The 115,343-nt window shown below is 53.0% G+C and carries 103 protein-coding genes and 1 riboswitch (1 of these 104 running past the window's edge); of the genes, 18 read left to right on the plus strand and 85 right to left on the minus strand.

Annotated elements, in window-relative coordinates:
- Positions 1 to 702: 702 nt before the first annotated feature.
- The 43 genes from CHH67_RS09360 to CHH67_RS09570 form a co-directional block, all read right to left on the minus strand.
- Complete coding sequence (locus tag CHH67_RS09360; RefSeq protein ID WP_095264909.1) at positions 703 to 1,125, minus strand: hypothetical protein; 423 nt, start codon at positions 1,123 to 1,125, stop codon at positions 703 to 705.
- Positions 1,126 to 1,377: 252 nt separating this feature from the next.
- Entirely contained in the window at positions 1,378 to 2,100 is a 723-nt protein-coding gene (locus CHH67_RS09365; protein ID WP_095264910.1) for a response regulator, read from the minus strand.
- A 4-nt stretch (positions 2,101 to 2,104) separates the two neighbouring features.
- Positions 2,105 to 3,259, minus strand: coding sequence for a sensor histidine kinase (locus CHH67_RS09370; RefSeq protein ID WP_095264911.1), 1,155 nt, complete (start codon positions 3,257 to 3,259; stop codon positions 2,105 to 2,107).
- Positions 3,260 to 3,304: 45 nt separating this feature from the next.
- Positions 3,305 to 5,995, minus strand: coding sequence for a stalk domain-containing protein (locus CHH67_RS09375; protein WP_095264912.1), 2,691 nt, complete (start codon positions 5,993 to 5,995; stop codon positions 3,305 to 3,307).
- 361 nt (positions 5,996 to 6,356) lie between these two features.
- A complete protein-coding gene (gene metK, locus CHH67_RS09380) occupies positions 6,357 to 7,562 on the minus strand; it encodes a methionine adenosyltransferase (protein WP_095264913.1) in 1,206 nt (401 codons plus the stop codon).
- 221 nt (positions 7,563 to 7,783) lie between these two features.
- A complete protein-coding gene (locus CHH67_RS09385; protein ID WP_095264914.1) occupies positions 7,784 to 8,068 on the minus strand; it encodes an alpha/beta-type small acid-soluble spore protein in 285 nt (94 codons plus the stop codon).
- Positions 8,069 to 8,258: 190 nt separating this feature from the next.
- Entirely contained in the window at positions 8,259 to 8,759 is a 501-nt protein-coding gene (locus CHH67_RS09390; protein ID WP_095264915.1) for a hypothetical protein, read from the minus strand.
- 73 nt (positions 8,760 to 8,832) lie between these two features.
- Complete coding sequence (locus tag CHH67_RS09395; RefSeq protein WP_095264916.1) at positions 8,833 to 11,787, minus strand: S-layer homology domain-containing protein; 2,955 nt, start codon at positions 11,785 to 11,787, stop codon at positions 8,833 to 8,835.
- Between the two features lie 362 nt (positions 11,788 to 12,149).
- A complete protein-coding gene (locus CHH67_RS09400; protein WP_095264917.1) occupies positions 12,150 to 12,494 on the minus strand; it encodes a hypothetical protein in 345 nt (114 codons plus the stop codon).
- A gap of 171 nt (positions 12,495 to 12,665) precedes the next feature.
- Positions 12,666 to 16,520 carry an S-layer homology domain-containing protein gene (locus CHH67_RS09405; RefSeq protein ID WP_218832013.1) on the minus strand — a complete coding sequence of 1,285 codons (3,855 nt, stop codon included), beginning with the start codon at positions 16,518 to 16,520 and terminating at the stop codon, positions 12,666 to 12,668.
- A 172-nt stretch (positions 16,521 to 16,692) separates the two neighbouring features.
- Complete coding sequence (locus CHH67_RS09410; protein WP_095264919.1) at positions 16,693 to 17,817, minus strand: glycosyltransferase family 4 protein; 1,125 nt, start codon at positions 17,815 to 17,817, stop codon at positions 16,693 to 16,695.
- A 110-nt stretch (positions 17,818 to 17,927) separates the two neighbouring features.
- Positions 17,928 to 18,695 carry a WecB/TagA/CpsF family glycosyltransferase gene (locus tag CHH67_RS09415; RefSeq protein WP_095264920.1) on the minus strand — a complete coding sequence of 256 codons (768 nt, stop codon included), beginning with the start codon at positions 18,693 to 18,695 and terminating at the stop codon, positions 17,928 to 17,930.
- On the minus strand, positions 18,695 to 19,897 hold the full coding sequence (csaB, locus tag CHH67_RS09420) for a polysaccharide pyruvyl transferase CsaB (RefSeq protein ID WP_095264921.1): 1,203 nt from the start codon (positions 19,895 to 19,897) through the stop codon (positions 18,695 to 18,697). The genes CHH67_RS09415 and csaB overlap by 1 nt, the downstream gene beginning before the upstream one ends.
- A complete protein-coding gene (locus tag CHH67_RS09425) occupies positions 19,873 to 21,897 on the minus strand; it encodes a DUF5693 family protein (protein ID WP_095264922.1) in 2,025 nt (674 codons plus the stop codon). Before CHH67_RS09425 ends, csaB begins: the two co-directional genes overlap by 25 nt.
- A gap of 105 nt (positions 21,898 to 22,002) precedes the next feature.
- The gene (locus tag CHH67_RS09430) at positions 22,003 to 23,721 is read right to left on the minus strand and encodes a phospho-sugar mutase (protein WP_095264923.1); all 1,719 of its coding nucleotides are present in this window, start codon (positions 23,719 to 23,721) and stop codon (positions 22,003 to 22,005) included.
- A 42-nt stretch (positions 23,722 to 23,763) separates the two neighbouring features.
- Complete coding sequence (gene fabZ, locus CHH67_RS09435; protein ID WP_095264924.1) at positions 23,764 to 24,195, minus strand: 3-hydroxyacyl-ACP dehydratase FabZ; 432 nt, start codon at positions 24,193 to 24,195, stop codon at positions 23,764 to 23,766.
- 493 nt (positions 24,196 to 24,688) lie between these two features.
- Positions 24,689 to 24,889 (minus strand): DNA-directed RNA polymerase subunit beta, encoded by a 201-nt coding sequence (locus CHH67_RS09440; RefSeq protein ID WP_095264925.1) that lies wholly within the window; start codon positions 24,887 to 24,889, stop codon positions 24,689 to 24,691.
- Between the two features lie 11 nt (positions 24,890 to 24,900).
- Positions 24,901 to 25,719, minus strand: coding sequence for a flagellar hook-basal body protein (locus tag CHH67_RS09445; RefSeq protein ID WP_095264926.1), 819 nt, complete (start codon positions 25,717 to 25,719; stop codon positions 24,901 to 24,903).
- A 72-nt stretch (positions 25,720 to 25,791) separates the two neighbouring features.
- Positions 25,792 to 26,670: a flagellar hook-basal body protein gene (locus tag CHH67_RS09450; RefSeq protein WP_095264927.1), complete on the minus strand. Its 879-nt coding sequence runs from the start codon at positions 26,668 to 26,670 to the stop codon at positions 25,792 to 25,794.
- 76 nt (positions 26,671 to 26,746) lie between these two features.
- The gene (mreB, locus tag CHH67_RS09455; protein WP_176475564.1) at positions 26,747 to 27,745 is read right to left on the minus strand and encodes a rod shape-determining protein; all 999 of its coding nucleotides are present in this window, start codon (positions 27,743 to 27,745) and stop codon (positions 26,747 to 26,749) included.
- A 201-nt stretch (positions 27,746 to 27,946) separates the two neighbouring features.
- On the minus strand, positions 27,947 to 28,231 hold the full coding sequence (gene spoIIID / locus CHH67_RS09460) for a sporulation transcriptional regulator SpoIIID (RefSeq protein WP_009594246.1): 285 nt from the start codon (positions 28,229 to 28,231) through the stop codon (positions 27,947 to 27,949).
- A 271-nt stretch (positions 28,232 to 28,502) separates the two neighbouring features.
- A complete protein-coding gene (locus CHH67_RS09465; RefSeq protein WP_095264929.1) occupies positions 28,503 to 29,246 on the minus strand; it encodes a M23 family metallopeptidase in 744 nt (247 codons plus the stop codon).
- A 59-nt stretch (positions 29,247 to 29,305) separates the two neighbouring features.
- Positions 29,306 to 30,343, minus strand: a complete 1,038-nt coding sequence (gene spoIID, locus CHH67_RS09470; protein ID WP_244908138.1) for a stage II sporulation protein D — start codon at positions 30,341 to 30,343, stop codon at positions 29,306 to 29,308.
- 1,356 nt (positions 30,344 to 31,699) lie between these two features.
- A complete protein-coding gene (murA, locus tag CHH67_RS09475) occupies positions 31,700 to 33,043 on the minus strand; it encodes a UDP-N-acetylglucosamine 1-carboxyvinyltransferase (RefSeq protein ID WP_179292092.1) in 1,344 nt (447 codons plus the stop codon).
- A gap of 518 nt (positions 33,044 to 33,561) precedes the next feature.
- Positions 33,562 to 33,822: a DUF1146 family protein gene (locus CHH67_RS09480; RefSeq protein ID WP_176475558.1), complete on the minus strand. Its 261-nt coding sequence runs from the start codon at positions 33,820 to 33,822 to the stop codon at positions 33,562 to 33,564.
- A gap of 395 nt (positions 33,823 to 34,217) precedes the next feature.
- Positions 34,218 to 34,502 (minus strand): hypothetical protein, encoded by a 285-nt coding sequence (locus CHH67_RS09485; protein WP_095264930.1) that lies wholly within the window; start codon positions 34,500 to 34,502, stop codon positions 34,218 to 34,220.
- Positions 34,503 to 34,910: 408 nt separating this feature from the next.
- Entirely contained in the window at positions 34,911 to 35,324 is a 414-nt protein-coding gene (locus CHH67_RS09490; RefSeq protein ID WP_095264931.1) for a F0F1 ATP synthase subunit epsilon, read from the minus strand.
- Positions 35,325 to 35,416: 92 nt separating this feature from the next.
- A complete protein-coding gene (gene atpD / locus CHH67_RS09495; RefSeq protein ID WP_095264932.1) occupies positions 35,417 to 36,811 on the minus strand; it encodes a F0F1 ATP synthase subunit beta in 1,395 nt (464 codons plus the stop codon).
- A 107-nt stretch (positions 36,812 to 36,918) separates the two neighbouring features.
- Complete coding sequence (gene atpG / locus CHH67_RS09500; RefSeq protein WP_095264933.1) at positions 36,919 to 37,779, minus strand: ATP synthase F1 subunit gamma; 861 nt, start codon at positions 37,777 to 37,779, stop codon at positions 36,919 to 36,921.
- A gap of 275 nt (positions 37,780 to 38,054) precedes the next feature.
- On the minus strand, positions 38,055 to 39,569 hold the full coding sequence (gene atpA, locus CHH67_RS09505) for a F0F1 ATP synthase subunit alpha (RefSeq protein WP_095264934.1): 1,515 nt from the start codon (positions 39,567 to 39,569) through the stop codon (positions 38,055 to 38,057).
- 15 nt (positions 39,570 to 39,584) lie between these two features.
- The gene (locus tag CHH67_RS09510) at positions 39,585 to 40,133 is read right to left on the minus strand and encodes a F0F1 ATP synthase subunit delta (RefSeq protein ID WP_095264935.1); all 549 of its coding nucleotides are present in this window, start codon (positions 40,131 to 40,133) and stop codon (positions 39,585 to 39,587) included.
- On the minus strand, positions 40,130 to 40,618 hold the full coding sequence (gene atpF / locus CHH67_RS09515; RefSeq protein ID WP_095264936.1) for a F0F1 ATP synthase subunit B: 489 nt from the start codon (positions 40,616 to 40,618) through the stop codon (positions 40,130 to 40,132). The genes CHH67_RS09510 and atpF overlap by 4 nt, the downstream gene beginning before the upstream one ends.
- Before the next feature lie 98 nt (positions 40,619 to 40,716).
- Complete coding sequence (gene atpE, locus CHH67_RS09520) at positions 40,717 to 40,929, minus strand: F0F1 ATP synthase subunit C (protein WP_006213098.1); 213 nt, start codon at positions 40,927 to 40,929, stop codon at positions 40,717 to 40,719.
- 97 nt (positions 40,930 to 41,026) lie between these two features.
- Positions 41,027 to 41,794: a F0F1 ATP synthase subunit A gene (gene atpB, locus CHH67_RS09525; RefSeq protein ID WP_095264937.1), complete on the minus strand. Its 768-nt coding sequence runs from the start codon at positions 41,792 to 41,794 to the stop codon at positions 41,027 to 41,029.
- A gap of 34 nt (positions 41,795 to 41,828) precedes the next feature.
- Positions 41,829 to 42,209: an ATP synthase subunit I gene (locus tag CHH67_RS09530; RefSeq protein ID WP_095264938.1), complete on the minus strand. Its 381-nt coding sequence runs from the start codon at positions 42,207 to 42,209 to the stop codon at positions 41,829 to 41,831.
- Complete coding sequence (locus CHH67_RS09535; RefSeq protein ID WP_095264939.1) at positions 42,206 to 42,436, minus strand: AtpZ/AtpI family protein; 231 nt, start codon at positions 42,434 to 42,436, stop codon at positions 42,206 to 42,208. Before CHH67_RS09535 ends, CHH67_RS09530 begins: the two co-directional genes overlap by 4 nt.
- 178 nt (positions 42,437 to 42,614) lie before the next feature.
- The gene (gene wecB / locus CHH67_RS09540; RefSeq protein WP_095264940.1) at positions 42,615 to 43,769 is read right to left on the minus strand and encodes a non-hydrolyzing UDP-N-acetylglucosamine 2-epimerase; all 1,155 of its coding nucleotides are present in this window, start codon (positions 43,767 to 43,769) and stop codon (positions 42,615 to 42,617) included.
- Positions 43,770 to 43,851: 82 nt separating this feature from the next.
- Positions 43,852 to 44,481: a uracil phosphoribosyltransferase gene (gene upp, locus CHH67_RS09545; protein WP_095264941.1), complete on the minus strand. Its 630-nt coding sequence runs from the start codon at positions 44,479 to 44,481 to the stop codon at positions 43,852 to 43,854.
- Positions 44,482 to 44,911: 430 nt separating this feature from the next.
- Positions 44,912 to 46,162, minus strand: coding sequence for a serine hydroxymethyltransferase (locus CHH67_RS09550; protein WP_095264942.1), 1,251 nt, complete (start codon positions 46,160 to 46,162; stop codon positions 44,912 to 44,914).
- A gap of 80 nt (positions 46,163 to 46,242) precedes the next feature.
- A complete protein-coding gene (locus CHH67_RS09555) occupies positions 46,243 to 46,827 on the minus strand; it encodes a TIGR01440 family protein (protein WP_095264943.1) in 585 nt (194 codons plus the stop codon).
- 111 nt (positions 46,828 to 46,938) lie between these two features.
- The gene (gene rpiB, locus CHH67_RS09560; protein ID WP_095264944.1) at positions 46,939 to 47,394 is read right to left on the minus strand and encodes a ribose 5-phosphate isomerase B; all 456 of its coding nucleotides are present in this window, start codon (positions 47,392 to 47,394) and stop codon (positions 46,939 to 46,941) included.
- Between the two features lie 116 nt (positions 47,395 to 47,510).
- A riboswitch (ZMP/ZTP riboswitch) is annotated at positions 47,511 to 47,592 on the minus strand.
- Positions 47,593 to 47,815: 223 nt separating this feature from the next.
- Positions 47,816 to 48,409: a low molecular weight protein arginine phosphatase gene (locus CHH67_RS09565; protein ID WP_095264945.1), complete on the minus strand. Its 594-nt coding sequence runs from the start codon at positions 48,407 to 48,409 to the stop codon at positions 47,816 to 47,818.
- 39 nt (positions 48,410 to 48,448) lie between these two features.
- Positions 48,449 to 49,006: a manganese efflux pump MntP gene (locus tag CHH67_RS09570; RefSeq protein ID WP_095264946.1), complete on the minus strand. Its 558-nt coding sequence runs from the start codon at positions 49,004 to 49,006 to the stop codon at positions 48,449 to 48,451.
- 56 nt (positions 49,007 to 49,062) lie between these two features.
- Between CHH67_RS09570 and CHH67_RS25945 the strand changes: the two genes are divergently transcribed.
- On the plus strand, positions 49,063 to 49,260 hold the full coding sequence (locus CHH67_RS25945) for a hypothetical protein (RefSeq protein ID WP_141235841.1): 198 nt from the start codon (positions 49,063 to 49,065) through the stop codon (positions 49,258 to 49,260).
- A 42-nt stretch (positions 49,261 to 49,302) separates the two neighbouring features.
- On the opposite strand, the gene CHH67_RS09575 is transcribed toward CHH67_RS25945, so the two are convergent.
- Both CHH67_RS09575 and spoIIR read right to left on the minus strand, forming a co-directional pair.
- A complete protein-coding gene (locus CHH67_RS09575) occupies positions 49,303 to 50,499 on the minus strand; it encodes an L-threonylcarbamoyladenylate synthase (RefSeq protein WP_244908139.1) in 1,197 nt (398 codons plus the stop codon).
- Between the two features lie 300 nt (positions 50,500 to 50,799).
- Complete coding sequence (gene spoIIR / locus CHH67_RS09580) at positions 50,800 to 51,504, minus strand: stage II sporulation protein R (protein ID WP_179292087.1); 705 nt, start codon at positions 51,502 to 51,504, stop codon at positions 50,800 to 50,802.
- A gap of 395 nt (positions 51,505 to 51,899) precedes the next feature.
- Here spoIIR and CHH67_RS09585 point away from each other — a divergent pair, with 395 nt between their 5' ends.
- A complete protein-coding gene (locus CHH67_RS09585; RefSeq protein ID WP_095264947.1) occupies positions 51,900 to 52,331 on the plus strand; it encodes a hypothetical protein in 432 nt (143 codons plus the stop codon).
- Between the two features lie 470 nt (positions 52,332 to 52,801).
- Here CHH67_RS09585 and CHH67_RS09590 read toward each other — a convergent pair whose 3' ends face one another.
- The 6 genes from CHH67_RS09590 to cls form a co-directional block, all read right to left on the minus strand.
- Positions 52,802 to 54,001, minus strand: coding sequence for an FtsW/RodA/SpoVE family cell cycle protein (locus CHH67_RS09590; protein ID WP_095264948.1), 1,200 nt, complete (start codon positions 53,999 to 54,001; stop codon positions 52,802 to 52,804).
- Positions 54,002 to 54,403: 402 nt separating this feature from the next.
- Positions 54,404 to 55,273 carry a peptide chain release factor N(5)-glutamine methyltransferase gene (gene prmC, locus CHH67_RS09595; RefSeq protein ID WP_179292093.1) on the minus strand — a complete coding sequence of 290 codons (870 nt, stop codon included), beginning with the start codon at positions 55,271 to 55,273 and terminating at the stop codon, positions 54,404 to 54,406.
- Positions 55,274 to 55,298: 25 nt separating this feature from the next.
- Complete coding sequence (gene prfA, locus CHH67_RS09600) at positions 55,299 to 56,366, minus strand: peptide chain release factor 1 (protein ID WP_095264950.1); 1,068 nt, start codon at positions 56,364 to 56,366, stop codon at positions 55,299 to 55,301.
- 267 nt (positions 56,367 to 56,633) lie between these two features.
- Positions 56,634 to 57,734: a redox-regulated ATPase YchF gene (gene ychF, locus CHH67_RS09605; RefSeq protein ID WP_095264951.1), complete on the minus strand. Its 1,101-nt coding sequence runs from the start codon at positions 57,732 to 57,734 to the stop codon at positions 56,634 to 56,636.
- A 294-nt stretch (positions 57,735 to 58,028) separates the two neighbouring features.
- Positions 58,029 to 59,150 carry a type 2 isopentenyl-diphosphate Delta-isomerase gene (fni, locus tag CHH67_RS09610; protein WP_095264952.1) on the minus strand — a complete coding sequence of 374 codons (1,122 nt, stop codon included), beginning with the start codon at positions 59,148 to 59,150 and terminating at the stop codon, positions 58,029 to 58,031.
- Positions 59,151 to 59,304: 154 nt separating this feature from the next.
- Positions 59,305 to 60,807, minus strand: coding sequence for a cardiolipin synthase (gene cls, locus CHH67_RS09615; protein WP_095264953.1), 1,503 nt, complete (start codon positions 60,805 to 60,807; stop codon positions 59,305 to 59,307).
- A gap of 383 nt (positions 60,808 to 61,190) precedes the next feature.
- On the opposite strand from cls, the gene CHH67_RS09620 reads away from it, so the two are divergent.
- The 5 genes from CHH67_RS09620 to CHH67_RS09640 all read left to right on the plus strand — a co-directional run bounded on the left by CHH67_RS09620 (position 61,191) and on the right by CHH67_RS09640 (position 66,803).
- Entirely contained in the window at positions 61,191 to 61,772 is a 582-nt protein-coding gene (locus tag CHH67_RS09620) for a TetR/AcrR family transcriptional regulator (protein WP_095264954.1), read from the plus strand.
- 25 nt (positions 61,773 to 61,797) lie between these two features.
- A complete protein-coding gene (locus tag CHH67_RS09625; RefSeq protein ID WP_095264955.1) occupies positions 61,798 to 62,145 on the plus strand; it encodes a DMT family transporter in 348 nt (115 codons plus the stop codon).
- 1 nt (position 62,146) lies between these two features.
- Entirely contained in the window at positions 62,147 to 62,461 is a 315-nt protein-coding gene (locus CHH67_RS09630; RefSeq protein ID WP_095264956.1) for a DMT family transporter, read from the plus strand.
- 166 nt (positions 62,462 to 62,627) lie between these two features.
- The gene (locus CHH67_RS09635; protein ID WP_230875764.1) at positions 62,628 to 63,563 is read left to right on the plus strand and encodes a TetR/AcrR family transcriptional regulator; all 936 of its coding nucleotides are present in this window, start codon (positions 62,628 to 62,630) and stop codon (positions 63,561 to 63,563) included.
- A gap of 42 nt (positions 63,564 to 63,605) precedes the next feature.
- Entirely contained in the window at positions 63,606 to 66,803 is a 3,198-nt protein-coding gene (locus CHH67_RS09640) for an efflux RND transporter permease subunit (RefSeq protein ID WP_095264958.1), read from the plus strand.
- A gap of 102 nt (positions 66,804 to 66,905) precedes the next feature.
- On the opposite strand, the gene CHH67_RS09645 is transcribed toward CHH67_RS09640, so the two are convergent.
- Entirely contained in the window at positions 66,906 to 67,583 is a 678-nt protein-coding gene (locus CHH67_RS09645) for a TorD/DmsD family molecular chaperone (protein ID WP_095264959.1), read from the minus strand.
- 345 nt (positions 67,584 to 67,928) lie between these two features.
- Between CHH67_RS09645 and moaA the strand changes: the two genes are divergently transcribed.
- Positions 67,929 to 68,933, plus strand: a complete 1,005-nt coding sequence (gene moaA, locus CHH67_RS09655) for a GTP 3',8-cyclase MoaA (RefSeq protein ID WP_095264961.1) — start codon at positions 67,929 to 67,931, stop codon at positions 68,931 to 68,933.
- Between the two features lie 68 nt (positions 68,934 to 69,001).
- Here moaA and mobA read toward each other — a convergent pair whose 3' ends face one another.
- Positions 69,002 to 69,676 (minus strand): molybdenum cofactor guanylyltransferase, encoded by a 675-nt coding sequence (gene mobA / locus CHH67_RS09660; RefSeq protein ID WP_095264962.1) that lies wholly within the window; start codon positions 69,674 to 69,676, stop codon positions 69,002 to 69,004.
- Between the two features lie 184 nt (positions 69,677 to 69,860).
- On the opposite strand from mobA, the gene CHH67_RS09665 reads away from it, so the two are divergent.
- Positions 69,861 to 71,096, plus strand: coding sequence for an MFS transporter (locus CHH67_RS09665; protein ID WP_425320437.1), 1,236 nt, complete (start codon positions 69,861 to 69,863; stop codon positions 71,094 to 71,096).
- 90 nt (positions 71,097 to 71,186) lie between these two features.
- Here CHH67_RS09665 and CHH67_RS09670 read toward each other — a convergent pair whose 3' ends face one another.
- On the minus strand, positions 71,187 to 72,926 hold the full coding sequence (locus tag CHH67_RS09670; RefSeq protein ID WP_095264964.1) for a glutamine--tRNA ligase/YqeY domain fusion protein: 1,740 nt from the start codon (positions 72,924 to 72,926) through the stop codon (positions 71,187 to 71,189).
- Positions 72,927 to 73,021: 95 nt separating this feature from the next.
- Between CHH67_RS09670 and CHH67_RS26180 the strand changes: the two genes are divergently transcribed.
- The 3 genes from CHH67_RS26180 to CHH67_RS09680 are packed head-to-tail and all read left to right on the plus strand — an operon-like array spanning position 73,022 to position 74,036.
- Entirely contained in the window at positions 73,022 to 73,159 is a 138-nt protein-coding gene (locus CHH67_RS26180; RefSeq protein WP_179292088.1) for a hypothetical protein, read from the plus strand.
- A gap of 35 nt (positions 73,160 to 73,194) precedes the next feature.
- Entirely contained in the window at positions 73,195 to 73,449 is a 255-nt protein-coding gene (locus CHH67_RS09675; RefSeq protein WP_095264965.1) for a DUF2164 domain-containing protein, read from the plus strand.
- A gap of 41 nt (positions 73,450 to 73,490) precedes the next feature.
- Positions 73,491 to 74,036 carry a GNAT family N-acetyltransferase gene (locus CHH67_RS09680; RefSeq protein WP_095264966.1) on the plus strand — a complete coding sequence of 182 codons (546 nt, stop codon included), beginning with the start codon at positions 73,491 to 73,493 and terminating at the stop codon, positions 74,034 to 74,036.
- A gap of 18 nt (positions 74,037 to 74,054) precedes the next feature.
- Here CHH67_RS09680 and CHH67_RS09685 read toward each other — a convergent pair whose 3' ends face one another.
- Together CHH67_RS09685 and CHH67_RS09690 are read right to left on the minus strand one after the other, a co-directional pair.
- Entirely contained in the window at positions 74,055 to 74,714 is a 660-nt protein-coding gene (locus CHH67_RS09685) for an MOSC domain-containing protein (RefSeq protein WP_095264967.1), read from the minus strand.
- 161 nt (positions 74,715 to 74,875) lie between these two features.
- Positions 74,876 to 75,370, minus strand: coding sequence for a GNAT family N-acetyltransferase (locus CHH67_RS09690; protein WP_095264968.1), 495 nt, complete (start codon positions 75,368 to 75,370; stop codon positions 74,876 to 74,878).
- A gap of 15 nt (positions 75,371 to 75,385) precedes the next feature.
- Here CHH67_RS09690 and CHH67_RS26510 point away from each other — a divergent pair, with 15 nt between their 5' ends.
- Entirely contained in the window at positions 75,386 to 75,553 is a 168-nt protein-coding gene (locus CHH67_RS26510; protein WP_176475553.1) for a hypothetical protein, read from the plus strand.
- A 44-nt stretch (positions 75,554 to 75,597) separates the two neighbouring features.
- Here the strand turns inward: CHH67_RS26510 and CHH67_RS09695 are convergent, their stop codons facing one another.
- The 7 genes from CHH67_RS09695 to CHH67_RS09725 form a co-directional block, all read right to left on the minus strand.
- Positions 75,598 to 76,881 carry an MFS transporter gene (locus tag CHH67_RS09695; protein ID WP_095264969.1) on the minus strand — a complete coding sequence of 428 codons (1,284 nt, stop codon included), beginning with the start codon at positions 76,879 to 76,881 and terminating at the stop codon, positions 75,598 to 75,600.
- 331 nt (positions 76,882 to 77,212) lie between these two features.
- Positions 77,213 to 78,478, minus strand: coding sequence for an MFS transporter (locus tag CHH67_RS09700; protein WP_095264970.1), 1,266 nt, complete (start codon positions 78,476 to 78,478; stop codon positions 77,213 to 77,215).
- Between the two features lie 104 nt (positions 78,479 to 78,582).
- Entirely contained in the window at positions 78,583 to 79,164 is a 582-nt protein-coding gene (locus CHH67_RS09705) for a TetR/AcrR family transcriptional regulator (RefSeq protein ID WP_095264971.1), read from the minus strand.
- Between the two features lie 238 nt (positions 79,165 to 79,402).
- Entirely contained in the window at positions 79,403 to 81,469 is a 2,067-nt protein-coding gene (locus CHH67_RS09710) for a molybdopterin-containing oxidoreductase family protein (protein ID WP_095264972.1), read from the minus strand.
- A 368-nt stretch (positions 81,470 to 81,837) separates the two neighbouring features.
- Positions 81,838 to 82,665, minus strand: a complete 828-nt coding sequence (locus CHH67_RS09715; protein ID WP_095264973.1) for a formate/nitrite transporter family protein — start codon at positions 82,663 to 82,665, stop codon at positions 81,838 to 81,840.
- Between the two features lie 219 nt (positions 82,666 to 82,884).
- Complete coding sequence (locus CHH67_RS09720) at positions 82,885 to 84,246, minus strand: FAD-dependent oxidoreductase (protein ID WP_095264974.1); 1,362 nt, start codon at positions 84,244 to 84,246, stop codon at positions 82,885 to 82,887.
- A 480-nt stretch (positions 84,247 to 84,726) separates the two neighbouring features.
- Positions 84,727 to 85,206 (minus strand): glutathione peroxidase, encoded by a 480-nt coding sequence (locus CHH67_RS09725; RefSeq protein ID WP_095264975.1) that lies wholly within the window; start codon positions 85,204 to 85,206, stop codon positions 84,727 to 84,729.
- A 182-nt stretch (positions 85,207 to 85,388) separates the two neighbouring features.
- Here CHH67_RS09725 and CHH67_RS09730 point away from each other — a divergent pair, with 182 nt between their 5' ends.
- Positions 85,389 to 85,922, plus strand: coding sequence for a hypothetical protein (locus CHH67_RS09730; protein ID WP_095264976.1), 534 nt, complete (start codon positions 85,389 to 85,391; stop codon positions 85,920 to 85,922).
- Positions 85,923 to 85,993: 71 nt separating this feature from the next.
- On the opposite strand, the gene CHH67_RS09735 is transcribed toward CHH67_RS09730, so the two are convergent.
- The 3 genes from CHH67_RS09735 to CHH67_RS09745 form a co-directional block, all read right to left on the minus strand.
- Positions 85,994 to 87,172 carry a cell envelope integrity TolA family protein gene (locus CHH67_RS09735; RefSeq protein ID WP_095264977.1) on the minus strand — a complete coding sequence of 393 codons (1,179 nt, stop codon included), beginning with the start codon at positions 87,170 to 87,172 and terminating at the stop codon, positions 85,994 to 85,996.
- A gap of 158 nt (positions 87,173 to 87,330) precedes the next feature.
- Positions 87,331 to 87,681, minus strand: a complete 351-nt coding sequence (locus CHH67_RS09740; protein ID WP_095264978.1) for a DUF3243 domain-containing protein — start codon at positions 87,679 to 87,681, stop codon at positions 87,331 to 87,333.
- A gap of 188 nt (positions 87,682 to 87,869) precedes the next feature.
- Positions 87,870 to 89,414 carry a DEAD/DEAH box helicase gene (locus CHH67_RS09745; protein WP_095264979.1) on the minus strand — a complete coding sequence of 515 codons (1,545 nt, stop codon included), beginning with the start codon at positions 89,412 to 89,414 and terminating at the stop codon, positions 87,870 to 87,872.
- 103 nt (positions 89,415 to 89,517) lie between these two features.
- Here CHH67_RS09745 and CHH67_RS09750 point away from each other — a divergent pair, with 103 nt between their 5' ends.
- On the plus strand, positions 89,518 to 90,072 hold the full coding sequence (locus CHH67_RS09750) for a hypothetical protein (RefSeq protein WP_095264980.1): 555 nt from the start codon (positions 89,518 to 89,520) through the stop codon (positions 90,070 to 90,072).
- A gap of 10 nt (positions 90,073 to 90,082) precedes the next feature.
- On the opposite strand, the gene CHH67_RS09755 is transcribed toward CHH67_RS09750, so the two are convergent.
- The 12 genes from CHH67_RS09755 to CHH67_RS09810 all read right to left on the minus strand — a co-directional run bounded on the left by CHH67_RS09755 (position 90,083) and on the right by CHH67_RS09810 (position 102,934).
- Entirely contained in the window at positions 90,083 to 91,753 is a 1,671-nt protein-coding gene (locus tag CHH67_RS09755; protein ID WP_095264981.1) for an ABC1 kinase family protein, read from the minus strand.
- Position 91,754: 1 nt separating this feature from the next.
- Entirely contained in the window at positions 91,755 to 92,072 is a 318-nt protein-coding gene (locus tag CHH67_RS09760; protein ID WP_095264982.1) for a phasin family protein, read from the minus strand.
- A gap of 184 nt (positions 92,073 to 92,256) precedes the next feature.
- Positions 92,257 to 92,964 (minus strand): PepSY domain-containing protein, encoded by a 708-nt coding sequence (locus CHH67_RS09765; RefSeq protein WP_095264983.1) that lies wholly within the window; start codon positions 92,962 to 92,964, stop codon positions 92,257 to 92,259.
- Between the two features lie 117 nt (positions 92,965 to 93,081).
- Positions 93,082 to 93,768 carry a PepSY domain-containing protein gene (locus CHH67_RS09770; RefSeq protein ID WP_095264984.1) on the minus strand — a complete coding sequence of 229 codons (687 nt, stop codon included), beginning with the start codon at positions 93,766 to 93,768 and terminating at the stop codon, positions 93,082 to 93,084.
- A 75-nt stretch (positions 93,769 to 93,843) separates the two neighbouring features.
- Positions 93,844 to 95,196: a sensor histidine kinase gene (locus tag CHH67_RS09775; RefSeq protein ID WP_095264985.1), complete on the minus strand. Its 1,353-nt coding sequence runs from the start codon at positions 95,194 to 95,196 to the stop codon at positions 93,844 to 93,846.
- The gene (locus CHH67_RS09780; protein WP_095264986.1) at positions 95,193 to 95,891 is read right to left on the minus strand and encodes a response regulator transcription factor; all 699 of its coding nucleotides are present in this window, start codon (positions 95,889 to 95,891) and stop codon (positions 95,193 to 95,195) included. Before CHH67_RS09780 ends, CHH67_RS09775 begins: the two co-directional genes overlap by 4 nt.
- 25 nt (positions 95,892 to 95,916) lie before the next feature.
- Positions 95,917 to 96,555: a ThuA domain-containing protein gene (locus CHH67_RS09785; RefSeq protein WP_095264987.1), complete on the minus strand. Its 639-nt coding sequence runs from the start codon at positions 96,553 to 96,555 to the stop codon at positions 95,917 to 95,919.
- 137 nt (positions 96,556 to 96,692) lie between these two features.
- The gene (locus CHH67_RS09790; protein ID WP_095264988.1) at positions 96,693 to 97,523 is read right to left on the minus strand and encodes a uroporphyrinogen-III synthase; all 831 of its coding nucleotides are present in this window, start codon (positions 97,521 to 97,523) and stop codon (positions 96,693 to 96,695) included.
- 371 nt (positions 97,524 to 97,894) lie between these two features.
- Complete coding sequence (locus tag CHH67_RS09795; protein WP_095264989.1) at positions 97,895 to 99,886, minus strand: methyl-accepting chemotaxis protein; 1,992 nt, start codon at positions 99,884 to 99,886, stop codon at positions 97,895 to 97,897.
- Between the two features lie 244 nt (positions 99,887 to 100,130).
- The gene (locus CHH67_RS09800) at positions 100,131 to 101,585 is read right to left on the minus strand and encodes a catalase (RefSeq protein WP_095265111.1); all 1,455 of its coding nucleotides are present in this window, start codon (positions 101,583 to 101,585) and stop codon (positions 100,131 to 100,133) included.
- A gap of 162 nt (positions 101,586 to 101,747) precedes the next feature.
- Positions 101,748 to 102,563, minus strand: a complete 816-nt coding sequence (locus CHH67_RS09805; protein ID WP_095264990.1) for a winged helix-turn-helix domain-containing protein — start codon at positions 102,561 to 102,563, stop codon at positions 101,748 to 101,750.
- On the minus strand, positions 102,539 to 102,934 hold the full coding sequence (locus CHH67_RS09810) for a Fur family transcriptional regulator (protein WP_095264991.1): 396 nt from the start codon (positions 102,932 to 102,934) through the stop codon (positions 102,539 to 102,541). Before CHH67_RS09810 ends, CHH67_RS09805 begins: the two co-directional genes overlap by 25 nt.
- Positions 102,935 to 103,117: 183 nt before the next feature.
- On the opposite strand from CHH67_RS09810, the gene CHH67_RS09815 reads away from it, so the two are divergent.
- Together CHH67_RS09815 and CHH67_RS09820 are read left to right on the plus strand one after the other, a co-directional pair.
- Positions 103,118 to 103,480 (plus strand): DUF4181 domain-containing protein, encoded by a 363-nt coding sequence (locus CHH67_RS09815; protein ID WP_095264992.1) that lies wholly within the window; start codon positions 103,118 to 103,120, stop codon positions 103,478 to 103,480.
- Positions 103,481 to 103,625: 145 nt separating this feature from the next.
- Positions 103,626 to 104,750: a GGDEF domain-containing protein gene (locus CHH67_RS09820; protein WP_095264993.1), complete on the plus strand. Its 1,125-nt coding sequence runs from the start codon at positions 103,626 to 103,628 to the stop codon at positions 104,748 to 104,750.
- Here the strand turns inward: CHH67_RS09820 and CHH67_RS09825 are convergent.
- From CHH67_RS09825 to CHH67_RS09840, 4 genes are all read right to left on the minus strand, one after another.
- Positions 104,725 to 105,666 carry an aldo/keto reductase family protein gene (locus CHH67_RS09825; RefSeq protein WP_095264994.1) on the minus strand — a complete coding sequence of 314 codons (942 nt, stop codon included), beginning with the start codon at positions 105,664 to 105,666 and terminating at the stop codon, positions 104,725 to 104,727. The two genes, CHH67_RS09820 and CHH67_RS09825, sit on opposite strands and share 26 nt — an antisense overlap.
- Positions 105,667 to 105,748: 82 nt before the next feature.
- Positions 105,749 to 106,855 (minus strand): Ger(x)C family spore germination protein, encoded by a 1,107-nt coding sequence (locus CHH67_RS09830; RefSeq protein ID WP_095264995.1) that lies wholly within the window; start codon positions 106,853 to 106,855, stop codon positions 105,749 to 105,751.
- Positions 106,852 to 107,967 carry a GerAB/ArcD/ProY family transporter gene (locus CHH67_RS09835; protein ID WP_095264996.1) on the minus strand — a complete coding sequence of 372 codons (1,116 nt, stop codon included), beginning with the start codon at positions 107,965 to 107,967 and terminating at the stop codon, positions 106,852 to 106,854. Before CHH67_RS09835 ends, CHH67_RS09830 begins: the two co-directional genes overlap by 4 nt.
- A complete protein-coding gene (locus CHH67_RS09840) occupies positions 107,960 to 109,321 on the minus strand; it encodes a spore germination protein (RefSeq protein ID WP_095264997.1) in 1,362 nt (453 codons plus the stop codon). The genes CHH67_RS09835 and CHH67_RS09840 overlap by 8 nt, the downstream gene beginning before the upstream one ends.
- A 225-nt stretch (positions 109,322 to 109,546) precedes the next feature.
- Between CHH67_RS09840 and CHH67_RS09845 the strand changes: the two genes are divergently transcribed.
- Positions 109,547 to 111,097, plus strand: a complete 1,551-nt coding sequence (locus tag CHH67_RS09845; protein ID WP_095264998.1) for an FAD-dependent oxidoreductase — start codon at positions 109,547 to 109,549, stop codon at positions 111,095 to 111,097.
- 107 nt (positions 111,098 to 111,204) lie between these two features.
- Here CHH67_RS09845 and CHH67_RS09850 read toward each other — a convergent pair whose 3' ends face one another.
- The 3 genes from CHH67_RS09850 to CHH67_RS09860 form a co-directional block, all read right to left on the minus strand.
- The gene (locus CHH67_RS09850; protein ID WP_095264999.1) at positions 111,205 to 111,660 is read right to left on the minus strand and encodes a hypothetical protein; all 456 of its coding nucleotides are present in this window, start codon (positions 111,658 to 111,660) and stop codon (positions 111,205 to 111,207) included.
- Positions 111,661 to 111,784: 124 nt separating this feature from the next.
- The gene (locus CHH67_RS09855; protein ID WP_095265000.1) at positions 111,785 to 113,635 is read right to left on the minus strand and encodes an ABC transporter ATP-binding protein; all 1,851 of its coding nucleotides are present in this window, start codon (positions 113,633 to 113,635) and stop codon (positions 111,785 to 111,787) included.
- Positions 113,632 to 115,343 carry the 3' portion of an ABC transporter ATP-binding protein gene (locus CHH67_RS09860; RefSeq protein WP_095265001.1) on the minus strand. It continues 16 nt past the right edge of the window, so only the last 1,712 of its 1,728 coding nucleotides appear in the window; its start codon lies off the right edge, out of view; its stop codon occupies positions 113,632 to 113,634. Before CHH67_RS09860 ends, CHH67_RS09855 begins: the two co-directional genes overlap by 4 nt.

A 115,343-nucleotide genomic window follows, 5' to 3' on the forward strand; every position in this document is an offset into this window, starting at 1 on the left:
ATTTAAGATTTTAAGATTGAATATTTTACAATTTTGCCATTTGCGATATGCGGTTTGCGAATTTATGGGTTTATACATTTAGGGACTTAGGGACTTAGGGACTTATAGAGATTTACGGATTACGGACTTAGGAATTCATGAAATCATGACCTTAAGAATTCAAAGCCTTCGGCTTTCAAGACTTCCAGACTTCAAGACTCCAAGCGCGGACGGACAGATCCCAAACAAAATGACGGTTCAATGTTCGATCATCCACCGTCTAATCACATTGACAGTTCAATGATTATTCATCCGTCACAACACCTGACATTGATTATTTAATGTTCAGTCATCCGCTCCCTGATCAAACGGGATAATCATGCAAAACACAGGCAATCGGACGCAGATCGCTCCGCCTTCGCCTCTGCCACCACCTACACCTACACCTCTACCTACACCTCCATTTTCTCTACCTTCTCCCTGCCCCCCTTCTTCCAGCTGCTTGTATCGTGCAAAGCACATGAGACAATGGAAGCAAACATTGATTTGCCACTATAGGGGGCACTCCGGCTGATTCACACGCTTCTTATCCCCACAAAAAAAGCACACTCCCCTGTCGATCAGACAGTTCGGAGTGTGCTTCACACCAACTTGCTGTATGCTATTCGCCGCATGCTATGAACCTGCTTCTTCATTATATCACGTCTCGCTGGCCGCCTGCATCTATCCTTGTACATATGGAATTCGAGCAGCCTCTCTTGGCAGTCTAAGATCGACGTAGAATAGGAGATCATAAAGAGGACTCCGATCGGTCGCGACGAGGTTTGGGTCTTCAGCTCCCAGGCTGTGATACTCGAGTTCAATGCCGGTCAATTCTTTTAGCCTGCTAACAATTTTCAATGTATCATCATCCGATTGCTTATCAAGGACGGTGACTTTCACCCGACTCCCGCTTAGCAGAGCATACAGCGACAAGGCTCTTAAATACCATTCCACCCGATGTTCATGATTGGACGTGATCAATACGTAATGTTTGGTCCGGGTCCGGCCTTGATCATATCCGTTCCGGCTGCGTCGATGGATGATATGGACGAGCGCCACCGCAGCTCCATACACCGCGAGAATCCATAACAAATGGGCAACCATGAGACTCACCTCCTTCTGATACCACCACTATATGCCGGTTCAGATTGGACGGTGACAAAGGTGTAACCGGAGCCCACACGTCATGGCCCGGGATGGGAGGGGACTCTTAACGCCCTCCCCAGTCGACTCATTTGTGCAGTGAAGCTAGTGAACGCCTTCGATCGCTGCGGAGAATCACAAAAACAAAAAGGACCGCCCCTCGGCAGCCCCTCTCCCCTATGTATGCCAGGTCCTGGATTCGGACTGGCCAGCTTATAATGTTACCCAGCCGTATTTAATTGAGTTGATTACCGCCTGGGTACGATCATCAACCTCCATTTTTTGCAAAATGCTGCTGACATGGTTTTTCACGGTCTTCTCACTGATAAACAGGTATTCACCAATCATCTTATTGCTCTTGCCCTCAGCCATCAGACGAAGCACTTCCGCTTCGCGGCGGGTCAACGGGTTGTTCTCCCCGGCTACAAACTTCACACCAGCCTCACGCGAGCCGTTCTCGGACATCGCCCCAGCCTCGTTAACATACGTCATGCGGCGCAGTTGATGGATGAGCTTCCCTGTCACTTTCGGATGAATAAAGGCATAGCCTTCATGCACGGAGCGAATGGCGTTAATCAGCGATTCGGCCTCCATATCTTTCAGAAGATAGCCGTTGGCTCCCTTGCGGAGCGTTTCAAACACATAGCTCTCATCGTCATGAATCGACAAAATAATGACTTTGATCTCCGGGAACATCTCACGCAGCTTCTCCGTTGCCTGAACCCCGTTCTCCGTTGGCATATTAATATCCATCAGAACGATATCCGGCTTGACATCGTTGCAGAACTCCAGCACCTGAATGCCGTCGCCGCATTCTCCGATGACATCAATGTCATCCTCCATGTTCAGAATGCGCTTCAAGCCCTCCCGAAATAACTGGTGATCATCGGCTAAAAGGACTTTAATAATTGATTTTTCATTCTCCATATTTTCCATCCTATTACTCCTTTCTCTTTTCTACGTTCGTCGGGATATGAATCACGATTTTCGTTCCTTGATTCTCGGCTGACTCGATCTCCATTCTCCCTTCGAGCAGCTCAACCCTCTCCCGCATGCCTATTAACCCAAAGTGCTCCTTGCTTTTCTGTTCCAGCATTCTTACGTTGAAGCCCAGGCCATTGTCCTGTACCACGATTTTGACCAGCTGCGCCTGGTAGGTAATCTCCACAAGCACATAGGTTGGGTAAGCATGCTTTGCAGCATTCGTGAGTGCTTCCTGCACCAAGCGGTAGATGGCCGCCTCCATCGCAGAAGAGAGACGATGCTCCTTGCCCCGTGTCTCAAAAATTGTGCGGATTTTCGATTTTTCTTCGTAGTCGTGAACATACTTCCGCAGTGTCGGGATTAATCCCAAGTCATCTAGTGCCATAGGACGCAGATTAAAGATAACCTTTCGCATTTCCTCCAGGCTGGATCGGACCTGACCCTTCAAATCTACTATTTCGTCCTGCACCATCTTAAATTCCTGCTTTGCGAGCATTCTTTCTACAATTTCCGTCCTAAGAACCAGATTTGCCAGCAGTTGAGCAGGTCCATCATGAATTTCCCGGGATATGCGTTTGCGTTCTTCCTCCTGGGCCAAAATAATTTTGAGCCCAATTGCCTGTCTGTTCTTAGCACTTTCAATAATCCTGGAGACCTGACCAAGCTCTCCGGATAAATACTCCAGGACGACCCCCATCTGGGACCCGATCAGTTCTGCACGCTCGACCGTTTTTTCTACGTTCCGAACACGCTTCTGCAGTTCCTCCCGCCTAGCTTTCAAGTACATCTCCTTCTCCCGGTATATCATGAGGTCCAGCTGCAGCTGCGTCGCTTTCTCATACGCCTGCTTGATGTCCTCTTCCTTATACCGGACGAAGTCCCGGCTGACCTCTGTCAGCCGGATCCGGGATTTACGGTAATTCTTCTCGAGCTGGTCCACCTTCTCAATGGTTTCGGTTGTTTCTTTTAAAGTTCGTTTCAATTCCTGGTTGAGAGACAGCAGCTCCTGTCTAGAGGCTTCTAGAATGTCAAACATTTGGTACTTGCTGTCCTCCATGACTTTGAGGGCATTTTTTATGACACGATCAATGGCATCGGCTTGATAATCCACGCACTCTACTCCATTTCTAACGTTTCATATACATATCATACCATATCATGATTCGATCGTGACGGTCTTCGTTTTCTTGTCCCATTTTACGTTCATTCCCAGCTGCTCGGAAACCAGCCTTAATGGGACTAAAGTCCTTCCACCAATAATGACAGGTGCAACAGCCGCTGAGTGGCGTTTTCCATTCATCACGTACTCCTTCTTGCCAACCGTTAAATCCAGCAGTACTGCGCCTCGAAGCACACTGACGCGCTGCGCGTCCTTGTTCCAAGAAGCCTGTCCGCCAAAGACATCGAGCACATGTCTAATCGGCACATATGTCGTTCCTCCGCGGAGTACAGGGGCTGAATCAATCGCTACTTTTGACCCATTCACCATCATTGATTTCTGGCCAATCGTCATGACGGCTTTTCCTGTTGGCAGCCCTTCATTGCTGGATAGAGACGGCATGGTAAAGCGAATATTATCAAAAGCTACCGCCCCCGTCAGCGCCCGCTCATCCTGGCCTTCTTCTACATTCACGACATACATGCGTTTCATCTCTGCCGGGAAGGCAATATTGTAGCCTGTCAGATCAATCTGGAGCGTCTTCCAGCCGGTCCAATCAATCGCTTTGGCAAGATCGACATAGACGGTTTTGCCATTGTTGTCTTTCAGCTCAGCACGCAACCAGTTCAAGCTGTTGTCCCCTTCCACATCCAGGGTCATCGAAGTTGCCTGAGCCGGAATCGTTTTGCCGGTTGTTCCGTTAAGCTGGGCATAGGCGTATACTTTCTGTCCCAGCCCGGCGGTCATATCATAAGTTAGCTTCAGCACGTTCGAGCTGGATCGGTTGCCGCTGCCCTTTTCCACTCTGGCTGTCCCGGTCACACCGGACACATTGGTTGTGAAAGCGATCGGATAATTGACCTTCTCAAAATCCTCCCATGTGCTTTCCCCCGCTGCCGAGAGAATGATCACCGTACTAAAACCGTCATAACGGGCGATGGCATAGCCCACCTTGGTTCCGCTGTTCACAGAGGAGACCGTCAGCTGCCCATTCGATACGCTGCCCTTGAACCCAATGAACTCCCATTTGAGCGCACTGCTCGGCACCTCCAGGCTTTGGCCGCTGCTTGTCACTGCCGTTATTGGTACAGACACCTTCGTACCTGCTTTCAGCGGCGCACTGGATACGGTTGACGTAAGGGCCGTAATATCATCGGCTCCAAGCACCTTCACCTGCATCGAGGCACTTGCACTGCCGCTCACCGCTGTCAACGTAGCCGTCCCTGGCTTCACGCCCTTGATGGTTTGCCCGCTTACCGTCAGATTGCCGTTGCTCGATTTCCACGTTGGCGTGATCGATCCCGCTTCGATCGGATTATAGTAAGTATCATAGCCCTTCAGTTGATAAGAGCCTGTCTGCCCGATCAAGAGCGTATTGCTGCCGCTTACCTTCAAACCTTTCAAGGTGCCTTGCGGTGCTGTAGAGAAGACGCCCAGGGCGTTAACAATGCTGCGCTGTGTTGTGCCATACTCCGTATGGAAGGTCAATTGCGTGCTCGTCTCCGCTAAAGGACGGTTCACCATCGTCGTCGATCCGCCGCCGTCCAGATTCACACCCTTCCACACGCCAACCTTCACCATGAAGTCCTGCAGTTGTGCCAACGTCATGCCCGGGCTGTTGTCATTGCGCTCTGCCGCAACCAGATACGCGTAGCGCCCATCCTTGGAATATCCTACGGCTGAGCGCGCACGAGAACCCCCAAGGCTGCTCACGTCGCGAGAGAAAGAGGAGGCCTTTCCGTCGTTAACCAGAATCGAGTGTCCGCCAATCATCATCTGGAGGCTCGATGGATCCAGCTTTTGCCCTGTCGTTTTGGAAACGAGCGCATAATCGGTTTTCAGCGTTTGCCCTACCGCCAGATTATTTCGAACAAAGGTAGCCGCCTGGCCATGTGTACGCAAAATATAGCTTCCTTCCGGCACAGATGTTGGCAGACCGGTACGTTCCGAAATTTCGACAATGACGCCATCCTTCACGAGCACTTCCGTCGGTGTCGTCGAGCTGTTCTTCGGACGCTCCACTGCCTTCCAGGCACTAGTGTAGATATATGCGGCATCCGCATGGCTGTAGCTCGATCCCGTTCCCTCAGGGTTGTAGGCCGTTTTGTTCATGCCCGCCAGAGGGAAAGAGGCTCCATTCTCGGCTGTAACGCTCCCGGAGAATGCAAACTCATCCACAATCGGCTTGCCTTCCTTCGTCACGGCAAAAGCGTACATCCCTTTCAGCTCCGACGGGGTAGACATCAGAACCCCGCTTGTCACTTGGCCGCCAATTGGCGCCCCTTCTCTGCTCGTATTAAAGAAATCTCCATTTAATGCGGCTACGGCTCCATATTCTTTTGCCATACCGCCTGTGCTTTGTCTTGTTGTAAATTGGTTCCCTTGTCCTGTCATCACATCAAGCTTCACATACTTGTTGCTTAGATCGACGCGTACTACATTCGCCAGTGATTTCGTTCCGGTGCTGCTCGTGTATTGATACTTCATCAACACCGCACCCGAGGTAATGATCTCTTCACCCAGCTTTTGGACTGAAGATGCTGCCGCATGAGCAACCGACACTGGGGCCAATCTTTCGATGATCGGTACACCGCTTCCCAGAACAGGAGTTATAAAAATGACACCTGCAAGCGTAATAACAGCCCATTTTTTCCCCACATTGTGTAACGCGTTTTCCTGACCTCTCATGTTCCTGTAACTCTCCCATCTCTTGTTCAGAACCACTGCCCGAACAAATAAAGTCTATATTTAATAGACTTCGTTTTAGCGGAAAAGTTACGATTTTGTTATAAAAAAATGCATGCGCGTATTTTAACTCAACCTTTCGTGGTATGAAAGCGGGGGTTCCTGGTCTATCAGGGGGATAATTCCTGTTCTAGTATTTATATATAAAAAAACACCGCTAAGTACAAGTTCAATTTCCTGTATTGCCAAATTTTAAACACGAAAAGCCGATACCCTGTAACGGGTACCGGCCCTTTAATGATGTCTAATTTGTAATGTTTACAGATGGAGAACCTCCGGAACGCTTAACGTGCAGCATATATGCTTAAAGTGCTGCTGCTTGCTCCTTCAGAGCTTCGGCTTTATCCAAACGCTCCCATGGCAGATCCAGATCCGTGCGGCCAAAATGTCCATAAGCAGCCGTCTGCTTATAAATTGGGCGACGAAGATCCAGCATGCGGATAATGCCAGCCGGACGAAGATCGAAATTGTCGCGTACGAGTTGAACCAGCTTATCTTCGCTGATTTTTCCTGTTCCATAGGTGTCGACACTGATGGAAACCGGATTCGCAACGCCGATCGCATAAGCAAGCTGGATTTCACATTTGTCAGCCAAACCTGCGGCAACGAGGTTCTTAGCTACGTAGCGGGCAGCATATGCTGCAGAACGGTCAACCTTCGTAGGATCCTTGCCAGAGAAAGCTCCACCGCCATGGCGGGCATATCCACCGTAAGTGTCCACGATGATTTTACGACCGGTCAAGCCGGCATCCCCTTGAGGACCACCAATAACAAAACGGCCTGTTGGGTTAATAAAATACTTCGTTTCCGAATCCAGCAGCTCTGCCGGTACAACAGGAAGAATTACCTTTTCCTTAATATCCTTCTGGATTTGCTCCAGCGTCGCTTCCTCGGAATGCTGTGTGGACACAACGATGGTGTCTACACGTACAGGCTTGTCGCCATCGTATTCAATCGTCACTTGGGTCTTACCGTCTGGACGAAGGTACTCCAAAGTACCGTCCTTACGCACTTCGGACAAACGACGAGCGATCCGGTGAGAAAGCGCAATCGGGAGCGGCATATATTCAGGCGTTTCATTGGTGGCAAAGCCAAACATCAAGCCCTGGTCACCAGCGCCAATGTTTTCGGTTTCCTTATCCACTTGGGAAGGATCACGGCTTTCCAGTGCAGCGTTTACCCCCTGTGCAATATCGGCAGATTGCTCGTTCAACGATGTTAACACAGCACATGTATTGGAATCAAAACCGTATTTTGCACGGGTATACCCGATTTCCTTCACGGTATTTCTTACAATGGATGGAATATCCACATATTCGGATTTGGTGCTGATTTCACCAATTACCAACACTAGACCAGTTGCTACGGAAACTTCGCAAGCTACGCGAGCATAAGGGTCGTTGGCCAAAAATGCATCGAGTACCGCATCGGAAATCTGGTCACAGATTTTATCCGGATGTCCTTCTGTTACGGACTCGGATGTAAATAAACGTCGCCCTGTTAAAGACATGAGATCAACCTCCCATATAGTAGTATGTGAAATATTAAGAGGTCCTACACAAAAAATGAACCTTTCCCGATTGGAAAAGGTTTGAATGTACAATCCTCAACATGCATATTAACTTATTTGCTACCCCCTGTCAATCCAATAAACAAGCAGTTTTCGAGGGTTTTCGATATTTTTTCAATATGCTTTTCATACAGGTATAAGTTCATAAATCCATGAATCATTTACAGTTGTCCGAACAGGGACTGTTCAGCATTGCGTACCAGACGTTTGGTGATTTCTCCTCCGACAGATCCGTTGTCACGGGAAGTTAAATACCCCCATCCCGGACGACGGCTGTTTGCTGTACTCATCATCCCTAGTTCAGATCCGAATTCCGTATCGGCTCCGTCTGAGCCACCACCATATCCGACAGGCAAACCAAATTCTGCTGCAATTTCATATTTCATTTGATTCAGCATCTGTCTGCTCTCTGGTACAACTTGTCGATTCCGATTGCTGCGCGCCATGACCAACACCTCCTGTAATTGTTTACAGACGTATTATGTGTTGTAAGCATGACCGCAACACGTATTAAACGTTGTCACTGTTGGTAATAATTATAGATATTAAGATCTGTTGGATAGGGTAATGAATATACAACGAATCAACGAATCAACAGATGGCAAAGCTAAGACTGGCGGAAAAGTAGCCCTTATCTTATTTAACTGTGTAGCCACCGCGTACCATCACAATCAGACCGCTCGTTTGCCCAGGCTTTACTTGAATGCCGCGCCCATCACGCGGGAAGGAGAGCAGATGGTTTTTAGGAGCAGCTTGTCCATTCAACAGGTCAACACCCGCTGTCAAGTCTGCAACGCCGTTCGAATCCTCTGTATAGATGACAGCATTTCCTGAGCGAACAATAAACTCGGTACCCGTTTCAGCCACCAGGATCTGCCCGGGTTTCAACGATACATTTTTCACTTCATTTGAGTTTTGCTCTGGAGTAGAAGGAGTCGGTGTTGGATTGGTGGTCGTACCCCCGCCACCCAACGCTTTCTGGATCTGCTGATCCACATAACTCTTGGTGACAACCGGATCGTCGGTCGTGCCTGGGGTGGTGCTAGCACTGTTTACCTTTACACTGAGAATCGAACCGGCACCGATACAAATACAAGCAGAAATGATTGCAGCGAAGTATTTCCTTTTTGTCATCATGCTGTTATCTCCTTCATTTTTTAATAAAAAAACTGCCCGGAACAAGTCCGGGCAGTTTTCTGAAGTACAATAATTAGTACTTAATCGATTCGTAAACAGTGTCTGGAGCATTTCCTTCCAGATCGACGATATATTTACCGTTTTTGTTGTTTGGTACCGAAACTTGAGCACCTGGAATTGTTGGGTTGAATGGTTGTTCCAGTTCTACGCGAACAACGTTGGCACTAACTTTAGTAGCACCTTTAACTTTAACTTCTCCTCCATTTACATAAACTTTAAATGCATCTGGAGTAAAGTATACGTTGATTTCTTCGTTGAACTCGATATCTACATAAACATCGCCAACAACGGATCTAGCTTCAATTGCTTTCGGAGCAATTCCGTCTTTGATTTGCAGACCATCGACCTTAGCAATCTTGTGTCCAAGATTATCAGAAGATTGAGGGTTATCAACAGTTGTCAGTAGAGGCAAGTTTGTAACATCGCTTAACTTACCATTCAAAGTAAACTCAACTTTTGTAACACCGTCGTTATACTTAGGCTCGCCAGCTGTTCCTCTCAGTGTTCCGAAGTAGAAGTCGCTAGAGAATACCGAAGTAATGTTCCCGTTGAATTCAACAGTTACTTTATCTTCAGCAGTTGCCTTAGCAGATTTCACAGGAATTGCTACAGAATCAGCGATAGGTTTCTGAGCAGTAGTCAGGTAGTTCCCATTAAGGTCAGCAACGTTAACTACGCGCAGCTCTGCACCTTTAAGTTCATCGGCACTAATGTCCTTCTTAGGCAGTGTAATACGCACTGTTTCAGCATTTCTCAACGAAGGTTGTGGAGCATTCTTCGTAGGGAATACTTTGTATACACTACCAGTTACATAGCTATATTTGTTAATGTCAAGTGCTGTTCCATTTCCATCAACCGCTACAGCTCTGTTGAATTGGACATCGATGTAGAGATCATCGTTGCTGGAAGTTGTGTCTATCCAAGCTCTAACAACTTGCAGAGTCTCGGAGTTGGTAACTTCAACTGTCAAAGTTTGTGGCAGCATTGTGTTCCCGATGGTAGCAGTATCACGAATGTTTGCTACTTCGAGAGTGTACGTACCAGCTGGAAGTTTGCCAATGGACCTAATTTCAACACGGTTTTTGTAAGTTTTAGCATCCTTAACTACATAAGCAGGAGCATTTACAGGTTTACCGCTATTAAAGCCTTTATCAGTCACAACTTCACCTTTAGAGTTTTTCAGAACGAAGTTGTCACGTTTTTGGATGTCATCCAGGTTTACGTCTTTAGAGAATTCTACAGTCATAACAGTAGCATTATCTTCAACTTCTACCTTGACATCATTCACAACAGGACGAGTAGTATCCAGTACTGGAGTTACTTTAGCTTCGCGATTAGCGGAGTTGTCGCTGTAGTCTTTTACGCCTTGGAGATAGATTGTATTCTCGCCCAGGCTAAGTTTTTTGTCGCCGTTGAATTCCAGAACTACAACATTGTCTTTGATTTCGACTTTGTCAGCAGTTCTACTGGAAGAAGTGTGATACACTTTGTCAACGGATTTAACGGATTCGTTGAATTCAACTTCAACTTTTGTCAGATCCTTAGTTTTAACGGAAACAACCTCAGGAGCTGTAGTATCTTCAGCAACATTGAACTGAACGTCAACTGGCTTCACTTGGAAGTTAGCAAAGTCTGTTACACCTTGAACGCTCAGTGTGTGCTCGCCTACGGCGATGTCTGTTGTAATGAAAGCAACATTAGGATAAGTGAATTTCACCCAGCCGGAAATTGCTTTTCCATCGATTTTGTAGTTAGAAATGTTCGCTGCAGTGTTAGCTTGAACAGGCTCAGAGAATACAACCTTGAATGCCTTAGTTCCCAGACCAACAACCTCAGTCACTTCTGGAAGTTGAGTGTCAACCGCTCTGAATGTAATTGTCTCTTTGAACGTTCTGGAACCATCAGAGTTCTTAACATTGTTAATTTCCAGTTTAGCGTCTTTTTGTTGAGGCAAGTTGTTTGCAGAATTTTCTGCAACAAGCAATGTTACGCTGCGCTTGTCATCGGACAATTTTGCAGATTCGAAAGTAACACCAGTTACTTTGTAGTTATCTTCGTTCTCTGCAGTAGCAGTATCTACTTCACCGTCAAAGTTAACAGTGAGTTCTTTGTAGTTAGTTGCAGATACGCCTTCGATCTTAGTAGCAGCAGTTACTACCCAAGTTACACTTTCAGTGTACTCGTAGTTGTTGTAAGTAAATTTAACCTCAGTTGCAACGTTTGCTTTCAGAGGAGTTTCAAGGGTTACTTTCACTTTTTCGCTGTTAGCGAGGGTGAACTCAACCACTTTACCGTCTTCTTGAACGTCATAAGAAGCAACTTTTGGTTTGTTTTGAGCCAGGTAGATTGCGTAAGCAACTTCAACCAGCTGAGTTCTGTTAGCGTTAGCCAGTGGGTTCACGCTGCTGTTGATCAGACCAGCATTGATTGCTGCTTGAACATAACCTTTAGCCCAGTTGGATGCGTTGTTGTTTGTCTCGGATGGAATTTCCAGGTTTTGAACAGTAACGAGGACTTTCGCCATTTCTTGAACGGTGATGTTACCGTTGAAGTCGAAAATCATTTTCGTTGTGTTCTTACCTTCCATGATACCAGCAGCGTATACTGCCTCTACGTATGGAGCCGGCCATTTACCAGCAGCGTAGTTTTTGTCATTGAAGGAAGCTTTGTTTTGAATTGGCTCAAGACCAAGCAGTTCAACCAGGACTTTGGCGAACTCGCCGCGAGTCATTTCCTTGTCCAGACCAGCAGTTCCATCTGGATAACCAGTGAAGATGCCTTCTTCTTTAAGAATGTCAAACTTTTGTTGAGAAGTCAGTGCGTCGTCACCGAATGCAACAGAAGCAAACATGGAGAATGCCATTGCTGTAGACAGTGCCACGGATAAAATTTTCTTCATAACCTTTTTTTCTCCTCCTTGAATCATCACTTGATTGTTTTCTTTAATTTGGTAGCTCTTATCACTCATAGCCGTGCACCTCCTTTCCCGAGTTGAGCAGTAATCAATAATGATGTCTGTGATGATATCACAGAATCCTGTTAACGAGAGAACACTTCATAACTAGAATAGAATCCTACCTAGGTATTATACAACGAGTCCCTATAACCGTAAAGAACATTTTTCTAATTTATAGACAAGTTTCTTCTTTCGGTTAATCCTGGATCGCTCGCCGCGTTCTATATCTTTAAACGTTCTGTTTCTTAAAAAGTTGCGGCAGTTGCAAAGTTTTTTTAATTTTTTTTTCGGAAACCGCAATTTCCAGTAACAATACGCTTCCGCCACCAAACGACAACAAAAAAAGACGCCTGTTTGGCGCCTTCTGTTGAAATCTATCGAATCTTCATAGCAAGCTGGATAATTCGGTTCCGCATCTTCGGATCGTCATTCAGCCGGCTGTACATCAGTTCAATCTCTGCCTTGTTATCACGGTAAGTTTTCTCATGCTTAATCGTGGAATGCGACCACTGAATCAGCGCATTCTCTGCCATCGTCAACTCGTTAAATGCATCATGAAAACCTGTCTCAACGACGAGCTCCTCCATGACTTCCTGCGATATCTCATTTTGAGCGGCGCGAGCCAGCTCAATCTTCTTCTCCATCACTTTGGCTTTATCCTCAAACTTCGTTTTGGCCTTCATGTAATCGAGCTGCGCTTTCGATAAGATCGGCTTCATAATTCATCTTCACCCTTTAAAAATAGTATGTGCTTCCGCTATTGTAGCGTATTCTACAATAAATTACAAAACAATAGAATATGGTAATGGGGGCCAGCCACGGAAAAAAAAGCCGCCCCTGCCGCGGAATATTCCGCTTCAGGAGCAGCTTAGGCACGAATCAGAAATGAACTAGCTCAAGTTTTTAGGGAAAATCTTCGTGCTTTTCTTCAACAGCTCAACCGCAATTTTCCCTGCCTCCGCACGGGTCAGATTGCCCTTCGGATTGAAGTTGTACAGCGGCTTGCTCTGCCCTTGTACCGTGTACGGACTTCCCTGCATAATCTTCGCATTGGACACGGCGAGGATGGCCGGCCGCGCATAATAATCGGCTCTGCCAGCATCTGCAAAAGCCTTAGACAGTGACTGTTCCAGCTTGCTGTCATTAGCCGCCATCTTCAGATCCAGTGCACGGGCGATCATCACGGCTGCCTGCTCACGCGTGACTCGCTGGGTAGGGCCGAAGAAGCCGTCGCCCAGTCCCTGAATAATGCCTGCTCTGGCTGCTGTCTCTATGTGGGCATAATCCCAGGTTGTCGTGCCGGTTCCCGGCTGGATATCGACAAAGGTTGGCTGATTGTCGTAATTCAGAGGCAAATTCAGCCCCTTCACCAGCAGCATCGCAAACTCGCCGCGAGTTGTCTGGTCATCCGCACCGAATTCACCGAAGCGGAGGTTGTTCATGATTCCTTTCGCATATAGAGCATTCAAAATGTTTCTCGCCCATGGATGATTCGTAATATCGCTAAATCCAAGGCGCATCTTCATCACTTTATAGTAGCCGAACTCGTCAAAAGGCACGGTGATCGTGTTCTTCTTCATGTCGACTTCTCCACCGATATTCACCCATCGGCCATTATCCGAATAACGGAATACCGATACTGTCGTTCCGGCTTCATCCACAATGTTGCTGTTGAAGGACAGCTTCAGGGTGCCGCGCTGGGATGGAACGATCTTCCGGTCTGGCGAAAACTCGGTAAAGTTCCCTTCCAGCGAATAAGGAGACAGTCCATTCGTGCTTGGCTTGTAGCCGATCTGCCCACGATCATTCTCTTCGCCAATTCCGCCGTGGATCCAGTAAATATCTGATGCGAGCGTGAAGTTGTTCGTATCTGCCGTCGAGTTAAAACGCTGAACCAGATATTCCGGAATACGGATCATGCCAGCTCCGCCTGAAGTGCGATCATCCGGCGTTACATTGATGATGTTTCCGTAATCATTGCGCCGTTCCACAACCCCGTCCCGAGGATCCGCAATCCCGAACAGGATTTTGTTGTCCGGATAAAACTTCGTAATGCCATTTCCGGACATGCTCGCGGATTGTAGAATGGTGCCTTTCGGGAACGAAAGCTCCAGTTTTTTGTTGAACGCGGTGTACTTGTTAGCTACCTTTTCCGCCATAAACTGGCTGTCGACCGTCACGGTTCCTGTGTAATAAACATAGATGGACTCTTTAATGGTTCCCCCTGGACGGACAACCTGAATATCAATTTTGTTGGATTTGTTCGGTTTCAGGCCGACATAGTCGTACACAAAGCGGTTATCCATATCCTCGCGCTTGATTGCAAGCTCCTTGCCGATCCGAACCTCGGTAGCTCCTTCAGCCTCGATGTCAAACCGTACAAAGTTTTTGTTAACGACAATTTCCTCGCCAACGGTAGGCTGAGGCGAAAGAATACGATACGGCAAAACTTCGCGCACAATTTCAAGGCGCTGTGTTGCACGTGCACCTGTACCGTTTATAAGCTCCAGACTGTACACATGACTGCCCGGCTCTTCAAACGGAACATCTTGAATCCGCAGGATGAAGTCCGATTCATTACCTGCAAAGCTGTAAGTGTAGTCTTTTCCGTTATACGTAAACACGGAGGACGGAATATGATCAAAGTTGCCTCTGTCCCTAATATCTCGTGAGAAGAACAGCTGTGATCCAAAATAGACATTCAGTTTGGATGCACCGTTACCGCGAATCACCAGGTCATATCGTTGCTCGCTGGTAACATATCGCTCGTTGTTCCATACAAACTCAGGTGAAACATTAAAGATGCGGTTCATTTTGTCATCAGGATATGTGCTTGGGTCCTGATTATCAAATGGCTCTCTGCCCTGAACTGCCAATGTAGGCATAAAGTTAGTAATCTTGGAAATATTCGTATCGATGATGTAAATTCTGAGCTCTTTGCGAATTTCCCGCGCGTTACCTGCGGCATCCGTAGCAGTACCTGTAAATACGATGCGGTTCTCTCCATAAACAAGCGGGCCGGCCGCATCGATGTTAAAGCTCAGATTAAAGGTTGCTCTGCCCCCGATAATACTCAGCCATTGACCCGGATTGGCTGGGTTCGGATCACCGTTAATTCCGTTCACGAACACTTGAGCATTGAAATAAGGGCTGTTAATATTCTCAAACCCGATGTACTCCCCTTGTACATTAAGGGTATGTGTCGAACGGGAATCAAACGAATAGGTCTGACCGTCATGCAAATTCGCTACATAAATGTAGTTCTTCGAAACATAAGAAATTTCAGCGTTGTACACAGAGGTCGAGCCCTGGTAGTTGAAGCCAATCATATGCTGTCCGTTAGAGAAGCCTGTAATTCTGTATACTTCCTCATTAGCACCAAGCCCTGCTGGCTGTGGATTCACGCGAGTAATATTCACGGGATTTGCACTGATCGGCAAATATTTTGCTTCCACAATCGAGGTTGGTGCCTTATCAGCCTTAACTACAATATAAAAATCAGCGGTCTCCGTCTCCGACTTGTTCAGCGGAATCCGGGTTACAGTCGAAACGTTATCCGTTCCGTTGTAGCCTGGAAGGAGATCGATACCTGTGATTACGACTTCGCCAGGAAGATATCTGTAACTCATATTGTATGCGGCTGAGAACGTTTCGTAGGTTAAAGCCAAATTCACATATTGCGTTCCTGAAGCTACCGGAAACGTTCCGGTTCTGAACTTCACAAGACGATAAGCAGGCGTAACGCCGTCAGGACCTGGAATGACCGTCTCGCTTAGCACGTCCGCCGCTGTCACTGGAACTGCCGCTTGTCCAGCCAGGCTGTATGTTGCATTTCCGGCAAAAGGATTCGCACTGTAAGGAACCAATGCTTCAACCTCAAGTGTAGCGTCTGCTGCAGGACTCGTCAGAACAGGCACTTTATTAAGCGCCGGATAAGAAGTTCCTCCGTGAACGATATCAATCCCGATGAAAGGCTCGGCCGGATCGAAGAAATACACCCCGCGACTTACGCGGATCGAATCCGAAGCATTCTTAATTTCGAGATCAATCGTATTGAGTCCTGGAGTAAAGTTCAGCGCAGGTGTGAAGAAGGTACCGTCTTCCAATAAAGACGAAACAAACGCTGTTCCACCATTCAAAGACACCGTGACCTGCGTTGCATTCTTCGCGTTACCTTGAAGTGTTCCCATCGGGTTTGTTACAACCACGCGCGTACCTTCATTAAGGTTCACCGGTGTTGCGCCACCCATGAGCTGCAAGCCTTCGATATATGGAATTCTGTCATACAATACATAGAATGTATCGGAACGCTCAACACTGCCTTGCATCCCGGAAAATGTAATTTTGTTAAACCCTGAGAACAAGGTCATATTGCTTGCGGTGAACTTGTTCGTGGAGGTTGTGTCTGCAGTTACAGGCGCTGTAATCGCAGTCGAGCTGTCCGTGACCCATCTTACACCGCCCCCGGTTACAGGCTCAGAGCTGAGGCGCTCGATTTTGACCGACAGAGTATCACTTGCCACATGAGAATACGTACCTGTGATGGACAGTGCCGGGTTGTTGGTTCTGTACACATTTTCCCGCGTAATCTGGGAAGTCCCCGGTTCCGTCGTTAACAAAGCCGTATTTCTGATCTCAACAATATCCGGAATAAAGTAGGTTGCTGCAGATGCCGCCTGGACAGGCTTGATGATTCCCGCCGGAACCAGCGTGACCAGCATGGTCGTCAGCATCAACCAGACCATGATACGTTTCGCTCGCTTCATCTCTGATTAATCTCTCCCTTGCATTTAGTTTCGAAGGTATCTTCCATATGTATCGGTTACAGATATCCAAATTTTTAGAATATATTAAAAAAACCCCACCAAAAAAAGGTGAGGCCCAAATAAATTGGTTTATTCAGTAAAAAAATAGAAATTATTTCGAACGGCTTTCCGTATTCGCCTTCATCCGCAGCCGATTGATCAAACTTAGGATCGGCCGCTTGGTCTTGCTGACAAGTCCTATCACTTCAGCCCCAATCTGCATGAAGCACATCATAATACAGATAACAACAAACGTTACCCAGTTGGCTTCGTACATGGCGGCTGAAGACTGAATCACAGCCAGCACACCGAAGAACGCAGCAATAACATATATGATCAGCACCGTCTGGCGGTGGCTGAAGCCAAGCTCACGCAGGCAGTGATGCAAATGTCCCTTGTCCGGCGAGAAGATCGGCTTCTTCTGGATCTTTCTTCTAATGATAGCAAAGAAGGTATCCGACAGCGGCACACCGATAATGATCAGCGGAGTAATGAACGATACGATGGCAATCTGCTTGAAGCCAAGCAGTGACAGCATAGCCAGACTGAATCCAAGGAACAGCGAGCCTGTATCACCCATGAAAATTTTAGCCGGATGGAAATTAAAGTACAGGAACCCGATAATGCTGCCCAGCAGTAAGAGGCACAGCAACGCCACCGTTGTATTGCCCATCAAGAAAGCCATGACCAGGATCGTCCCGATGGCAATTCCCGACACCCCGGCAGCCAGACCATCCAGCCCATCAATCAAATTGATGGCGTTGGTCACGCCGACAATCCAGAATATCGTAAGCGGAATCGACACCCAGCTCTCCAGCGAGGAGTAGCGATCCTGAAACGGAATATTAACAAAATCCACCGTAATATTAAAACCAAACACAACGACGCAAGCTGCGGCGATTTGAGCCAGAAACTTGACTTTGGCCGACAGCTCAAAGCGATCATCCAGCGCTCCGATCAACACGATCATCGAACCACCGATCAGAAATGCCTTCATAAAATTGGCATCACGCGCCGAGAGCGTCTCAGGAAAAAACGGAAGCACGGCAATCAGTCCGAGCACAAAAGCCAGATATATGCCAAGCCCGCCAAGCCGGGGCATGATTCTTGTATGCACTTTTCGGGCGTTTGGCACGTCAACAGCCCCAATACGCACCGCAAGCTTCTTGACGAAAGGAGTCAGGAGCAGCGCCAGCAGGAGCGACACAACAAACCCGACGATGTATAGCGTTAACATGTAATCATTCGACCCCCAATATTGTCTACCGGTTGAATTATACTCCCTTCAAGGACGAAATCCAATGCCAATATCCGGCGATTAACCGGACTAAACGTGCAAAATCATACTTAATAGCCTGGTTTTGTCACATTCTCTTTCTCACGGAGCACTTTCAGGGCGAATTTCGGCAGCGCAAGCATTCGCTTATACCGGCTTGGCTCCCTGAGCAGACGATAAAACCATTCCAATCTCAGCTTCTGGAACACCTTCGGCGCCCGCTTCAGCTTGCCGGAAATGATATCGAAGGAACCGCCAACACCCATCATGACCGGAACACCAAGCGCTTCCTTATGCTGAGCGATCCACGGCTCCTGATTGTCCGCACCACGGGCGACAAACAAAATATCCGGCTGGGCAGCCCGAATATCTTCAATGACAGCTGCATCCTCGTCCGCTCCAAAAAATCCGTCCCGATAGCCGCAAATCACTGCAGCCGGATACTGCATTTGTAACCGCTTGGCAGCTTCCTGAATCACTTCAGTCGTCGTACCCAGCAGATAAAATCTCCATCTATAGGTTTCCCCTGCCTTGAACAATTCATGTAAAAGATCGAAGCCGGTTACACGCCCGTCGAGCGGATCGCCGCCGACCCCCGCAGCCCAGACAATGCCCGTCCCGTCCGGAACGATCAATTCCGCACTTTTCATCATCTGCTTGTACTCCGGATGATCAAGGGCCGTCATCACCATTATCGGATTTGCCGTAATCACCTGATGCGGCTGTCCCGACTGCACCGCCTCCGTCAAGTATTTCACCGTTTCCTTCATATCCAGTTTGGAAAAAGGGACTCCAAAAACCGATACGGTCGGAATTTGAGTGGTTTCATTCATGTTCATCATCCTCTGTGGCGTAAATATTCAACAATACGGCGTGCAGGCAAAGCCGCCTCCCGCTTCAGCACGGTAATCTGCTCCTCGTGTTCGGCCTTCCAGGATTCAGCATCATCCAGCAGCTTCAACAACCGATCCTTCAATACGGCCGGATCCAGCGAATCACTGCTGCCGGCCGGCTCACTGTCTAATCTGTTCAAAAAGTGATTGATCTTCGGGTCATACGAAATGCCGATCAACGGCACCTTTCGATTCGCTGCATAGATCAAGCTGTGCAGCCTCATGCCCAGCACCACGTCACAGCTGCCCACCTCGCGCAGCATATCTTGAGCCTGCTTCTCCTCAAGATAGAAGCTGATTCGGGATCCATCGCGCGTAATATCCCCCATCAGCTGCTCAATATACCGCGAAGCCTGCAAATCATCAGGCTGATGAAAAGGCAGAAACCGAAAATGCACTGCCCGGTCGGAGCTGATCTCCCGAAGAGCTTCGGCGATCGCTGCCAGCTCGCGTTTCTCCGGGTTCCAGTACCGGACTGATATCCCGACAACAGGCACAGGACTGCGATCTTGAACCTCGCTGTCTACAGGCGGCGCCTCGGATACACTGCGTTCGGCAGCTTCAACTGAAGTACCTGGTGCCCCTGTATCTACCCCTGCCCCGATTTCTTCTGGAAGCGGAAGCCCCATGACCGGGTCCGGTACTACCTGTAAGCTGGCTTGATCAATCCCGAACGACTGAAGCAGTTCGGCTGACTGCACATCCCGAACCGAGATATAGGAACATTTGCGAAACACGGACCGGATCATCGGATGGAACAAGCCCCGGTTCACCGGACCGACGCCCTGGGCATAGATGAAGGTCGGCTTGTTTGCCCATTGGGCCAGCTTCAAGATGCCAAGATAGTAGGGAATCGTTTTCGGACTGGTGGCATCCTGCAGCAGACTGCCGCCGCCGCTAATCAACCCGTCGCTTTCCTTGATCGCCCGGCGCACTTCACCCAGCTTCATCCGATGCACGGACTTCACACCATAGGTCCGCTCCGTCCATTCCGGATCGATGGACAGGACCACCGGCTGCACCTGTATGCCCGCAACCTGTCCCTCTTGCTCCAGCGCGGTGAGGATCGACTTGAGCACGGCTTCATCCCCGCTGTTCTTGAATCCGTAATATCCGGATATGACTATCGTTTTAATTGTGGAGACCATTGTTTCCATATCCTTTCTGCGACCTGCCATATCCCTACGGCAATCAATCCGATCAGAAGACCCAGCACAAGCCCGAGAACGACCCGGATCGCCGAAATATCCAGCGGCGTATGAATATGCGTAAAGGTTCCGACCATCGACAGCTGTCCCATCACACCGATGATGAGCAAGTACACCCCGTAGCGATACTTAAACGACAGGAACAACCCAAGCACCATCAGAGGATGAGCCAGCAGGAACTCCTTATTGCGCGGGCGTACCCCGAACGTATTCTCGAGGAAGGAACGGAACGCCATCTCAATGGACGACACCGTGCCAGCATTACCGGTTCTGCTCAAGTAATACATGCCCACAATGCCCACGACACCTGCTCCAATGATCCATACCAGCGTAATCGGCGTTTGGAACAGTTTACGAATCGCTGCAAAGGTGGAGCCCGCCGAGCTTCCGCGATACAGCACAACATACAAGGCAATCAGTGCGATCGGCGCAGCAGCAAGCAAGCTGACACCACGGAACTGATCCAATACGAGCATGTACGTGACATTGTTCAAAAGTGCGACAACAAGCGGCACTGCAATCAACGTCAGAACGGTTGTTGTAAGCATCAGAACAATGGCATTCGACAATCTTTGGCCTGTCTTCATATTCTGCACTTGTTTGCGGCTATGATCGACCTTGCGTATCGCCAGAATAACAGCCAACGTCGGTGCGCTAATCGCCGTGAAGAGCGCTAAGGCCTGCTCCATCAAGGAGGCGTTCAACACATACAAGCCCGCGCTGCCCACCATACCGATCAAGAAGGCCGCTATCGTAAGAAACGGAATGTAGAAGGAAATCATCAGCGCGATCAGCGCAACAGCTCCGACAACAACGACCATTTTGAAATAACGTTGAAGCGAGGAATCCGTCACATCAAACGCTTCAGCCGGCCCCATTGTAAAGCCGTTAGCCTCCATCTTCTTGATCGCATCTCCAGGCTCGGTCAAGCTCTCGATCAGATTATCCAACGGATGGGTGATCGACGCCTTCGTCATATCCCGGCTTGGTTCTGCATTGAGATAGAACATCCGGATGTTGCGATCCTTCGATGCAAGAGCAAACCGGTCACTGATCACATCCACCTTCAGATTGGCATCACGCTCGCTGAGCGAGTAGATGCGCGTCACGTTATAATCCGTAAGATAGGCAAGCTTCGTGAAGCCTTTCTGCGGACTGCGAATATTCTCAATCGCCACAAGCCCAATGTCATAGCGATTAAGCAATTCAGCAAAGGCAGTGAGAGTATCGTTCTCGGCATCGTCATTAAAGCCTTTGGCGGCATCGCCATCAAACAGGATGCGCTTGACCCCGTTCTCCGCGAAATAAGCCATCAATTTCTCAACATATTCCTGATTGTATGGCAGGCTGTCCGATAGACGCGGCACAATGAGGAAACCCTGGTCCCTTAGCATCTCCAGCGTAATCGGATCCGGAGCCAACGGTTTAATGACCGCATTCGCCCGAGGCGTCTCGATAATAAGCCCATCATTGCCGTTATATTCCCAGTCCCGAACCGGAATATCCAGCATCATAAACGTATCTGTAATCAACGGGCGTATCCGGGAGGCGTTCTCTTCGCTTGTAAATGCGACATAAGTAAAGTTCTCATTCGGGGAAATCACACGCCCTGTCAGATCAGCTGCCTGCTGCGCATCAAACACCATAATTCGCCGCGATCGGACAAGCTCATCCAGCGTGCTCTCATACATAGCCATGCTTATAACGCCGGCATCCTTGAGCCTGCCCAGCTGTTCATTGATAAAATCCTGCGGGTGCGTCTGATAGATTGAAATGTCCACCAGATCACGGTAATCAAACACCAACTCTACATTTTGAGATGTTGATTCTGTCTGCAGTCGGTCATATCCAACCGGCAGGGCAGCTGCCACGCCAAGAACAACCAGAATCCACAGCCACTTCCGGGCTGCCGTGTTCCAGCGTTTCCATTTCTGAACCACTAAAGTACCTCCTCATCGAACCACAGGGACCCCTCGCCTCATCGCTTCCGCAATTTCAGCAAGGAAGTCCCATCGTTCTCATTCACTGATGATCATTTCATTCCATTAACCGTCGACCCGGGCCATAACCTCGTCCCGCAGCGACTCGATCTTACGCTCGGCATCCTCCAGCGATGCTCCGCGGACGGCAAAATACACTTTGATCTTCGGCTCCGTGCCGGAAGGTCTAAGGCAGAACCATGATCCGTCCTCCAGCATATATTTCAGCACATTTTCTTTCGGCAGCCCGTCCAGCCCTTGTGAATAATCAAGCACCTTCTCGACCGCAAGCCCAGCCACCTGCTGTGGCGGCTGACTGCGCCAGTCCGCCATTTTGGCCTGAATCTGTGCGAGACCATCCTTACCCTTCAGCGTGCGCGACTCCAGACTTTCAAGGAAAAATCCGAACTGCTCGTACAGCTCCTGCAGCACATCATACAAGGTCTTGCCCTGAGCCTTGTAGTAAGCTGCCGCTTCACAGATCAGCATGGATGCAAGCACTGCATCCTTATCACGGGCGTAGTTGCCAGCCAGGTAGCCGTAGCTCTCCTCATACCCGAACAAGTACGTATAATCGCCGGTCTGCTCGAACTGTGTCATTTTCTCCCCGATATATTTAAATCCGGTCAGCGTATTGAAGATGGTTGCCCCGTAATGCTCGGCAATCGCCGCCCCCATCTCGCTGGTCACAATCGTTTTGATGACGGCGCCGTTATGAGGCAGCTTACCCGTTTCCTTCAACTGACTCAGCAGATAGTGAATCATAATCGCTCCGGATTGATTGCCGGTCAGAACGACGTACTCCCCTTTGCCATTCTTCACGACCGCTCCCATCCGGTCAGCGTCAGGGTCCGTTCCGATCAGAATATCGGCCTGGATCTCCTCGCCAACCTTCATGGCCAGCGTGAAGGCTTCGCGCTCCTCCGGGTTCGGGGACTTCACGGTCGGAAATCCGCCATCCGGCTGCTCCTGCTCCTTCACCACATGCACATGCTTGAATCCGATCGTCTCCAGCACCTGCCGGACCGGCATATTGCCTGTCCCGTGCAGCGGGGTGAACACGATTGTGAAATCGTCTGCCAGCTTGGAGGCAATCAGCTCCCGATTGACGCTAACGCTGGCCACCGTATCGATAAACGCCCGATCCTCCGCTTCGCCGAGCCATACCAACAGGCCCTGCGCCTCGGCTTCCTCCCTCGACAATCGCTGAATGGCTGCAAAGGAGTCCACCTGCTGGATCAGAGCGATTACCCTCTCCGCCTCATGGGGCACCAGCTGCCCGCCTTCGCTGTTGTACACCTTGTATCCATTGTACTCCGGCGGATTATGGCTTGCCGTAATGACAATGCCTCCGGTCGCCCCCAGATGACGAACGCTGAAGGACAGCTGCGGCGTGGAACGAAGGGAAGGGTACAGCTTCGCTACAATGCCGTTGCCCGCCAATACGAGCGCCGCTTCCAGCGCAAATTCCGGCGAGAAGTGGCGGGAGTCATGCGCGATCACGACAGAAGGCTTGCCCTCCGCATCCCCGTGAATTGCTTTAATGTATTCGGCCAAGCCTTGCGTGGCTCGTCCTACCGTATACTTGTTGATTCGATTACTTCCTGCACCAATGACGCCACGCAGTCCGCCTGTACCAAATTCCAGATCGCGATAAAAGCGGTCCTCTAGCTCTGCCTGATCATTCTCCAATGCGCGAAGCTCGTTCTTGGTCTCCTCATCTACGTAGGGGTCGTTCAGCCAGCGCTGAACCGTTTCCATTGATTTTGGACTTATCATTGTCATGAACAAAGTCTCCTCCTTCGACCAACAAGAGTGATGATGGAATTACTCCTTATCCGCCAGCGCGAACATAATCTCGCCTTCGGCAACCACGCGGCCGTCTACGGTAGCCGTCGCTTTTCCTTTTCCGATCATACCTTTAAGACGAACTATTTCAACTTCCAGGCGAAGCGTGTCTCCAGGAACAACTTGTCCACGGAAACGGAAGCCGTCCACCCCCGCAAGGAAGCCCAGCTTGCCCCGGTTGCTCTCTACGTTCAGAATCGCTACAGCACCGACCTGAGCCAGCGCCTCAACGATCAGCACACCCGGCATAACGGCATACTCAGGAAAATGTCCGACAAAAAAAGGCTCGTTAATCGTTACGTTTTTAATCCCGACGGCGCGTTTGCCATCCTCGATCTCCACAATTTTGTCCACCAGCAAAAATGGAGGGCGATGCGGAATAATCTCTTGAATTTGTTTAATGTTCAACACGGTATTTCCTCCTTCAGGAAGATGCAAAACATCACACCTGGACTTTTGCAAAATCCACCTTATGTACTTACCCGCCAGCGAGGGCGTTTGAAAAAAATATCGTTTCCTGCCTGATCCGAATAGGTTGTCAAAAGCAGCTCACAGGAACGTCTCGGGCTATCAAAAATCTCGAATTTCGACAGAATAAAAGAGCCTTGCATAAATTCACAGGTTTACGGAAAAAATGAGTAATATCCTTCATGACTGCAGACGTGAAGGTTAAGATAAGGGGCTTTCTCCTTCGACATTATTGTTCATGGGGAAGGCCCTTTTACCGCGCACTCATCCTCACCCGAAAGAATGCTAAGTCCCATCCCATTATACCGTTTAACCGAAAAAAAAGAAAACTCCCTTAAAGGGGAGTTTCTGTAAATTGCCATAAGGTTACCATATGCGGCGTGTCCACTGGAATCCATCCGGGGATCCGGACAGGCTCCACATCTCTTCACCTCCGTTACGGCGCGAAGATCAGATCATACACATGCCGCCACGTGCTCCATTCAAAAACCTCGCTGAGCTCCTGCTTGCCTAAAACAACATAGCCGAAGGTCATCCCTCCGAACAAGGCCAGCACCATCAGCACCGGCACCATAATCCGAAGCGTGATTTTCCACCCGGATGTTCTCGGGCGGTTATTCTCCTTCGATTCACTCATGGGAAGCCCACCTACCCTCGCATTGTGTTGGCAAGGTTCATCATCGTATCGCTGGACGATAGCGCGCGTGCGGTCAGTTGATATGCCCGCTGCACTTCCATCATGCGGGTCATCTCATCCGCCATATTGACGTTGGACTGTTCAAGAAACCCGGAAGACACCGTGGAACGGCGCATGCCATCCGCAGGCGGTGCCAGATCGAACACATCCCCTTCCGCCAGGCCATTGCCGATCATATACAGATTGTCCTCCATCGGCACCAGACCATCCTGCCGCTGCAGCTCGACCAAGCGAAGCTGGCCAGCCTCCGTCCGGCCGGCAGCCGTTTCAACAAGGATCCGTCCCTCTTCATCCACCGCTACCTTGCCGTTATCCGGAATGGAGATTGTAGCATTGTTGGTGTTCAGCACCGGATTGCCCTTGGCATCCACAAGCAGCAGATTGCCATCGGCGGTTGGATCAGGCACCAGGTTAAAGCTGCCATCACGGGTATAACGCAGTTCGCCTCCGCTTCGCACGACAAACATCGCGTTGCCCTGGATCGCCAGATCGAGCGGATAGCCCGTCTCCAGAAGCTGGCCTTGCTCCATGCTCTGGGTGATTGAAGACAGCTTCATGCCATACCCGAGCGTGAAGCCCGGCGGCGTCGCCCGGCCCGGTCTGCTGAAATCCTGATGATGCCGCTGAACCTGGGTCAGAACATCCTCGAAGGACGCTTCCTTCTTCTTATAGCCGACTGTATTCTGATTGGCCAAATTGTCCGCGATCACATCCAGACGCTGCTGGAGGGTGTTCAGGGAGACCATGGCACTGATCATGGAGTTGTTCATCACTAACCTCCTGTTAGCTTACTTCAATGAAAGCTGCAATTATGCAGCTCCGCTATATTTCAAACGAGATGATCAGACTCTGCCGATTTCGTTGACCGCTTTCTCAAGTGACTTATCATAAAATTGAACCACCTTCTGGTTCGTTTCATAAGCACGCAAAGCGGCCATCAAATCTACCATCGCTTGTGCCGGATCCACATTCGAAGCCTCAATATACCCTTGGCGGATCACCGCATTGTCCTCGGCGGCGAGCCAGCGAACTTCGCTGCCATTCTGGTCTCTCAAGCGGAATACGCCTTCACCCTCCCGGATTAGCTGATGCGGCTGCTGCACAACGCTGATTCCGATCGTTGCATCCACATTTCCGTCCGCGTCCACGATTTGTCCTTGTTCATTCACTTTAAGGTTCGAGACCGGGCCTGTCAACACAATCGGGTTGTTATTGTTATCCAGCACCTGATAACCGCCGGAGGTGATCAGATTTCCTTCCGGACTGACGCGGAAGCTGCCATCTCTTGTGTATAAAACATCACCGTTTGCGTTCTGTACCGTGAAAAATCCTTCCGGACGGTAGACCACATCGCCATTCTCATTCACGTATTTGCCCGAAGCGTCAAAAGGATAATTCTCGCCGGTTGCCGGATTCAACAATTCGAGGCTGGTGACCAGCGCGAGATCCGTGGTCTTCCCGGTCTCCCGAAGCGCTCCTTGAAGATGCATCGAGATGCTCTCTTCGGCAAAAACGCCGGTGCTCATTCTTCCCACCTGACGGTTCGGATTCTGAGCGTTCCCCCCGATCATGGAGATCAGCATCTCCGGAAAGGTGCGCTGAACGCTGTTCACCTGCTTATATCCGTTCGTATTGATGTTGGCGATATTTTGGGTTACCGTATCGTGCCTGCGCTCCTGGGCGATCATCCCGGAAGCTGCATTATACAATCCTCTTATCATGGAGGCACTCCCTTCCAAATTCAAGGTCCATATCAACGATGCATATTGATGAATGATTACTTTATATATCGGAAGGTTAGAAGTTTTTCTTAACGACCTTGTCCAAATTATCAAGCATAATTCCCGTACCCTTTACCACACAGTGCATCGGATCCTCTGCAATGAGGACCGGTACCCGCAGCTCATCGGTCAAGAGCTCGTCCAGGCCGTGAAGCATCGCGCCTCCGCCTGTCAGAATGACACCGCGGTCAATAATATCCGCCGACAGCTCCGGCGGCGTGCGTTCCAGCACCGACTTGGCTGCTTGTACAATGGAGGACACCGGGTCCCACAGCGCTTCCTGCACCTCTGACGAGGAAACCGTCACCGTCAGCGGCAGGCCCGAAACCATGTCCCGGCCCCGGATATCCATCTCCGCCTGGCGCCCGCCCGGGCGAACCGTGCCGATCACAATTTTCAGATCCTCTGCTGTCCGTTCCCCGATCAACAATTTATATTTATGCTTGATGTACTTCGTGATCGCTTCGTCGAACTTGTCCCCTGCGATTTTAATCGAAGAGGCGGTGACGACATCGCCCATGGACAGGACGGCTACGTCTGTCGTGCCGCCCCCGATATCCACGACCATGTTACCGCTTGGCTGATAAATGTCCATGCCTGCTCCGATTGCTGCCGCCTTCGGCTCCTCTTCGAGGAAAACATCCCGGGCACCGCTGCGCTCAGCTGCCTCCCGAATCGACTTCTGCTCCACCGAGGTAATGTTCGTCGGTGCGCAGATCAGAATGCGGGGCCGGCTGTACCAGCTGCGTCCGCCTACGCGATCAATAAAGTACTTCAGCATGGCTTCTGTAATTTCGAAATCGGCGATGACCCCGTCCCTCAGCGGGCGGATCGCCGTAATGTTGCCAGGAGTTCGCCCGACCATACGCCGCGCCTCTTCTCCTACGGCAAGGACTCGTTTGGTGTCGGCCTCAATAGTGACTACGGAAGGTTCGTCAAGCACTACCCCCTTCCCTTTTACGTGAATAAGCACGTTTGCTGTCCCGAGATCGATTCCAATATCCTTGCTCAACATCATGAAAAGCCCCCAAAGTAATTATTTTATGGTAAAGAGTCTGTGTACACTGCGCCGGTTTCCGATTCTCGACAAAATCCTGCATTTCATGATGATCTTCGGCAAATCAGGTCCCATAATTCGATCCTATACCAGCTTTTAACATATCATACTTTAGGGGAGGGATTCAACGACAATCTAGCGACCTGAGCCCTAAAAAACTCAGGATTTTGCCGTAGCTACCGGCTCACGGTTGCTGCCGGTTTTTTTGTACTTGATCTTGGTCGCTTCTCCGCCTCGCAAATGACGGATGGACTTGTGGTACTCGAGAATGTGCTTTACCTGATCCGCCAGGTCCGGGTTAATCTCCGGCAGACGTTCGGTTAGATCCTTATGCACCGTGCTCTTCGACACGCCAAACTCTTTGGCAATTGTTCGAACCGTATGCCTCGTTTCCACGATACAGCGTCCGATCTTAATGGTCCGCTCTTTGATGTAATCGTGCACGCTCCCGCCTCCCTACTGTGTGGATAGTTTGGTACATTATATGAGGGGCATGACGGGATATTCGCGGTTTCACGGGCTGACAAGCTTGCCCGGGCCCATTTATTTTCCGGACATGCCGGGTCAGGGCTTGGACCACAACGCGAAAAACCAAGGCGGGGGAAGGGTTTTCAGCTTCGTCTGCAAATGAGCAAAGAAAAAAGGCAGGAACCAAATGTTCCTGCCTGAATCATGTGCGCGGTGGGCGCATTTCGTTATGGATGCAAGGACAAGCTTAGCGCTGCGGAAGCAGCTTCGAAGGGTTCACCAGGTTCCCGTTCTCATACACTTCAAAGTGTACGTGGTTGCCCAGGTCCTTCTCATACTCGCTGCGGCCAGCCATGGCGATCGCGTCGCCCTGCTTCACCTCAGCGCCTTGTTCAACCTTTACATCCGTCAAGCTTTGGTATACGGTCTTGAGCTCGCCCGGGTGGGTAATCTCAACCACGTAACCGTTGATTGGATGGTTCTCCACATGCGTTACTTTTCCGCTGAGCGCAGCTCTGACTTCGAAGGACTGATCGTCTTCCGTTCCCAGGTCAATGCCGAGGTTCGGACTGAACGTATCGTTGTATTGAACCATCGCTGCTTGATGCGTCTCCGGATCGCTTTCGTCAAAGAAAGGCTTCACGACGTTAACCGCTGCATCATCGGCTACCGGCCAGATCATATCCTCGGCATTGGCAACCACTTCAACAGCTTCGTTATTCTGACCTTCGGCTGCTGGATCAAGCTCTGAACCTGTGGCCGTGCTGGAAACCTCCGACGCGTTCTCTAGCGGCTTCAACTCTTTCTGGCTGGCGTCCTGGTAGACCCACACGAGGGTTAGTATAATTGCCGCTGCCGCTAAGTATGCTGCCGGGAACACCCACCGTTTGGACAACACTTTCTTCCATGAAGCCGGCGCTTGCGCCTGATCTCCCTGATTGGTTTTAGGAGCTTCTTCATGGGGTTTGGTATTTTTGTTCTGTTCATTCATTGGCTATCACCTCAGTAACCATTGTTACCGGGGCCAACTCTTTTATACGTATTTGTCTATTATTTTTTTGAAGACAGAAGATTTGAAGTTTTATCAAAAGAAATGCCCGTATAGTAGTGGGCCAATATCTCTTCGGCGGTACGCCCTTCCCGTGCCATTCCTTCGGCCCCATACTGGCTCATGCCTACGCCATGGCCATATCCGTAAGTGGTAATGACGACGTTCCCGTCCTCCACCTTCCAGCTGAACTGGCTGGAGCGCAGCCCGAGTCTCTCTCTTACTTCCCTGCCCGTGAATGTCTTCCCTCCGATTCTCACGTTCTCAATCCGTTTGCCTTGCGTATAAGATAGGATCTTGATGAAAGAAGAGGCTCCCTCTCCTCCTGCAGCGACGGGAACGGCTCCCTCGGACAGCCCGAGTTTCGATAGAAACTCCGACCGGGGGATCGTCACCGTATCCTCATATTTAGGAGAGATCTCTCGGTCCCAGGGACTCGCTACGCTCCGCAGGTAAGGAATCTCGTTCTTCCAATAATCCTCTGAATTTTCAGTATAGCCGTTACTGGTCGAGAAAAAAGAAGCCGTGATCGGCTTTCCCTCATACGTCATGACCACGCCTTCGGTTTCTTTAACGGCCCGGGCGAGCTTGGCAAGCTCGGCTTCCTTGCCGGCGCCGGCCCATTCCTTGGTCAGGCGCTCGCTGGAGATGTAGGCCTGGTGACTGACCGTATCGGTCACCAGCGCCCGCTCGTCCGGCACGCCGCTGCGGTCGCCGGACGCGAGCCGCTGCACGATGTAAGTCCGTGCAGCGATGGCCTGCGCCTTGAGTGCCTCCAGCTGGAACTCGGCCGGCATCTCGGCGGCGAGCACGCCGACTAGGTAGGTTTCCAGCGGGAGCTCCTCCACGGTGTCCGTCGCGCTTAGGTAGACGGACACCACCGGTTCGTCCGCGCCGCTAGGCTCCGCGGACGGCAGCGGGGCCGGGCCCGGCGGGAGCGGCGCCTGCTTGTGGTTGCCGGGGTCAACCACAAGCAGCGGCAGCGCGAGCGCCAGGGCCAGCAGCACGGCCACCGCCCACAGGGCCGGGTGCACCCGCACCCGCCGCCCCGGGCGGGCGGCCGTGCCGCGCCGCGCAGCGAAGCCGCGGCGCCCGGCGCGCGAGGGCCGCGCACGGAACGTGCGGCCCCCGCGCGGGACGCGGCCAGCCGCCGCCGGCTGCGCCAGGCGCGGCGGCTCGGCCGCGAGGGGCGGGCCCGGCTGTGCCGCTGGCCCGCCGCCTGGGGCGGCATCCGCAGGAGCCGCCCCGGCCCGGCTCCCGGGCGGCGGCACGGCCGCCCGGGAGGCAGCGCCGGACATGCCGGAGGCGTCCGGCGTCCCCGCGGCGTCACGCGGCTGCGCCCGCGTGACTGCCGGCCCTCGCTCGCCTGCATGCTGATCGGCAGCCGGGTGCCCCGGCTGTGCAGCCTGCTCGCTCGGGAACCGCCACGTGAGCACATTTGCTCCCTGATCCTTCGACGTCTCCACGCGGCGGGCCTCAAGCTTCCTATCATCCGGTCCCACTCGCTGCGCTTCCTCCTGATGCAAGGCTACATGAATCCGATACTTCGAATCTTTCATCTGTCTTCCCTCCTGTGCAATTGCTGCATCCTGCCGTGACGGCTCGTTCTACTTATAATTATGGGGCCCGGCCATTTGATAGAACCTGTTTAAGAGAAAAGTAGATGACCTTAAGTAGATGACTTGAAATAGATACCTATATCCTCAGTTTGGGAACGCTCCTCGATATATATTCCATAAACAATGTGCGAGGGATGGGTTGTAGAAGGGATGCGGCGATGGAGTAACCCGGGTAAGGCGCCCCGGAGCGAAATGCGGCTGGTCGAACGGGTGCGGCAGAAGGGAGCCATTCGAGCAATTAGGGGATAAAGACAACAGCACTTCATCGTTGACCAATCGTCATTTAAGAAAGAAGGCTCGGCATACGCCGGCATCAATGCCGCATATGCATCGAGAAGGCCAAAGGAACCTTCCTGGATGTAACAACTACAATAAAATCCCCATTCACTCTGCTCAGGCAGCATGATCGGGGCCTACGCGCTTCACCACGATGACTTTGTACGATTTATCGTATAAGGTCTATACGGAATCCCAGGATGACAAGCAACTTATACGATCCATCATACAAATATGCTCGTCACCCCATCCAACCCTCCGATTTTGTGCGCCAAATCTACAAACCCAGCCATTTCATCGAGTATAAGTGAGTTTTGTGCGACATATCATACAAATCACCCCAGGTTATTGGGAGACAACGGCCCCCCATGGTACTTCACCCTCAGCTTATAATGTCTGTCCTTCATCTGTACTGCACAAATCATATATGTACAAAAAAAGCCCTGCCGCAAACGGCAGAGCTTCTCTCACTTCAGTAATAAATAAAATAACGAACCGGATTTATACCCAGGTTGGCTGTACTTTCAAGACCGGTGTGTCCTTCGCTTCGACAGGAGTCGACGGCGACACTGGCTTCGGTGCTTCATCCGCCGAAATCCGCCAAATATCGGCACCAAGCCCCGACAGCTTCTCAGCCAGGTCCACGTAACCCCGGTCAATATGATGCACACCGCTAACTTCCGTCGTACCTTCAGCTACGAGACCAGCCAGAATAAGCGCCGCACCGGCGCGCAAGTCTGTCGCGCACACCTTCGCGCCCTGCAGCTTGCTTCCGCCCGTCACGATCGCAGATCGGCCTTCTACCTTGATCTCCGCATTCATCAGCTGGAATTCATCCACATGCATGAACCGGTTCTCAAACACCGTTTCCGTCACGACACTTGTACCTTCGGATACAAGCAGCAGCGCCATCATCTGAGACTGCATATCCGTAGGGAATCCTGGATAAGGGAGTGTCTTCACATCCACGGACTTGAGCGGCTTGTCGGCAATGACGCGAATTCCGTTCTCATCCGGCAGGACAGTGACTCCCATCTCCTCCATTTTGGAAATGACAGGTCCCAGGTGATCGGCAATAGCGCCTTCGACATAGACGTCTCCGCCCGTAATGGCCGCAGCGGCCATGAAGGTGCCTGCTTCAATCCGGTCAGGAATGACGTTATGCTGAACACCGTGCAGCTGCTCAACCCCTTCGATTCGGATGACCCCGGTACCGGCGCCGCGAACTTTGGCTCCCATCGCATTGAGGTAATTGGCCAAATCGACAATTTCCGGCTCTTTCGCCGCATTTTCGATCGTGGTTACCCCTTCAGCCAATGTGGCTGCCATCATAATATTTTCAGTGGCTCCTACGCTGGCAACATCCAAGTAGATCTTCGCCCCGCGCAGTCTGCCATTACTCTTCGCCTCTATATATCCCTGGCCCAGACTGATGTCAGCACCGAGTGCCTCAAACCCCTTCAAATGCTGATCAATCGGTCTTGTACCAATTGCGCATCCGCCCGGAAGGGAAATTCGTGTTTGGCCACAACGCGCCAGCAAAGGCCCCATAACCAGAAAAGATGCCCGCATCTTGCGCACCCATTCGTAAGGCGCCTCACAGGATGTTATGTGCTCTGCATTAACACGTATCACTTCGCCCTCGTATGTAATGCCCGCACCGAGTGACTCTAACACTTTGCTGATTGTAATTACATCGTCAAGAGGAGGTGCGTCCATAATAACACTTTCCCCTACTTCCCCTAAGAGAGAGGCAGCGATGATCGGAAGAACAGAATTTTTTGCTCCGCTGACTTTGACGCTTCCGGTCAGTCTTTTGCCACCGCGGACGATAAATTTGCTCATCATGGTTCCCTCCGCGTCCATATTTTTCCTTTTATTCAATAAGTTGAGTAGTTCATTGCTAAATCACTAAGCTTCATCATATCACCGATGAATTAAGCTGTACAAGCGTTTTTTGAACTATTTACGATTCATGGAACCATGCGCCCGTGAAACGCCTGTTATTCGCAGTTTAGGTTGTGAGCGGATGCCATTCATTTCCACGGCTGCCCCCTAAAGCCCAACTGTTCCGGGTGAACGCCATAGTCCCGAAGTCACACGGTTTCGTTCCCCAGACCTTATCCTTGTTTTCAGTGTTAACATAATAAAATACGTTTATTCGACATCTTCTCTTAGCAGCCTAACAGAGATATAACCATTTGCTTGCCAATTCAAACATGACGATAATCGTCCTTATTCACACGAAACAGCAGCGTCATGATGCTCGCTCCGGATCACCTTTTAGCCTCACGGTTCCATGCCATTTATGATCAGGCTCACGGCCCACATAAGTATGTCGAGTATTTAATGCGGTAAACCCGCTAAAATATATATCGGATCATTTGGCTCCAAGTAATATAGTCAATCAGGAATTGGGCGACAAAACGCCCAAGTACCACGGCCAGCAGCACATGAAGCAGCTTGCCTTGCGGACCTTTGGGATTTCGAACGACCAAATCCAGCTTTACTTGCTGCAGAGCCCACCATGCCAGCGCTATACAGACCAATGATACAATAATGGATATCAGTCCATTCACACCCACAGTGTTCATAACCGAATTTCCAAGGATATCCTCGCGCATACTCCTCCCTCCATCTCGTACAGTTTCAGCCCTTAAGGGCCCGACTCTTCTATAATACTTGGCAAGTCGCCAAGAATCCAGACCTTTCTACACTCCATTTCCTCGGAAATAATTAAATTCCCTTAATAATTCAAGAAACTTGTCATAAAATACAATATGTATCATCTGGGCTTTTGGTTCAAACGTTTTTTTATACTACGCTCGCTAGCCCCCTTATGTCGTTGACGGGCGCTTCCCTACAGCAAAGCACTGCGCGCTCGATGGGGTCTGTCAGCTCCCTTTGCAGCTCTCGCCTTTTTCAGCTCTGCTTTTATTATGTTTATCCGGTATTCATTCTCTGCTGCTAACAAAAAGCCGACCCTACAGGGCCGGCTTTCCGTTATGCTTCTTCTCCATTACAATTGTGCAGACACCACCTGAATGGTGCCAAAAGCAGGCACAGCGCCGGTCAACAGCGCAGCCACCAGAAGCCGAGGCACAACCAGGGTGAGACTGTTGTTGCCTGGAATGACATAGGTTTGAACAGGCGCGTTGACACTGGTGATCACGAGCGCAACATCAAATTCAGACAAGTTGTTCACCGTTACAGCCGCATCCGCGCCTCCATTCAGATTTTCATAGTATGACTTGCCAACATTAGGGGCCAGCGAGAACACTTGCAGTGGAAGAAGTACAGCCATCTGTGATTCCTCCCTTCCTCTTAGATAGAATATTCTATGCTATGACTCTAGTAAGTGGAATGGTAGATATCATAGGAGATTCGCACATTTAAGAGAATAAGAGATTGATATCTTTGATTCCCCACTTAGGTTCCCTTCTTAGACCTCAAACTTCTATTATATATAGCAAAACCATATGTACTTGACGACTCATCTTGCAGGAGTAATCCGTGGGTTGAGGGCTGATTGCAGTGCTGCGATGAGGTCGATGAGGTCCGGATACAGAGGAACGGTTCGATCATTAAGGCATTGTTTCCGCAGGAAATGCTTCCTGATGGAAATCTAGCACGGAACTTAAACATAGAGTATCCTCCTCCCCACAAAAAAAGACAGCAGTCCGCTTTCGCAGAAACTGCTGCCTTGGTGATGTTAGTGCTTGGTGTTGCCGGAAATTTTGATCCGGTTCATCGCTCTTTGCAGAGCCAGCTCTGCACGGCGATGGTCGATTTCGTCCTGTCTGCCTTTGGCATTCAGACGGGTCTGTGCTCTCTCCTTCGCGGCTTCCGCGCGCTCCAGATCGATTTCGTCAGCCTTCTCGGCGCTTTCGGCAAGAATAACAACCTTCTCCTTGCGCACCTCGATAAATCCGCCCTGAACGGCAAACGGCTGTCTGTTATTCCCGATCTTGACATAAACGGGTGCTATCTGAAGCGGTGTAACAAACGGGATGTGGCCAGGCAAAATACCCAGTTCCCCTTCCACACCGCGAACCGTAACCCCATTAACCTGTTCCGAGTACACAACACGGTCCGGCGTTACGATTTCCAACAAAAAGGTGCTCACTTCCATCCCTCCTAACCGTTATCCGCGAAAAACTCGCGTACAGGCCTAATCAAGCCGCACGGGTACGGTCAACCGAACACAATAGTGTCAGATTACAATGTTTTTGCTTTTTCAACTGCCTCTTCGATCGTACCTACGAACAGGAAGGCTGCTTCAGGAAGATGGTCATACTTTCCTTCCAGGATTTCCTTGAAGCTGCGTACCGTTTCTTTAACCGGCACGTATTTACCAGGAATACCGTTAAACGCTTCGGCAACGTGGAATGGCTGGGACAGGAAGCGTTGTACACGACGTGCGCGAGCAACGATCGCTTTGTCTTCCTCACTCAGCTCGTCCATACCGAGGATCGCAATGATATCCTGAAGCTCATTATAACGGGCGAGAATCTGTTTCACGCCTTGAGCAACGTTGTAATGCTCTTCGCCTACCACTTCCGGTGTCAGGATACGGGATGAAGATGCCAGCGGGTCAACGGCAGGGTAAATCCCCATCTCGGAAATTTTACGCTCCAGGTTTGTTGTCGCATCCAAGTGAGCGAACGTTGTTGCAGGAGCCGGATCCGTATAGTCATCCGCAGGTACGTAAATCGCCTGAATGGATGTAACCGATCCTTTTTTAGTGGAAGTAATCCGCTCTTGCAGACGACCCATCTCACTAGCCAGCGTTGGCTGGTAACCTACCGCGGAAGGCATACGTCCGAGAAGTGCGGACACTTCGGAGCCTGCTTGTGTGAAACGGAAGATGTTGTCGATAAACAGAAGCACGTCCTTGCCTTCTTGATCGCGGAAATATTCCGCCATCGTCAAGCCGGTCAATGCTACGCGAAGACGCGCGCCCGGAGGCTCGTTCATCTGTCCGAACACCATCGCGGTTTTACTGATAACGCCGGAATCGCTCATCTCATGGTACAAGTCGTTTCCTTCACGAGTACGCTCGCCTACGCCCGCAAATACGGAAATACCGCCATGCTCCTGTGCGATATTGTTAATCAGTTCCTGAATTGTTACGGTTTTACCTACACCGGCACCACCGAACAGACCGATTTTACCACCCTTTTGGTACGGAGCCAGCAGGTCGATAACCTTGATACCTGTTTCAAGCATTTCTGCTTGCGTAGAAAGCTCATCATAAGCAGGAGCTTCACGGTGGATCGGTTCGTTGATCTCAGCTACAACATCCCCTGCATTATCGATAGGCTCGCCAAGCACGTTAAATACACGGCCCAGCGTTGGAGCGCCAACCGGCACCGTAATCGGAGCGCCAAGGTCAACAGCTTCCATGCCGCGAACGAGACCGTCCGTCGAAGACATCGCGATACAACGAACCAGATTGTCTCCCAGGTGGTTGGCTACTTCAAGAGTCAGGTTTATGGGGCGATCGCCTTCCGAGCTTACTTTGATGGCGTTAAAAATCTCGGGAAGATGACCGCGTTCAAATTCAATGTCAACAACAGCGCCTGTAATGCTGACAACGCGTCCTTTTTTCATGTTAACGTATTCCCTCCTACACGCTCACCTCTCTAGGCGGCGAACGATCTTCTTAGCGCGGCCATAACCTCAGCCGCATATCCGTTATAAACAAATTTTCAGTGCAATTATTGCTGAGCATTCGCCCCAGCGACGATCTCGGAGATTTCCTGCGTAATCGCTGCCTGACGCGCACGGTTGTAAGTCAGCGTCAGCTCGGAGATCAGCTTGCTGGCGTTCTTCGTAGCCGCTCCCATAGCCGTCATCTTCGCTCCCAATTCGCTTGCTTTTGCATTCAGCATTGCGCTGAAAATGAGGGTTTCCGCATATTTTGGAAGAAGCACCTCAAGCACTCTTTCCGGGGAAGGCTCATATTCATAGCTTGCCGCGGAGTCACCGCCGCCAATGTTCTCCATTGGAAGCAGCTGGTCCACTTGAGGGTCCTGCGTCAAGGCATTGACAAAGCGGTTATAGCATACAAACAGCTCGTCAATCTCTCCACGCTCGTACTGCCCCACGGCCGCATTAGCAATGGACTTGATATCCCCGAACGTCGGGCTGTCCGACAGGTCGGTAAGCTCCTCTACAACCGGCATTTCACGACGGCGGAAATAATCGCGCCCTTTGCGCCCGATCACAAAGATCGCATACTCGTCTTTGGATTGATGACGCTCGGAAATGAAATTGTACACTTTACGCAAAATGTTGGAGTTCGACGCACCGGCAAGACCGCGGTCAGACGTAATAACCAGGTAACCGGTCTTTTTGACTTCGCGCTTCTCCAGCATAGGGTGGCTAATGCCTTGCGTACCGGCTGCAATGCTGGAAACCACTTCCTTCAGCTTATCTGAATACGGCAGAGCGGCCGTTGCCTTCTCCTGCGCTCTTCTCAGCTTCGCGGCGGCGACCATCTCCATTGCCTTGGTGATCTGTTTGGTGTTCTGGATGCTCTTGATTTGCCGTTTAATATCACGTAAGCCTCTTGCCATGTTTTCACCACCTTAAAACTTTGGCTGAGCCAAAGTTACTTCGTAAGCATTTGCTTAGCTTTGGCAAAGCCAAAGCTAACTTCGTAAGCATTAGCTTAACTTTGGCTGAGCCAAAGTTACTTCGTAAGCATAAGCCTAACTTTGGCAAAGCCAAAGCTACTTCGCAAATCTATCAATTCTGTCGCTGGCAATGCAGCCACCGTTATATTCCATATGATGAAAGAGGATACCGGACTTCAAGGCCCGGCTCCCCTCCTAAAGTGTGCCCGAGGAGCTTACACCGAAGCGGCAAAGCCCTTCTTGAATTGTTCGATCGCAGCTTTCAGCGCCTCTTCATTTTCAGAAGTCAGGTCCTTCGTATCTGTGATCGATTGCAGGATTTCCGGTTTGTTGCCTTCCACAAACTCCAGGAATTCCTTCTCGAAGCGGCGAACGTCGGCAACTTCGATGTCATCGAGGTAACCTCTGACTGCGGTGTACAGGCTGACAACCTGCTGTTCAACCGACAGCGGCTGGTTTACGCCCTGCTTCAGGATCTCCATCAGCTTCGAACCGCGGTTCAGACGAGCCAGCGTCGATTTATCCAGGTCGGACCCGAACTGGGAGAACGCTTGAAGCTCACGATATTGCGCCAGGTCGAGCTTCAGACCGCCGGCAACCTTCTTCATCGCCTTGATCTGTGCGGAACCGCCGACACGGGATACGGAAATACCTACGTTAACCGCCGGACGCTGACCTGCATAGAACAGATCGGACTCCAGGAAGATCTGACCGTCGGTAATCGAAATTACGTTTGTCGGGATATATGCGGATACGTCGGAAGCCTGTGTTTCAATGAACGGCAGCGCCGTCAACGAACCACCGCCAAGCTCATCGCTAAGCTTCGCAGCACGCTCCAGCAAACGGGAATGCAGATAGAATACGTCACCCGGATAAGCCTCACGGCCCGGAGGACGACGGAGAAGCAAGGACAGCTCACGATAAGCTGCTGCTTGTTTCGACAAGTCATCGTAGATGATGAGCGCATGCTCACCTTTAAACATGAAATATTCACCCATCGCGCAGCCCGCATATGGTGCGATGTATTGCAGTGGAGCTGGCTCGGAAGCCGATGCTGTAACGACGATGGTATACTCAAGGGCGCCGTGACGACGAAGTGTTTCCACTACTTGAGCTACCGTGGATTGTTTTTGACCAATCGCAACGTAGATACATTTCACGCCACTGCCCTTTTGGTTCAGAATTGTATCGATGGCGATGGAGGTTTTACCGGTTTGACGGTCCCCGATGATAAGCTCACGCTGTCCGCGGCCAATCGGAACCATCGCATCAATCGCTTTAATCCCGGTCTGCATTGGCTCATGTACCGATTTACGATCGATAACGCCAGGAGCCGCGCTTTCTACCGGACGGAACGCTGCCGCCTCAATCGGGCCTTTGCCATCAAGCGGTTGTCCGAGCGGATTGACGACGCGGCCGAGCAGAGCTTCCCCTACTGGAACCTCCATAATCCGTCCGGTACGTTTAACCTGATCGCCCTCTTTAATGTCAGAGTAAGGACCGAGGATAACGACACCGACATTGCTTTCCTCAAGGTTCAGTGCAAGACCGAACACGCCGCTCTGGAATTCCAGGAGTTCCCCGGACATCGCATTCTCCAGGCCGTAAACGCGAGCAATACCGTCACTAACTTGAATCACCGTTCCCACTTCAGAAACCGCGATATCGGATTTATATTCCTCAATTTGACTTTTAATTAAAGTGCTAATTTCTTCAGGTCTGATGCTCAACATTTTCACCCCTATCTACTTTGCTCGTCTATTAAAAGACTTTTCAAGACGTTCCAGCTTCCCTGCGAGACTGCCGTCGTACAGCTTGTCGCCGATAACCACTTTCAGTCCGCCGAGCAAGCCTTTGTCAACAACGTTGTTCACGCGGATTTTCTTGTTCGCGACCGTTCCGAATTCGGCAGCCACCTGTTCCTTCTCCGAATCATTGAGCGGGTAGGTCGAATATACGACAGCATCCGCGAATCCAAGAGCTTCACCCTGAATCTTCACATAGCTGTTCAATAATTCGGCGAACAATTCCGTGCGCCCTTTGTCCAGAAGCAGTTCCAGTGTGCTCAGCACCGGTTGGGATACTTTGCCCTCCAGTGCCTGCTTAAGAACGTTTACCTTCACGGACTGGGGAATATTCGGAGTAGCGATGAATTTCTGGATGTCGCCATCTCCCTCGATGGCAGAGACGATCGCCCGCAATTCCTCTTCTACTTTCAGCCCCTTCTGCTGCTGAGCCGCCACTTCGAACAGCGCTCGCGCATACCGCTTGGCTGCTACTGTATTTTGGCTCATGATCTGCCTCCTACCTCTTTAAGGTATTGGTCGACCAACTGTTCCTGGGCCTCATCGGTTTTCACTTCGCGTTCGATCAGCTTGGATGCGATCTTCACAGATACGCTGCCAAGCTCGCCGCGGAGTTCTTCAACCGCTTTGTTCTTCTCATTCTCAATATCGCGAACGGCTTCGGCTTTCAAGCGAACCGTTTCTTCCTTAGCTTGCTCGATAAGCTGCTCAGCCTGCTTGTTGCTGGTCTGTCTCGAACGCTCGATAATTTCGTGAGCCTCCTGCCGAGCCTGATCCAGCGCCTTCTTCTGCTCTTCGACATACAATGCCGCCTGCTTACGCGTCTCCGCGGCCTCATTCATCTGATTCATCACCAGTTCACGGCGCTGCTCCATAATGGCGAACAATTTGCTGAACGCATATTTGTGAAGCAGAAAGTATAGGATGGCAAATGCTACGATCGAGATTAAAATATTCTCCCAAAGTACCTCCATGGATTAAGCTCACTCCTTTCCGTTAATGCGCGTACTGTTCTTAACAAAACGAAGGCGCGGATGGCATCGGCCCTCCCCGCCAAACCGTTGTATATTTATTAAGAAAACATGATCAAGAAAGCAATAACGGTAGCAGCGAGTGGTACTACCTCGACGATACCAACACCGATAAACATCGTTGTTTGAAGCGGACCACGAGCCTCTGGCTGACGAGCGATGGATTCTACTGTTCTGCTCACGATCATACCGTTACCCAAACCTGCGCCAAGTGCGCCCAAACCTACTGCAATAGCTGCTGCTAAAAATTCCATTGATAAATATCCTCCTTATACATTTACAAAATTATAGTTACTATAATATATCTCTTTCGAAGTACCGATAAAAGATCAGGTAATCCGTTGGAGTTTATTAATGTGCTGCTTCTTCGTGAATCGTAGTCTGTGCGATGTAAACCATCGTCAGAATTGTGAAAATGAAGGCCTGAAGGGCACCGACAAAGATACTGAACCCTTGCCATACAGCCAGGAACGGAATCCCGAGGATCCCCATTTTCAAAATCACCGTAATGAGCACCTCACCGGCAAAGATGTTTGCAAACAAACGGATGGCCAGCGCGACCGGCTTCGCCAGGTTCTCGATGATGTTCAGCGGCAGGAAAATCGGAAACGGCTCCAGATAGTGCTTCAGGTAATGCTTGCGGTTCAGCTTCAATCCGAGATAGTTCATCAGAATAAAGACGATGATCGCAAGCCCTGCTGTAATCGAGATGTCCGCTGTCGGCGATTTCCACCAGAGAACGTGGGCCATATAGCCGTCATGAAGATTCCTTGTTGCTTCAATCGTCTTGCCAAACACTTCGAAGTTCGCAGGCAAGTCCGTGATGATGGCAAATGGCAACCCTAGCAGGTTAGCTACGAAGATAAACAGGATCAAGGTTAGACCAAGCGATATGTACCCCTTCCCCTTCTTCAAATCCATAGCACTCGCTACGATGCCTTGCACAAATTCCACGACCCACTCCATAAAGTTCTGCAATTTGGAAGGGTTTTCGACAGATAGATTACGAACGGCCAGCCGCACTAACACAAACACGATGGTACATGTTACAAACAGCATTATGACGGCCGACAGATCGAGATGGAATCCGCCAAATTTTATGATCGGTGATTCATGCATGAAATTGTATTCACCCCTTTCCAATTAGCGCTGATCATTTCTTGTTCCTCAAGCTAACAATAATGCTGACTGGAATGGTCAACAACTGGGGGATAAACAGCCCTGCAATAGTTGCACCCAGAGACACCTGGTCCAGTCTGGCAGCAAGCATTACAACCAAGAAAGCAATACAAAGTCTTGTGACAAATCCAAAGCCCAGCCTTCTGTGATCCTGGTTCACAGCCATGTCAGCAATCTGTCTGATCTTGACGGACAGGTAGCGGACATTGAACAGGCCGCCAACGACCCCGAGAGTCAGACCGGCAAATACCGACTGTAGATTCGGGTACAGCGCCCATCCCAACAGGAAGGCGGATAAGCACAGCAGCACAGTCCTGGTTACGGCATTCACAATGGATGTCGTCAAATCATTCACTTTGTGCCCCCAAGAAACTTTTTAATGAGAAGAGCGATATTCAAAATCCCCAAAAACAGTCCCGTCACGGTTCCAACAGCGAGCCAAGCTCTGGGCCCGTCCAACTGCAGCATCAGCCATCTGCCGACAAAAAAACCGACAACAATGTAAGCGGCCAGCATGCCACCGGCCCCGCTAATATAGAGCGCTATCAACCAAGGGCTATCTTGACTTCTCGGATTTTTCATATGAACCTCTAATCCCAACTCATTTTACTTAACATAACAAGCGTTTGTCAATGAATCGATTTGCCGGATTTATGGTGAAAAACAGGCGTTTTATGCAGCCGGAACTACATAAAACGCCGCAATAACCGTACAGTTCAACTGTATGCTGTCAACTTTGCGGTCAGAATGCAGCCAATAATTACTTTGTGAACATTCTGTGAAATTCTTCCGGACGATCCTTTCGAACCCCGAAATGGTGCAAAATCGCATTGACAATTCGTTCGGAAGCGCGTCCATCGCCGTAAGGGTTCGCTGCCTTGCTCATCGCGTTGTACAGCTCCTGATCGCTCAGCAATGCCTTCGTACGTCCATAGACATCCTCCTCATTCGTACCCACCAGCTCCAGCGTGCCGGCATCGATGCCTTCCGGACGCTCAGTCGTGTCACGCAGCACCAGAACCGGCACGCCGAATGAAGGCGCCTCCTCCTGCATTCCGCCGGAATCCGTGACAATCAGATGGGTGTGCGCATAGATGTTATGGAAATCCACAACGTCCAGCGGCTCGATTAGCTTGATGCGCGGGTGGCCGCCCAAAATCTCATGTGCGGGCTCCTTCACCGCAGGGCTCGGATGGACCGGATACACAATAGCGATATCCTCAAACTCGTCGGCAATCCGCTTGATCGCCCGGAAAATGTTGCGGTGCGGCTCCCCTTGGGATTCCCGGCGATGAGCGGTCATCAGCACAAGCCGTTTCCCTGCGGCCCATTCCAGAACAGGGTGGGTATAGTCCTGCCGTACGGTATATTGAAACACATCCGTCACCGTATTGCCTGTGATGTAAATGCTTGACTCTTTCTTGTTCTCTTTACGAAGATTGCCAGCAGACCATTCGGTTGGCGCGAAATGAATATCGGCCAGCACGCCCGTGAGCTGGCGGTTCATCTCTTCCGGATAAGGAGACAGCTTGTTCCACGTTCTGAGGCCGGCCTCCACATGCCCGACTTGAATTTGCTGCAGGAACGCGGCATAGCTTGCCAGGAACGTCGTGAGCGTGTCACCGTGGACAAGTACAATATCCGGCTTCGCTTCCTTCAGAACCGGCTCCAGGCCCTCCAGAACGCGAACGGTGATCTCATTCAGCGTCTGACGGTCCTTCATCACGTCCAAATCGTAGTCCGGCACAATCTTGAATACGTCCAGTACCTGATCAAGCATCTGCCGATGCTGGGCGGTCACACACACGATGGATTCAATATGCTCCGGGTGACGCTGCAGCTCGAGAATGAGCGGCGCCATTTTGATCGCTTCCGGACGAACGCCGAAGATCGTCATTACTTTTATCTTTGACATGCTTCGATTTCCCCCTCTGTATACATGCTAGGCCTGGTTCTACTCTAAGCGTATATTCCAGGCCATTGGTCATTATCATTATCTACTTCGTGCCGTACAGGCGGTCTCCGGCATCGCCGAGACCCGGTACGATATAACCGTGATCGTTCAGTCCCTCGTCCAGCGCAGCAACATAGATATCCACATCCGGATGCGCATCATGCACCGCCTTAACGCCTTCCGGCGCGGCTACAAGATTCATCATCTTGATCTGGGTGCAGCCCCGCTTCTTCAGCACGTCGATCGCCGCAATCGCAGAGCCGCCGGTCGCCAGCATCGGATCGATCACAATCAGCTCGCGCTCGGTCACATCGGTTGGCAGTTTGGTGTAATATTCAACCGGCTTAAGGGTTTCGGGATCGCGGAACAGCCCGACATGTCCGACTTTGGCCGCTGGAAGAAGCTTCACAACGCCGTCAAGCATGCCAAGACCCGCGCGGAGAATCGGGATCAAGCCCAGCATTCTTCCTGAAATGACCTTGCCTTCCGTTTCGGCTACCGGCGTCTGTACCGATATCGTCTCAAGAGGAACCTCCCTCGTAATCTCGTAAGCCATCAGAGTGGCGACTTCATCAACCAGTTCACGAAAATCCTTCGTGTTGGTGCGCATATCGCGTATAAAAGTCAGTTTGTGTTGAATCAATGGGTGATCACATATCACCAATTTTCCCATTTCAGGTCCCTCCGGTTTAATCCAAATGTTATTACAGGATTTGCTTAATCCTCATCAAATATGGGCAAAAAACAGCGTAAGCTCCATAAATCTTGTCTATTATATCATTCCCATTCGCGATTTTACACCTGCACAAGTCATGTTTCTTCATCGTTCGCCAAAGGCTGCGGAGGGCGGCAGCCAGGCCGGGCTTCCTTACTAGGATTTCCAGATCTCAGCAGAATGATGCCAGGGCGCACCTATGCATTGGCCTTGCTGATTTTTGGTCTGTCCCCCTTTCATTCTTGCAGTATATGTTGGGATATAAGAGAACGATATGCAGCTCATCCACATATCCGCGATTCTCCAGCTATTTTCCGCATAAAAACAGCCCCATCTTCCCAAACGGGAAGATGGGGCCTCATTCGATTCTATATTGACCGGTGTATAATTAATATTTCATGTCCGCATACAATGGATATTGCTCGGTCAGCTCCGCAACCATCTTGCTCGCTTTCTCAAGCGTAGCTTCATCCTTCGGCGCTCTGAGCGTCATAGCAATGATTTTGCCGATCGCAGCCATCGCCTTCTCGTCCATGCCGCGCGAAGTGACCGCTGGCGTACCGATCCGGATGCCGCTTGTGACAAACGGGCTTGTCGGGTCAAACGGAATGGCGTTCTTGTTGACGGTGATGCCAACGGAATCCAGCACCTTCTCCGCATCCTTGCCTGTGATGTCCAGGTTGCGGGTATCCACAAGCATCAGATGGTTATCCGTGCCGCCGGAGACGATGTTCAGACCTTCCTCCGTGAGCGTGTCAGCCAGCACTTTGGCATTCTTCACCACTTGCTCGGCATAGGTCTTGAAGGACGGGGACAGCGCCTCGCCGAGAGCAACCGCTTTGGATGCAATGACATGCATGAGCGGACCGCCCTGGCTTCCCGGGAACACCGCTTTATCAATCGCCTGCGCCCAAGGCTGTTTGCACAGAATCATGCCGCCGCGCGGGCCGCGAAGCGTTTTATGAGTGGTCGTTGTTACAAAATGGGCATGAGGAACCGGGCTTGGATGAACACCTGCAGCTACCAGACCTGCAATATGAGCCATGTCAACCATGAACAGGGCACCCACGTCATTCGCGATGGAAGCCAGCGCTTCAAAATCAATAATGCGCGGGTATGCGCTCGCTCCGGCAACAATCAGGCGCGGACGGTGCTTGAAAGCCGCTTTGCGCACTTCATCATAATCGATGAGGAACGTATCCTCTTGCACGCCATAAGCCACGAAATTGTACAGCACACCCGATGCGTTCACAGGGCTGCCGTGAGTCAGGTGACCGCCGTGGGCCAGATTCATCCCGAGCACGGTATCGCCTGGATTAAGCGCCGCCAGATATACCGCCATATTGGCCTGAGCTCCGGAATGCGGCTGCACGTTGGCATGATCCGCACCGAACAATTGCTTGGCACGATCGCGCGCAATATCCTCCACGATATCCACGCGCTCGCATCCGCCGTAATAGCGTTTGCCAGGATACCCTTCCGCATATTTATTGGTCAGCACCGAGCCCATCGCTTCCATAACCGCCTCGCTGACAATGTTCTCCGAGGCAATCAGCTCGATATTGCTGCGCTGACGCTTCAGCTCCAGGTCCATCGCTTCCAGCACCGCTGGGTCATTCTTCCGCAAGTGTTCCATCATGATTCGAATCCTCCCATATTGTAGATTATTGTGTCCGCACCTTATGTCAGGCGCAGCTGTACACCAAGCGTCTCATCGAATTAATCACACAGGGCCGAGCCGCCCTCAGACTCCAGTTGGTACACCGCCCGCTGGCCGCCGATCAGCTTCGGCCGGGAATAGGCCGCGTTCACACGCGCCTCGCCGATATACCTCAGACTCGGGCGGAAGGGCACCGCCACACTCCGCAGATGCATGCCGATCAAGGTTTCGCCGATATCGATGCCCGCATGGGCCTCCATCCGCTCCGCGAGACAAGGATCGTTCAGCTTCCGGTAGGCGTAGGCCGCCATTGAGCCGCCAGCTCCGGGAACCGGCACCGCAGCCACTTCATTCAGGCCCAGCGTCTCCAGCAGCTCACGCTCCATGACCAGCGCCCGGTTCAGATGCTCGCAGCATTGAAAGGCCACTGCGAAACCGAACGCCGCCTGGACTTCCGCGATGCCCTGATACAGTGCCTCCGCCGTCTCCACCGCACCGCCGGTGCCGATTCGCCGACCAGCCACCTCGCTGGTGCTCGCACCGACCACCAGCACTTTGCCCGGACCCAGCTTCGCCGCCTCGGCCAATTCCCGGACGATGGCCGCTGTCTGTTCGCTGAAAGAAATGTTCGAAGATGTACTCAAGTCGATCGTCTCCTTTCATACCGCTGATCTGCCGGACAAGCAGCTGCGCACAAGCCCCCAAACCTATAAGGGATGCGATTCAGCGCCCTGCTCGATTCCGTCACCGGACGATTAACGCTTCAAATACCGCTCTTCAATCGCCTTGATCTTGTCAACACGGCCCACATGACGCTCGCCATGACTGAATTCCGTAGTCAGCCAGGCGGTGACGATCTCTGCTGCCAGACCCGGACCGATGACTCGCTCCCCGAGCGCCAGCACATTGCTGTCATTATGCTCGCGGGTCGCCTTGGCGGAGAATACGTCATGCGTCAATGCGCACCGGATGCCAGGCACTTTGTTGGCAGCAATGCTCATGCCAATTCCTGTTCCGCATATCAATATCCCCCGATCCGCCTCGCCCGATACGACTTTCTCGCAGACCGGAAGCGCGTAGTCCGGATAATCGACGGAATCCGTGCAGCCGCATCCGAGATCGATGACCTCATGCCCGAGACCGGTAATGACGCTGGCAATTTCCTCTCTCAAGCGAATCCCAGCATGATCTGTTCCGAGTGCTACCTTCATCTATGAATAACCCCCTCATTCATGTTCGCTTTTGCGACTAAGCTTGTTTCATTATACCGCAATTTCCGCGCAAAAGACGAAAAAAGAGCAGTCAGCACACCGATAGTGTACTAAATGCTCTTTGCCCAGGCGACCGGCCGTATCATCCGATGCTCCATCGTGGTTTCATCCACTTCGTCGCCAGTTACACCGGATCTTTAGGTTCCCCTTCATCTTAAAGCAATTGCAGATGAAAGGCAAGCGCCATTTGCGGATGCCCTGATGATAAACCAGACTGCTTTCGCGCCTCAGGCACCTGACAACATTTCATAAATAAGGCCCCAAATAAACCTCACCGCCACCATCACGCATCTTTAACAATAAACAAAAAAATGTAGGGCCTGATGAGAACGCAGGATGAGACGAACATCCGATGATCGGATCAAGCCCGATTCTGGTCCGAGGACGCCAGCTTGTCCAGCAGCCGGAATAAAGCGGTGCGGATTTCCGCAGCTGTCGCTTCATACTCTTCTCGGGATCCGCCGAACGGATCGGAGATGTCAAAGCTCGGTATGCGCTGCCGCAGCTCGATCAGCCGCTCCCTGTCCGCGTCGCTGATGTCATTGCCCAGCGATTTGGCAAGCTCCATCGACACGTACAGGCTGTCCTGTTCCTTCAGATCGCCGAGCACCCGCTCGTCATTTTCCACATATTCCTTAAGGGTATAAGTCTTGTCCGCAGCATCAGGGAACTGGCGGATCGCATACTGCTTATGGGACTGCGTTAACGTGAGCACCAAGTCCGCCCAATTAACCAGTTCGCCCGTGAGCGACTTGGAATAGAATTGATCGTGAATATCCTGGTCCTTCAGCACCGATTCCGCATGCCGTGATATCGGCATCCCTTCTACCGCCGCAACGCCGGCAGAGCGAACCTCAAGCTCGATTCCACGCTGCTTGGCCAGCTTGCGCAGCAACCCTTCGGCCATGGGACTACGGCACGTATTCCCGGTGCAGACGAATAAAATATGTTTCACGACCCCCACCTCCCGAAGTATCTATTACCCAGTATTCTATCAAAAGATAAACATCAAACCAAACACAAACAAAATAATGCCCCCGAGCATCTCGCCATACTCGCTCAGTCTGCCGCTTACCTGCCGTCCCACTGTCAGTCCAAGCACGGACATCAGCCCGCCAACGGCGCCGAAGCTGAGCGCAATCAGCACCATATCGTTGACAACCATCCCGAGCGAGAGGCCGACGGAAAACGAATCCATGCTGACGCTGAGGGAGAACAGCAGCATTCCGAACCAGGCGGTAGGCTTCATCACTTGTCCGCCGCCGCGGAAGGCATTGTAGATCATATGCATCCCAAGCAGAGCCAGCAGCCCGCCCGCTGCCAACCCGGTCACCTGACCGAGCAGCAGGCCCATATAGCGGCCAGCCATCATGCCGAGCATTGGCAAAATCATGTGGAACACGGCAATGAGCAGGCTGGTCATCAAGACATGCCTCCACCGGATTCCTCTCATGCCCATGCCGATGCCCAGCGAAAAGGCGTCAAGCCCAAGCGCAAACGCCATCATGAGTATTGTCGCAAGCTGTCCCGAATGGACAGATGCCATCTGCATGCCGATTCCCCCAAGTTCTGTGGTCTTGTACACCTTATGCGGACAAGGGGGAAAAGATGCCTGGAAAGGCGCTGCAGCGGCCCGCCCGCGTTATCGGGCCATGGCACAACCACGCATGCGCCGATACGCGGCTTGCGCCTACAGCCGCTCGTGATGGCTGTGCCTTGACTGGCGCCGCGCAGATTAAGACGCGGGGCAATAATCATATGGACAGCTGCCCGAGCGGCAGCTTGTCCATACCTGCGGCGCCTTAATGATATGCGGCGCAGGCAGAGGCGTGAGGCAGGGCGGGGCGTTCAATCCGTATGGATGACATGATGCCCCGCCGCCTTCAGCAGCCGGTTCATGACGGCTGCGCCAAGCCCTTGCTCCGGGCATGCCTCGGCGACGATGAAGGTGACCCCTTCATCGTCGAACCGGCGCAGCCCGGCGTACAGCCGGCGGGCGGCTTCCTCCGGTGCCGCCGCACTGCCGAGCGAGACGGCTATGCCGGCGCGGAAGCGACCGATGTGCTCGTCGTACGACAGCACACCGGTCACTTCCCCGCGCCGCGCCGCTGCCTCGAGCTCGGCCGCCATGCGGGACGCCACGGCATCGGCGTCCCGGCCCTGCACCACGCACATCGCGCCCTTCGGCGCATAGTGCGTGTACTTCATGCCCGGCGAGCGCGGCGCCGGGCTCTCCAGCGACCCGGCCTGCGCTAGCGCCGGGTCGCGCCGCACGCTTGCCGCCACTGCGGCAAGCTGCTCCTCCGTGACGCCGCCGGGACGGAGCACCGTCACGGCACCGTCCGGGCCGGCCTGCACCACCGTCGACTCGACGCCGACCCCGGCGGGGCCGCCGTCGACCACGCCGTCAATCCGGCCGGCCAAATCCACAAGCACATGCTCGGCCAGCGTCGGGCTCGGCCGACCTGAGCGGTTGGCGCTCGGCGCAGCGAGCGGACATCCGGCAGCGCTGATCAGCGCCAGCGCTACCGGATGGTCCGGCATGCGGACCGCCACCGTGTCCAGCCCGGCCGTCACCCGCGGGGAGACGGCCCCTTCCTTCACGGGCAGCACCAGCGTCAGCGGGCCCGGCCAGAATGCGTCCATCAAGGCGCGCTCCGTCTCATTGACTCCCGTCACCAGCGCTTCGAGCTGGGACCGGTCCGAAATGTGCACGATCAGCGGATTGTCCGACGGACGGCCTTTAGCTGCGAATACGTTCTCCACCGCCTGCGTGTTTCCTGCATCTGCGCCGAGCCCATATACCGTCTCGGTCGGAAACGCCACAATTCCGCCATGCGCCAGCGTTTGTCCCGCTTCTTCCAGATTCACTCGCAGCGCAGCCGCCTTCTCTAACGATTGAGTCAAACGGCTCGCAGCCACGCCCGTCTCCTGCTCCGTCACCGACCTGATGTGCCACACCAGGGTGTCTATCCCGCGTTCAAGCTCCTCCCTGGCAAGCGAGCGTTCCTTGTTGTCCATATCCCGATCTTTATTGATATTCATGAGCACATCCCATGCCTTCTAGTATATTCATTCAATCCGAAAGTTCGATCTGAAAGCTACCGCTCCATAATAAAAAGCGCTTTGATTCTTCAAGCCCGGCCAAACCCAAGATAACGTTGGCGCGCCCAAGAGAAAGCACTCTTTCCGATCAAGTGTATCATACCATACCAGGATTGAAAATATCGCCCCTACCGCCCCGCCATATTCCCTCCAGCCCTTGGAAACCTAAGTCTCCCGGTACCGATACCTTGCACGGTCCAGTCAAGCGACACTGAAGCATCAACATCAGGAATCCCACATTCATCCAAACAAACCCGACACCCAATTCCACAATCCGAGAAACATATCCACCAGGAAAAAACGCACTTCCGGTTCGCTCGCGCTCGCATGGACCAGTGTCTCCGGGGACGCTGAAGCTTCCGCCGATGCGGAAGCCGTGCTGACAGACGCCGCTGGAGCCGGCTGAGCTGCAGCATCGCCGCTGCCCCCGTCGATAAAGCAAAGCGGTGGAAACAAGACGCACCACCAGTTCTGTCCACGGCCCTCTCCCAGCGTAATGCGAACCGCGTCATAATCTCCTGCCGGGTAGATGGTTCCTCCATACATCTTGGTCGGAAACGGCACCACGCCGAGCTCCACATGATAGCCATAGCTCAATCCGCGCTTGGCAAGCTCTTCTCCTACAAGCTTGTGGATCTCAGGCAGATGCTTTTGCGTCAGCGCCTTGGCCTCCTCCAGGCTTTGCGGATCGTCGAGCTGCATGACCCACAGCTGCATCTGCTCGATCACCGCGTCTCGAATTTCTCTCTTCACAAGCTGGTCAGCCGGGCTATCCGAATTAGCCAGAATGCGCAGCCGGATCGACTCCTGCGGAATCGGTCCGCCTACCACCGAGGCGTCGATTCTTTGACCTTCCCACACCATCATAACCATGAACATACTGGATAATAGCAGCATGATTTTCTTAACAACAATACGAAGAGTCTCTTGATTATTTGCCAGCATCCTGATCGCCTCTCTCATCGTTAATCTATGATGCTACCAGTATGTCCGCTCGGCAAAGATATAAACGTAGAATCTAGCATTATTTAGTATTTTCCGGAGCCCCGTTCCGCGGATTCCAGTATTGTTTTTTTACCTTTGCACCATTATCCCTTTTGTTCAGGAAGAAAGGATGGGATTCATTTGGGGAGAAAAAGCATGGATTTGCTCGCGCAAAGACGCTAGATGTCAGAAAAAAGGGCAACGAAAGAACTCGCGGTCGCGGCTGAACAGGGCACCAGACTTAAAAGAAAACAGCCTATGACTCAATGTGATTATTTTCACTTTCACCTGTTTCTACTTACCTTGATCTTATTGATCCACTTGATCTGATAAAGGTACTTTATCTAATTGATCTATTGTATCTCATTGATCTACTGTACCTGATTAATCTACTGTATCTGATTGACCTACTATACCTGATTGATCTGCTGTATCTGATTGACCTACTATACCTGATTGATCTGCTGTATCTCATTGATCTACTGTACCTGATTAATCTACTGTATCTGATTGACCTACTGTACCTGATTGATCTACAGTATCTCATTGATCTTCTGTGTCTGATTGATCTTCTGTATCTCATTGATCTTCTGTGTCTGATTGATCTTCTGTATCTCATTGATCTACTGTACCTGATTAATCTACTGTATCTCATTGATCTACTGTACCTGATTAATCTACTGTATCTGATTGACCTACTATACCTGATTGATCTTCTGTATCTGATTCGTCTACTGTATTTGATTGGTATACGATTTCATTTTTTGTATATTTTATCTATTCTGTAAGCTTTGTCTGTTTTGCAAGCTATTTTATCTATTTATCTAACCTTAGCTTTCTTCTACTCTGCTTGCTTTGTCCACTCTACTTGCTTTGTTTACTCCGCTCCTTTGTCTGATCTACTTGCTCTCTGCTCTGCTTCTTTGTCTGATCTACTTGCTCTGCTGATCTACTTGCTCTGCTACTCTGCTTCCTTGTCTCATTGCTAGATTAGTCTGTTTTGTTTGTTTCTTCCCTGCTGCCTGATCGAACGGGATAATCATGCAAAGCCAACGGAACACGAATATGGATCTGCCGCCCCGTGTTGAAAGTACGGGCCATGCTGTGGACGTCACCTGCTCGATTCGAGACAAAAAAGAATCGCCCAAGGGATCTCCCTTGGACGACTCTGAATAACCGCACACGCCCTCCGGCGTTTCACAACTCTCCGCCGAACCGACGCGGTGGCCATGCACAAAGCTGTTTGATCGATGCTATGCTATGCCTCTCTCGTCCGGGTAGCGGCGGGCCGCACCGCATGCGGGTCCGGCATATCCTCTTCCACCTCTTGGCCGTGGAGTTTCACACTCATCGCCACACCAATACTCGCCATATTAATCAACAACGACGTACCCCCATAGCTGATGAACGGGAGGGTAATCCCGGTCAGCGGCATCAGACCGATAAACATGCCGATGTTCTCGAAGATTTGGTATATGAACATGGCAATGATCCCGACAATAAGGTAGGGGCCAGCCCTGTTCTTGCATTCGAGCGCAATCAGAATCATGCGATGAATCAGAATGAAATAAAGCAGGAGCAGCACAGAGGAGCCGATAAATCCGTACTCCTCGGCGATCTGAACAAAGATCGAATCCGAGTACGCATACGGTATGAAATTCCTCTGTACATAACCGCCTTCCATATAGCCCGCTCCACTCAGCCCGCCGGATGAAATCGCCAGCTTGGCATTGCGGGTATGGTAGACGGTATCCGACGGCGCTTCCTCAGGGAGCAGCCAGGAATCCAGCCGAGCCATCCAGTGCGATTTCAACAGTTTAGATTCCACCAGCTCATCATGGAAGTGGATATACGCCTGCGTACCGCCGAAGGCGCCGCCGAGCAGCACCACGGCCCCGATGAGAGCGTGGGTGTATTTAATATTGCCAATCCACAACAGCCCTACCAGGATTACAAAATAACTCAGCGCATTCCCGAGGTCATTCTGAACCATCACCAGCGCAAACGGTAAGAAGGCAATCATGCCGATCGGGACGACATCGCTCCAGAACTTGAGATGCGGCTTCTTTCTTTTGTGATAAAGCACAAAGGACAAGAAAATAATGAGCACCAGCTTAAACAACTCCGCAGGCTGCACACTTAATGTCCCGATGTAGATCCATCCCTGGGCACCGTTAAGGTCCTTCCCGATAAAAATAACCAATACGAGCGTAATCAGTCCGCCACCATAAATGTACCAAGCATATTTGATAAGCAGCCGGAAATCGACCAGACTCATGCCAAAAAAAGCGATGAAGCCAACAATATAAAACTTAATCATCGAGATGTGAGATCCATCCAACTTAGTGTCTTTGGTGACACTGTATATGGAGGTGAGACTGACAACCATCAGGATGAGCAGCACAAACACGATTAAATAATCGATTTTCTTTATTTTTTCCCAAAAGTAATTCAACATGACCTCGGTCCTCCCGTACCGGAGCTGTGCCCCCGCTGTGCCTTACAGTTCATAAACTATGCGCACGGCCAAAAAGTTTGCCCTCTGCGATTGCGCCCATCACAAACAGGAGCTTGTATCGCCCAATCTAAAGCTCGCAAGAAACACGGCGACTGTTCAGGCGGGCGATTATCTGCAGAAACTGCGCATTTCATCCATCTCAAAAAGGCTGTACCCGAAGTCTTCGCTTCCCGAGTTCATCACTTGCAGTTATATGAACAGATCAGATATCACGCCAGACCTATGCGTATTGCGCACCTCTGAGGCTGCGGCCGGGATTCGTTCTTCCCGCCCATCGCTCGCGCATGTCTGCACGTGAAACCCACCGTCATTTATTTTAAAAGAAAAACCCCCTGAATACAATTAACGGGCGATTCCCAGAACATGCCTGTCGATCCCGGCCAAGTCCGGTACGGTCACAATTTCATCCCAATGACCGGCGCGGCGCAGCAGCTTAGCTACATCGGCGGCCTGGCCCATGCCAAGCTCGAACGCAATCAGCCGCGGCGGCGCTGCCAGCAGCGGAAGCTGCGCCATCATAATCCGATACGGCGCCAGGCCGTCCGGGCCGCCATCGAGGGCCGTTCGCGGTTCGAAGTCCCGCACCTCCGGCTGAAGCCCATGTATATCCTCTGCCGGAATATACGGCGGGTTGGACACGACGATATCCGGCGCCATGCCCGTAAATGGCTCCAGCAGGTTACCCTGCCGAAATTCCACGGCCGCGTTAAGCTGCTGGGCATTCCGGGCCGCAACCCGGAGCGCCTCAGGCGAGATATCGCTGGCCAGCACCTGCCATCCCGGGGCCTCAAGCGTCAGCGTCACCGCAATCGCCCCGCTGCCTGTGCCGATGTCCGCCGCGAGAAGGCGCTCGCCATCGCGGGGAGCAAGGCTCGCCCCGTGCTGCAGCACCGCTTCGACCAGCAGCTCCGTCTCCGGTCTCGGAATGAGCACGGCCGGCGTCACTTGAAACGCCCGCCCGTAGAACTCCTGCTCCCCCATAATATATTGGGCGGGCTCTCCGCTGCCCTTGCGGGAGACCACTTCCTCCCACAGCTCGCGGCGCTCAGCCGGAAACGGCTCCGTCAGCGCCATATAGTAGGCTGAACCGGTGAGGCCAAGCACATATTCCAGGAGCAGCTGGGCATTGCGCTGGGGCTCCTGCACACCGCAGCTGTCTAAAAAAGAAGAAGCCTCCACAAAGGCTTCCCTTATGCTGCGCTCCGGCGTCATAACAAATGATATCCGCTCCAAAGCGTTATACTCCTTTTTCCATCGATTCCGCCTGTTCCGCAAGCGTCAGGGCCGAAACGATTTCTTCGATTTCGCCGTTCATCACTTGATCCAGCTTGTGCAGCGTGAGTCCAATCCGGTGGTCCGTGACCCGGCTTTGCGGGAAATTGTAGGTCCGAATGCGCTCGCTTCGGTCCCCGGTACCCACCTTGCTCTTGCGCTCGCCGGCATACTTCGCTTCTTCCTCCTGGCGCATCATGTCGTAGATGCGGGCGCGCAATACCTGCAGCGCCTTCTCCTTGTTGGAGTTCTGCGACTTGCCATCCTGGCACGTCGCCACGATGCCTGTCGGAATATGTGTTACGCGCACCGCCGACTTGGTAGTGTTGACGGACTGTCCGCCCGCTCCGCTGGAGCAGAACGTATCCACGCGAATATCTTTATCCAGAATTTCGATGTCCACTTCCTCCGCTTCCGGCATGACAGCTACCGTGGAGGTGGAGGTATGAATACGGCCGCCCGATTCCGTTGTAGGAATGCGCTGCACGCGATGGGCACCGCTCTCGAATTTCATTTTGCTATAGGCGCCGCGGCCATTAATCATGAAGATGACTTCCTTGAACCCGCCGAGGTCGTTCATGCTGGCATCCAGCACTTCAACCTTCCAGCCCTGCGAATCCGCATAGCGTGTGTACATCCGGTATAGGTCGGAAGCGAACAGAGCCGCTTCATCACCGCCAGCAGCACCGCGAATCTCCACAATGACGTTTTTATCATCGTTTGGATCCTTCGGCAGCAGCAGAACCCGGATTTTCTCTTCCAGCGACTGCTGGCGGGAGGTGAGTTCCTCGATCTCCATCTTGACCATGTCACGCATTTCATCGTCCAGCTTCTCGCCAAGCATCATCTTGGCGGCATCCAGCTCTTCGATAACATTCTTATATTCAACATAAGCCTCATAAGCAGGCTGCAGATCAGATTGTTCTTTGGAATAGTCCCTCAGCTTCTTTGCATCGCTTGCAACATCAGGGTCACACAGCAGCTCGCTCAGCTTCTCGTAACGATCCGCCAGGGATTGCAATCGGTCCAGCACAGGAATTCACCTCACTACGTAATATTCCTCAATTATTAGTAAACTTCCACACTTGTAAACAGCATACCGCCACTTTATCTCCTTTACAGGTTGGTACAGTGGCAGACGACTTTTTATTATAACAAGGAAACAGCGCTTTGACTAGATAGGTCTGCCCACTTATAAGACGCAGGCCACACTAGGAGAAGGCAGATAATGAGCATAGAAGAAGACCACGGCTCATGCACACGAAGGTACAGAGAGCTGTGGCCTGCGGCTTTACATGATCTACACATTAAAGCGGAAGTGCATGACATCTCCATCATTTACTACATATTCTTTACCTTCGAGACGAAGCTGGCCGCGTTCCTTCGCAGCGTTCATCGAACCGGCGGCAACCAGGTCCTCATAGGATACAACTTCGGCCCGGATAAATCCGCGCTCAAAGTCACTGTGAATGACGCCCGCTGCCTGCGGCGCTTTCGTGCCTTTGCGGATCGTCCACGCGCGAACCTCCTGCACCCCAGCTGTAAAGTAGGTATACAGGCCAAGCAGGCTGTACGCTGCCTTGATCAGGCGGTTCAGGCCGGATTCTTCAAGCCCCAGCTCCTCGAGGAACATCGCTTTGTCTTCGCCTTCGAGCTCGGCGATCTCGGCTTCAACCTTGGCGCTGATCGGGACGACAGCCGCGTTCTCAGCTGCTGCGAATTCCCTCACCTGCTGCACATATGGGTTGTTGTCGGCATCATTAACGCCGTCCTCACTTAAGTTTGCCGCATACAGCACCGGCTTCAGCGTCAGCAGATGAAGATCGCGCACCACCAGCTTCTCCTCATCGGTCAGCTCCACGCTGCGAGCCGGCTGGTCGTTGTACAAGGCTTCCTTCAGCCGCTCAAGCAGCTCCAGTTCCTGGGCAAACTGCTTGTTGCCGCCCTTCATGTTCTTCTTCGTCCGGTCAATCCGTTTCTCGACACTGTCCAGATCTGCGAGAATCAGTTCCAGATTGATCGTCTGGATGTCACTGACCGGGTTCACCTTGCCGTCAACATGCGTAATGTTCTCGTCCTCGAAACATCTTACAACATGGACGATCGCATCCACTTCACGAATGTGGGCAAGAAATTTGTTCCCGAGCCCTTCGCCTTTGCTTGCGCCGCGGACGAGGCCGGCAATATCGACAAATTCAAAAGCGGTCGGTACGGTTTTGTTCGGTTGAACAAGCTCTGTCAGCTTATCCAGACGCTCATCCGGAACCTCAACCACCCCGACGTTCGGGTCAATGGTACAGAACGGATAGTTCGCCGACTCGGCACCTGCTTGCGTAATAGCGTTAAACAATGTGGATTTGCCGACGTTCGGCAAACCAACGATCCCAGCTTTCAAAGCCATTTATGTGACAACTCCTTATCGGTTATACTCTGAACCATCCGATCCCATGGCCATAATGCTCGGGGCGGCGGAATCAGATGCTACGGTATTTCGAATCTCTAATCCTGCGCTATTCACGCCGAATGGATTAACGTTCACTCATAATCTCACTCATTATAGCAGATCGTTCATAGAGTTCAAACCATAATATCCCCGCACCCGCAGGGCTGCTTCCAAGTCCGTTCTGCCCTGGGGCAGATCCCGTTCCATCTTGGGAAGATCTCCGTATCTATCTTGAGCGGATCTCTGTTCCATCTATATCCTCATCAGGCGCGTCGTCGCCTGGAGCTCAGCAATGGAAGCTGCCCCGATGCCAAACATGGCCGTTCGCAGCTCCAGCTCGACCTGGGCGAGCCGCTCATCCAGCGCCGCCTCGGACGATACCGCGGCTCCCAGCAGCCCGCGGCCAAAGCCCGCCAGATCGGCGCCAAGCGCGATGGCTTTGGCCGCGTCCACGCCGCTGCCAACCCCGCCGCTGCCGATAAGAGGGCAGTCCGGTGCTGCGGCCTTCACTTCCCGGATGCATTCGGCGGTCGGGTTGCCCCAATCCGCGAAGGCCTCGGCCGCTGCGCGCCGGACCGGATCATGGCTGCGGAACTTCTCGACCTGGCTCCAGGAAGTTCCGCCTGCTCCGGCTACGTCGATGAACGCCGCGCCCGCATCCAGCAGCAGCCGGGCCGTCTCGCCATCGATCCCCCAGCCGACTTCCTTGAAGCCGACCGGGACGTCCAGCTTCCGGCACAGCTCCTCGATCCGAACCAGCAAATTGCCAAAGCGGGTGTTGCCTTCCGGCTGGAACACCTCCTGCAGCCCGTTCAGATGGAGCACCAGCAAGTCGGCGCCCGCAATGTCCACCGCGCGGCGGCAGTCCTCCACACCGAAGCCGTAATTGAGCTGCACAGCACCGAGGTTGGCGAAGACAGGCACGCTCGGCGCGCGATCCCTGACGCGGAAGGTAGCAGCGAGCTCCTCCTTCTCCACCGCGGCGCGCACCGAGCCGACGCCGAGCGCCCATCCCCGACGCTCGGCTGCTTCGGCCAGCCGCATATTGATCTCCCCTGTGGCTGCGCTGCCTCCGGTCATGGAACTGATCAAGAACGGAACGCGAACGGCATATCCAAGAAACCAGGTGCCGAGATCGATATCGTCAAAATCCACTTCAGGCAAGGCGGCATGGCGGAAGCGGTACCGTTCAAAGCCGGGCGTAACGCCCCGGGAGCCGACCTCTTCTTCCAGGCACAAGCGCACGTGCTCGATCTTTCGTTCACCGGTCGGGACCTCCGGCAGCAAAGGGCCGGTTCTTTTCTCAGGTACAGCTGTCGAGTCATGATGATTCAGGCTATCGCCTGCCTCGTTCCTTTTCCGTTCCAATTCCATTCCGTACCTCCTAATAAGTTAAAAATGTATCGTATCAAGCCGAAAGCTTGTCTCCTCGCAAAATTCCAGCGCCCATCATTATACATTGTCAACCGGACGCCCCTCATTGATGCAGATTTAGACTTGAACCTCCCGTCCTCCCTCGAAGGCGATTCTACAGCAGCGGTGACATCAGCCGGGCAGCAGATTCGAGAAGGCGGGTCACGATCCGTTTTTGCTTGGACTTGGTCCGGTCAATCAGGCTGGCATGCTCCAGGTCCTCAATATAGTCATCCACGATCTTCTGCACACTGTCCGTTTGAACGAGCAGCGCATTGACTTCAAAGTTCAAATGAAAACTGCGCATGTCCATATTGGCCGTGCCGATGGTGGCCACTTCGCCGTCTACGATCAGAAGCTTGGAATGCATAAAGCCTCGCTCATACGCATATACGCGCACGCCCGCGCTGAGCAGTGACGGAAAGTAGGAATGGGATGCCAGATACGGCAGCCATTTATCCGGTTTGGACGGAAACAGAATGCGCACATCCAGTCCGGACAACGCAGCTACCCGTAGCGCGGTTAGAATGTCATCGTCCGGTATAAAATACGGTGTAGCCAGCCACACCGATTTGCGTGCAGATACAATCATGGAGAAAAATATGTTCTTCAGCGCCCGGCGCTCGTTGTCCGGCCCGCTGGCGATAATCTGGACGGCCCCTCGGCCGTTCTCCGTCAGTTCGGGGGAGAAATAGGCCTGGTCTGACAGCTGCTCGCCCGTCTCGTAATGCCAGTCCTGCAAAAAGACGACCTGCAGCGTCCGCACCGCCTCGCCTCGCACAAGCAGATGGGTATCGCGCCAGAAGCCAAACGTTTTGCTGCGGCTCAAATATTCATCGCCGACATTAAGTCCGCCAATAAAGCCGACACTGCCGTCAATCACGACGATTTTGCGGTGATTTCGGTAATTCACCCTGCTGGTGAAGAAGATCCATTTCGGGCTTCCGAAGACAGCGACTTGTACGCCGGCCTCCTTGAGCTCATTCAGGAAAGAGGGCGGCAGCTGCAAGCTGCCGACGGCATCAACCATGAAGCGGACAGCCACGCCAGCTCGTGCCTTGCGGATTAACAGCTGCTGAATCTGGGTGCCGATGGCGTCGGAACGATAAATGTAATATTCCATATGAATGTGATGCTTCGCTTGTTCAAGCTCCTGTAACAGCGTATTAAACGTTTCTTCGCCGTTGGTCAGAACTCGGGTATCACTAGCGAAAGACACCGGCGTGCGGGCAAGCCTTCTGGACAGCTGAAGGAGCTGATGATATTTCGGTTTAAAGGCAGGATGGTCAGGGGCCTGTCTGCGGGAAGCCTGACTTTCGTAAGCCAAGATGTCTCGTTGTGCTTTTTTATCATACTTTCTCCGTTTGAAGTAGTTTTGGCCAAACAGAAAATAGAACACGAGTCCGACAAGCGGCATGAGCGCCAGCAGCAGGATCCAAGCCATCGTGCTGGTCGGATGCCGATTCTCCATGAAGATCATGAAACCGATCGACACAACCGTCAGCGTGGAGAATATCCCGATCACGGTCCCGGTTGTTTTACCAAAAGCGTTGACCCCGAAATAATAGAACGCAAACAAAATGACGGATATTAAAACGGCCAGTATTCCCTTTCTCATCGTAAGATCCCCTTGTTTTTTTCTTTATCAGGATGATGTGTTCTTCATTCATTGCCTCAGCGGTTGAAATCCGGGACAAAGGCGAACGCTTGGCTTCGCCAGTCTCTCCCTTCCCCTTCGCTTCTGACCGTTATGATGTCTAGCACGGAGAATTGGGTTAAGCCAACTTTCTTATATCAAATATCGTCAAATCGAAATCCGCATGACAAATCATTATGATGCTTGTCACCCATATTCTACATGATCAGGTGCAGGAACTAAAGGACAGGCCGCTCGGCCTCGCTGTCAAATATGAAGAACAGAAACGTTCTCGTCCTTCATTGACAAATCTAACATACCCTGTTATAACTTGAGCTAACGACCGTTAGTTAGGGGGCTTCGCCATGAGTGCAGACAATATTAAACAAGCAGCGCTTGTCCATTTTGCCCGGGACGGGTATGAAGGTGCATCGCTGAAATCGATCGCCGATGATTGCGGGATCAAGAAACCGTCGATCTATGCGCATTTCTCCAGTAAAGAGCACCTGTTTCTGCAGGTGCTGCAAGACGTATTCGAGCAGCAGGAGCGGAAGATCGACGCGTTCTTCGCCTCTTGCGCCGACCAGCCGCTGGAGGAGCAGCTGCGGGGATTTCTCGACAGCCGCCAGGCCGCGTATGAGCTGGATGATGAGACCCGATTTTTTTTACGGATGTCCTTTTTTCCGCCAAGCTCCCTGTACGTGGAAGTAATGGAGGAGATGGTGTACCCCTTCATCGGGCGGCAGGAAGACATGGTGACCCGATTATTGGACAAAGGCTGTCCTGCTCATGGCGATATCATCCACCACTCGCGCCAGGCGGCTATCGCGTACATTACACTGCTGGACGGCATTTATGTCGAGATTCTATATGGAGGCAAAGACCGTACGGCCCGGCGGATCGCGGCGGTATGGCCGGTCTATTGGTCAGGGGTCACGAAGGAATAGGCTTGCATTAAAGGAGAGAACCGATATGAACAGGAACTGGATTTATGTATTGCTTGCCGGCTTGATTGAAATCTTATGGGTTATCGGTTTGAAGCATGCCCAGCAGCTATGGGAGTGGGCCGCCGTGCTCGTTACGATTGTGCTCAGCTTTTATCTTATTATGAAGGCGGCTCAGCGGCTTCCGGTGGGTACCGTATACGCTGTCTTTACCGGCATCGGAACGGCGGGGACGGTGACGACGGAGATGCTGGCCTTTGGCGAGCCTTTTCGGCTATCGAAAATTATACTGATTGCAATCCTGCTGGCCGGTGTCATCGGCCTGAAGCTTGTGACGGATGAACAGCCGCAGCCTGCGAAAGGAGTGAGAAGCTGATATGGCATGGTTTGCGCTTATACTGGCCGGCGCCTGCGAAATTACAGGCGTGATCGGAATTCAGGGGGCCTCCCGCCGCAAGGGCTGGCCCTACGTGCTGCTGCTCTGCGTATCGTTCGCGGCCAGCTTCTCCCTGCTGTCTTATGCGATGAAAACCCTGCCTATGGGCACGGCGTATGCGATCTGGACAGGCATTGGAACGGTCGGCAGCGCCGCCGTGGGCATGCTGCTGTTCGGTGAGCCGAGAGAGTGGCGACGCCTGCTGTTTATCGCCATGATTCTGTGTGCTGCGGTAGGGCTCAAAATCATCACATAACTTGAGAAAACCAGGCCGCAGACCTAGAAGGCAGGCCTGTCTGCAGGGGCGCCCATGCGACATTTGTATTGGGCGTTCCTTTTTTGTATACTTATTTTGACCCGGCGGTCATTATAAAAACCAAGTAGTTTTGTATTGTGAGGTGAGCGTCTGATTGGTGGACAAAATGACAGAAAAAAGACAGCAGATTCTCATCACGGCCATGCAGCTGTTTTCTGCAAAAGGCTCCTCGATGACATCCATGCAGGAGATCGCGGAAGTATGCGGGATGTCAAAAGGAAGCCTGTACCTGCATTTTAAGTCCAAAGAGGAACTTGAGCGAAGCATTTACGACTATATTGCCAACCGGATCAAAGACGAGATATTAAGCATTGAGCAGGACCCGCTGCTGAGCCTGAAGGAGCAGCTGATCAAGCAGGTGGAAGTGCTGCTGATTCATTTTCTGGAGATTCGCGAGTTTCTCCTCAAGCAGTTCCATGATCAGTTGCCGCCTGGCAACACTCCATTTGATAAAGATCATTTTCATGATCAGCTCCAGAAGACGCTCGTGTGGTTCAACAATAAACTCAAGACGCTGTACGGGGCCGAAGCCGAGCCGTACACCATGGAGATTGCCATGTTCGTGTTGGGGATGCTGGGCTCTTATATCCGCTTTCTGTTCCTGCCGGGTTTTCACCTGAATGTGGGCAAGGCTGCCAACCATCTGATTCAGCTGATGGACGATATCGTTCACAGCATGCTGAACAGACGGCCTGAGCCGCTTGTGCCGCCGGATGTGCTCGTACAGTTTGACCGGATTTGCCTGGAAGACGAAGTGCAAGGGCCACGACATCCGCTGATCATTATCAGAGCGATGAAGCAGGAGCTCAAAGGACTGCCCGTTGACCCTCTGGTCAAAGAAGACGCAATGGAATCGCTTGGCATTATGGAGAAGGAACTGATCTCGATCCGACCAAGCCGGGCTGTTGTGAAAGGAATGCTTGCTAACTTGGACGGCATTGAAGGATTAGCCGATCTGCAGCGAGAGCTGAAGGAAACGATGAATACAATGCTGGATATCTATCTTGCACCAGGCTTTACGAAGCAAGCCAGCGATGTCTAACAAAGAAAAATAGAGCAGATTGAGAGGAGAGAACACCGACGAATGAAAGGAATCATTAACTTTTCGCTTCGTAATAAGTTTGCCATCTGGCTGTTGACGATAATCGTCAGCTTCGGCGGCTTATACAGCGGTCTCACCATGAAGCAGGAGACCATCCCGGACATTAACGTTCCCTTCCTGAGTGTTACGGCCATCTATCCCGGAGCAGCGCCTGAAGGTGTCGTCGAAGAAATATCGAAGCCGCTGGAAACCAGACTTCGGGGAATTGATGGCGTAAAAACCATCACCTCCACCTCGATGGAGAACGCAGCCAACCTGATTGTGGAGTTTGATTACGGCGCAAATCTGGACAACGCTACCGCTGCTGTTCGCGAAGCGCTTAGCGACATTCAGCTGCCGGAGGGGGCACAGCGCCCGACCATCTCCAGATTCAGCATGAGCTCGATGCCAGTCGTCTCGCTCAGCATTGCCAACAATGAAAGCATGAGCCTGGATGAATTAACCCGGATTACGGAGAATGAGATCGCGCCGCAGCTCGAAGATCTCGATGGCGTTGCCACGATTCAGGTAGCTGGCCAATACGTCAATGAAGTGCGGCTCAAATTCAAACAGGACGAAATGAATGAACTCGGACTTACGGAGGATACTGTCAGAGGCATTGTACAGGGGTCCTCGATCTATGCCCCGCTAGGTCTGTTTCAGATGGAAGGTTCCCAGAAAGCCGTTGCGGTTGACGGAGGCATCGTGGATCTGGATGATCTGAAGAACGTTGCCATCCCGGTAATTCCGAGCGGAGCTCCAGCTGCCCCTGGCGGCATGGCGCCTGATGCCGGAATGGGTGGCGCTCCAGGTGCAGGCGTTCCGGATGCAGGTGTTCCGGATGAGCTAGCCCTGGAAGAGCCGGGCACGGCCGATATGGATGCGGGTATTCCTGCCGGCATTCCTACCGTCAAGCTAAGCGATATTGCCGACATTGAGGTGATCGGCACTTCCGAGTCCATCTCCCGGACGAACGGCAAGGAGTCGATCGGCATCCAGATCGTGAAAGCCAATGACGCCAACACCGTGGATGTCGTCAACCTCGTGAAAGATAAAGTCGAAGATTTGAAACAGGTCTATCCGGACATGGATCTGACCATCATGCTGGACCAGGGCAAGCCGATTGAGGATTCCGTCAAAACAATGCTGTCCAAAGCACTGTACGGAGCTCTGTTCGCTGTCCTGATTATTATGGTGTTCCTGCGGAATATCAGATCCACGATCATATCGATCATCTCCATCCCGCTGTCCCTGCTGATTGCTGTGCTGTGCCTGTGGCAGATGGATATTACCCTGAACATGATGTCCCTAGGCGCAATGACCGTTGCCATCGGGCGCGTCGTGGACGACTCGATCGTCGTTATCGAGAATATATACCGGCGAATGTCCCTGTCGACCGAGAAATTAAAAGGGCGGCAGCTCATTCTTGAAGCAACGCGTGAAATGTTTGTACCGATCATGTCCTCGACCATCGTCACCATCGCGGTGTTCCTGCCGCTCACCCTGGTCAGCGGCATGGTAGGCGAGCTGTTCATTCCGTTTGCTCTGACGATTGTATTCGCCCTGCTCGCTTCCCTCGTGGTTGCGATTACGCTGGTGCCAGCTATGGCTCACAGCCTCTTCCGCAAGGGGCTTAAGAATACGCATGATCATGAAGAGAAGCCGGGCGCCATGGCCCGCGGCTATCGCTCGATTTTGAAATGGTCCCTGAATCATAAAATCATTACGTTCGCCATGGCCGTTATTCTGCTGGTGGGCAGCGTATTGTTGACGCCGTTCCTGGGTGTCAGCTTCCTGCCGGAGCAGGAAGACAAGTATGTGATGGTTACGTATTCCCCGGAACCAGGCGTTCTGCTTGAAGATGTAGAAGAGCGTGCGCTGCAAGCGGAGAAATTCATTCTGGAGCAGCCACATATCGAGAAGATGCAATACTCAATCGGCGGCGGCGGTCCGCTTGGCATGGGCAGCTCCTCTGGCAATTCGGGCTTGTTCTATATTATGTATGAACCAGATACCCCGAATTTTGAAGACGTGAAGACCGGTCTGATCGAAGGCCTGGCCGAAATCGTACCGGAAGGCACCTGGGCTAATATGGATATGACCGGGGGCTTCGGCGGATCCCAGCTGACGGTGAACGTATTCGGCGACTCGCTGCAGCAGATCCGACCAGTCGCTGATCAGATTCTGGAGATTGCCAGCCAGGATACCGAAAACTTCGACAATGCGGAGACGAGCCTGTCGGATTCTTATCAGCAATACACCATCGTTGCGGATCAGGAGAAACTGAGCTCTCTCGGTCTTACCGCAGGCCAGCTGGCCATGAAGCTCAGCCCTCAGCGCGAACGTCCCGTGCTGACGGAGATTCAGATTGAGGACAAGAGCTATAAAGTGTATATCGAGGCCGATAGCCAAACCTACACGAGCCTTGAGGAAATTGAGAATGAAACCGTAACGTCACCGCTTGGCATGGACATTCCGATCAAGGAATTGGCCAAGGTTGAAGAAGGAACGACACCGGATACGATCACCCGGATGGATGGCAGAATGACGGTTACCGTGACGGCAGACATTCTGACCAGCGACATTGGTGCGGCTTCCTCGAAGCTGCAAGCTGAAGTTGACAAGCTGGATCTGCCGGACGGCGTCTCCGTACAGTTCGGCGGTGTAACCGAGCAGATTAACGAAACGTTCGGACAGCTAGGTCTGGCCATGCTGGCGGCCATCGCCATCGTCTACTTCGTTCTGGTTGTAACATTCGGAGGCGGACTCGCACCATTCGCCATTCTGTTCTCCCTGCCGTTCATTGTGATCGGTGCGATTGTCGGCCTGCTCGTTGCGGGTGAGACTCTGAACGTATCCGCTCTGATGGGGGTTCTCATGCTGATCGGTATCGTTGTCACCAATGCCATCGTGCTGATCGACCGCGTTATTCATAAAGAGCGCGAGGGACTCAGCACGCGCGAGGCGCTGCTGGAAGCAGGAACGACGCGTCTGCGTCCAATTCTGATGACAGCCTTAGCCACGATCGGTGCGCTGCTGCCGCTGGTGTTCGGATGGGAAAACAGTGCCGGCATCATCTCGCGCGGACTCGGAATTACCGTTATCGGTGGTCTGATCAGCTCGACGCTGCTGACGCTTGTCATCGTTCCGATCGTATACGAATTCCTGATGAAATATCGCAGAAAACAAGTACAAGAGTGATCGCAATTAACAGAAAAGCCGCGGCTCCGATATGGAGACCGCGGCTTTATATTATCTAACCTCATCATTCAAAGGTTGCACGTCTATATTGTAAACGACAGATCAAGAGATTCGACTAACATCCCGGTGCTGTCTCCAGGTTCTCAGCATATGGAGATCCTGAACAAGGAATTCCTCCAATAATCGCGACAGCGATTGATAGAGCGGGCTATCGGTAGCAGTCCTTAAATCCTGGCAAAACGACGGAATCCACGTCAACAGATGATCCTGTAAAAACTTCTCCTGAATTTCCATCAGTTTAATCATGCTGTCCTCGCAATACGTGTTGTTCATCATGCGGTCATGGAGCAATGTCATAAACTCCAGTTCAATCGCGATGTAATCGTCCGCTTCCCCTTCCAGCTTCTTGAACGCAACCCCTACGGAAGCGTAAAACTCCGCCAGATCCTGAGCGTTACCGCGCTTGGTATACTTCGTTTCGGTCAGCGGCCGCTGCTTGGAGTAAGCCAGCAACCGGCGGTACTCCGCCTCTTCATACTCGCTGATGCGCACCAGTTCCTCCGGTGAACGATTGCTTAAATAATTGCGCAGCTCCTGTCCTCCCTGGGACAATTCCGCCGCTTTTCCAATTCCGCTTCCCCGGCTCCATTCTGCAACGAGAGACAACGTTGGCCATTGTCCAAGAAAATCAATAAGCAGCTCATAAATCGCGCCGCGGTTCTCAAGCCACCTGTGGCAGACGTCGGGTACCTCTAAAGTTTGATCAGGTGATATCGTCATATTGAACCTCCTACCTGAAACCGATCTTGTTGGATGTGATATCATTCACAGTATATCTTAGATGCAGGTCTAATGAAAGGGAATTGCATTTTTTTCCGAAAATTTCGGAAATACTTGGGAAGTTTCGCATTCCGGAAGCGCGATAACTTCATTATCCACGGAGCCCCTCGTTTCTTGACAATTTCAGTATACGCCAAACCGAAAGCGCTTACCGTGATAAACCTCACTACACGGCGTCCATATGCCACAGGCCTGTCCGGTTTCCGGACGTGCACTGCGGCATTGACTCTTATCCGGGGAATAGCTACAATGTGACCATGCGAAGCTAGCGAAAGGGGGATGCTCATGATCGAACCGTTAAAAGACTCCTTCGGCCGGGTCCATGATTATATCAGGATATCGGTAACGGACCGATGCAACCTTCGTTGTGTCTATTGTATGCCCGCAGAAGGAATGGAATTCCAACCCCACGACCAAATTATGAGTTTCGAGGAGATAGCTTCCGTACTCCGAGTCCTTGCCCCGATGGGCGTTTCCAAAGTGCGTCTGACCGGCGGCGAGCCGCTTGTACGCAAGGACCTGGAATCGCTGGTAGGCATGATCTCTGCCATTGATGGCATCGAGGATATTTCACTAACCACCAACGGGATGTTTCTGGCATCGAAGGCCAGATTACTGAAGGAAGCGGGATTGACCCGCATCAACATCAGTCTTGATTCCCTCCAGCCGGATCGGTATGAGCGCATCACCCGCGGAGGAAATGTCGAGCGTGTGCTCAGCGGGATCGAGGCTGCCTACGAGGCCGGGCTTGATCCGATCAAGCTGAATATGGTCCTTATGAAGGGCTTCAATGATGATGAGATTCGCGATTTTATCGCGCTTACGCTGGATCGTCCTCTTCACGTCCGATTTATTGAATATATGCCGATTGGCCAGGCTTCCGAGGATTGGCGGAATTCGTATCTGCCGCTGAGCCGGGTTCAGGAAGTATGTCAGGAGGCCGGCTGGGAAGTTGTCGATGAGAAAGGCCCTTCCGGCAACGGGCCCTCCCGCAATATGAAAGTGGCCGGGGCCACTGGTTCGTTCGGCCTGATCCATCCGGTCAGCGAACACTTCTGTGATTCCTGCAATCGGCTCAGACTGACAGCGGACGGCAACATTAAGGCCTGCCTGTACTGGTCGGATGAATTCAACGTTCGCCGGGTCGTCGATGATCCGCAAGCCGTCGCCGATATGTTCCGCAAGGCGCTCGGAGCAAAGCCGCAAAATCATGAAATGGCGCTCGCACTGGAAAGAAAAGCGCAAAGCCATACACCGACCGTGCGTCGGATGTCCCAGATCGGGGGATAACATCAGGTCAGGCCAGATCGCGCTCCATTGCGGTCAGCCTGACCTTTGTTTTTCGGGGGTGGCAGCAGTCATCCGTCTCCAAGCTGCCGATCGGAGGGACCGATCCAGCGGCAGGCTTCCGAATAATCCTCCGGCCTGTTCATATTAAAGAGCAGCCGTTCCGGCTGGTGGCCAGTCAGCTCCGCCAGCCGCGCCTCATCCACGATTTCCTTGCGGAGCCCCAGGATCCAATCTGTTAGACGGAGCTCCCTCTTCTGCAGTCTGCGTTCCAGACCATGTCTGACGTCCCGCCGATAGACAGCCAGCAGCGGCTGCTCACGTCCGGCAGCCACAGGAATGACCGCCTCCAGCCCCGGCTCCCTGCGCTCGGCAGCTTCCGCTATTTGTATCAGCGCGGCAATGACGGCGGCATCAAGGAACGGCATGTCACATGCGGCCACCACGTTCCACCGGCTCTCGGATGCCGACAGCCCTGCATGGATGCCGGACATCGGCCCCAACTGCGGATATCGGTCCGGCACAATGTCAAGACCAAGGAAGGCATAGGCATCTTCATCGTTCGAAGAGATGATGACCCGGCTGCAGATCGGCTTCAAACCGGCAACCGCATGCTCAATGGAGCGCTTATCCCCTACCGGCAGCAGCGCCTTATTGGTGCCCATCCGGCGGGAGGCGCCCCCAGCCAGCACAATGCCGGTTACGACCGTATTTTTCTCCTCTTCACTTGCGTGATTTCCGTTCATGTTTAGACAACCCTTTCATCGTTTATCGCTGCATTCCGGACCCATTATCAGTATCCTTGTTGAAAAATACGATAAAAAGATCATTTGTATCCCATATGAATGCGTGTTACATTGAGAAGGACAGGCAGCTACTGAGACACTGTCGCATTATGGACTGCATTCGGTTCTGAAAGGAATGACCTTCTTGCGGAATAAGAACAATGACTCAGCATCCTTGCACTCCCTGAAGCTGTTCAACTTCTTCATGTATGGAACCATGGTCATCTTCACCGGTTTCTTCCAGCTGTACTTACAGGATATCGGCATGAGCAAAATCGAGATCGGCAGCCTGATGGCCATCGCTCCATTCGTGTCGGTATTTGCCAATCCTTTCTGGGGCTTCTGGAGCGACCGGGCTGGAGATATCAAACGCGTGCTTCTGATTATGATGGCCGGCACTCTGCTGTTGGTACAGTGGGTATTTCAGGCCCACACGTATACGATGATTTATATGGCCATGATTCTGTTTTATTTTTTCCAGACACCGATGTTCTCTCAGACCAACACATTAATTCTGACCTATATTGAAGGAACCCGGCATAAATTCGGCGCCTTCCGGCTGTGGGGCTCCCTCGGCTGGGCTTTGACCGCAATTGCGGCCGGACCTGTAATAGACAGGCTCGGCTCCGGGCGGATTTCGATCGTATTCTCGGTTATGCTTGTGCTGGCAGCGGTGCTGATCTTCCTGCTTCCCGGCGTCCAGCGGACCAGCCATACGGCCAGCGTCAGCCTGAAAGGATTCGGGCGGCTGTTCTCCAACATGTACTTTATTGCATTCATTCTGCTTGGCATCATTGTATCGGTTCCGAACACGGCAAACAATACGTTTATGTCCATTTACATACTGGAGCTCGGCGGCTCCAAACAGATGGTCGGACTGGCGATATTTTTTGCCTCTATCTTCGAAATCGCTGTCTTTCTGCTGTTTGACCGATTCCTCAAGCGGAACATCCATGTGCTTGTCGGATGTCTGGCCGTCGTCAGTCTGCTGTTTGCCCTCCGCTGGTATCTGATGGCGGACGCCTCCAGCCCGATCGAGGTCGCCTTCATCCAGCTGCTTCACTGCGTCACCTTCGGCGGTTACTTCTATGTCGGGGTCCAGCTGACGATGCTGTTCGTTCCACGGGCGTTCCAGGCGACGGGCCAAGCGCTGTATACGCTGAGCTGGAGCGGCATCTCCGGTGTCATTGGCGGCATTGCCGGCGGCTGGATGTTCCAGAACTTCGGGGCCCAGATGATGTACCAGTCGGGCATGCTGCTGGCCATCATGGGGGCGATCGGCTTTGGCAGCATGTGGTATACCTTGCGCAGACAAGGCTATCATCCGCTAAACCTGGATGAGAACGGTCAAGAGATCGAAGAGGTTTCGACAACCGAATAGCGTTGAGCAACTAAAAAAGACTCGAACATCGACCAAGATGTTCGAGTCTTTTGCAATGTAAAGTCCCTGTTGCCGCTTCGATGCTAAAGCTTATTTCTTCGGCAGCTGGAAAGAGCTCTTGAGCGAAACGACACGGTTGAATACCGGACGCCCCGGCTCCGAATATTTGGAATCGACATTGAAGTAGCCATGACGGAAAAATTGGAACTTATCCTGCGGTTTGGCCTCCTTCATATTCGGTTCCACAAAGCCGTGCACGATTTGCAGCGAGTTTGGATTCAGATCGTCCAGGAACGACTTCTCCACTGGCGTCTCGGTCTCCGTAGCCTCGCCTTCGGCTTCTCCGGCAATTTCCTGTTCCGGCTCTTCTTCGGCAGCCGTCTCGTCCTTGAATAGCGGCTCGTACAGTCTGAACTCCGCCGGCACCGCCTGGGAAGCCTCCACCCAGTGGATCGTTCCCTTCACCTTGCGGCCGGTAAAGCCGGTGCCGCTCTTCGTCTCGGGATCGTATGTGCAGTGAAGCTCAACGACTTCACCGTTCTCGTCCTTGATCACTTCATTGCACTTGATGAAGTAGGCATGCTTCAAGCGAACCTCATTGCCCGGGAACAGCCGGAAATACTTGCTCGGCGGATCCTCCATGAAGTCTTCCCGCTCGATGTAAATTTCACGGGAGAACGGAATTTGACGCGACCCCATCTCCGGATTCTCCGAATTGTTCTCCGCCTCAAGCCATTCCGTCTCCCCTTCCGGGTAGTTGGTAATGACCACCTTGAGCGGATCGATCACCGCCATCGTCCGAGGCGCCTTCAGCTTCAGATCCTCGCGAATGAAGTGCTCCATCACCTGGCGGTCCACCGTGCCATAGGCTTTGGAAATGCCGGTCTCATACACAAAGTTGCGAATGGCCTCCGGCGTGTAGCCCAGACGGCGCATCCCGGAAATGGTCGGCATCCGCGGGTCATCCCAGCCATCCACAACCTGCTCATCTACCAGCTGCTTGAGCTTCCGCTTGCTCGTAACGGTCTGAGCGACATTCAGTCTGCCGAACTCATACTGGCGGGGGACGCTCTCCATCTCGCACTCCGCGATGACCCAGTCGTAGAACGGGCGCTGATCTTCGAACTCAAGCGAGCACAGCGAGTGCGTAACTCCTTCGATCGCATCCTCCAGAGGATGAGCGTAAGCATACATCGGATAAATGCACCACTTATCTCCGGTATTATGATGATGCGCATGGGAAATCCGGTAGATAACCGGATCGCGAAGGTTGATGTTCGGTGAAGCCATATCGATCTTGGCGCGAAGCACACGCTCGCCATTGGCGAATTCACCTGCACGCATACGCTCGAACAGGTCCAGGTTCTCCGCCACGCTGCGATCACGGTAAGGACTGTTCTTGCCCGGTTCTGTCAGCGTTCCGCGCGCCCGCCGAATCTCATCCGGGGACTGATCGTCCACATAGGCCTTCCCTTTCTTAATCAGCAGAACCGCGCGGTCATACATCTCTTCAAAATAGTCAGAGGCATAGCGAAGCTCCTCCCATTCAAAACCGAGCCACTTCACATCTTCCTTGATCGAGTTCACATACTCGATGTCTTCCTTGACCGGGTTCGTGTCGTCAAACCGAAGATGTGTCCGCCCGCCAAACTCGTCAGCCAGCGTGAAATTGATCCAGATCGCCTTGGCATGTCCGATATGCAGGTAGCCGTTGGGCTCCGGCGGGAATCGGGTAACAATCTCCTTCACCTTGCCGGACTTCAAGTCATCTTCAATTATGTTTTTTATAAAATTGGAGGGGGTGCCCCGATGGTTCTCCACGTTGATCAACCTTTCGTCCTAATTTTCCGTCTATTAGCCTGTATAAACGTGTTTCTCTTAAATATACCTGTAACGCCGCAATTGTTCAAGGAATGGAGAGCTTCTTGGCAGGATGGATTTGGGCTGCTGAAGCCGATATCCGCTCTGGCATGGACATGTCCCCTGTATCCGCATCGGCGGCTAAAGGCAAGCTGCAGCGGCGGGATCAAGCAGGCTTTGACGGTGGCTTTTTATTGAGGTAGCATGAAAGAAAACTTCCAAATAGGAGGGCTTCTTCATGAGACCCCTTAAAATTCCCAAGGAGCAACGCGAGCTATTGGTAGAGCAAGTGATGGAATATTTCGAAGTGGAGCGCGGTGAGCCGATCGGCCATCTGGCTGCAGAAAGTGTGCTTGATTTTTTCACGGCGACCCTCGGCCCCTATATATACAACCAGGCGCTCAGCGATTGCAGGCTTGTGGTGAATGACAGGATGGCCACCCTTGAAGAAGACATCTATGCGCTGGAGCAAAGCGTGAGAAGAACCCGATAAAGAAGTCGGGAATACCGAAGGAATGGGAGAAGAAGAACACGATGTTTGCATTTACGCTTGACGAACATGTGGAACTGCGCCCCTTGGCGATTGAGCATGCACGGGCGCTGTTCGAGCTTACAGACCGGTCGCGGGACCGCCTGCGGAAGTGGCTGCCGTGGGTTGACGCGGTGCGGGAAGTGAATGATTCATTGAATTATATAAAAGGATCGCTTAAGCAAGCGGCCGATAACGGCGGCTTCTCCGCCGGCATCTGGGTTCGTGAAGAACTCGCTGGCACGATCTCATACCACGAGATCGACTGGAACAACCGCTCCGTCGGCATCGGCTACTGGCTGGGCGAGCGTTACACCGGGCAGGGGCTGATGACCAGCGCTTGCCGCGCATTCACCGAGCACGCCTTGATGCGGATGGGGCTGAATCGGGTAGAGATTCGCTGTGCCACCGCCAATCAGCGCAGTCGTGCCATCCCCGAGCGGCTCGGTTTCGTCCTGGAAGGGGTTATTCGCGAAGCGGAGAAGCTGCCCCAAGGCTATGTCAACCATGCGGTCTATGGCATGCTGCAAAGCGAATGGAGACGGCTGTAAAATCATAGGTTCTGTACGTTAGGAGCTGGAGCTGCGCAGCGCTTCAAGCCACTTGGCGAACTGGCCTTTCACGCTCGAAGACAGCTCCTCCAGCTCCAGCATGCGGCACAGGCCGGACTCATCCTTGCGGCCGTCCTTCATCAGGAGCAGCACCTCGCGCACGGTGATCCCTTTCGGATGAGCTTCAAGACGGGTTACCGGAGAGGCGGCACTCACTTCACCTTCCTCCAGCACACGGAAATAAAAGCCGCTGTAACCGGTGTTCAGCACACGGGCCGGCATATCCTTCACCCCATGCTTCTGCGACAGCTTGAAGCACGGGTATCTCGGCTGGCTGATCTGCACCACCGCTTCTCCGACCCGGAATACATCCCCGATGCTCACCTGATCCTCAAGCAGGCCCTGGAGCGTCAGGTTCTCCCCAAATGAAGCGGGCGGCATCTCCTTGCCAAGGGAGCTGGCCCAATACTTATAATGCTCGAACGGATAGGCGCATACCGCCTTGTCCGCTCCCCCATGATGGACGAGATCGGCCTGGCCGTCGCCTGCAAAATTTTCTTTCCCCAGAAATACCGCACCCTCTACCGGCTGCTTGTAAATGCCCGTACTCAAAGGCTTGCCTAGATAATCTACCGTGATCGGCTTCCCTACGTTCAGGGATACAATCCGCATACTCATCTTCTGCCAGCTCCCTCTTATCTATTTGATCGTTATCTAAACTATATGCACATGCGCAGCCCTTGTCTAGCCGCAGACAGGACCCACGCCCCTCATACAATACAAGCGGCCCGGCATCCTGCCGAACCGCTCCTGTATACGATCAATAGCATCTTATCTTATCAGACAAAAAGGCACATCCATATCTCGTCCACAAACCGGCCGTCCACCTCGAATTCCCTTGACAGCCGCCCTTCCTCCTGAAACCCGCAGGCTTGGTAGAAAGCAAGCGCCCCGGGATTGCAGGACAGCACCCGCAGCCTCAGCTTCGCGACCCCTTCCCTCCGGGCCATATGCCAAGCCGCTTCGATCAGCTGCCGACCAATGCCCTGACGCCGATACGAAGGATGAACGGCGATGTTCAGCTCCTTCACGTGGCGTTGACTCGCCAGACCGCTCGGGGATCGAAAGCCGACATACCCGCACAGCACATCCCCTGTAAAGGCAACCAGCTGGCTTCCGGGGGGACAGTGCAGCAAGTATTGCTCCCGCGATGTCCACACAAGCGGCTCCGGCGCCGTATTCCGGTCCCAGACCAGATGATCCAGCTCCATCAGGCAGCCGGCATCCTTCATCTCGGACAAGCGGATCAGCAGAACTTCCTGGCTGGCTTTCATGGCATCCCCCCCTCTATGAACCGTAGCTACTCTCATTATAACAGCTGGCTGGGATCCATGCAGGGACGGTCATCGCCTGAGCCGGCCAGCCTGGGGCAGAAGTCGGGCACCTCCATGCAGGGGCGCTGCCGAGGGACTACACAGGAGCGTGAAGCCGTGCATGCCACAGGCCGGCAGCCTTAGCGTCATCCTTTCGCGTGAAGACATAATACCTTCCAGCGCAACCATCAAGATTCAGACGGCTTATCCAGCAGTGGCTTCTGCAGCACCGTGCCCCCGAGAGGCGGGGCACCGCCCGCATCCTCCGGAAGTGTAAAATGACGGCTCATTCGCGCATGCACAACAAAGGCGATACATGAGAGCACCGCTGTTGCGGCGGCCAGCCATGCGACCGGTGTCAGTCCGCCGCTGTCAAACATCGTTCCCATAAAGTACGGCCCGAGCACCCGTCCAGCTGCGCCCATGCCGCCGGCGACGCCGATATAGAACGGAGCCGAACGGCCCGCCCGCTCCGAGATGAAGGCCGGAATTGCCGGCGAGATCAGCATCTCGCCTAAGGTGGCCAGCACCATCGCCAGCACCAACCCCGGGTAACTCTGCATCAAGGCAATCACCACATAAGCCGCCAGGTAGAATAGCGCACTTGCCGTCATCTGGCTGGACTCCGTGCGGGCCAGCCAGCGTCTGATCAAGCCGACAAGCGGCTGGGCGGCAAAGATGAGAATGCCGTTCAGCGTCCACAGATACCCGTATGCGGCCTTCGACATCCCCTCGGAGATGATGAACGGCGATACGCCTGTATTCCAGATGGAATTGCCGAACCAGAGAAACAATGAGCCGAGTCCCATATACAGATAAATCCGTGTATGGGAAAGCAGCGCCCACGCACCCGGCCCGGCCGACAGCGGCGTTTTGCGAAGGGCTGGGCCTGCTGCCTCCTTCGGCGCATCCAGCTTGGTCAGATAGATCAGGAAGAACACCGCAAAACCAAATGATGTTACCCCGTTCAGCACAAAGCTGAGATGGTACGAGATTTCCGCCAGAAAGCCGCTCATTGCGGTTCCGAGCGCAACTCCGATATTGTTCGCCACATAGACGACGTTGAACAGCTCTCCCCGCCGATCGGCAAAGCGAAAGCCGATAAAGGCCTGTATCGCCGGCATCGAGACGGCGTTAAAGAGCCCGACGAGCCCCATCGTCACAATGAGAAGGCTCCAATATCCGTTGATCAGCGGAAGCGAGAACAGGCCAAGCGCATTCAGCAGCAAGGAGCCGACGATCAATCTTTTTACGCCGACCTTATGATACAGCGCTCCACCGAGGAGCTGGCCGATAATGCCCCCAAGCGACTGTATAAGGATCACCAGTCCTGCATCCTGCATGCTGCGGTTCAGTTCATCAAACACATACATCGTCGTCAGTGGCCACATCAAGGAACCGCCGGCGGATGCAACCAGGCTGGCTACGAGAAATGCTTTTACTTCCTTGGGATACTGCGATAATAACTTCATCGTGAAAAGTCTCCAAAAGCGCGACAGGCAAGCCAAAGTTCCGCTGCCTGTAAGCGTCCATATCCATAATAGAATAGCTGGCGGCATGTTCATCTGTCTGCATGCCAGCGCAGTGGGAATCGATGAAACGCACAGAAAAAAAAGCCCTTCCGGGCTCTTTTTACGTGAACAGCGACTCGCTGATATCTCTCGTGAATCGCCTCTATGATCAAGTGACACCTATGGTGGTCTTGTCGATCGCCCACCATTTAGTATCGCCTCAAGCGGCGTTTTCGGCAAGCACATTCATTGACGCTTTAACTCAGCAATAACAGGCGGCTGACAACCGCCCTTATTGCGAAGAACAGGCGGGCGCTGAGGATGATGCAGTCACTTGGGGCGTTTGGGCTCCGGAAGACAGCGCCGAGGAGGCTGCCGGCAGCCGGAGGCTGATCAGGGAGGCCAGCAGGAACAATCCGCCGGCGGTAAAATAAACGACGAAAATGGACGTCAGCGACATGTACACCCCGGTTATCCCTGATCCGATCAGCAGCATGGCGGTAAATGCCGGACTCAGCAGACCGCTCATCCTTCCCACATAAGCCTCCTCCACGCCCCGGATGACCATGGCCATCAGTGCAGTCTGTCCCAGCGCCAGCAACAGCCCGGTCAGAAAACGAAGCGATCCGGTCAAGAGCGGCCATAGGGACAGCACCTCCACACAAGTGGAGATCCCGAGAAATGCCAAGCCGATGAAGAGCAGCAGCCTCCCGTTCAGCTTTCCGGCAAGAATCGCTGCCATAATTCCGCCGGCGAGCATGCCGACTCCTTCCAGTGCAGTGAACCACTGAACAGCGGTCATGTCCAGCTGCAGTCGATTCGTGATCACGAAGATGTCGAGCGGCTGGACGAGACCCGCGCCCAGGGCAAGCACTGCATAGATCAGAAGCATGATCCGGAGCATTCGGCTTCCCGTGATGTAACGGATTCCCTCGCCCAGCTCCCTGCGGAAGGAGGACGGCCCGCTTCGTACCGTCCCGCCCTCATCCACCGAAGAAGGAATACAGACGATAAGAACAGCCGACAGTCCGAAGACGCCGAGCAGACTGAACAAGGAAGCCTCCAGGCCAAGGTGCTGGTAGATCGCCGTGCCTATAATGGGACCGGCGATAATGAACAGCGACATCATCGATTGCGATAAGGCGGTCGCCTGGGCAACCAGTTCATCCGGGAGACTGCGCTTAATAATCTTCACAGATGCTGGCTGAGAGAATTGCGAGGCGATCGCTGAGACCAGCGTGACCGCAAATACGGCTTGCCACATTCCCGACATGACGGTGAACAGAATGATCACAATCGATATGAAGCTGAGGATGTCGCCCCACAGCATCGTTCTCCGGGGACGCCAACGATCCGCGAGCACCCCGCCAATGGCCGAGAAGATAAAGATCGGCGCATACTCAATAACCGTAAGCAGGGAGACCGCAACCGGATTTCCCCCGCTCTTCTCCATAATGAAGAACAGCAAAGCCATATTGCGAATCCAGATCCCTACATTTTGCAGAAGATCAGATAACATCAGTAGAACAAAAGCGCGGCTCGACAGTAGACCTTTCATTAAACACATCCCCTTTTCTATAAAACCGACTAGTCAGTTTATTAAATGGTGAAGACAAACCGTATCCTATGGAGATAGGAGCACGGTTCCATGATGTCATGCTGCTATAAGATCCCGCGAAGGAAAATATCCACCCCGCGATGGTACAGCTTCCTCAAATCCTCGCTGGAGCGCTCGTAAAACGAGGTCGACATGCCATCCAGCATGGAAGCAAAGATGATCACCATTTCATCCACATCGTCTGCAGCCATCTTCCCTTCCCGAACGCCATCGGCAAAAATATCGCGGTAAAGCTGTCTCGGTGCTTGAACAATCTCGAGCAACTGTTCCATAAGGTTGCTGTCTTCCGCGCCGCCTAGATGAAATTCCTCGGCTACTTTGACGAGCGGATTCAGGTAGAAATCGTCCACCAGGTGGTCGGCCACCCCGTACAGCTTGGCTTCAAACCCGCTATACTGACTGCTTTTTTCCTCCCATGCCCGCATCCATTCCTCATTTTGCCGCAGAAGAATCTGGACAAACAGCTGTTCCTTGCTCTCGAAGTGATAATAGATGCTGCCCTTGCTGATCCCGCTGTACCGAACCAGATCATCCATGGATGTTGCGGCATATCCGTGCTGAATAAACAGCTCCTTCGCTTTGTCCAGAATGAGGTCCCGTTTTCGGAGTGCTTTCTCTGTCGCCATTGCCGCGCCTCCTTCACCACAACTCCTTAAAAACCGACTGTACGGTTTAATTCTAACGAACAGACCCCCACTTGTAAAGAAAAGAATATTGCGGATACAAAAATCCCCCGGCAAAAGACATCCGTTCCTGGATCATCTTGGCTTGCCGGAGGACTCCAATTTCTTATCGCTTCGAACGTGATAATGCCGCTCACCGCGGCCTGCTTGCCAGCAGCGTCTACTCCATCGATCAGCTGCCTTACGGCTGCCGTTGTACCTCAACCACGGTGGAGAAGAAGGTGGCCCCTTCTCCCATATCCGACAGGCGATCCGGCGTCAGCGCATTCGCGCGCTGCTTCCGACTCTCCCCTTCCCACCACAGGCCTTGGCTGACCACGGTGCCCGGCAGCATTTTGTCCGTTACCTTCGCCGTTACCTCATACGTGCCGCGATCGTTGTACACCACAACCTGATCGCCGTCCTCAATCCCCCGCTCATGTGCATCCTCAGGGTGAATCTGGAGCACCGGCTGTTTCTCCAGCTGCTGATGCTTCGGCACATTGGCAAAGGTGGAGTTCAGGAAATTATGGTTTGGCGGCGAGATGAACATGAGCGGATATTGGCGTCCCCGCCCGCGCCGCACGCCGTCATATCCCTCCTTCACCGGGACGTAGCTCGGCAGCGGCGGCAGTCCGGCCGCTTCCAGCTCGGCCGAATACAGCTCGATCTTCCCTGACGGTGTCGGAAGTCTGTCCAGATAGGTCGCCAGCGGCGACATATCCAGCTTCACGAACCGCTCCTTCTTCAATCGCTCCAGTGTCACTCCGTTCAAGTACGGATTGTCCGGATAATCGAGCGCCTGGACAATCATATCTTCCTCTCGCTCGCCGAACGCTTCCTCGTCCAATCCCATCGCTCTGCCGAGCAGGGAGAACAGCTCCACATTGCTTTTGCTCTCGCCGAGGGCAGGAATAACGGGCTCCTGAAGCTGAACGTACTGATGCCAATACGATGCGTACAGATCCGTATTCTCAAATGAGGAGGTCGCCGGAAGCACGATATCCGCATACTTCGCCGTATCGGTCATGAACAGGTCATGGACGACGGTGAACAGATCCTCCCGGGCAAAACCCGCCTGCACTCGCTCTGCATCCGGTGCCACGACCAGCGGGTTGCTGCAATAGACAAACAACGCTTTGATCGGATGCTCCGTCATCGCCAGCGCTTCACCGATCCGGTTCATATTGATGGTTCGCGCCTCTGGGTTCGGCCGCAGGTCCGGCCGCTCCAGCGCTTCGCTGTTCATGCTGTTATAGCCGCCGTTCGATTTCGCCGCACCGCCGCCGCGCTTCAGCCATTGACCGGTCAGCGCAGGCAGACAGGTGATGCTGCGAACGGTCAAGCCGCCATTGTCATGATGCTGAAGACCGTTGCCAATGTGGATGTAGGATACCGCCGCACGCCCGTATAGGTCAGCCAGCTTCTCGATATCCGCCACCGGAATGCCGGTAATGCTCGACACGTATTCCGGTGTATAAGAGGCTGCATGCTCCCGGAGCTGTTCATGCCCCAGCGTATAGCGCTGAAGGAACTCCTCATCCACCAGACCGTCGCGGAACATAATATGCATGATGCCGACAGCCAGCGCAGCATCGGTGCCCGGGTACAGCGGGATAAACCAGTCGGCCCACTGTCCCGTCTGATTTTTGTGGACGTCGATCACAATGACTTTAGTTCCGCGCTTGCGGGCCTTCTCAGCCAGCACAACCTGGTGCATGTTGGTGCTCACAATATTGCCGCCCCATACGATGATGACGTCGGCATGCTCCGTATCCTCCGGCACCGTCCCGCCGTTAAAGCCCATGACCGACTTGAAGCCCGCATTGCCTGCGGAATTACAGATCGTCTGCTTCAATTGACTCGCGCCAAGCGCGTTGAAAAAACGCCGGTCCATGCCGTCCACACTCAGAATGCCCATGTTCCCATAGAAGCTGTATGGCAGGATGCTTTCCGGACCATACTGCGCGATCAAGGCCTTGAACCGCTCTGTAATTTCCCGAATCGCCTCGTCCCAGCTGATTCGCTCAAAGGCGCCTTCGCCTTTCGCGCCTGTCCGCCGGAGCGGATACAGGACGCGCTCGGGATGGTATATGCGGTGTGTCATATGGCGGACTTTGTTACAGATGGCCCCCTTGGTAATCGGATGCTCCGGATTGCCTGTAACCTTCACGATTTTCCCGTTCTCTTTATGCAGCAGAAGGCCGCATGTATCCGGACAATCCAGCGGGCAAACCGCCGGAAACACGCCGTTTTCCTGTTGAATCATTTCGTCCTCTCCCTTCGGCACGTCTGCATGTGATCTTTCTTAATCTTAAAGGGAGCCGATGTATTCGTAAAGTTCCGGCTTCTGATAACTTTTCGATTGGCGATGTTTCACCTCTCCAATCCGCGGGTATATTCATAACAAGAGCAAGGATGAGGAACCCAGACCCTCCCTGTCCTTGCCATATCATGGACCACTCCCAAAAAATTCGCCATGCTGTGTCTCCTCCCCCGAGACCTGCATGGCGAATTTGTTGTTTGCGTTTCCAATCTGTGGCTATGTGTGGAACGATATCTCGTGAGTGTCTCGCCAGCCTCAAGGAAAGCCTCACGGATAACCCCGTAACGCTCCGGCTGCCTTGGCACTTTCGTTCACCCGGCCTTGTTGCTGTAACTCTCCTGCTGCTGGCTGGTACGGGTCACCGGGGAACGCCCAGCCCGCAAATATACGCTGGCGTAGGCTGCACCTACAAATACAGCTCCACCGACCAGATTTCCGAGCCATACCGGAATAAAGTTGAGAATATATTCACCCCAGCTGTAGTAGCCCTCGAATATGGCAGCCGGAATGAGGAACATGTTGGCGACAACGTGCTGAAAGCCGATCGCTACAAACGCCATCGTCGGAAACCAGATGCCGAGGATTTTGCCGCTGATCTGGGATGAGCCGTAGCACAGCCACACCGCCAGTGCGACAAGCCAGTTGCAGCCGACGCCAGACCAGAACGCCTGCAAGAAGCTGTCCTCCAGCTTATGCCCCGCCAGATCGACGACTTTATCCAAATAAATCCCGCTGCCGGTAAGACCGGTGACATGACCGAAGAAATAAGCGACAAACACAGCCCCGACAAAATTGCTGACGGTGACCAGCAGCAGGTTCCGAAGCCACTCCGTGGTTGAAATCCGTCCGACCAGCCGCGCCAGCGATACGGCCATCATATTGCCGGTCAGCAGTTCTCCGCCAGCCAGCAGCACCAGAATAAGACCAACCGGGAACACGGCCGCCCCGATCAGTCCCGTTATCGTCCCCCAATGCTCAGGCGCTCCCGCCATGACACGAATCGCCAGCAGGTAGCCGAGTGCGATAAACGCGCCGGCTAAGAAGCCCAGCACCACCACCGCTCCTGCTGAATTTCGCGCTTTGGCCGTTCCATTATCTGCGGTAATGCCTGCGATCTCCTGAGGCTTATAATAGGACATGCACGCTCTCTCCCTTCGCTCCCTGCCTGCAAGCAGGAAGCCCTCCTAATACAGCTATTGTATCGCAGGAGCCCTTGACCCGAACGTAACCTAGATCACGCTGCATGTGGAGAGCAGCCGTGTGCACGAGCGCTGATCGCCATCGAAGCCTCCGGTTCATATGAAAAAGGCCACCGGCGCCCAGTTGGACTGGCGACGGTGACCTCCCTTGTGCATCGGTCAGACATGCATCGGCGTATTCACTTCGATCGGCGGGAGCGCCTGAAGTCCAGCGCTGTTCAAGTAGTTCCACGGTTTGTTGTAATGCGGCTGGAAGAAGAAATCAACAAATGCGAGCTGGTCTATCGTCATCCGGTTTTGGATGCACACCGACAGCGTGTTGATCGATTGGGTCAAGTCCGCTCTCGAAATGACCTGCGCCCCCAGCAGCCGCCGAGTGTCCCGGTCATACACTACCTTCAGCGTCACCTCTTCAGCCGTCGGCATAAACTCCGGACGGTAATGATCATGGATGGTCACAGCCTCTATAGCGATCTCCTCATCCTTGGCCGCCCCTTCGGTCAGCCCGGTCGAGGCAATATTATGCTCGTAAATTTTAAGACCCGAGGTGCCCTGGGTGCCCATATACGGTGTCGTGCGCTTGACCAGATTGCGCGCCACCAGCGTTCCCATCCGCACCGCGTTGGTGGCAAGCGGAATGTACATCATTTTTCCGGTAGGATTGTACAGAACCGAGCAGCAGTCCCCGGCAGCGAACACATCCTCCTTGCTCGTCTGCATGTACGAATCGACGACGATGGCGCCATTCGGAAGCATATCCACTTGGCCTTTAAGCAGCTCGGTGTTCGGCCGGAAGCCGATGCACAGAATCACCAGATCGGTAACAATCTCACCTTGATCCGTAATCACCTTACTCACTTTGCCGTCAGTTCCCTCGAAGGCTTTTACCGTTTGTCCGAGGGCCATTTCAATCCCTTTTTCACGGAAGGAATCTTCGATTTTACCACTGAATTCCGGGTCCAGATATTTGTTCAGGATCCGGTCGGCGCTGTCGATCAGCGTCACCTGCTTGCCATTCATCTCAAAGGCTTCCACGAGCTCAACCCCGATATATCCGGCGCCTACGACCGTGATATGCTTCGCGTCTTTGGCCTTTTCGATGATGGTGTTGGAATGATTATAGTTTTTGCAGAGCAAAATATTGTCTAAATCGATACCGTCAAGCTTCGGCACAATCGGCCAGGAGCCGGTCGTTACAATCAGCTTGTCATACGTATCCTCAAACGTCTCGCCGGTGTCCAAGTTTTTCACTTGCAGCTTTTTCCGGTCCGTATCGACCGCCAGGATGTCATGACGCATTCTCGTGGTGACGCCCAATTCATCCAGCTTCTGCGGCGAAGAATAGAACAAGCCGTGAGGGTCCTTTACGACACCGCCGACATACAATGCAATCCCGCAGGACAGAAAGGAAATATTATCATTACGCTCGTAGACGACAATTTCAGCATCCGGATACAAGTGGGCCGTGTTGACAATAGCGGACGTTCCTGCGTGGGTACAGCCAATAACAGCGATTTTCATTGTTGTTCCTCCTCGTGGTAATGCTTCGTATTGGTTTAAGATGAACGGTTTTGCTGCGAATCATGCTGGACAGTGACAAGTGTTCTCTGGAAAAGTGACTGTTCATATTGTGAATTGTTTCACTTGAATTGCTTTTATTATAATGTGATCAATTTCACAAATCAAGCTGTTTTTATGTTTGGTCACATATTGTTCATTTTTTCACAATGAAAAAGAGAGCGATCGCGTTGACAATCCTACAACGAGTGGCAATACCGCTTTGTATATCACTCCTCCCTCCCGTTCCAGCTGTTATCGGGTAATTAATCCGTTTCCCCGGCAGATCCAGCTATAAATCCAGGCCGTCCAGGGCATATTAGAAACTGCTGTGACAGCAGAAAGAGGGATCTCCTGCAAAATTAAAAAAGGTCTGCCCGGGCCGGGCTTCCCCGGACCGCAACAGACCTGCTCTATCTTAGTATTAATTACCTTTCGCCAGCCTTATCCCAGCAACGATTCCACCGTGCTTCGCATCGACTCCGGCGTCTCTCTTGGCTCAAAGCGTGCAGCCACCCTTCCTTCACGATCCACCAAAAATTTGGTGAAGTTCCAGGCGATTTCATCGCTCTCCTGCGGCCCCGGCTGCTCAGCCTTCAAATATTGAAATAGCGGGTGCGCATGGCTGCCGTTGACATCGATTTTAGCGAAAATCGGAAATGTTACGCCATAGTTCAGCTGGCAGAACGACGCGGCTTGCTCGCTTGTTCCCGGCTCCTGACCCCCAAATTGGTTGCATGGGAAGCCCAAAACGACAAGGCCGCGATCCCCGTATTCCTCATACAGCTTCTGCAGGTCGCCATATTGCGGCGTAAGGCCGCATTCGCTGGCCGTATTGGCGATCACCAGCACTTTGCCTTTATAATCGGCAAGCGAAATCGCATTACCCTTCGTATCCTCAGCGGTGTAATCGTAAACAGACATTTTTGTTTCCTCCTTTTCTTAACCTTACTTCTCCTAGTCAGAACCCTTCCTTACCTATCCTTCATCATACCGGAACCGTTGCCGGAATCCAAATGCGCCAACACGCCCGATATGGATATATTCCTACGCTTGTACTATGATATTATTGCTGTAATTCTATCTCGCAAGCGGAGGAATCGATTGTGAAATTATACCCCGAATTATTCCTTACTCCCTGGCATGCCGGTGTGCTCCTGGTGACGGTGCTTGCCTTACTCGCCTTGATCATCGGAAAGTATGACAGCAAGACTATCGTGAAACACACGCTTGTTTCATCGCTCATCGCTTATGCTTTTCTTACCTTCGTGCTCATGCTTGTCATGCAGGAACCGATGTACAAAAAAGAAACGATGGTCTCTGCACTTGACAATGAATATGCAAAACAAGAGGCCAAGTGGAATCCGAATACGGGCGATCAAGTCGCGCTTTACGTGGGCGCCTTCGTTAATGAAGGAAATGTTGAGCTTCTGGTGTATGCCGGCAACTATGACAGCAGCCAGCCGTTCCAAGGTGACATCACCGTATCGCTGCAGGACCATGACAACCAGGAAGTATTTACGAAAACGTACGAGAATATCACCCTTCAACCGGGAGAGAAGAAACAGATCGAGCGAACCCGGACGGAACAGCCGATGGACACATACCGGTTCGGGTACGAGACACGCCCCTACAAGTAACAAGGAGGCCAGGCGATCCGGAGGACCGCTGAAGCGGTGCATCCGGACGTCTGGCCTCTTCCCCATCCGTATTATGAAGGAACGCCGGAATCATCGGCATGCTTCCTGCCCTCTCTCAAGCTTCTGATCGAACGGACGATCACATAAATAACGCTCAGCAGAAGTGGGGAAAAGACCGATATGCCCAGCAACATAGAGCTGGCGACATACGACGGGTCTGTTTCCACTTCGGAGGTGTCTACGAACAAAAAACTGATCAGCGATACAACCGCATAAATCAGGATTTGCGGCCATTTCATCCATTTGACAAGCAAGAAAAACAACAGTCCGCAAACCCCGATCAACAGCAAGGGAAGTGCCAGCCCTTCCGGATTGATCTTTCCTTCTGCGGCCAGCCTCACCACCAACAAGCCTCCTGCATACTGCAGGGGAAAGACCAGCCAGGCAAGCCGGCCGATGCCTGGAAAGGCCCGCCGCTTCTTCTGTTCCTCCTTCAGACGCTGCCGCTGCTCCTCAGGCGGACGCTGCTTCGCAGCCTCTTCTGCCTGCTGCTGGGTAATCTTCGCCATGTACGGACGATACGCCACGTCAATGTTGCCGTCAAACCTGGCTCGCTCCAGATGAATATCCCCTGATAGCTCCTCCGGGACATCGCCAACATAATAATCGCACAGCGACGTTACACTCGTTAGCCATAGCGGCTTCTCTTCCTTGGCGACAATCTCCAGCCAGCGGTTGGCCTCCACCACATTCGTAAACGGAATGGCCAGCATCTGCCGCTGAAATTGATGATGATGTACAAGATACAGCATGGGCAGAAGCTCCAGCTGCTGCAGCGGTTCATTCAGCTTCGTGGGCCTGTAGGTGTAATTGTAGTGAAACACATGCATGCCATAATACAGCTCGGTGACCGCTGATAGCGGGACAACCCCTTCCTTCTTCTCCCTGACTTTGGGGTCCCAAACGGTGTACTCCACTCTGTCATCGTACAACAGGTATTCACTGAGATGCGTATTCACCCATATTCGGCCCTGCAAGGCACTTAACACTTTTCTGAAAATATAAACGCCGAGCGGAATGGCCAGCAATGTTAAATAGATGCCGATTGACGGAAACATCACGACCAGAAACAGCGGGCCAATCATGAGTCCGGCACCGATCAACAGCCCGATAACGTATACGCTAAAGGTCAGTACCCACCATTGGGGCCTCATTTTCCGTTCCTTTTGCTCCAGTAGAATCTCGGACATTCAGGCAACTCCTTTTGATCTAAAATATAGATTTCCATACATCCGCTTTACACTATAAGTGATTATATAATGGAACTGATAAAAAATGGATACTTTGAAGCGATGAAACGAAAAAACCCCTTTCCCGGATCCATCCCGGAAAGGGGTCATACAGCGTCTTAATGGGATTGGCGACGCTCGGCCAGCTTCACCAGCATATGAGCCAGCTTGTGCCGCTCCTCCTGGGAGCCGACCTTCCACAGTTCCTGCAGCAGCTTCTCCTCCGCATTGCGCGGTTCCTCGTTCTCGGCCAGGTAGCCTGCCACCTTCTCAGCAGCCTGTGCCAGCTGTTCCTCGCCAAGCCCGATGTTCTGGGCCAGCTGAATTCGCTTGCTCAAATACGATTGAAACGAATCAAAGTTGGCCAGAATCCGTTCCTTCTCCCCTTCATCAATGCGATCGATGGCATCATCGACCTTATTGACATCCAGTTCACCATTCTTGTTGACGACATGATTATGCTCGGACATGATAACGCCTCCTTTGTTCGACTAGGTTCAATCTTTACTTAACCTTGTCCACCCGAAGCTAATCAACGACCCAGCAAGGAACGCCGCAGCCGAACCCATCGTGCTCGCCAATGGAAAAGCAGAAGCCGTGCTGCCCTGCTGTATCAGCCCGAGTTAACCGGATGCACAGGCAGCGCAAGCCCGGAGGCCTATGACCGCCCCCGGCCGCGGCGACCGCCGCTCCGGCCCTGACTGCGGGCATTGCCTTCCGCACGGCTTCCCTGGCCGCCATCGGAGCCACGGCGGCTCCCTTGGGCGCTCGTCCGCCCTGCGCTGCCGCTCCGGCGGCCGCTGCTGACGCCGCCTGCACGCTCGCTGCCGGCGCGTCCTTGACCGCCCGCCCCCGAGCGCCCGCCTGGGCCAGACCGCTCCGCCTGGTGCCCGCGGCCGCCACTGGTGCCGCGGGCACCTCTAGCGGCGCCGGACCCGCCGCTGCGTCCGGAAGCCTCCTCTCTCCGGCTTCCTCCACGGCCGCGCTGCTGATCCTTAGGCCCGGAGGAGGAGACGCTTCTAGCTTTTCTCGGGCCGGAGGCGTCTATACTTCCGCCCGTCCCTTCGCGAATCGCGTCCTCTCGCGATGCATAATGCAGCCGCTTCAATCGAAGGGAGATCCCCTCTTCAATCCGCAGCAGATCTTGAGCATCCTTCCCTGCGGCAAAGGTGACGGCCATGCCGCTTCCACCCGCCCGGCCTGTTCTGCCGATACGATGGATGTAACTTTCAACATCATGAGGCATATCGTAGTTGAAGACGTGGGTTACCCCCTCTACGTCCAGGCCGCGTGCGGCGACATCTGTAGCGACCAGCAGCTGCAGCTTGGCTTCTCTGAAGCGCTTCATGACGGCCTCTCGCTTCGCCTGGGAGAGATCGCCGTGGAGCTCGTCCGATGCGTAGCCATGGGCCAGCAGCGCTTCGTTCAGGGTGGAGGCCCGCCGTTTCGTCCGGCAGAAAATAATCGCCAGGAAAGGGCGGTACAGCTCAATCGCCGCCCGCAGCGCATCCTGCTTCGTCCGGTCGGTGCATTCCACAACCGCCTGCTTGATCTGCTCGATCGGGACCGGAGAGGCTCCCTTGATGACGATATCAACCGGCTCATTCATATAGTTTCCGGCAAGCTGCTTCACCCCGCCCGGCATCGTCGCTGAGAACAGCATCGTCTGCCGGCGGTACGGCACCGCATGAATAATGGCTTCGACCTCGTCGAGGAAGCCCATATGCAGCATCTGGTCGGCTTCATCCAGCACGAGCATCTTCACACCGCCCAGCTCAAGCGTGCCCCGGCGCAGATGATCGAGCAGCCGGCCCGGCGTCCCGATGATGACATGGCGGCCGCCCTCCAGCTTGCGCAGCTGCTTCTCCACATCTTGACCGCCATAGACGGCCAGGATTTTGGCGCCGTCTTGCTCCCCGGACGTCAGCTTGCGCGCCTCCTCCGTAATCTGGAGCGCTAGCTCCCGCGTCGGCGCAATGATCAGGGCCTGCGGATACGCCTTAGAAGTATCGATCCGCTGCAGAATCGGGAGCAGAAACGCCAGCGTTTTGCCGGTCCCGGTCCGCGCGCGGGCAATGACATCCTTGCCGTCCAGAAGCAGCGGGATCGTCTCCTGCTGTACCGGCGTCGGTTCTGCGATGCCCTGCTCCTTCAGTTTTTGTACTCGTTGTTCGTCGATGCCCAGTTGTTGAAAGTTCGGCAAACATTCCACCTCATTTATATTTTTTCAGGAAATAGACTGACATTCATTCCTGTCTTTGGTAATGTCAGATCAGATGCTATCAACCGGTCAGGAGGTGCAAGGCATGAACCTACTCCACATGCTGCTCGGCTTCATCGTTCTGTTGATTCTGCTTGGAATGATGAATATGATGCTTAATTATATCGCAACCCGGGACGGAGCGCAGATTCCCTTCCGTCAGAAACTATGGCTCATCCCGCTCCTGTCGGCGTCGATCATCGTACCGCTTGAGCTGTGCTCGCTTCTGTATGTGCGGCTGTTTGGCATCACCGGCAGCGCCGGAGAGACCCTTGCCCCAGGCAGCGCCGAAGTGCTGCTAAGCTTCCCGCTGTTTGCACTGATCGGGTTTCTGCTGCTGGAGTGCCTCGTTCATCCGCTCGTCATCGCCACGCTGCGGCTAACGCTCAAGCGGGACAGCGTGCTCATGGCCAAATTGGCGGCCACGCTGGCTGTCGATACGCTGCTGCTGTATTTTATCGCCCTGCTGTTTCCGGCATTGCCGATCCGCAGCCTGCTGCAGGCGCTGTTCATCGCCTTGTTCTATCATGGGATCGAATGGCTGCTGATCGGTGTTCAGACCTGGTTGCTCCATCGTAAGCATGCGAGGCTCCAGGCCTGACACCAGGCTGCTAGAACCTCCCGGATTTAAAAATCGAATACAATAGCCAGGCCACCATCAGAATAGCGACAATGAAACCCAGTTCAATGACAGGGAAATGCCACAGCATAATCGGCTCGTGACTCAGGGAAGAACCGATAATCAGCCCCACCATAATAATGCTGAATGCCAGCAGCACAATGCTGAACGAAAGGCGGTTGCTGATCCGGTCCAGCTTGTGCATGAGCGATTGCAGCTCGGGCACACTGATCTCCACCCGCAGCTTGCCCTTGCTGATCATCGCTGACAGCTGCCGGGCCTGCCCCGGCAAATCGAGCAGGCTCTGCGCCAGTTCACTTACCCCGTCCAGCACCTTTCTGCCAATACGCCGTGAGTTGTACCGCTCCTTCAGCAGCTTCCGTCCGAACGGCTCCGCCATATCAATAATGCTGAGCTCCGGGTCCAGCATCTCAATAACGCCCTCCAGCGTCAGCAGCGACTTGCCGAGCAAGGTCAAATCGGGCGGCAGCATGATCTGATGCCGCTGGGCGACCGCGAACAGATCGCTTAGCGCCTTGCCGATCCGCACCTTCGAGAAAGGAACATCCACATATTCTCCCCGCAGCCGATCCATATCGGCCCTGAGCCGGTCCATGTCGCAGTCATCCGGAATCAGCCCCATGCGCGATATCGCCCGCACCATACTGTCCGTGTTGCGCCTCATCAGCGCGATAATCAGCCCCGACAGATGATCCTTCATCTCCTCGCTGAGCTGCCCTACCAAACCGAAATCCAGGAACACCAGCTTCCCGTCGGCCCGGACCAGCAGGTTCCCGGGATGCGGATCGGCATGGAAGAAGCCATGGATGAAAATTTGCTGCAGCATCCCTTCAATCAGCCGCTCCGCCACCGTCTTCAGATGATGCCCCTTGTCCGCCAGCTCCCGGTAGCGGCTCAGCGTGATACCGTCCGCATATTCCATCGTAAGCACCTTGGAGGAAGTGAACTCCCAGTAAATGCTGGGAATGTGGATGTACTCATGATCTGTCAAGTAAGCTGCCACTTTCTCTGCATTGCGCGCCTCATGGCTGTAATCGAGCTCGGCCATCATCGCCCGCGCAAACTCATCTACGATCTGATCCACCCGATATTGCTTTACCCAATCCCACCGTTTCTCGGCCAATGAGATCAAGTCCCGGAGAATTTCAAGATCCCGCCCGATCATTCTGGCAACGCCGGGACGCTGCACCTTGATCGCTACCATCTCGCCCGTCTTTAACCGGCCGGCATGAACCTGGCCAATCGAGGCTGCGGCAAGCGGCTTGTCTTCGAAGGAGGAAAGCACCTCGTCGATCGGCACGCCCCATTCTTGCTCGATCAGCTGACGTGCGCTTTCCGAGGAGAACGGCGGAACCCGCTCCTGCAGCTTGACCAGCTCCTGGATCAAAGGGTCAGGCAGCAGATCCGACCTTGTGCTCGCCAGCTGACCCAGCTTCACAAATGCCGGACCGAGGTCCTCCAGCACTTTACGCACCCGTTCTCCCAAAGTAACTGTCTCCGGCTCCTCCCGGGATATCCAGCGCACCGGAAGCGACAGCACGTGAAACAGCCCCATCTCCTCCACCATATAGCCAAAGCCATGACGCATTAGCGCCATGGCGATTTCCCGGTAACGTCCGGCATGTCGAATTCGGACCGCCATATTATTCCTGCCGCGATCCTTCCAGCTCGACGATTTTGTGCTCAAGGGCAGCGATTCGCTGTTCCAGGCTCGCGATATCGCTTTCTGTCGGCACGTCCAGCTCCTTCAGCACCTTTTGCACCTGTTCATAAATATAGCTTTTGATCTGGGACTGCTCCGCCTCTCCCCGCTCGACCAACCGCTCGACCAGTGCTTTCGATTCTGCCGGAGCCAGCTCCCCGCGTTTGACCAGATCGTCCACAATTTTCTCTACTTTTTCCTTGCTGACCACGGTAAGGCCTAATCCTAACGAGATTGCTTTCTTGAAAAGATCACTCACGTTTCATCCCTCCTGGTCTTCATCTGCTTCCATTATACCCTTATTTTCTGGTAAAAATCATCTATCCGAGAATGAAAGTCCTCAGGCTGCAAGTTATACCGGACACCTCGCCTTCTGGACATAAAGAAACAGCCCCAAGATCCTCAGATCTTCGGAGCTGTTTCTCGTAATCTATGCACAGGGCTTAGTCGTCGTCCCCGTCATCGTCTCTGTCATCATCGCGGTCATCCCGGTCGTCTCGATCATCCCAATCATCATCGTCATCGTCATCGTCAAAATCGGTGTCGATAACCTTGCCCGTGATGGCGTGAACCTCTACCTCGGCTGAGCCTCTGGACGTTCTCAGTTCCACTTCATACACCCATCTGCCATCGTCCTTGTCCAGGTCCGATTCCACTGCCACTGCGCCTTGCACATGCTTCTCGGCAATGGTTGCCGCTTTGCCTGCGCCGATCACATTGGCCGGCACACGATCATCCCAATCATCGTTGTCGTCATCTTCACGGACGCTGAGCACCTTGCCGCTGTATGCATCAACTCGAACCTCCATCTCGCGCTTCTCTTGGTCAATCTCCACTTCATAGATTTGAGACCCTTTCCAGCGCTTGAGCTCGATGCTGTCGACCACGCCCTTCACTTCGGCCTTTGCTTTCTTCTCAGCCTGTTCCATGCCAATCAGCTTCTTCCCGGTCGTAGCCGTGCCGGTGCTCTGCACGGACGCGCTCACCTCGGATGCGCTTGAACCGCTCGACGGGCTCGGGCTGCTTACGCTTGCGCGGCCAGATGCGCTTGACGCCCCCGATCCGTCTGCCTGAACGGCGCTGATTCCGTAAATTCCGCCTGCCGCGATAACCGCGGCGAGTGCGCCTGTCATCCATGTACGTTTTTTCATGTTAGAATGCCTCCTCATGTTCTGGGTTGCCTTTGCATAGTTCTATCCTATTGGCTGAACATGAGAGGACTCCGAGAGAAAGATTAGAAATTGATGAGAATCAGATGACAGCCTTCCTCATCCATCATCATCATCGTCATCGTCCGAATCATCGTCCACCGTAACTGACAGAATGCGGCCTGTGATGGCATCCACCTGCACAGTCACTTCCCGCCCGTCCTTGGTGTCAATCTCAACCAGGTAGTATCGGCCATCCCTGCCTTCCCGGTAATCGACATCATCCACGGTGCCGGGGAATTCGGCGAGCGACAGGCGGATCGCCTCCTTTTCCGTGATCGGACGATTGGCGGTTGATCCCTGGTTCCCCGAAGGCTCACGGCCTTCCTGCCCGTTCTGTGGCGGCGCTTCTCCATTCGGATCTGTGGAAGCATCCGTTTCATCTGGAGGAGGCTGTTCGCCTCGGGCATCTTCCGCCCCAGGATCGGCTTCACCCGGATTCTGTACCGGAGGTTCTGGCAGCATCCCCGCCCCCTGATCATTCAGACGTTCAATTGCAATAATGTCCCCCTGATATGCATCTACCCTGAGCTCATACACCCCGGTTACAGCTTGGATCCGAATCCGGTACATGTCGTCTTCCAGCACCGTATCCAGCACATCGCCAGGATACTGCTCTGTGACTCCGGCAGCCGCTTCCGCTTGCGTCAGCAGCCGCGGTGCATCTCCCCAAGGACGAATGATGACAAGTGCCAAGAGCAATATCACCGCCAGCGAACCGCTCCACATCAGTATCCTTTTTCGCATTCCATCACCTCATGCCTGTTTCTTTACCGCAAGTATACGCGCTCCAGGTTAGAATACGCTGAGAGAACCCGTCGGTCATTCTGCCAATTTCAACCTGATGACAGCGGTCGTCCCGACCCCGGGCAGGCTGTCCAGCTCAAGCTCTGCTTCAATCGCTTCCGCAATATCCTTGGCGAGCGACAGCCCTAGACCCGCTCCACCTTTGCGGCTCCGGGCCTCATCCACCCTGTAGAACCGGTCGAACACATACGGTAGCTCTTCCTTGGGAATTCCGATGCCGCGATCGGTGATGCGTATTGAAGCTTGCCCGCCGGCGGTCTGAATATCGACCGTCACGGCCTCCTCACTGTACTTCCGTGCATTATCCAAAAAAATAAACAGCAGCTGTCTCAGCCGCTGCCGATCCGTCCAGCCATACACGGCCCCCTGATCGGAGCGAACTTGGACCTCGCGGTGATAGGCGCTGCGAAAAGCGCCGGCGGACGCCTCGCACAGTTCCACCAGATCGACATCCTCCATCTTGACTTGCCATTCGTCACGGTTACGCGCGAGCAGCAGCAGCTGCTCGGTCAGTTCCTTCATGCGCACGGCCTCGGAGTGAATCGCCTCCACAGACTCATGGAACAGTTCAGGTCGATCCAGTCCTCTTCGCTTTAACAGACTGGCGTAGCTCTCTATGATCGTAATCGGCGTTTTCAATTCATGGGATGCATTGGATACGAACTGCTCCTGCTTCTCGTAATTGCGCTCGAGCAAGGTGATCATATCGTTGAAGGCAGCCCCCATCTCCACCAGCTCATCCTTCGACTTCGGGTCCAGCTCGATTCGCCTGAACCGGCCGCTGCTGCGAATCTCCCGCATCGTCCGGGTCAATGCAGAAATCGGCTGCATGATGACCCGTGCCAACACCCGTGTGGAGGCGATAACAGGGAGCAGAACAGCTGCCGACACCACAATCAGGACAATTCGGAGCACCTGCAGATTGTCCATCGTCGCCTGCAGGCTGCGGACAACCTGCACATTCATCACCGCCCCGTCAGGCCAGATAACAGGCAGGGACACCGCTGAGTATGTGCCGCCTGCATAGGATATAATCTCGGCCCGCTTGTCCGGCGCATAAGACAGCTCAAGCTCGGCCAGAACCAGCTGGGAGCTGGAGATCACCGGCGCCGGACCGTTCTGATCCGGGCCGATGACCCGCAGCAGTCCATCAACAGGGACGTAACCCCGGAGCAGATCCGCCGTCGGTATGGCTCCTGCGGCCGCAATAAGCCCTTGGGCAATCCGGTTGGCTTCCGCATCGGCCTGCTTCAGCTGACTGTCCAGTGTCATCCGGCTGAACACGAAGTATATCGACAGGTTCATCACCAACAGGAGAACCGCCATCAGAACCGACGAATACAAATGGACTTTGCTGCTGAGCTTCATACGTCGTCCTTCAGCACATATCCGACGCCGCGAATCGTCTGGATGAGCTCAGGCGCCTGCGGCGCTGCGATTTTTTTTCGTACATACCGAATATAGACATCGACGACATTCGTATCGCCGTAATAATCATATCCCCAGACTGCAGTGAGAATCTGCTCCCGGTTCAGCACCTGGCGCTTGTTCTTGAGCAGATACACGAGCAGATCGAACTCCCTTGGCGTCAGCTCAATTCGCTGCTCCCCACGCATCACTTCCCGCGTCTGTTCATTCAACCTCAGATCCGCCGCGACCAGCCACGCTCCAGGCTCTTCATGCCGGGCTGGAGCCGCTGCCCGCAGACGCAAGGCGGCCCGGATTCGGGCAAGCAGCTCTTCAATCTGAAAGGGCTTCGTAATATAGTCATTTGCGCCCAGATCAAGACCGGACACCTTGTCTTCGACCGAGCTTTTGGCGGTCAGCAGCAGTACGGCTGTGCCTGGATCCGCCGCCCGGATTCTTCTGAGGACCTCGATGCCGCTCATGCCGGGAAGCATCACATCGAGCAAAATCAAATCGAACCCGCCGCTGCGGTAAGCTTCCAGCCCATCGGGACCGTTGTAGACACTAGTCACCTGATAGCCTTCGCTCTCCAGCTCAATCTGAAGCAGGCGCGCGATTTTCTCCTCGTCCTCCACAATCAGTATATTCTCGCTCAAGCCTCCATCCCTCCTTGCCCCGGGCTTAACCGGGAACCCTGGCAGCCCATTTCGCCGCCTGCGCAATGATGGTGCGCAGCTGCGGCTGAAGGAAGGTAGGCTCATGATGGCCTGGCATCAGGAATACCACCCTGCCGATTCCGTACGTATGGCACCAGCCAGCCGGGCACAGTTCGCCATCCGCCTCATACTGCAGCAGAACCGTTCGCTCCGCAAACGGATCAAACTCAAACTGATAGGGCTCCTCCTCAAGCTCAAACGGCTCAATCCCTTCGATAATATCATGCTGCGTCTCTGCCGGCTTGAAAGACAGGGATCGCATCGGCGGATGGCCGTCGAACCGGGCACCGATCAGTTGAGCCAGCTCATACCGATTGGCCAGGGAAATGCCGTTATGCAGAATCAGCAGGCCTCCGCCACCGCTTACGTACGAGAGCAAGCCGGCCGTCTGCCGGGGAGATACCTTCTCGTCCCAAAGGTCACTGTAGGCAATGCACAGCTCATAGGGGTACAGATTGCTTTCATGCAGCATTTTCAGGTTCTCCGTGCATTGAACGGTAAACATATCATTCAGCACATGGGTTATCTGTTTGTCAACGCCTTGGAGCGGGTGAAACTTCGGGTGTGTGTAGCTGCCGAGCAGCAAAGCCTTTCTTTTATCCATATCTCTTGTCCTCCCATAAATCGCGGATCTTGTCTATATCATTCACAGGACATCCTGTTCCATGCACGTGGAGAGTTCACGTCAGGGCAACATCCTCGATGCGTGTTCCTTATATTCCTTCGCAGCCGCTCAGAGCATCAAGCCTGGCGCTGTCGATCCGGTTCCCCGGCAAAATAACGTCCCAGCGTCACCATCATAGCGCCCATTCGCTCTTCCTCCGGCACTACAATCCGCTCGATCCCGGCCTCGCGCAGCGCCTGTGCAGTTACCTTGCCGACCGCAGAGGCAACCACCGGACCGGCAAACGCATCCAGCAGCGCAGCCAGCTGCCCCTTGGACTCGGCATAATCGGTCAGAAAACGGAACTGCGGAGCACTGGTGAAGGCAACGGCATCCACGCTCCCGGCTACAATGTTCGAAACCAACCGCTCAAGGTCTTCTTCCTGCGGCGGAATATGTTTATAAGGGAGGATCGTCCGGACGGCAGCGCCCTTGCTTTCCAGCCAGCTCACCAGTTGTGGCGCCGATTCCCCGTGAAGCTGAAGAATGACGCGCTTGCGATCCAGCTCGCAGTCCGCCATCGCACGGATTAAGCCGGCTGTGCTGCCGTCATCATCTCTGGCCACAGGAACGAGGCCCCGTTTCTTCATGGCATTGACTGTTTTGTATCCCCGGGCAGCGATCTGGGTGCTCTCCAGAACCCCAAGCATCGCCTCAAGCAGTTCCATCTGTTCAGCCATATCAAAGATCGCCTCTAGTCCAATTCCGGTCGTGAAAATGGCCCATTCCGGCGGATCGGCCACCCATGCGGCAATGGCCGCCCGCAGCTCCTCATCATCGAGAAAAACAGTCCCCTGGGCGGGACAGATCAGCGGAGTTCCTCCCATCTTCTCAACCAGCTTGGACATCTCGGCTGATTTGCGCGGGCCTGCCAGGGCGATCACCCGATCCTTCATATGTTGTGCCATATTGTCCTTCCTCCCCTCATATGTACAGCTTTCTCATTTCTATACAGTATACTGGTCTGGCCATTGAATATAAAGTCAGCCAGCGCCTCGGGCTTCACGCCATGCGCCTTAAATCTCACAGAACGGATGGAACCTGTAAGAAGTGACACGCCACGATTAAATCTACTCGGGTATTCGCCCCGCTATGTCCGAATTCCTCTGCCGGGCCGCACGATGCCTCGGGAATCATTCTCCGGCCGCATATATTCCCGAAGCATATGAGGGGCGCTTTAGCCCTTTCGCCTGCCTTGCATAGAGAAAGGAACAGGCCACGTGGCCTGTTCCTTCCCGATGTCCGATAGGACTTATTATGAATCGTTCCTGTGGAGATCCTAGAGCTTGAACCGCTCAACCAGCTGCTGCAGCTCTTCGGACAACCGGCTCAGGTCGGATGCCGATGCAGCGACCTCTTCCATGGAGGCCAGCTGCTCCTCGGAGGCGGCCGAGATCGATTGGGTGTTGCTCAGCGCCTGCTCCGATATTTCCCGTATCGACTCCACCGCCTGTTTGGTAACCGCGGCGTGGGAAGCAAGCGCATGGGCGATCTCTGTCGTTCCGGCCACACTCGCGGTCACGCTCTCCACCGACTTTTTGATCCGGGAGAAGGATCGTCCGGTAACATCAACAGCGCCAACGCCTTCAGATACCTTCTCCTCGGCACTTCTCATCGCCTCGTTCGTCCGCTTCACTTCCTCGAGCACACTTCCGATGAGACTAGTAATCTGCTGCGCCGAGCCCTCCGATTTCTTAGCCAGCTTCTGTACCTCAGCTGCGACCACCGCAAAGCCTCTGCCCTGCTCTCCGGCCCTTGCCGCCTCAATCGAGGCGTTGAGCGCCAGCAGACTGGTCTGCTGGGAGATGTCCACGATATCTCCGATGATGCCGCTAATCTCTTCCGTTCTTAACGTAAGCTGCTCAATGACGCCCCCAAGATCCTTCACAACAGTATCGATGCCCTGCATCGTGTCCGCTGTAGTGATGACCGCCAGATTCCCCTGCTCGGCCAGCTTGGCCGTACTTTGCATATTGTAATGGACTTCCTCCAGTGTGCTGGCAATTGTATCTGCCTGTCCGTTCACCTCGTTCATACGCTGAAGCCCGTCTGCAACCGCTTGAACCTGACGCTCGCTGCCCACGGCAACCTCCTGAACAGAAGATGTCACAAGCTCGATAGCTCTGGTATTCTCTTCAGCACTGGCCGACAGCTGCTCCGAGGAAGCCGATACATTCTCGGTCATATCCTTGACCCCGTGGATCATATCCCGCAAATTATCAACCATCTGCTGGAAGTTATCCGCGAGCTCGCCGATCTCATTGCGTTTGAATCCCGTCAGACGATAAGCCAGGTTGCCGCCGCTAATAATTTCTGTCGCTTCTCTTAACTTGCGAACCGGCTCAATTACGGAGCGGATATTCCACGCTGCCAGAGCGAGGCCGATGATGAGAGAACCTGCCAGCAGCCAGATCATCGTGCTTCGAATATCGGCTACGGCGCCAGTGACCTCATCGTTGGACATGACGCCAACGATTTTCCAGCCTGTCCATTCATTCGTGATGTAATTGATCTGCCAATGCCCGCTGTCCGGATGCTGGAATGAGAATTGTCCGTCCGCTTGCTCAAACAGCCGGGCCACCCACTCGGTATCCCCGTTGCTCTCGGCATCGGTGCCTGCCGGATATTCCGGATGAAACAGGAATTTATGAGTCTGATCCACAACCGTGGTATATCCCTCGCGCCCCACCTGCACTTGAACGAGATCGCGAATCTGGTCCATATTCAAATTGATCCCCATGACCCCTTCACCGTCTTCCAGTGTTTGCGCTACCGTCACCACGGTCTCCGAGCTGGAAGCGGAAGTATAAGGAGCCGTTACAATCGGCTGTCCCGGACTGTTCATCGCTTGCTGGTACCAATCCCGCTCCCGCGGATCATAATCGTCAGCTACCTGATTATTTGAACCCGAAATGAAGCTTCCCGTCGCTGTACCTACATAGATATTCGACGTCTCAGGATGAAGGTTATGATACTGCCTTAATCTATCGCGAATCTGTGTCCCCCCGTTCGCCTGCTCTTGATTCGTGCTCGCAGAATTCATCTCGCCAATGAAATAGCCCAGGTCATGCAGCTTGGCTCCAATCGTCTGGTCGATAATTTTGTCCGCCGTAATTACACTAGATGCTGCATCCTCCATAATTTGACGCTCAATGGTTGCTGCCGCATCCCGGTAAGTGAAATAACCGATGGTGATGCTCGGCACCAGCAGGACAAGCAAGTAGGCAACCATCATATTCCTGCGAATTCGCTGGGCATTTCTTTTTTTCATGGCACGAATCCCTTTTGTCTATAATGTAATCCAACATCCCTTTATATCGACAATTTATCGGAAGAAAGTGCCTTTAATTTAAGTGGAAATTTATCACATGCCGTCACATTATTTTTCCCTTAAGAATCCGTTAAAAAAAAGAGCCCTGATTCAGGACTCTTTCTGTTCGTGCTGAGCATCAACACCATTTATATAAAAGCCATGCGCCCGATGCTTCATTGGATAAAGCGCCTGGCTGGTTTGGTTACTTTCCGCTCGGAATGAAGGCGCTCAGATCGATGCCGAGGCCAGCGGCCAGACGCTCACCGTACTCCGCATCCGCCCGGTAGAAATTGCAGACCGCGCGCAGCTGGATATCCGACTTGGTCTGACGAAGATCAGTCACCAGATTGCGGATCAGATTATCCTTCTGCTGCTGCGTGAACGAACGGTACAGTTCTCCGGCCTGTGTAAAGTCATCCGTCTTCTCAATCCGCTGCCGGGTGGTCGGACCATGAAGCGGCGCTTCGCTTTCGCGGTATGCAGGGTCTTCTACGGGCCCGCTGGTGTAGCTGTTTGGCTCATAGTTGATCGGCGATGGGTCCTGCTTCACATTCATCAAGCCGTCACGCTGATGGTTGCGAACGGGAGCATACGGGCAGTTCACCGGAATTTGCAGATAGTTCGGTCCAAGACGATGGCGCTGTGTATCCGGGTAAGAGAACAGTCGGCCTTGCAGCAGTTTATCCTCCGATGCTTCGATGCCCGGGACGAGTGCGCTTGGCGAGAAGGCAGCTTGCTCCACTTCCGCAAATACGTTCTGCGGGTTGCGGTTCAGCGTCATCGTGCCTACCGGGATGAACGGGAACAGCTCCTCCGGCCATGTCTTGGTCGGATCAAGCGGATCGAATGCCAGATCATCCATCTGCTCTGGCGACATCAGCTGCACGAGCAGGCGCCATTTCGGGAAATTCCCTTCCTTGATATGCTCATGAAGATCGCGTGTGGCATGATTGAAATCCTTGCCCTGGACCTCTGTCACCTCATCGGCGTTCAAAGTGCGGACACCTTGGAGGGACTCCCATTTGTATTTAACATAAGTGACTTTCCCCTCCTGATTGACCCACTTGAACGAATGAACCCCGAAGCCGTCCATTTCGCGATAGTTGGCAGGCGTGCCGTGATCCGAGAATACCCAGGTCATCATATGCGTCGATTCCGGGGACAGGGTCATGAAATCCCAGTAACGTCCTGGCTCCTGAATGTTCGTCTCTGGCGATGGCTTGAGCGAATGCACCATATCCGGAAACTTGATGGCATCCCGGATGAAGAATACAGGCAGATGGTTTCCGACCAGGTCATAGTTGCCTTCTTCCGTGTAGAATTTCACTGCGAATCCGCGAGGATCCCGGGCCGTCTCCGGCGAACCGGTGCCATGAATCACGGTGGAGAAGCGTACAAAGACCGGTGTCTCCTGTCCGATCTCTTGCAGGAACGCTGCCCGAGTGTAAGGCTTCAAGTCGTTCTCTACCACGAAGACGCCATGTGCCCCGGCTCCGCGTGCATGCACGACCCGCTCAGGAATCCGTTCACGGTCAAAATGGGCAAGCTTCTCGATCAGATGGTAATCCTCCAGCAGCGTCGGTCCGCGCCGGCCGGCTGTCTTCGAATTCTGGTTATCTCCTACAGGGGTTCCCTGGTTGGTGGTCAAGCGATCCATCATATCTATTCCTCCTAGAACTATAATTGATATTAGACTGAATCTAAATTTATGAATTGATTGTAGCATCTGTGGAGGGAGAAGGTCATGATGGTCAAATGAGCCTTATATGAAGTTCATATGAAAGAACAATGATAAAACTTGGCAAAAAAAAAGAGCGGATTAATCCGCCAGGCGGTAACCCACTCCTCGTACTGTTGCGATATATCGCGGCGCCCCCGCATGGTCGTTCAGCTTTTTGCGAAGACTTTTGACATGAACGTCCACCACATTGCTGCCGCCCATAAAATCCGTATCCCAAATCTTGCTCATCAGCTCCTCGCGCGTGCATACAGCACCGCCGCTCTCCAGCAGGTGAATCAGCAAACTGAATTCGGTTTTTGTCAGGTGAACCGGCGTATGTCCTTGGTGCAGGGTCATTTTCTCTCTGTCGACAATCAGGTCTTTGAACACCAGCCCTTTGGCTCCTTCTTCGGACCGTAAGGTTACGCCGGAGAACAGGCGAATCGTGCGCTGCACCTGATACAGCATCGTTTGCTTGGAGCGCGCTGGCCACACCATCAGCTCTTCGCTCAGCAGACTGCCGCCTGCCCGGCCCATCAATTCCTCATTGACCAGATAAAGCACAGGCACTCCGGCCTCTCCTGGAATCAGCATATCTCTTTCCTTCCGGAAAGCGACAATATCCCGGCAGCCGGTCATATCCGCGATGAGAATGCCTGTGTTCAAGGCATTTTGCAGCCCCGGTTCCCACTTTCTGAACATCATGACCTCAAAGCAATTCTCGGACAAGGTGATCAGCATATCCTGTACACGTCCGGGTGAGCGGCTCAGCAGTGCAGCTCGAAGGGACACCGGACAAGCATCGCCGATCGAGAAGCCAAGGCCAGGCTCAGTATAACGATTCTCCACTTTCCAGTCTGGAAACGGCAGCACAGCTCCGATACTTGCCATCAGTTCTTCCGTTTGGTTTGACATTCCGGACATACCCCCCCAAATACAACATGAGCATGATGAATGACGTAATGCGTTTCACCCGCTACCGTGTCGGCCCAATCCTTGGGCACCTCGGTCATGACTTCGTCTACTTTACCGCATACCTCACAGATGATGTGCTGATGATCATCCATTCTGGCATCATAGCGGCTGGCGCTTTCCCCAAGCTTCAGCTCTCTGATCAGCTGTTTGTCTGTCAGGTAGCGCAGGGAGTTGTAGACCGTACCGTACGCCAGATTATAGCCCTTCTCCATCAGTCGGTTCATAATATCCGCAGCGGTAGGATGGTCGTTCGCTTCCCGAACTACATCATATACCGCCTGCCGCTGCGTCGTCAGGTTTATGGATTTCAAGGTATTCACCCTTTTAATTTTATTTTTAGAATAAGTATAAATCTTATTTCGAGTTTGGTCAATATGATAGGTATGATTTATCAATATCCAACATTCCATTCCCCAAGAGAGCTTATATATGGAATAATATAGATATCATTCCATGATTAAGTGGGCACGTAAGGCGGAAAGGAGGAGACGCTCATGTTCCTGATCTGCACCATTTTGTATACGATAGCCTTCTGGTTCGGCTCCTTATGGTTGAAGAAAAAACTGAACCTCCCCCGTGAAACGAAGGGGTGGCTGTACAAACACATGAATCGGTGGCACAGGTTCGGAGAAATGGCGATCGTTGCGGTTTTGATCGCTGCACTATTGATGACGAGATTGGTGATGGGGTGGAGAACATCTACTCACCATGACTGTATTCTTGCTGTATCCGTGCTGCTGGCTTTCCGATCATTTGTCGAAAGAAGATTGAACCCGAAGTCCAGGCAGCACATCCTCAGTGCGTACGCAAGTATGAGCGGGCTGATCCTTTATACGGGCAGCGAATGGTGGATGTAGGAGAATACGCTCGCATTTTCGCACCTTTTGTAAATTGAGGGCGATAAATTTCTGGTGTTTGGCCCCGTTTATCCTTAAAATAGGGAGGAACGTCCTCATTTCCAACATTTATTCAAGGAAATGTGAAAGGAGCTCTTCACTCCCAATGCTGAACAGCCTGTTAATCAACTTTTGTATACTCGCCACCTTCCTATATATCTCTGGATGGCTGACGCAGCGCTACGCCTTGAGCATGGATACTCCCTCATTAAAAGTGAAGATCTATGCGGGCATTTTATTTGGATTGATTGGCCAGATCATGATGCTTCATTCATTTCCTATTGATATGAACCTTACCGCTGATCTGCGACATCTTGTGATGATGGTGGCAGCCATCTATTTCGGCTGGATTCCGGCCATCATTTCCGGGCTGCTTATCGGCTTCGGCCGGATGGTCATATTCGGCGTATCGATCTCCTCCGTCATTATCGGTTCCGGCATGCTGCTGATCGCCGTCATCTCAGGCTGGATATCGACGACACGGCTCGACCGGATGACCAAGATGCAAATCATGAATGCCGGCAGCATGGTGATCCATTTGCTCGTCATTCTGACCAACATGACAGACCATGATCGGGCGTTTATATTCTTCATTACGCAGCTGGTAGTCTCCATCATAGCCGCAGCATTGCTCTGCCTGCTGACCGAACATACACATGCAGCCAACAAGCTTCTGCTGCAGATTAATACCCCGGCGGCGCCTGGGGATATGACAAATCTCAGCCATTTGAAGCAGTTCGAGCAACGGCTCTCGGAGCGGTTTCTCGAAGCCCAGCATTTCGGCGAGCGGCTTGGCCTTATTATTGTTGACATTGATCACTTCAAAAAAATAAACGACACCTACGGCCATGAGGCCGGAGATGCCGTGTTATTACAGCTTGGCAATGTGATGAAGGAGCATGCCCGCTCATTTGACGAAGTTTCCCGAAGCGGCGGCGATGAATTCACCGTGCTCGTTCCGGAAGCAACCCCCATCGAGATGACGGCGATTGCGGAGCGAATCCGGGAAGCCGTGGAGAAGCATACCTTTCTCCTGCACAGCGGAACGAAGCTTCACCTTACCGTATCCGTCGGCGTGGCTGTTCATCCCGATACGATGATGGCCAGGCAAGCTATCGAATTGCTGGATCAAGCTGGCCAGGAGCTATACCGCGCGAAGAACACCGGGCGAAACAAGGTATGTATCGCTCCCGGATTACAGCCCCCTAACTTTGGAGTACCTCTTCAATAGCGGTCAATGTCGCTTCAGACAGCGGGATGCCAGAAGCTTTCACATTCTCTTCCACCTGCTCCGGCCGACTTGCTCCAATGAGTGCGCTCGCTACGTTCGGCTGACGCAGAATCCATGCAAGTGCCAGTTGGCCGACCGTGATATCAAGCTCTCGGGCTATTGCGCCGAGCTTCTGTACCTTCTCAAGACGCTCCGGGCTGATCTTCAGCCTGTCGGTTCCAAGCTTGGAGGCCCTGCTGTTCTCCGGAGCGTCCTCGAGACTGGCGTATTTCCCAGTCAACACCCCTTGGGCCAGCGGTGAATAGACCACCTGTCCAATCCCTTTACGTTCACCAAGCGGAATAATCTCTTCTTCAATCTGCCGCTCGAACATATTGTACAGCGGCTGATTCACCACGATGCGATCCAGCAAATACCGGTCAGCCACGGCCAGTGCAGCTTCCATCTGGGCAGCTGTCCACATGCTGACACCCACATACAGCACCTTCCCTTGACGCACTAGATCGTCAAGCGCCCGCAGCGTTTCTTCGAGCGGAGTCTCCTCATGGAATCGGTGGCAGTAATAAATATCGATGTAATCCGTACCAAGGCGCTTAAGGCTGGCATGGCACTGCTCCATGATATGCTTGCGGGAGAGTCCGCGGTCATTCGGGCCGTCTCCCATATTTCCGAACACTTTGGTTGCCAGCACATAGGACTCGCGCGGGAACGCGCCCAGCGTCTCTCCTACGACCACTTCTGCAGCACCCTGCGCATAGACATTGGCCGTATCAAAAAAATTAACGCCAAGCCCGTACGCCGTCTGAATCGACTTGACTGCATTTTCACGTTCTACATACCCGCCATAGGTCAGCCAGCTGCCAAGGCTGATTTCGCTAACCTTGAGCCCGCTTCCGCCTAATCTTCTGAACTCCATTGGTGGAACCTCCCTTATATGAAGATGGATGTCTCCTCTCTATTTTACCATCTCTCAGCGCATTCGTCAGAAGGACCTCCAGTCACCGCTTGAAGAAGTTCGATTTGATTTTCGTCCGCACCTTCACCGTGAACTTGATCTGCGGGTACAGCCGCTCCCAGTCCTGCATTTCCGTATCATTGTTCCAGTGCGTTCCGGCATAACGCAAACCGAAGCCAAGCGGGTCCAACCCGGTTTCCTGTATTTTTTTCAGCAGTCGGGTCACGTCTTTCGACAGTTCTTGGCTGAAAGCTTCCTCGATCTTCTTAAGCTCCTCCAGGGTCATCTGCTCCTCCATTTGCTTCTCCTCCAGCGTCCCGGACAGCCGAATGGTATACCTGATCTCTCCTTGTCCATCAGAACCATCGATAATTTTGTATTTCGCTTTCGAGCGCTCCACATTCATCTCCAGAATCTCGCCATCCCGCCTCGTCCGGAGATTGGTCCGTATATCCCTGCGATCCAGCATATTATAGAGTCTGGTGTCCTCGGGGTTCAGGATCAGCTTGACCCGCTCCTTGTCCATCAGTGCGACGCGGTCGATATTCAGCACATTTCCCTCGGTCGTAATGACCGGCATGACCGGGTCCTCTCCGATCTCCCTCATCTTGCGGTTGAGATCAAAGGCAAACGTCCTCGTAATGAACGGGGACTCGGTCCCGTCCTCGCTAATGGCCAGCACAAGCGCGTTGCCGGCGACCCGCTCCGTCGGCGGCTGGATCTTCAGCACAGCCTCCGCCGTCGGAATCGCCACACCCGGAAACATCAGCAGCTGGATGTCCCGGCGCCGAACCGTCCAGTCCTGAATGCTGCGGATGCTTCGGCGCGCATATGACTCGCCGTACAGCACCGCCCTGCAGTGCCCGAAATCCAGTTCCTTGTCCACCTTGGACTTAACCTGACGTATCGCTTCGGCAATGCTCTCGGATTCCTGAGTAACGGTCAGCGACTTGACCTCCCCCGACTTTGGATCACCTGTCGGAATGGCCATCTTGAAGCTATATCTGTTCACGTTCGGCCCCTTCTCCGACACATCCACACCGATGGAAACAACAAATAACCTGAGGTCAATGTCACGGAATCCGCAGCCGCTCAGAAGCAGAATGAACGCACATAACAAAATCATCACACGATATGTGGAGTGTCTCATGCTTTCTTCCTCCTCTTTCTTTTGACCGCGGCATATATCAGCGTTCCAATCAGCACAAATTCCCCGGCAAACCGGGAATCAACGAACACAATCGCCATATCCTTCAACATGTATTGGTTAATTGCGCCTGAGATGACTAGCACGATCAAGCTAAACACCCCAATAATCCACCATTCGGCCCTTCTCCTCTTCTTGTCTCCCTTGGGTGACGGGCTTCCCTTGAACCCGAACACCCCGATGATCAGCTCCTTGCTGACATGCCAGTGGACAATCGAGTTGAGCAGAGACAGCGTCATGTACACAAAGTAGAACACATAAATCATTCGCTCGATGATAAAGTAGCGGATTCTGAGCGAGTCCATCGCCGCAAACGCCGGATATTCATGCTCTCCCGCACCGATCGTTCCAAGAAACCCGATTGGCCCCAGCATCGATACAGCCAATGTCGCAATGCTCATCATAATGATCAGAATGATATGCCTCATTCTGAATTTATGGAACACCCGATTAAACACCACCATGTTGATGTATCCGGTGAAGACGTATGTAGCCGCCGCCATCGTCTGGTATGTAGGTGGATTCCAGGTATAGGTGATAATCTGCCGAACAGAGTCATAGCTGAAAAACGGGCTGCTGAGCGCGCGCCAGGACATGTAAACAATGAGCGGAACCGCCATGTACAGCACCATCTCAAGCGCGTATAGAATCGACTCGGAATCAAGACGGGCGGCCAATCCGACGACCACAATGAACCCGCCCAGAATGAGGTATGTCGCAATGTCCGGATTAATATACCGATCCGTAATATCGGTAAAGCTGATCAGGGTAATGACACTGGAGAAATACCAGACCGCGGCGGCTACGATCAGCATCGGGGCCGCCAGCCATCCCGGCAAGGTAGAATACAAAATTTCCGGCAGTCCTTCTCCCGGAAATTTGGCAATCAGCTTCGCAAATAGATACAGCAGCCCTGCACCGATCGGGATCGATAACAGGATGGACATCATGCCCCCATCAAACCGGTCATCCAGCATAATGCCGGGAACAAAGTTAATCAGATTGATCGATGCATTCAATAAGAAGAGGTAGTAGAAATACTTGTTCCTAACCACTCCGCTCATCCCCCTTTTTCCGCCAATCCATGGCGAACATCTTCAGATATGGCTTGCCAAAGGTGCGGAGGCTTGTTAAATAGGTGATCATAGCTACCATGCCAAGCACGATGCCGACCAGCCCGAAGGTGGAAGCGAGAAGAATAAACACATATTTGCTCACCCGAATCCCCATGCTCATCATGGAGAAAGGAATCACGAAGTTTGTTATCGCCACAGCGGATACGAGGATGATCATAATATTGCTGACCAGCCCCGCTTCCGTGGCCGCTGTTCCGAGAATAAGACCGCCGACCGTCGTGGCTGTGGGACCAATCGCCTTCGGCAGTCGCACGCTCGCTTCGGTCAGAAACTCCATGGCGAGCAGCATGAAAATCACCTCAAAAAAAGAGGGGTACGGCACCGTGGCCCGGCTGCCTGCGATAAGCAGGGAAATTTGCATCCGCAGTATTTCCGGATTGTATGACGTAAAGGCAACGTACATCGCTGGCAGAAGCACCGTCAGAAACAATGCAATGTACCGGATGGCTTTCAGGAACCAGCCGATCGGAGGCAGCTGGATTTTATCATCCATGGCGGTGAAGAAGTCGTTAAAGATCGAAGGAACCAAAATGGAGTAGCCGGTATTATCCACGAGAATCGCGATTTTACCCTGTGAAATATTCATGACCGTCCGGTCCGGCCGCTCGCTGAACATCATCGTAGGAAACAGGCGCCAATGCGGATGCATCGTTGACCTTTCAATATCCGATGCGGATTGAATCACATCCGATGTGATATCGGACAGCCGATTCTTTACCTCTTCCAGAATGGTCTTATCGACGAGCGTATCATCGTACAAAATAATGAGCCGGGTCTGTGATGCTCTTCCCGCTGTCATATATTCACTCTTCAGATGGGCCGACTGATAACGATGGCGGATAAGATTGAGGTTGACCTCAACGTTCTCCGTGAAAGAATCGTCAGGGCCCTGAATGACGTTCTCCGTACTGGCCGGCTGAATGCTGCTCGTATTCACCAGCTCAGCGTCAAACAACAGCACCTTGTCCCTGGTGAAGATAGCGACCGCTCCGCGCAGCATGTTGCGCAGCATATCCTCTTCCCTGTCAGGCTCCAGACTTTTCGGGAAAGATCTTATGAACTCCAGATATAGCGGCACATCGTCCAGCTCATAAAACCGGTTGATCAAATGGTTATTGATCATGACAGGATCGCACATGCTTTTGAAGTATATGATGTCGATCTCCTCAAAGCCCTTTTTCAACTTGCGCTCCTCGATATCCGAGACGCCCTTCAGTTGTCTGTGCAGCCAGGCCAGCGCCTGCTTGGGGTTAAGCTTGTTCTGCTTTTTCATGATCGAATCCCTCAACTTCCTCGCTTTTCCGAATCTGGTCCGTTTAAGGTATTTTTTTCACAATCCCCCCAAATTATTTACAGTAGCGGAAGAAATTTGGGCGAATGAACCCGCGAAACGAGCCTGCGGTCAGCAGCACAAGTTTCTAATCTTCATGGCGTGGTAATAATGAAAACAAAGATGGAAAAGACAGGCGAAAATGATGATTTCAAGGAGGAGTGCTGTATGAATGAGTCAGGCAATCTGAAGCAAGGGCTTCCGCAATATCCCGAATCTTTGTGGCGGGCCACAAGCGAGCTGCCGTCCTTCGATAGACTGGCTGAAGATATTCAGGCTGATGTAGCTGTCGTTGGAGGTGGCATCACCGGTATTACGACGGCCTATTTGCTGGCGAAGGAGGGCATGGATGTGGTCGTTCTTGAAGCCGGCAAAATTCTGAACGGAGCGACCGGATTTACGACGGCGAAAGTTACAGCCCAGCATGGTCTGATCTATCATGAGTTCGAGAAGCATTTTGGCGCGGAGAATGCCCGAAAGTATTATGAAGGAAACCGCGAAGCCATTGAGTTCATCCGGGACATGGTCGGTGAGGAGGAGCAGGAGTGCGGGCTTAAGCTGGAGGATGCCTATATCTATACGGAGGATGAGCGCAGTTTGTCCAAGCTTGAGGATGAACTCAAGACGTATGAGAAGCTTTCCATTCCAGGCGAGTGGATGGACAAGCTTCCGCTGCCGATCCCGATTCAAGGTGCGATCAAGATGCCCGGACAGTACCAGTTCCACCCGCTCCAGTACATGAAGCGGCTGACGGAGAGGTTTCTGAAGCTCGGCGGACGGATTTATGAATACACAACCATTGATGAACAGGCGGAAACAAGCGGCCCGGTCATCCTGCAGACGACACGCGGCAATCATAAAATCACCTGTAATTTTGCCGTGTCCGCCTCCCATTTCCCGTTCTATGACGGCAAGGGGATGTACTTCGCCAGACTGCACGTGGAACGCTCCTATGCGATTGCGGTCAAGCCGGAAACCGCGTATCCCGGCGGGATGTATCTCAGCATTGACCAGCCCGTCCGCTCCCTGCGGTCCGCCTCTTATCAGGGCGAAGATCTGGTCATCGTTGGCGGGGAGAATCACAAGACAGGAAAAGGAATCAGCACATACAAGCATTACGAAAACCTGGAGCTGTTCGCCGGGAAGCTGCTCGGGACCAAAGAGATCCCGTACCGCTGGTCAACGCAGGATCTGGTGACGCTCGACAACCTGCCTTACATCGGTTCGCTGACGCCGAATGAGGACAAGATTTTTGTAGCTACGGGATTCCGGAAATGGGGCATGACCACCAGCGCGCTGGCCGCTCACATCCTGGCGGACAAAGTCCTTCAGCGCAAAAATCGGTATGCCCAGCTGTTCTCCCCGTCCCGTTTCAAAGTGGATCCGAGCCTGAAAACCTTGGTCGTTCAGAACGCCGGTGTTGTCAAAGATTTCATCGCCGGAAAAGTGGACCTGAAGCACACCGATCCATCTAAGCTCGGGCCTGGGGAAGCAGCCATCGTCCGCCATAATGGGCAGCGTGCAGGGGCATTCAAGGATGAAGCAGGAAACCTTCACATGGTGGATACGACCTGCACCCATATGGGCTGCGAAGTGGAATGGAATGAAGGGGAGCGCTCATGGGATTGCCCATGCCATGGCTCCAGGTACACGTTCGATGGCGAGGTGCTGGAAGGGCCGGCGATTGAACCGCTAAAAAAGCTGAACCCTGACGACTAGACCCGTCGCCGGATGGAAACACAATCAAGCCCGCACCAGAAGATGACGCAAGGTCATCCGCTGGGCGGGCTTCTATTTTTTGAAATATAAATGGGAATTCTCCAGAATCACGCGATCTCTGTAGATGCAATCTCTGTGCGGTAAGCAGCCAGTGACTGCTCGACAATGACGCGCACGAATGCCGGATCGATGTCCGCGATCCATGCGGCCGCATAATGCCATGCATTCTCTTCCGCCTGCAGCGCAATCTGTTTGCGCACAAGCTCGTTCTCCGAGGTGTCCATTCTGCTGCACAGCTCCTGCAGCGTCTGGTCAGCCGCATGACCCAGCTCGTGGGCGAACACGACGGCAAAATAGGCTTCGACCTGTTCCAGCGATCCGAACAGCTGCAAGCATTGCTGGCGTATCACCTCGGTATACATCGTGACCGTGTGCGAATTCATCGCATATTTCCCTCCGACCAAGCGTCCCCCGGGAAAATAGGACTCCAGCGCAACCGTCACGGTACTGCCTGACCGACGTAACAGCTCCTGTACAATTTGATTCAGTTCAGCCTTATTCAATAACGATCATGGCTCCCTTATACGTAATGAGCACGTCCCGTGCCAAGTTTCATAACCTTCATTATAGTAGAACCATATGAAAAAGCAATGCTCGATATGACCGCCATTCAGACAGCAGCGCAGGTTAGACCGCTTCCTTCCGGGAGCTGAACTGGCTGTTGTAGAGGTCGGCATAGAAGCCGCCGGCCGCCAGAAGCTCCTCGTGGGTTCCCTGTTCAATGATGCTTCCCTGATTCATGACCAGAATCAGGTCCGCTTCCTTGATCGTAGACAGACGGTGCGCGATGACAAAGCTGGTCCGGTTCTTCATCAGTTCATTCATCGCATGCTGAATGTACATCTCGGTCCGGGTATCCACGCTGCTTGTCGCCTCATCGAGGATGAGGATCGCCGGGTTCGCCAGGATCGCCCTGGCGATGGTGAGCAGCTGCTTCTGCCCTTGTGAAATATTCGTCGCTTCTTCATTCAGCACGGTATCGTACCCTTCAGGCAGCGTACGGATGAAATGGTCCGCATGCGCTGCGACGGCGGCCTGAACGATCTCCTCCTCGGTCGCCCCCTCGCGGCCGTACCCGATATTGTCACGGATCGTGCCATTGAAGAGCCAGGTGTCCTGGAGCACCATCCCGAACAGGCTGCGCAGCTCCCCGCGTTTCATTGAGGTAATATCGATACCGTCGATGGTGATTCGGCCAGCATTAAGCTCATAGAAGCGCATCAGCAGGTTGATCAGCGTTGTTTTCCCTGCCCCTGTCGGACCGACGATAGCCACCGTCTGCCCCTGCTTCACTTCGATGTTCATATCCTTGATCAGCAGCTGATCCTCATGATAGCCGAAGCTCACATGCTCAAACGCCACATCGCCGCGCGGACGGTCCGGCTTCGAGGCAGCGCTGGCATCCGGAGTTTCCTCCGTCTCATCCAGCACCTCAAACACCCGCTCTGCCGAAGCAATGGTCGATTGGATGACGTTGGCGATGTTCGCCAGCTGTGTGATCGGCTGCGTGAATTGACGGGAATACTGGATAAAGGCCTGAACGTCCCCGATTTCAATCGCTCTGCGGGTAACAAGCACGCCCCCCACGACAGAGACGATTACGTATCCGATATTCCCGACAAAGCCCATCAGCGGCATAATCGTTCCGGAGATGAACTGCGCTCTCCATCCGGCATCGAACAGCCGGTTGTTCACTTCCTCGAATTTCTCGGCAGACTGGCGCTCCCGGCCGAATGCCTTGACGATCTTGTGCCCGGTATACATCTCTTCCACATGGCCGTTCAATTCTCCCAGATGCTTCTGCTGGGCTACAAAATGCTGCTGGGAGCGCTTCGCCACCACGGTGGTAACAATGATGCTGAGCGGCAGTGTCAGAATGACAACAAGCGTAAGCAGCGGGCTGATCGTAAGCATCATGATGACGACCCCGACCAGCGTGACGGCAGAGGTGATCATCTGCGTCAAGCTCTGCTGGAGCGTGTTGCTGATGTTGTCCATGTCATTAGTCACCCGGCTCAGCGTTTCGCCATGCGTGCGGGCATCGAAATATTTCAGCGGCAGGCGGCCCAGCTTGTCGTTCACTTCCTTGCGCAGATCATACACCGTACGCTGGGCCACACTGGCCATCACGTACTGCTGGATGTAAGCAAACAGCGAGCTGAGCAGGTATAGTCCGCCGAGCCACAGCATGATCTTCTGGATGGCAACGAAGTCGATGCCGTCCCCGCTGGTATAGCCGCGATAGAGGAGCGTCGTCGCATCCCCCAGTATTTTCGGACTGACGATGCCAAAGATTGTGCTTAGGATCGCAGCGATAAGAACCGTCAGAAGCTTGCCCTGATGCGGTCTCAGATAACCGGACAGCCGTTTGAATGTGCCCTTGAAATCCTTCGCTTTCTCCGGCGGCATGCCCGGTCCATGAGGACCGCCAAAGGGACCGCCTCCCGAATGCCCCCGTCTTTCCTTCTTGTCACTCATGCGATCTCCTCCTCCGACAGCTGGGAAGCGACAATCTCCCGGTACACGCGGGAGTTCTCCATCAGCTCTGCATGTGTCCCTATGCCTGCAACCCGTCCTTCATCCAGCACGATAATGCGGTCGGCATCCATCACGGTGCTCACCCGCTGTGCAACAATCAATACCGCGGCATCGCCGGTTTCCTCACGCAGCGCGGCGCGCAGCTTGGCATCTGTCTTGAAGTCAAGCGCAGAGAAGCTGTCGTCGAACAGATATATTTCCGGTTTGCGCACGAGCGCGCGTGCGATCGACAGCCGCTGTTTCTGTCCACCCGATACGTTGCTTCCGCCCTGAGAGATCACCGCCTCGTATCCGCCCTCCATCTTGGAGATAAAATCGGCAGCTTGAGCGACCTCAGCGGCATGCTGTATCTCTTCCATGCTTGCATCTTCCTTGCCGTAACGAATGTTGTCCGCAATCGTCCCGGTGAACAGCAGCGCCTTCTGCGGCACAAGCCCGATTCTCGATCTGAGCTGTTCTTGCTTCAGATCCCGCACGTCCACGCCGTCCACAAGCAGCCGGCCGGACGTGATGTCATAGAAACGGGGGATCAAGCTGATCAGGGTCGACTTGCCTGATCCGGTGCCGCCGATAATCGCTGTAATCTCGCCCGGACCTGTCCGGAACGAAATATTGGACAGCGCCGGCTCCTCTGCGCCCGGATAATAGAACGTGACGTCCTCGAACTCGACAACGCCCTTCTGCCCGGTCGCAGCAGGTTCCTTGTCCGTATCCTTGATCTCAGGGACAAGGCTGAGCACCTCCTGGATCCGAACCGCAGATGCCTGTGCCCGCGGAATCATGACAAACATGACGGAGAGCATAATTAAGGAGAACATAATCATCATCGCATATTGAAGAAAAGCCATCAGATCTCCGACCATCATGTGCCCGGCATTGATCCGATGTCCTCCGAACCAGACGATAGCCACCGTCGCAAAGTTCATCACTAGCATCATGATGGGCATCATCGCACCCATAATTTTGTTGACCTTGATCGAAGTGGCTGTCAAATCCTCGTTGGCATCATTAAAGCGAACCTTCTCATGGCTCATCCGATTGAAGGAGCGGATGACACGCATACCGGTCAGGTTCTCCCGCACGACGCGGCTGAGCGTATCGATCTTGACCTGAATCGCCTTGAATAACGGAATCCCCTTCTTGGCAATCAGGAAGATGGCCAGCGCCAGAACCGGCAGCACGATGAGCAGCACGCTCGTCAGACCGGTATCCCGGGAGACGGCCATAATGATCCCTCCGACGCACATGAGCGGAGCAATCACCATCATGCGCAGCATCATGATCGTGACTTGCTGAATCTGGGTAATGTCATTGGTCGTTCTTGTAATCAGCGATGCGGTGCCCAGCTTGTCAAATTCATGGAGTGTGAAGTTTCCGACATGGGTAAACACCCGCCCGCGCAAAATTTGTCCATAGCCCGAAGCTGCCTTAGCCGCCAAATAACTGGCCGCAATCGAGCAGAGCATTCCGAGCGCGGCAACCAGCAGCATAAAGCCGCCTACGCGCCATATATAAGGAATATCTCCGGTCAGAATTCCAATATCGACAATGTCCGCCATCAGCGTTGGCAAATACAACTCCGCCAGACATTGCAAAAAGGTGAACAGCAACACCATCAGCACCGCATTGCGGTACGGCTGCATATATC

Origin of the sequence: Paenibacillus campinasensis (assembly GCF_002272015.1) — a bacterium.
In the GTDB taxonomy this organism is placed as follows: Bacteria; Bacillota; Bacilli; order Paenibacillales; family Paenibacillaceae; genus Paenibacillus_AQ; species Paenibacillus_AQ campinasensis.

Bases quoted from the DNA above. Each gene is read 5' to 3' on its own strand.
- CHH67_RS09680 (WP_095264966.1), top strand. From the start codon at position 73,491: ATGTTTGCATTTACGCTTGACGAACATGTGGAACTGCGCCCCTTGGCG.
- CHH67_RS09845 (WP_095264998.1), top strand. From the start codon at position 109,547: ATGAATGAGTCAGGCAATCTGAAGCAAGGGCTTCCGCAATATCCCGAA.
- moaA (WP_095264961.1), top strand. From the start codon at position 67,929: ATGATCGAACCGTTAAAAGACTCCTTCGGCCGGGTCCATGATTATATC.
- CHH67_RS09550 (WP_095264942.1), bottom strand. From the start codon at position 46,162: ATGATGGAACACTTGCGGAAGAATGACCCAGCGGTGCTGGAAGCGATG.
- mreB (WP_176475564.1), bottom strand. From the start codon at position 27,745: ATGTTGAGCAAGGATATTGGAATCGATCTCGGGACAGCAAACGTGCTT.
- CHH67_RS09365 (WP_095264910.1), bottom strand. From the start codon at position 2,100: ATGGAAAATATGGAGAATGAAAAATCAATTATTAAAGTCCTTTTAGCC.
- CHH67_RS09440 (WP_095264925.1), bottom strand. From the start codon at position 24,889: ATGAGTGAATCGAAGGAGAATAACCGCCCGAGAACATCCGGGTGGAAA.
- upp (WP_095264941.1), bottom strand. From the start codon at position 44,481: ATGGGAAAATTGGTGATATGTGATCACCCATTGATTCAACACAAACTG.
- CHH67_RS09415 (WP_095264920.1), bottom strand. From the start codon at position 18,695: ATGAACATGAATGAAACCACTCAAATTCCGACCGTATCGGTTTTTGGA.
- CHH67_RS09485 (WP_095264930.1), bottom strand. From the start codon at position 34,502: ATGGCTGTACTTCTTCCACTGCAAGTGTTCTCGCTGGCCCCTAATGTT.
- ychF (WP_095264951.1), bottom strand. From the start codon at position 57,734: ATGGCTTTGAAAGCTGGGATCGTTGGTTTGCCGAACGTCGGCAAATCC.
- CHH67_RS09750 (WP_095264980.1), top strand. From the start codon at position 89,518: ATGAACCTACTCCACATGCTGCTCGGCTTCATCGTTCTGTTGATTCTG.
- CHH67_RS09755 (WP_095264981.1), bottom strand. From the start codon at position 91,753: ATGGCGGTCCGAATTCGACATGCCGGACGTTACCGGGAAATCGCCATG.
- CHH67_RS09725 (WP_095264975.1), bottom strand. From the start codon at position 85,206: ATGTCTGTTTACGATTACACCGCTGAGGATACGAAGGGTAATGCGATT.
- murA (WP_179292092.1), bottom strand. From the start codon at position 33,043: ATGAGCAAATTTATCGTCCGCGGTGGCAAAAGACTGACCGGAAGCGTC.
- CHH67_RS09855 (WP_095265000.1), bottom strand. From the start codon at position 113,635: ATGAGTGACAAGAAGGAAAGACGGGGGCATTCGGGAGGCGGTCCCTTT.
- CHH67_RS09590 (WP_095264948.1), bottom strand. From the start codon at position 54,001: ATGTTGAATTACTTTTGGGAAAAAATAAAGAAAATCGATTATTTAATC.
- CHH67_RS09465 (WP_095264929.1), bottom strand. From the start codon at position 29,246: ATGAATGAACAGAACAAAAATACCAAACCCCATGAAGAAGCTCCTAAA.
- CHH67_RS09675 (WP_095264965.1), top strand. From the start codon at position 73,195: ATGAGACCCCTTAAAATTCCCAAGGAGCAACGCGAGCTATTGGTAGAG.
- CHH67_RS09375 (WP_095264912.1), bottom strand. From the start codon at position 5,995: ATGAGAGGTCAGGAAAACGCGTTACACAATGTGGGGAAAAAATGGGCT.
- CHH67_RS09640 (WP_095264958.1), top strand. From the start codon at position 63,606: ATGAAAGGAATCATTAACTTTTCGCTTCGTAATAAGTTTGCCATCTGG.
- CHH67_RS09735 (WP_095264977.1), bottom strand. From the start codon at position 87,172: ATGTCCGAGATTCTACTGGAGCAAAAGGAACGGAAAATGAGGCCCCAA.
- CHH67_RS09630 (WP_095264956.1), top strand. From the start codon at position 62,147: ATGGCATGGTTTGCGCTTATACTGGCCGGCGCCTGCGAAATTACAGGC.
- CHH67_RS09450 (WP_095264927.1), bottom strand. From the start codon at position 26,670: ATGATAAGAGGATTGTATAATGCAGCTTCCGGGATGATCGCCCAGGAG.
- CHH67_RS09480 (WP_176475558.1), bottom strand. From the start codon at position 33,822: ATGCGCGAGGATATCCTTGGAAATTCGGTTATGAACACTGTGGGTGTG.
- csaB (WP_095264921.1), bottom strand. From the start codon at position 19,897: ATGGTCTCCACAATTAAAACGATAGTCATATCCGGATATTACGGATTC.
- spoIIR (WP_179292087.1), bottom strand. From the start codon at position 51,504: ATGCTGGCAAATAATCAAGAGACTCTTCGTATTGTTGTTAAGAAAATC.
- CHH67_RS09385 (WP_095264914.1), bottom strand. From the start codon at position 8,068: ATGGCGCGCAGCAATCGGAATCGACAAGTTGTACCAGAGAGCAGACAG.
- CHH67_RS09815 (WP_095264992.1), top strand. From the start codon at position 103,118: ATGTTCCTGATCTGCACCATTTTGTATACGATAGCCTTCTGGTTCGGC.
- CHH67_RS09445 (WP_095264926.1), bottom strand. From the start codon at position 25,719: ATGAACAACTCCATGATCAGTGCCATGGTCTCCCTGAACACCCTCCAG.
- CHH67_RS09705 (WP_095264971.1), bottom strand. From the start codon at position 79,164: ATGGCGACAGAGAAAGCACTCCGAAAACGGGACCTCATTCTGGACAAA.
- CHH67_RS09625 (WP_095264955.1), top strand. From the start codon at position 61,798: ATGAACAGGAACTGGATTTATGTATTGCTTGCCGGCTTGATTGAAATC.
- mobA (WP_095264962.1), bottom strand. From the start codon at position 69,676: ATGAACGGAAATCACGCAAGTGAAGAGGAGAAAAATACGGTCGTAACC.
- CHH67_RS09430 (WP_095264923.1), bottom strand. From the start codon at position 23,721: ATGACAATGATAAGTCCAAAATCAATGGAAACGGTTCAGCGCTGGCTG.
- CHH67_RS09790 (WP_095264988.1), bottom strand. From the start codon at position 97,523: ATGGCACAACATATGAAGGATCGGGTGATCGCCCTGGCAGGCCCGCGC.
- CHH67_RS09800 (WP_095265111.1), bottom strand. From the start codon at position 101,585: ATGGATCGCTTGACCACCAACCAGGGAACCCCTGTAGGAGATAACCAG.
- atpD (WP_095264932.1), bottom strand. From the start codon at position 36,811: ATGAAAAAAGGACGCGTTGTCAGCATTACAGGCGCTGTTGTTGACATT.
- CHH67_RS09620 (WP_095264954.1), top strand. From the start codon at position 61,191: ATGAGTGCAGACAATATTAAACAAGCAGCGCTTGTCCATTTTGCCCGG.
- CHH67_RS09635 (WP_230875764.1), top strand. From the start codon at position 62,628: ATGACAGAAAAAAGACAGCAGATTCTCATCACGGCCATGCAGCTGTTT.
- CHH67_RS09710 (WP_095264972.1), bottom strand. From the start codon at position 81,469: ATGATTCAACAGGAAAACGGCGTGTTTCCGGCGGTTTGCCCGCTGGAT.
- atpB (WP_095264937.1), bottom strand. From the start codon at position 41,794: ATGCATGAATCACCGATCATAAAATTTGGCGGATTCCATCTCGATCTG.
- atpE (WP_006213098.1), bottom strand. From the start codon at position 40,929: ATGGAATTTTTAGCAGCAGCTATTGCAGTAGGTTTGGGCGCACTTGGC.
- CHH67_RS09775 (WP_095264985.1), bottom strand. From the start codon at position 95,196: ATGAAGCTCAGCAGCAAAGTCCATTTGTATTCGTCGGTTCTGATGGCG.
- CHH67_RS09510 (WP_095264935.1), bottom strand. From the start codon at position 40,133: ATGAGCCAAAATACAGTAGCAGCCAAGCGGTATGCGCGAGCGCTGTTC.
- CHH67_RS09740 (WP_095264978.1), bottom strand. From the start codon at position 87,681: ATGTCCGAGCATAATCATGTCGTCAACAAGAATGGTGAACTGGATGTC.
- CHH67_RS09685 (WP_095264967.1), bottom strand. From the start codon at position 74,714: ATGAGTATGCGGATTGTATCCCTGAACGTAGGGAAGCCGATCACGGTA.
- atpG (WP_095264933.1), bottom strand. From the start codon at position 37,779: ATGGCAAGAGGCTTACGTGATATTAAACGGCAAATCAAGAGCATCCAG.
- metK (WP_095264913.1), bottom strand. From the start codon at position 7,562: ATGTCTTTAACAGGGCGACGTTTATTTACATCCGAGTCCGTAACAGAA.
- CHH67_RS09405 (WP_218832013.1), bottom strand. From the start codon at position 16,520: ATGGTCTGGTTGATGCTGACGACCATGCTGGTCACGCTGGTTCCGGCG.
- CHH67_RS09395 (WP_095264916.1), bottom strand. From the start codon at position 11,787: ATGAGTGATAAGAGCTACCAAATTAAAGAAAACAATCAAGTGATGATT.
- CHH67_RS09570 (WP_095264946.1), bottom strand. From the start codon at position 49,006: ATGCAGATGGCATCTGTCCATTCGGGACAGCTTGCGACAATACTCATG.
- CHH67_RS09400 (WP_095264917.1), bottom strand. From the start codon at position 12,494: ATGAAGCCGATCTTATCGAAAGCGCAGCTCGATTACATGAAGGCCAAA.
- fni (WP_095264952.1), bottom strand. From the start codon at position 59,150: ATGGAATTGGAACGGAAAAGGAACGAGGCAGGCGATAGCCTGAATCAT.
- CHH67_RS09795 (WP_095264989.1), bottom strand. From the start codon at position 99,886: ATGAAAAAAAGAAATGCCCAGCGAATTCGCAGGAATATGATGGTTGCC.
- rpiB (WP_095264944.1), bottom strand. From the start codon at position 47,394: ATGAAGGTAGCACTCGGAACAGATCATGCTGGGATTCGCTTGAGAGAG.
- CHH67_RS09785 (WP_095264987.1), bottom strand. From the start codon at position 96,555: ATGGATAAAAGAAAGGCTTTGCTGCTCGGCAGCTACACACACCCGAAG.
- CHH67_RS09840 (WP_095264997.1), bottom strand. From the start codon at position 109,321: ATGAAAAAGCAGAACAAGCTTAACCCCAAGCAGGCGCTGGCCTGGCTG.
- CHH67_RS09720 (WP_095264974.1), bottom strand. From the start codon at position 84,246: ATGAAAATCGCTGTTATTGGCTGTACCCACGCAGGAACGTCCGCTATT.
- prmC (WP_179292093.1), bottom strand. From the start codon at position 55,273: ATGACGCCGGAGCGCAGCATAAGGGAAGCCTTTGTGGAGGCTTCTTCT.
- CHH67_RS09765 (WP_095264983.1), bottom strand. From the start codon at position 92,964: ATGAAAAAACGTACATGGATGACAGGCGCACTCGCCGCGGTTATCGCG.
- CHH67_RS09360 (WP_095264909.1), bottom strand. From the start codon at position 1,125: ATGGTTGCCCATTTGTTATGGATTCTCGCGGTGTATGGAGCTGCGGTG.
- CHH67_RS09390 (WP_095264915.1), bottom strand. From the start codon at position 8,759: ATGATGACAAAAAGGAAATACTTCGCTGCAATCATTTCTGCTTGTATT.
- CHH67_RS09575 (WP_244908139.1), bottom strand. From the start codon at position 50,499: ATGAATATCAATAAAGATCGGGATATGGACAACAAGGAACGCTCGCTT.
- CHH67_RS09820 (WP_095264993.1), top strand. From the start codon at position 103,626: ATGCTGAACAGCCTGTTAATCAACTTTTGTATACTCGCCACCTTCCTA.
- cls (WP_095264953.1), bottom strand. From the start codon at position 60,807: ATGAGAAAGGGAATACTGGCCGTTTTAATATCCGTCATTTTGTTTGCG.
- CHH67_RS09715 (WP_095264973.1), bottom strand. From the start codon at position 82,665: ATGTCCTATTATAAGCCTCAGGAGATCGCAGGCATTACCGCAGATAAT.
- CHH67_RS09825 (WP_095264994.1), bottom strand. From the start codon at position 105,666: ATGGAGTTCAGAAGATTAGGCGGAAGCGGGCTCAAGGTTAGCGAAATC.
- wecB (WP_095264940.1), bottom strand. From the start codon at position 43,769: ATGTCAAAGATAAAAGTAATGACGATCTTCGGCGTTCGTCCGGAAGCG.
- CHH67_RS09695 (WP_095264969.1), bottom strand. From the start codon at position 76,881: ATGAAGTTATTATCGCAGTATCCCAAGGAAGTAAAAGCATTTCTCGTA.
- CHH67_RS09690 (WP_095264968.1), bottom strand. From the start codon at position 75,370: ATGAAAGCCAGCCAGGAAGTTCTGCTGATCCGCTTGTCCGAGATGAAG.
- CHH67_RS09535 (WP_095264939.1), bottom strand. From the start codon at position 42,436: ATGAAAAATCCGAGAAGTCAAGATAGCCCTTGGTTGATAGCGCTCTAT.
- CHH67_RS09645 (WP_095264959.1), bottom strand. From the start codon at position 67,583: ATGACGATATCACCTGATCAAACTTTAGAGGTACCCGACGTCTGCCAC.
- CHH67_RS25945 (WP_141235841.1), top strand. From the start codon at position 49,063: ATGCCTGGAAAGGCGCTGCAGCGGCCCGCCCGCGTTATCGGGCCATGG.
- CHH67_RS09830 (WP_095264995.1), bottom strand. From the start codon at position 106,855: ATGAGACACTCCACATATCGTGTGATGATTTTGTTATGTGCGTTCATT.
- CHH67_RS09805 (WP_095264990.1), bottom strand. From the start codon at position 102,563: ATGTCAAACCAAACGGAAGAACTGATGGCAAGTATCGGAGCTGTGCTG.
- atpF (WP_095264936.1), bottom strand. From the start codon at position 40,618: ATGGAGGTACTTTGGGAGAATATTTTAATCTCGATCGTAGCATTTGCC.
- CHH67_RS09770 (WP_095264984.1), bottom strand. From the start codon at position 93,768: ATGCGAAAAAGGATACTGATGTGGAGCGGTTCGCTGGCGGTGATATTG.
- CHH67_RS26510 (WP_176475553.1), top strand. From the start codon at position 75,386: ATGAACCGTAGCTACTCTCATTATAACAGCTGGCTGGGATCCATGCAG.
- CHH67_RS09700 (WP_095264970.1), bottom strand. From the start codon at position 78,478: ATGAAAGGTCTACTGTCGAGCCGCGCTTTTGTTCTACTGATGTTATCT.
- CHH67_RS09410 (WP_095264919.1), bottom strand. From the start codon at position 17,817: ATGTTAACGCTATACATCGTCGGGTTTGTTGTGTCGCTCCTGCTGGCG.